General features: G+C 35.5%; 129 protein-coding genes, 3 tRNA genes, 1 rRNA gene and 2 pseudogenes (1 of these 135 cut by a window edge). 68 read left to right on the top strand and 67 right to left on the bottom strand.

What is annotated here, in order from left to right:
- Positions 1-952, bottom strand: the 5' portion of a protein-coding gene (locus tag SACI_RS07325) for a DNA-directed DNA polymerase I (protein ID WP_011278353.1). Its footprint begins 1,679 nt before the window's first position; only the first 952 of its 2,631 coding nucleotides appear in the window; its start codon is at positions 950-952; the stop codon falls past the left edge of the window.
- 214 nt (positions 953-1,166) lie between these two features.
- On the opposite strand from SACI_RS07325, the gene SACI_RS07320 reads away from it, so the two are divergent.
- Positions 1,167-1,886, top strand: coding sequence for an ABC transporter ATP-binding protein (locus SACI_RS07320; protein WP_011278352.1), 720 nt, complete (start codon positions 1,167-1,169; stop codon positions 1,884-1,886).
- Between the two features lie 65 nt (positions 1,887-1,951).
- Positions 1,952-3,265 (top strand): hypothetical protein, encoded by a 1,314-nt coding sequence (locus SACI_RS07315; protein ID WP_230937946.1) that lies wholly within the window; start codon positions 1,952-1,954, stop codon positions 3,263-3,265.
- Between the two features lie 280 nt (positions 3,266-3,545).
- Here SACI_RS07315 and SACI_RS07310 read toward each other — a convergent pair whose 3' ends face one another.
- The 3 genes from SACI_RS07310 to SACI_RS12255 all read right to left on the bottom strand — a co-directional run bounded on the left by SACI_RS07310 (position 3,546) and on the right by SACI_RS12255 (position 6,477).
- The gene (locus SACI_RS07310; RefSeq protein ID WP_011278350.1) at positions 3,546-5,468 is read right to left on the bottom strand and encodes a thermopsin; all 1,923 of its coding nucleotides are present in this window, start codon (positions 5,466-5,468) and stop codon (positions 3,546-3,548) included.
- Between the two features lie 361 nt (positions 5,469-5,829).
- The gene (locus SACI_RS12260) at positions 5,830-6,255 is read right to left on the bottom strand and encodes a hypothetical protein (protein ID WP_230937947.1); all 426 of its coding nucleotides are present in this window, start codon (positions 6,253-6,255) and stop codon (positions 5,830-5,832) included.
- Positions 6,256-6,267: 12 nt separating this feature from the next.
- Positions 6,268-6,477, bottom strand: coding sequence for a hypothetical protein (locus SACI_RS12255; protein WP_230937948.1), 210 nt, complete (start codon positions 6,475-6,477; stop codon positions 6,268-6,270).
- A gap of 329 nt (positions 6,478-6,806) precedes the next feature.
- On the opposite strand from SACI_RS12255, the gene SACI_RS07300 reads away from it, so the two are divergent.
- Positions 6,807-7,631: an integrase gene (locus SACI_RS07300; RefSeq protein WP_088912509.1), complete on the top strand. Its 825-nt coding sequence runs from the start codon at positions 6,807-6,809 to the stop codon at positions 7,629-7,631.
- Between the two features lie 14 nt (positions 7,632-7,645).
- Here SACI_RS07300 and SACI_RS07295 read toward each other — a convergent pair whose 3' ends face one another.
- The 3 genes from SACI_RS07295 to SACI_RS11860 form a co-directional block, all read right to left on the bottom strand.
- On the bottom strand, positions 7,646-7,837 hold the full coding sequence (locus SACI_RS07295; protein WP_011278349.1) for a hypothetical protein: 192 nt from the start codon (positions 7,835-7,837) through the stop codon (positions 7,646-7,648).
- A 244-nt stretch (positions 7,838-8,081) separates the two neighbouring features.
- Positions 8,082-8,465: a hypothetical protein gene (locus tag SACI_RS07290; protein ID WP_011278348.1), complete on the bottom strand. Its 384-nt coding sequence runs from the start codon at positions 8,463-8,465 to the stop codon at positions 8,082-8,084.
- 219 nt (positions 8,466-8,684) lie between these two features.
- Entirely contained in the window at positions 8,685-8,861 is a 177-nt protein-coding gene (locus SACI_RS11860) for a hypothetical protein (RefSeq protein WP_011278347.1), read from the bottom strand.
- A 79-nt stretch (positions 8,862-8,940) separates the two neighbouring features.
- Between SACI_RS11860 and SACI_RS07285 the strand changes: the two genes are divergently transcribed.
- The 5 genes and pseudogenes from SACI_RS07285 to SACI_RS11680 all read left to right on the top strand — a co-directional run.
- Positions 8,941-9,255, top strand: a complete 315-nt coding sequence (locus SACI_RS07285) for a hypothetical protein (protein WP_011278346.1) — start codon at positions 8,941-8,943, stop codon at positions 9,253-9,255.
- 112 nt (positions 9,256-9,367) lie between these two features.
- Positions 9,368-9,691 (top strand): sigma factor-like helix-turn-helix DNA-binding protein, encoded by a 324-nt coding sequence (locus tag SACI_RS07280; RefSeq protein WP_011278345.1) that lies wholly within the window; start codon positions 9,368-9,370, stop codon positions 9,689-9,691.
- Positions 9,669-10,022 carry a hypothetical protein gene (locus SACI_RS07275; RefSeq protein WP_011278344.1) on the top strand — a complete coding sequence of 118 codons (354 nt, stop codon included), beginning with the start codon at positions 9,669-9,671 and terminating at the stop codon, positions 10,020-10,022. Before SACI_RS07280 ends, SACI_RS07275 begins: the two co-directional genes overlap by 23 nt.
- The gene (locus SACI_RS07270; protein ID WP_011278343.1) at positions 10,019-12,073 is read left to right on the top strand and encodes a MarR family winged helix-turn-helix transcriptional regulator; all 2,055 of its coding nucleotides are present in this window, start codon (positions 10,019-10,021) and stop codon (positions 12,071-12,073) included. The genes SACI_RS07275 and SACI_RS07270 overlap by 4 nt, the downstream gene beginning before the upstream one ends.
- A 160-nt stretch (positions 12,074-12,233) precedes the next feature.
- Positions 12,234-12,383: pseudogene (locus SACI_RS11680) on the top strand (putative integrase); the annotation flags it as partial.
- A gap of 33 nt (positions 12,384-12,416) precedes the next feature.
- Here SACI_RS11680 and SACI_RS07265 read toward each other — a convergent pair.
- The 10 genes from SACI_RS07265 to map all read right to left on the bottom strand — a co-directional run bounded on the left by SACI_RS07265 (position 12,417) and on the right by map (position 21,239).
- Positions 12,417-12,491: transfer RNA gene (locus SACI_RS07265), tRNA-Arg, on the bottom strand.
- 192 nt (positions 12,492-12,683) lie between these two features.
- The gene (locus tag SACI_RS07260; RefSeq protein ID WP_011278342.1) at positions 12,684-14,126 is read right to left on the bottom strand and encodes an MFS transporter; all 1,443 of its coding nucleotides are present in this window, start codon (positions 14,124-14,126) and stop codon (positions 12,684-12,686) included.
- Between the two features lie 607 nt (positions 14,127-14,733).
- Positions 14,734-15,114, bottom strand: coding sequence for a 50S ribosomal protein L7Ae (rpl7ae, locus tag SACI_RS07255; protein ID WP_011278341.1), 381 nt, complete (start codon positions 15,112-15,114; stop codon positions 14,734-14,736).
- Between the two features lie 60 nt (positions 15,115-15,174).
- Positions 15,175-16,878, bottom strand: coding sequence for a glutamate--tRNA ligase (locus SACI_RS07250; RefSeq protein ID WP_011278340.1), 1,704 nt, complete (start codon positions 16,876-16,878; stop codon positions 15,175-15,177).
- Positions 16,871-17,554 carry a phosphoglycolate phosphatase gene (locus SACI_RS07245; protein ID WP_011278339.1) on the bottom strand — a complete coding sequence of 228 codons (684 nt, stop codon included), beginning with the start codon at positions 17,552-17,554 and terminating at the stop codon, positions 16,871-16,873. The genes SACI_RS07250 and SACI_RS07245 overlap by 8 nt, the downstream gene beginning before the upstream one ends.
- On the bottom strand, positions 17,551-18,753 hold the full coding sequence (locus SACI_RS07240) for an HD domain-containing protein (RefSeq protein WP_011278338.1): 1,203 nt from the start codon (positions 18,751-18,753) through the stop codon (positions 17,551-17,553). The genes SACI_RS07245 and SACI_RS07240 overlap by 4 nt, the downstream gene beginning before the upstream one ends.
- Before the next feature lie 46 nt (positions 18,754-18,799).
- Positions 18,800-18,918: ribosomal RNA gene (gene rrf, locus SACI_RS07235) — 5S ribosomal RNA — on the bottom strand.
- Positions 18,919-18,960: 42 nt separating this feature from the next.
- Positions 18,961-19,161 carry a hypothetical protein gene (locus SACI_RS07230; protein WP_011278337.1) on the bottom strand — a complete coding sequence of 67 codons (201 nt, stop codon included), beginning with the start codon at positions 19,159-19,161 and terminating at the stop codon, positions 18,961-18,963.
- Positions 19,158-20,294 (bottom strand): DUF1512 domain-containing protein, encoded by a 1,137-nt coding sequence (locus SACI_RS07225; protein WP_011278336.1) that lies wholly within the window; start codon positions 20,292-20,294, stop codon positions 19,158-19,160. Before SACI_RS07225 ends, SACI_RS07230 begins: the two co-directional genes overlap by 4 nt.
- Before the next feature lie 45 nt (positions 20,295-20,339).
- Positions 20,340-21,239: a type II methionyl aminopeptidase gene (gene map / locus SACI_RS07220; protein ID WP_011278335.1), complete on the bottom strand. Its 900-nt coding sequence runs from the start codon at positions 21,237-21,239 to the stop codon at positions 20,340-20,342.
- A 52-nt stretch (positions 21,240-21,291) separates the two neighbouring features.
- Here map and SACI_RS07215 point away from each other — a divergent pair, with 52 nt between their 5' ends.
- The 4 genes from SACI_RS07215 to SACI_RS07200 are packed head-to-tail and all read left to right on the top strand — an operon-like array spanning position 21,292 to position 25,788.
- The gene (locus SACI_RS07215) at positions 21,292-21,975 is read left to right on the top strand and encodes a metal-dependent hydrolase (RefSeq protein WP_015385626.1); all 684 of its coding nucleotides are present in this window, start codon (positions 21,292-21,294) and stop codon (positions 21,973-21,975) included.
- 1 nt (position 21,976) lies between these two features.
- Positions 21,977-23,374, top strand: coding sequence for a phenylalanine--tRNA ligase subunit alpha (locus SACI_RS07210; RefSeq protein WP_011278333.1), 1,398 nt, complete (start codon positions 21,977-21,979; stop codon positions 23,372-23,374).
- Positions 23,375-23,376: 2 nt separating this feature from the next.
- Positions 23,377-25,005 carry a phenylalanine--tRNA ligase subunit beta gene (pheT, locus tag SACI_RS07205; protein ID WP_011278332.1) on the top strand — a complete coding sequence of 543 codons (1,629 nt, stop codon included), beginning with the start codon at positions 23,377-23,379 and terminating at the stop codon, positions 25,003-25,005.
- 6 nt (positions 25,006-25,011) lie between these two features.
- A complete protein-coding gene (locus SACI_RS07200) occupies positions 25,012-25,788 on the top strand; it encodes an alpha/beta fold hydrolase (RefSeq protein WP_306308645.1) in 777 nt (258 codons plus the stop codon).
- Here the strand turns inward: SACI_RS07200 and SACI_RS07195 are convergent.
- The gene (locus SACI_RS07195) at positions 25,759-26,553 is read right to left on the bottom strand and encodes a nicotinamide mononucleotide deamidase-related protein (protein ID WP_011278331.1); all 795 of its coding nucleotides are present in this window, start codon (positions 26,551-26,553) and stop codon (positions 25,759-25,761) included. The genes SACI_RS07200 and SACI_RS07195 overlap by 30 nt on opposite strands.
- A 46-nt stretch (positions 26,554-26,599) precedes the next feature.
- Here SACI_RS07195 and SACI_RS07190 point away from each other — a divergent pair, with 46 nt between their 5' ends.
- Positions 26,600-27,799 (top strand): PLP-dependent aminotransferase family protein, encoded by a 1,200-nt coding sequence (locus tag SACI_RS07190; RefSeq protein WP_011278330.1) that lies wholly within the window; start codon positions 26,600-26,602, stop codon positions 27,797-27,799.
- On the opposite strand, the gene SACI_RS07185 is transcribed toward SACI_RS07190, so the two are convergent.
- Positions 27,783-28,664 (bottom strand): alcohol dehydrogenase, encoded by an 882-nt coding sequence (locus SACI_RS07185; protein WP_011278329.1) that lies wholly within the window; start codon positions 28,662-28,664, stop codon positions 27,783-27,785. The genes SACI_RS07190 and SACI_RS07185 overlap by 17 nt on opposite strands.
- A gap of 54 nt (positions 28,665-28,718) precedes the next feature.
- Between SACI_RS07185 and SACI_RS07180 the strand changes: the two genes are divergently transcribed.
- Complete coding sequence (locus SACI_RS07180; RefSeq protein WP_011278328.1) at positions 28,719-29,045, top strand: helix-turn-helix domain-containing protein; 327 nt, start codon at positions 28,719-28,721, stop codon at positions 29,043-29,045.
- Here SACI_RS07180 and SACI_RS07175 read toward each other — a convergent pair.
- Positions 29,032-29,424, bottom strand: a complete 393-nt coding sequence (locus tag SACI_RS07175) for a hypothetical protein (RefSeq protein ID WP_011278327.1) — start codon at positions 29,422-29,424, stop codon at positions 29,032-29,034. The genes SACI_RS07180 and SACI_RS07175 overlap by 14 nt on opposite strands.
- A gap of 54 nt (positions 29,425-29,478) precedes the next feature.
- Here SACI_RS07175 and SACI_RS07170 point away from each other — a divergent pair, with 54 nt between their 5' ends.
- Genes SACI_RS07170 through SACI_RS11675 form a run of 3 tightly spaced genes read left to right on the top strand, consistent with a single transcriptional unit; the run spans position 29,479 to position 31,436 of the window.
- Positions 29,479-30,165 carry a DUF2192 domain-containing protein gene (locus SACI_RS07170; protein ID WP_011278326.1) on the top strand — a complete coding sequence of 229 codons (687 nt, stop codon included), beginning with the start codon at positions 29,479-29,481 and terminating at the stop codon, positions 30,163-30,165.
- A 39-nt stretch (positions 30,166-30,204) separates the two neighbouring features.
- Positions 30,205-31,107, top strand: a complete 903-nt coding sequence (locus tag SACI_RS07165; RefSeq protein ID WP_011278325.1) for a CBS domain-containing protein — start codon at positions 30,205-30,207, stop codon at positions 31,105-31,107.
- Positions 31,104-31,436, top strand: coding sequence for a hypothetical protein (locus SACI_RS11675; RefSeq protein ID WP_015385624.1), 333 nt, complete (start codon positions 31,104-31,106; stop codon positions 31,434-31,436). The genes SACI_RS07165 and SACI_RS11675 overlap by 4 nt, the downstream gene beginning before the upstream one ends.
- Here the strand turns inward: SACI_RS11675 and SACI_RS07160 are convergent.
- The 10 genes from SACI_RS07160 to SACI_RS07120 form a co-directional block, all read right to left on the bottom strand.
- Positions 31,347-33,977: an ATP-dependent helicase gene (locus tag SACI_RS07160; protein WP_011278323.1), complete on the bottom strand. Its 2,631-nt coding sequence runs from the start codon at positions 33,975-33,977 to the stop codon at positions 31,347-31,349. The genes SACI_RS11675 and SACI_RS07160 overlap by 90 nt on opposite strands.
- A gap of 40 nt (positions 33,978-34,017) precedes the next feature.
- On the bottom strand, positions 34,018-35,412 hold the full coding sequence (locus tag SACI_RS07155) for a glycosyltransferase (protein ID WP_011278322.1): 1,395 nt from the start codon (positions 35,410-35,412) through the stop codon (positions 34,018-34,020).
- Complete coding sequence (locus tag SACI_RS07150; RefSeq protein WP_011278321.1) at positions 35,403-36,002, bottom strand: ParB N-terminal domain-containing protein; 600 nt, start codon at positions 36,000-36,002, stop codon at positions 35,403-35,405. The genes SACI_RS07155 and SACI_RS07150 overlap by 10 nt, the downstream gene beginning before the upstream one ends.
- 75 nt (positions 36,003-36,077) lie before the next feature.
- Entirely contained in the window at positions 36,078-36,755 is a 678-nt protein-coding gene (locus tag SACI_RS07145) for an endonuclease III domain-containing protein (RefSeq protein WP_015385623.1), read from the bottom strand.
- A gap of 52 nt (positions 36,756-36,807) precedes the next feature.
- Complete coding sequence (upsB, locus tag SACI_RS11670; RefSeq protein ID WP_015385622.1) at positions 36,808-37,197, bottom strand: pilin subunit UpsB; 390 nt, start codon at positions 37,195-37,197, stop codon at positions 36,808-36,810.
- A 5-nt stretch (positions 37,198-37,202) separates the two neighbouring features.
- On the bottom strand, positions 37,203-37,634 hold the full coding sequence (gene upsA, locus SACI_RS07140) for a pilin subunit UpsA (RefSeq protein ID WP_011278319.1): 432 nt from the start codon (positions 37,632-37,634) through the stop codon (positions 37,203-37,205).
- A gap of 24 nt (positions 37,635-37,658) precedes the next feature.
- Positions 37,659-39,134 (bottom strand): membrane pilin protein UpsF, encoded by a 1,476-nt coding sequence (upsF, locus tag SACI_RS07135; protein WP_230949645.1) that lies wholly within the window; start codon positions 39,132-39,134, stop codon positions 37,659-37,661.
- Entirely contained in the window at positions 39,106-40,515 is a 1,410-nt protein-coding gene (locus SACI_RS07130) for a type II/IV secretion system ATPase subunit (RefSeq protein ID WP_011278317.1), read from the bottom strand. The genes upsF and SACI_RS07130 overlap by 29 nt, the downstream gene beginning before the upstream one ends.
- A 43-nt stretch (positions 40,516-40,558) precedes the next feature.
- Positions 40,559-42,586, bottom strand: coding sequence for a protein UpsX (gene upsX / locus SACI_RS07125; protein WP_011278316.1), 2,028 nt, complete (start codon positions 42,584-42,586; stop codon positions 40,559-40,561).
- 261 nt (positions 42,587-42,847) lie between these two features.
- On the bottom strand, positions 42,848-43,507 hold the full coding sequence (locus SACI_RS07120) for a hypothetical protein (protein ID WP_011278315.1): 660 nt from the start codon (positions 43,505-43,507) through the stop codon (positions 42,848-42,850).
- A 57-nt stretch (positions 43,508-43,564) separates the two neighbouring features.
- Between SACI_RS07120 and SACI_RS07115 the strand changes: the two genes are divergently transcribed.
- Both SACI_RS07115 and xerA read left to right on the top strand, forming a co-directional pair.
- On the top strand, positions 43,565-44,440 hold the full coding sequence (locus SACI_RS07115) for a hypothetical protein (RefSeq protein ID WP_011278314.1): 876 nt from the start codon (positions 43,565-43,567) through the stop codon (positions 44,438-44,440).
- Positions 44,441-44,637: 197 nt separating this feature from the next.
- Positions 44,638-45,501 (top strand): site-specific tyrosine recombinase/integron integrase, encoded by an 864-nt coding sequence (gene xerA, locus SACI_RS07110; RefSeq protein ID WP_011278313.1) that lies wholly within the window; start codon positions 44,638-44,640, stop codon positions 45,499-45,501.
- On the opposite strand, the gene SACI_RS07105 is transcribed toward xerA, so the two are convergent.
- From SACI_RS07105 to SACI_RS07090, 4 genes are read right to left on the bottom strand one after another with little or no spacing between them, the layout of a single operon-like run.
- Positions 45,498-46,469 carry a radical SAM/SPASM domain-containing protein gene (locus SACI_RS07105; protein WP_011278312.1) on the bottom strand — a complete coding sequence of 324 codons (972 nt, stop codon included), beginning with the start codon at positions 46,467-46,469 and terminating at the stop codon, positions 45,498-45,500. The two genes, xerA and SACI_RS07105, sit on opposite strands and share 4 nt — an antisense overlap.
- Positions 46,466-46,975 carry a gamma carbonic anhydrase family protein gene (locus SACI_RS07100; RefSeq protein WP_011278311.1) on the bottom strand — a complete coding sequence of 170 codons (510 nt, stop codon included), beginning with the start codon at positions 46,973-46,975 and terminating at the stop codon, positions 46,466-46,468. Before SACI_RS07100 ends, SACI_RS07105 begins: the two co-directional genes overlap by 4 nt.
- Positions 46,975-47,982: an RsmB/NOP family class I SAM-dependent RNA methyltransferase gene (locus tag SACI_RS07095; RefSeq protein ID WP_176586688.1), complete on the bottom strand. Its 1,008-nt coding sequence runs from the start codon at positions 47,980-47,982 to the stop codon at positions 46,975-46,977. The genes SACI_RS07100 and SACI_RS07095 overlap by 1 nt, the downstream gene beginning before the upstream one ends.
- 26 nt (positions 47,983-48,008) lie before the next feature.
- On the bottom strand, positions 48,009-48,878 hold the full coding sequence (locus SACI_RS07090) for a beta-ribofuranosylaminobenzene 5'-phosphate synthase family protein (RefSeq protein WP_015385619.1): 870 nt from the start codon (positions 48,876-48,878) through the stop codon (positions 48,009-48,011).
- Between the two features lie 221 nt (positions 48,879-49,099).
- On the opposite strand from SACI_RS07090, the gene SACI_RS07085 reads away from it, so the two are divergent.
- The 3 genes from SACI_RS07085 (at position 49,100) to glnA (ending at position 51,655) form a co-directional block, all read left to right on the top strand.
- The gene (locus SACI_RS07085) at positions 49,100-49,525 is read left to right on the top strand and encodes a thioredoxin family protein (RefSeq protein WP_011278308.1); all 426 of its coding nucleotides are present in this window, start codon (positions 49,100-49,102) and stop codon (positions 49,523-49,525) included.
- Entirely contained in the window at positions 49,512-50,126 is a 615-nt protein-coding gene (locus SACI_RS07080) for an ATP-binding cassette domain-containing protein (RefSeq protein ID WP_011278307.1), read from the top strand. The genes SACI_RS07085 and SACI_RS07080 overlap by 14 nt, the downstream gene beginning before the upstream one ends.
- 107 nt (positions 50,127-50,233) lie before the next feature.
- Positions 50,234-51,655, top strand: a complete 1,422-nt coding sequence (gene glnA, locus SACI_RS07075) for a type I glutamate--ammonia ligase (RefSeq protein WP_011278306.1) — start codon at positions 50,234-50,236, stop codon at positions 51,653-51,655.
- A 3-nt stretch (positions 51,656-51,658) separates the two neighbouring features.
- Here glnA and SACI_RS07070 read toward each other — a convergent pair whose 3' ends face one another.
- From SACI_RS07070 to moaA, 4 genes are all read right to left on the bottom strand, one after another.
- Positions 51,659-52,561, bottom strand: coding sequence for a DUF7343 domain-containing protein (locus tag SACI_RS07070; RefSeq protein ID WP_011278305.1), 903 nt, complete (start codon positions 52,559-52,561; stop codon positions 51,659-51,661).
- Positions 52,562-52,584: 23 nt separating this feature from the next.
- On the bottom strand, positions 52,585-53,214 hold the full coding sequence (folE, locus tag SACI_RS07065; RefSeq protein WP_011278304.1) for a GTP cyclohydrolase I FolE: 630 nt from the start codon (positions 53,212-53,214) through the stop codon (positions 52,585-52,587).
- 66 nt (positions 53,215-53,280) lie between these two features.
- Positions 53,281-54,378 (bottom strand): M24 family metallopeptidase, encoded by a 1,098-nt coding sequence (locus tag SACI_RS07060; protein WP_011278303.1) that lies wholly within the window; start codon positions 54,376-54,378, stop codon positions 53,281-53,283.
- A complete protein-coding gene (gene moaA / locus SACI_RS07055; protein ID WP_011278302.1) occupies positions 54,356-55,297 on the bottom strand; it encodes a GTP 3',8-cyclase MoaA in 942 nt (313 codons plus the stop codon). Before moaA ends, SACI_RS07060 begins: the two co-directional genes overlap by 23 nt.
- A gap of 72 nt (positions 55,298-55,369) precedes the next feature.
- On the opposite strand from moaA, the gene SACI_RS12075 reads away from it, so the two are divergent.
- Positions 55,370-55,534: a hypothetical protein gene (locus SACI_RS12075; RefSeq protein ID WP_011278301.1), complete on the top strand. Its 165-nt coding sequence runs from the start codon at positions 55,370-55,372 to the stop codon at positions 55,532-55,534.
- On the opposite strand, the gene SACI_RS07050 is transcribed toward SACI_RS12075, so the two are convergent.
- From SACI_RS07050 to SACI_RS07035, 5 genes are all read right to left on the bottom strand, one after another.
- Positions 55,506-56,180 carry a hypothetical protein gene (locus SACI_RS07050; protein WP_011278300.1) on the bottom strand — a complete coding sequence of 225 codons (675 nt, stop codon included), beginning with the start codon at positions 56,178-56,180 and terminating at the stop codon, positions 55,506-55,508. The genes SACI_RS12075 and SACI_RS07050 overlap by 29 nt on opposite strands.
- A gap of 1 nt (position 56,181) precedes the next feature.
- Positions 56,182-56,337 (bottom strand): hypothetical protein, encoded by a 156-nt coding sequence (locus tag SACI_RS12070; RefSeq protein WP_011278299.1) that lies wholly within the window; start codon positions 56,335-56,337, stop codon positions 56,182-56,184.
- A 37-nt stretch (positions 56,338-56,374) separates the two neighbouring features.
- The gene (locus SACI_RS07045; protein WP_048054433.1) at positions 56,375-57,217 is read right to left on the bottom strand and encodes a cysteine synthase family protein; all 843 of its coding nucleotides are present in this window, start codon (positions 57,215-57,217) and stop codon (positions 56,375-56,377) included.
- 92 nt (positions 57,218-57,309) lie between these two features.
- Positions 57,310-57,531 carry a sulfurtransferase TusA family protein gene (locus SACI_RS07040; protein WP_011278297.1) on the bottom strand — a complete coding sequence of 74 codons (222 nt, stop codon included), beginning with the start codon at positions 57,529-57,531 and terminating at the stop codon, positions 57,310-57,312.
- Positions 57,531-57,926: a DsrE/DsrF/DrsH-like family protein gene (locus SACI_RS07035; RefSeq protein WP_011278296.1), complete on the bottom strand. Its 396-nt coding sequence runs from the start codon at positions 57,924-57,926 to the stop codon at positions 57,531-57,533. Before SACI_RS07035 ends, SACI_RS07040 begins: the two co-directional genes overlap by 1 nt.
- 53 nt (positions 57,927-57,979) lie before the next feature.
- Between SACI_RS07035 and SACI_RS07030 the strand changes: the two genes are divergently transcribed.
- Positions 57,980-58,969: a DUF711 family protein gene (locus SACI_RS07030; RefSeq protein ID WP_011278295.1), complete on the top strand. Its 990-nt coding sequence runs from the start codon at positions 57,980-57,982 to the stop codon at positions 58,967-58,969.
- 61 nt (positions 58,970-59,030) lie between these two features.
- Entirely contained in the window at positions 59,031-60,083 is a 1,053-nt protein-coding gene (locus SACI_RS07025) for a phosphate signaling complex PhoU family protein (protein WP_011278294.1), read from the top strand.
- On the opposite strand, the gene SACI_RS07020 is transcribed toward SACI_RS07025, so the two are convergent.
- Entirely contained in the window at positions 60,073-61,245 is a 1,173-nt protein-coding gene (locus tag SACI_RS07020) for a nicotinate phosphoribosyltransferase (protein WP_011278293.1), read from the bottom strand. The two genes, SACI_RS07025 and SACI_RS07020, sit on opposite strands and share 11 nt — an antisense overlap.
- A 66-nt stretch (positions 61,246-61,311) precedes the next feature.
- On the opposite strand from SACI_RS07020, the gene SACI_RS07015 reads away from it, so the two are divergent.
- The 19 genes from SACI_RS07015 to SACI_RS06925 all read left to right on the top strand — a co-directional run bounded on the left by SACI_RS07015 (position 61,312) and on the right by SACI_RS06925 (position 72,436).
- Positions 61,312-61,776: a 30S ribosomal protein S19e gene (locus tag SACI_RS07015; RefSeq protein WP_011278292.1), complete on the top strand. Its 465-nt coding sequence runs from the start codon at positions 61,312-61,314 to the stop codon at positions 61,774-61,776.
- 9 nt (positions 61,777-61,785) lie between these two features.
- Positions 61,786-62,136, top strand: a complete 351-nt coding sequence (locus SACI_RS07010) for a DNA-binding protein (RefSeq protein WP_039671597.1) — start codon at positions 61,786-61,788, stop codon at positions 62,134-62,136.
- Positions 62,133-62,288, top strand: a complete 156-nt coding sequence (locus SACI_RS07005; RefSeq protein ID WP_024083981.1) for a 50S ribosomal protein L39e — start codon at positions 62,133-62,135, stop codon at positions 62,286-62,288. Before SACI_RS07010 ends, SACI_RS07005 begins: the two co-directional genes overlap by 4 nt.
- Before the next feature lie 4 nt (positions 62,289-62,292).
- Complete coding sequence (locus tag SACI_RS07000; protein WP_011278289.1) at positions 62,293-62,682, top strand: 50S ribosomal protein L31e; 390 nt, start codon at positions 62,293-62,295, stop codon at positions 62,680-62,682.
- A complete protein-coding gene (locus tag SACI_RS06995) occupies positions 62,679-63,350 on the top strand; it encodes a translation initiation factor IF-6 (RefSeq protein ID WP_011278288.1) in 672 nt (223 codons plus the stop codon). The genes SACI_RS07000 and SACI_RS06995 overlap by 4 nt, the downstream gene beginning before the upstream one ends.
- A gap of 1 nt (position 63,351) precedes the next feature.
- On the top strand, positions 63,352-63,612 hold the full coding sequence (gene rpl18a / locus SACI_RS06990) for a 50S ribosomal protein L18Ae (protein ID WP_011278287.1): 261 nt from the start codon (positions 63,352-63,354) through the stop codon (positions 63,610-63,612).
- Between the two features lie 5 nt (positions 63,613-63,617).
- The gene (pfdA, locus tag SACI_RS06985) at positions 63,618-64,058 is read left to right on the top strand and encodes a prefoldin subunit alpha (protein ID WP_011278286.1); all 441 of its coding nucleotides are present in this window, start codon (positions 63,618-63,620) and stop codon (positions 64,056-64,058) included.
- Between the two features lie 188 nt (positions 64,059-64,246).
- Positions 64,247-65,164, top strand: a complete 918-nt coding sequence (ftsY, locus tag SACI_RS06980; RefSeq protein WP_370685264.1) for a signal recognition particle-docking protein FtsY — start codon at positions 64,247-64,249, stop codon at positions 65,162-65,164.
- 15 nt (positions 65,165-65,179) lie between these two features.
- Positions 65,180-65,377: a protein translocase SEC61 complex subunit gamma gene (locus tag SACI_RS06975; RefSeq protein WP_011278284.1), complete on the top strand. Its 198-nt coding sequence runs from the start codon at positions 65,180-65,182 to the stop codon at positions 65,375-65,377.
- A 13-nt stretch (positions 65,378-65,390) separates the two neighbouring features.
- The gene (locus SACI_RS06970) at positions 65,391-65,849 is read left to right on the top strand and encodes a transcription elongation factor Spt5 (protein ID WP_011278283.1); all 459 of its coding nucleotides are present in this window, start codon (positions 65,391-65,393) and stop codon (positions 65,847-65,849) included.
- Positions 65,850-65,856: 7 nt separating this feature from the next.
- Complete coding sequence (locus SACI_RS06965) at positions 65,857-66,369, top strand: 50S ribosomal protein L11 (RefSeq protein ID WP_011278282.1); 513 nt, start codon at positions 65,857-65,859, stop codon at positions 66,367-66,369.
- Positions 66,366-67,031, top strand: a complete 666-nt coding sequence (locus SACI_RS06960) for a 50S ribosomal protein L1 (protein WP_011278281.1) — start codon at positions 66,366-66,368, stop codon at positions 67,029-67,031. Before SACI_RS06965 ends, SACI_RS06960 begins: the two co-directional genes overlap by 4 nt.
- The gene (locus SACI_RS06955) at positions 67,028-68,035 is read left to right on the top strand and encodes a 50S ribosomal protein L10 (protein WP_011278280.1); all 1,008 of its coding nucleotides are present in this window, start codon (positions 67,028-67,030) and stop codon (positions 68,033-68,035) included. The genes SACI_RS06960 and SACI_RS06955 overlap by 4 nt, the downstream gene beginning before the upstream one ends.
- Positions 68,036-68,076: 41 nt before the next feature.
- Positions 68,077-68,394, top strand: a complete 318-nt coding sequence (rpl12p, locus tag SACI_RS06950) for a 50S ribosomal protein P1 (RefSeq protein WP_011278279.1) — start codon at positions 68,077-68,079, stop codon at positions 68,392-68,394.
- 40 nt (positions 68,395-68,434) lie between these two features.
- Positions 68,435-71,158 carry an alanine--tRNA ligase gene (gene alaS / locus SACI_RS06945; RefSeq protein WP_011278278.1) on the top strand — a complete coding sequence of 908 codons (2,724 nt, stop codon included), beginning with the start codon at positions 68,435-68,437 and terminating at the stop codon, positions 71,156-71,158.
- Positions 71,148-71,756 (top strand): DUF434 domain-containing protein, encoded by a 609-nt coding sequence (locus SACI_RS06940; protein WP_015385617.1) that lies wholly within the window; start codon positions 71,148-71,150, stop codon positions 71,754-71,756. Before alaS ends, SACI_RS06940 begins: the two co-directional genes overlap by 11 nt.
- Before the next feature lie 27 nt (positions 71,757-71,783).
- Positions 71,784-71,875: transfer RNA gene (locus SACI_RS06935), tRNA-Arg, on the top strand.
- Positions 71,876-71,910: 35 nt separating this feature from the next.
- On the top strand, positions 71,911-72,267 hold the full coding sequence (locus SACI_RS06930; RefSeq protein WP_011278276.1) for a hypothetical protein: 357 nt from the start codon (positions 71,911-71,913) through the stop codon (positions 72,265-72,267).
- A 96-nt stretch (positions 72,268-72,363) separates the two neighbouring features.
- Positions 72,364-72,436: transfer RNA gene (locus SACI_RS06925), tRNA-Gln, on the top strand.
- Here SACI_RS06925 and SACI_RS11660 read toward each other — a convergent pair.
- The gene (locus SACI_RS11660; RefSeq protein WP_230937977.1) at positions 72,434-72,556 is read right to left on the bottom strand and encodes a putative integrase; all 123 of its coding nucleotides are present in this window, start codon (positions 72,554-72,556) and stop codon (positions 72,434-72,436) included. The genes SACI_RS06925 and SACI_RS11660 overlap by 3 nt on opposite strands.
- Positions 72,557-72,882: 326 nt before the next feature.
- Positions 72,883-74,028: a hypothetical protein gene (locus SACI_RS06920; RefSeq protein WP_011278275.1), complete on the bottom strand. Its 1,146-nt coding sequence runs from the start codon at positions 74,026-74,028 to the stop codon at positions 72,883-72,885.
- A 212-nt stretch (positions 74,029-74,240) separates the two neighbouring features.
- On the opposite strand from SACI_RS06920, the gene SACI_RS06915 reads away from it, so the two are divergent.
- The 3 genes from SACI_RS06915 (at position 74,241) to SACI_RS12065 (ending at position 76,485) form a co-directional block, all read left to right on the top strand.
- On the top strand, positions 74,241-74,597 hold the full coding sequence (locus SACI_RS06915) for an AbrB/MazE/SpoVT family DNA-binding domain-containing protein (RefSeq protein WP_011278274.1): 357 nt from the start codon (positions 74,241-74,243) through the stop codon (positions 74,595-74,597).
- Positions 74,569-76,113, top strand: a complete 1,545-nt coding sequence (locus SACI_RS06910) for an ATP-binding protein (RefSeq protein ID WP_011278273.1) — start codon at positions 74,569-74,571, stop codon at positions 76,111-76,113. Before SACI_RS06915 ends, SACI_RS06910 begins: the two co-directional genes overlap by 29 nt.
- A 231-nt stretch (positions 76,114-76,344) precedes the next feature.
- Positions 76,345-76,485, top strand: coding sequence for a hypothetical protein (locus SACI_RS12065; RefSeq protein ID WP_011278272.1), 141 nt, complete (start codon positions 76,345-76,347; stop codon positions 76,483-76,485).
- 259 nt (positions 76,486-76,744) lie between these two features.
- Here SACI_RS12065 and SACI_RS06905 read toward each other — a convergent pair whose 3' ends face one another.
- Complete coding sequence (locus SACI_RS06905) at positions 76,745-77,419, bottom strand: hypothetical protein (protein WP_147127856.1); 675 nt, start codon at positions 77,417-77,419, stop codon at positions 76,745-76,747.
- 175 nt (positions 77,420-77,594) lie between these two features.
- On the opposite strand from SACI_RS06905, the gene SACI_RS11930 reads away from it, so the two are divergent.
- Positions 77,595-77,735 (top strand): hypothetical protein, encoded by a 141-nt coding sequence (locus SACI_RS11930; RefSeq protein ID WP_155589489.1) that lies wholly within the window; start codon positions 77,595-77,597, stop codon positions 77,733-77,735.
- Between the two features lie 359 nt (positions 77,736-78,094).
- On the top strand, positions 78,095-78,577 hold the full coding sequence (locus SACI_RS06900) for a hypothetical protein (RefSeq protein ID WP_015385615.1): 483 nt from the start codon (positions 78,095-78,097) through the stop codon (positions 78,575-78,577).
- 364 nt (positions 78,578-78,941) lie between these two features.
- Here SACI_RS06900 and SACI_RS06895 read toward each other — a convergent pair whose 3' ends face one another.
- From SACI_RS06895 to SACI_RS12415, 4 genes and pseudogenes are all read right to left on the bottom strand, one after another.
- Entirely contained in the window at positions 78,942-79,568 is a 627-nt protein-coding gene (locus SACI_RS06895; protein WP_011278270.1) for a hypothetical protein, read from the bottom strand.
- Positions 79,569-79,715: 147 nt separating this feature from the next.
- Positions 79,716-80,240 (bottom strand): hypothetical protein, encoded by a 525-nt coding sequence (locus SACI_RS06890; RefSeq protein ID WP_011278269.1) that lies wholly within the window; start codon positions 80,238-80,240, stop codon positions 79,716-79,718.
- A 75-nt stretch (positions 80,241-80,315) separates the two neighbouring features.
- Positions 80,316-81,146 carry an integrase gene (locus tag SACI_RS06885; protein WP_015385614.1) on the bottom strand — a complete coding sequence of 277 codons (831 nt, stop codon included), beginning with the start codon at positions 81,144-81,146 and terminating at the stop codon, positions 80,316-80,318.
- Positions 81,147-81,166: 20 nt separating this feature from the next.
- Positions 81,167-81,253: pseudogene (locus tag SACI_RS12415) on the bottom strand (putative integrase); the annotation flags it as partial.
- Between the two features lie 226 nt (positions 81,254-81,479).
- On the opposite strand from SACI_RS12415, the gene treZ reads away from it, so the two are divergent.
- The 7 genes from treZ (at position 81,480) to SACI_RS11925 (ending at position 88,111) form a co-directional block, all read left to right on the top strand.
- The gene (gene treZ, locus SACI_RS06880) at positions 81,480-83,150 is read left to right on the top strand and encodes a malto-oligosyltrehalose trehalohydrolase (protein ID WP_011278268.1); all 1,671 of its coding nucleotides are present in this window, start codon (positions 81,480-81,482) and stop codon (positions 83,148-83,150) included.
- Complete coding sequence (gene glgX / locus SACI_RS06875) at positions 83,147-85,288, top strand: glycogen debranching protein GlgX (RefSeq protein WP_011278267.1); 2,142 nt, start codon at positions 83,147-83,149, stop codon at positions 85,286-85,288. Before treZ ends, glgX begins: the two co-directional genes overlap by 4 nt.
- Positions 85,285-86,889, top strand: coding sequence for a malto-oligosyltrehalose synthase (locus SACI_RS06870; RefSeq protein WP_238375756.1), 1,605 nt, complete (start codon positions 85,285-85,287; stop codon positions 86,887-86,889). Before glgX ends, SACI_RS06870 begins: the two co-directional genes overlap by 4 nt.
- Entirely contained in the window at positions 86,853-87,140 is a 288-nt protein-coding gene (locus SACI_RS12250; RefSeq protein WP_238375755.1) for a hypothetical protein, read from the top strand. The genes SACI_RS06870 and SACI_RS12250 overlap by 37 nt, the downstream gene beginning before the upstream one ends.
- 19 nt (positions 87,141-87,159) lie before the next feature.
- Positions 87,160-87,447 (top strand): DUF1953 domain-containing protein, encoded by a 288-nt coding sequence (locus SACI_RS12245; RefSeq protein WP_238375754.1) that lies wholly within the window; start codon positions 87,160-87,162, stop codon positions 87,445-87,447.
- Between the two features lie 141 nt (positions 87,448-87,588).
- Positions 87,589-87,807, top strand: a complete 219-nt coding sequence (locus SACI_RS06865; protein WP_011278266.1) for a hypothetical protein — start codon at positions 87,589-87,591, stop codon at positions 87,805-87,807.
- A complete protein-coding gene (locus SACI_RS11925; protein ID WP_015385859.1) occupies positions 87,779-88,111 on the top strand; it encodes a hypothetical protein in 333 nt (110 codons plus the stop codon). Before SACI_RS06865 ends, SACI_RS11925 begins: the two co-directional genes overlap by 29 nt.
- Here the strand turns inward: SACI_RS11925 and SACI_RS06855 are convergent.
- From SACI_RS06855 to SACI_RS06845, 3 genes are read right to left on the bottom strand one after another with little or no spacing between them, the layout of a single operon-like run.
- Entirely contained in the window at positions 88,069-88,389 is a 321-nt protein-coding gene (locus SACI_RS06855; RefSeq protein WP_011278264.1) for a hypothetical protein, read from the bottom strand. The genes SACI_RS11925 and SACI_RS06855 overlap by 43 nt on opposite strands.
- Positions 88,389-88,781, bottom strand: coding sequence for a hypothetical protein (locus SACI_RS06850; protein WP_011278263.1), 393 nt, complete (start codon positions 88,779-88,781; stop codon positions 88,389-88,391). Before SACI_RS06850 ends, SACI_RS06855 begins: the two co-directional genes overlap by 1 nt.
- Positions 88,756-89,745, bottom strand: coding sequence for an NAD(P)/FAD-dependent oxidoreductase (locus tag SACI_RS06845; RefSeq protein ID WP_011278262.1), 990 nt, complete (start codon positions 89,743-89,745; stop codon positions 88,756-88,758). The genes SACI_RS06850 and SACI_RS06845 overlap by 26 nt, the downstream gene beginning before the upstream one ends.
- Here SACI_RS06845 and SACI_RS06840 point away from each other — a divergent pair, their 5' ends adjacent.
- A complete protein-coding gene (locus SACI_RS06840) occupies positions 89,746-92,241 on the top strand; it encodes a valine--tRNA ligase (protein ID WP_011278261.1) in 2,496 nt (831 codons plus the stop codon).
- A 17-nt stretch (positions 92,242-92,258) separates the two neighbouring features.
- Here the strand turns inward: SACI_RS06840 and SACI_RS06835 are convergent, their stop codons facing one another.
- From SACI_RS06835 to SACI_RS06795, 9 genes are read right to left on the bottom strand one after another with little or no spacing between them, the layout of a single operon-like run.
- Positions 92,259-93,461 (bottom strand): pyridoxal phosphate-dependent aminotransferase, encoded by a 1,203-nt coding sequence (locus SACI_RS06835; RefSeq protein ID WP_011278260.1) that lies wholly within the window; start codon positions 93,459-93,461, stop codon positions 92,259-92,261.
- Between the two features lie 11 nt (positions 93,462-93,472).
- Positions 93,473-94,219 carry an indole-3-glycerol phosphate synthase TrpC gene (gene trpC, locus SACI_RS06830; RefSeq protein WP_011278259.1) on the bottom strand — a complete coding sequence of 249 codons (747 nt, stop codon included), beginning with the start codon at positions 94,217-94,219 and terminating at the stop codon, positions 93,473-93,475.
- A 4-nt stretch (positions 94,220-94,223) separates the two neighbouring features.
- Complete coding sequence (locus tag SACI_RS06825; protein ID WP_011278258.1) at positions 94,224-94,793, bottom strand: anthranilate synthase component II; 570 nt, start codon at positions 94,791-94,793, stop codon at positions 94,224-94,226.
- A 16-nt stretch (positions 94,794-94,809) separates the two neighbouring features.
- A complete protein-coding gene (locus SACI_RS06820; protein WP_011278257.1) occupies positions 94,810-96,108 on the bottom strand; it encodes an anthranilate synthase component I in 1,299 nt (432 codons plus the stop codon).
- On the bottom strand, positions 96,090-96,689 hold the full coding sequence (locus SACI_RS06815; RefSeq protein WP_011278256.1) for a phosphoribosylanthranilate isomerase: 600 nt from the start codon (positions 96,687-96,689) through the stop codon (positions 96,090-96,092). The genes SACI_RS06820 and SACI_RS06815 overlap by 19 nt, the downstream gene beginning before the upstream one ends.
- Positions 96,676-97,722: an anthranilate phosphoribosyltransferase gene (gene trpD, locus SACI_RS06810; RefSeq protein ID WP_015385611.1), complete on the bottom strand. Its 1,047-nt coding sequence runs from the start codon at positions 97,720-97,722 to the stop codon at positions 96,676-96,678. Before trpD ends, SACI_RS06815 begins: the two co-directional genes overlap by 14 nt.
- Entirely contained in the window at positions 97,712-98,449 is a 738-nt protein-coding gene (trpA, locus tag SACI_RS06805) for a tryptophan synthase subunit alpha (protein WP_011278254.1), read from the bottom strand. The genes trpD and trpA overlap by 11 nt, the downstream gene beginning before the upstream one ends.
- Entirely contained in the window at positions 98,446-99,720 is a 1,275-nt protein-coding gene (locus SACI_RS06800; RefSeq protein ID WP_011278253.1) for a TrpB-like pyridoxal phosphate-dependent enzyme, read from the bottom strand. The genes trpA and SACI_RS06800 overlap by 4 nt, the downstream gene beginning before the upstream one ends.
- Positions 99,721-99,772: 52 nt before the next feature.
- Positions 99,773-100,051: an acylphosphatase gene (locus SACI_RS06795; RefSeq protein WP_011278252.1), complete on the bottom strand. Its 279-nt coding sequence runs from the start codon at positions 100,049-100,051 to the stop codon at positions 99,773-99,775.
- A gap of 93 nt (positions 100,052-100,144) precedes the next feature.
- On the opposite strand from SACI_RS06795, the gene SACI_RS06790 reads away from it, so the two are divergent.
- Both SACI_RS06790 and SACI_RS06785 read left to right on the top strand, forming a co-directional pair.
- Positions 100,145-101,221 carry an inositol-3-phosphate synthase gene (locus SACI_RS06790; RefSeq protein WP_011278251.1) on the top strand — a complete coding sequence of 359 codons (1,077 nt, stop codon included), beginning with the start codon at positions 100,145-100,147 and terminating at the stop codon, positions 101,219-101,221.
- Positions 101,175-101,459, top strand: coding sequence for a hypothetical protein (locus tag SACI_RS06785; RefSeq protein WP_230937949.1), 285 nt, complete (start codon positions 101,175-101,177; stop codon positions 101,457-101,459). The genes SACI_RS06790 and SACI_RS06785 overlap by 47 nt, the downstream gene beginning before the upstream one ends.
- A gap of 1 nt (position 101,460) precedes the next feature.
- Here the strand turns inward: SACI_RS06785 and ppsA are convergent, their stop codons facing one another.
- Positions 101,461-103,839, bottom strand: coding sequence for a pyruvate, water dikinase (ppsA, locus tag SACI_RS06780; protein ID WP_011278249.1), 2,379 nt, complete (start codon positions 103,837-103,839; stop codon positions 101,461-101,463).
- A gap of 63 nt (positions 103,840-103,902) precedes the next feature.
- On the bottom strand, positions 103,903-104,562 hold the full coding sequence (gene cdvB1/B2 / locus SACI_RS06775; RefSeq protein WP_011278248.1) for a cell division protein CdvB1/B2: 660 nt from the start codon (positions 104,560-104,562) through the stop codon (positions 103,903-103,905).
- Between the two features lie 84 nt (positions 104,563-104,646).
- Here cdvB1/B2 and SACI_RS06770 point away from each other — a divergent pair, with 84 nt between their 5' ends.
- Positions 104,647-104,934 (top strand): hypothetical protein, encoded by a 288-nt coding sequence (locus SACI_RS06770; RefSeq protein WP_011278247.1) that lies wholly within the window; start codon positions 104,647-104,649, stop codon positions 104,932-104,934.
- On the opposite strand, the gene SACI_RS06765 is transcribed toward SACI_RS06770, so the two are convergent.
- Positions 104,906-106,357: a UbiD family decarboxylase gene (locus SACI_RS06765; RefSeq protein WP_011278246.1), complete on the bottom strand. Its 1,452-nt coding sequence runs from the start codon at positions 106,355-106,357 to the stop codon at positions 104,906-104,908. The two genes, SACI_RS06770 and SACI_RS06765, sit on opposite strands and share 29 nt — an antisense overlap.
- A gap of 101 nt (positions 106,358-106,458) precedes the next feature.
- On the opposite strand from SACI_RS06765, the gene thrC reads away from it, so the two are divergent.
- From thrC to SACI_RS06740, 5 genes are read left to right on the top strand one after another with little or no spacing between them, the layout of a single operon-like run.
- Positions 106,459-107,637, top strand: coding sequence for a threonine synthase (thrC, locus tag SACI_RS06760; protein WP_011278245.1), 1,179 nt, complete (start codon positions 106,459-106,461; stop codon positions 107,635-107,637).
- Positions 107,634-108,977 (top strand): aspartate kinase, encoded by a 1,344-nt coding sequence (locus SACI_RS06755; RefSeq protein WP_011278244.1) that lies wholly within the window; start codon positions 107,634-107,636, stop codon positions 108,975-108,977. The genes thrC and SACI_RS06755 overlap by 4 nt, the downstream gene beginning before the upstream one ends.
- Positions 108,962-110,014 (top strand): aspartate-semialdehyde dehydrogenase, encoded by a 1,053-nt coding sequence (gene asd, locus SACI_RS06750; protein WP_011278243.1) that lies wholly within the window; start codon positions 108,962-108,964, stop codon positions 110,012-110,014. Before SACI_RS06755 ends, asd begins: the two co-directional genes overlap by 16 nt.
- A complete protein-coding gene (locus tag SACI_RS06745; RefSeq protein ID WP_011278242.1) occupies positions 110,011-110,682 on the top strand; it encodes a CehA/McbA family metallohydrolase in 672 nt (223 codons plus the stop codon). The genes asd and SACI_RS06745 overlap by 4 nt, the downstream gene beginning before the upstream one ends.
- Positions 110,636-111,868 carry an Nre family DNA repair protein gene (locus tag SACI_RS06740; RefSeq protein WP_011278241.1) on the top strand — a complete coding sequence of 411 codons (1,233 nt, stop codon included), beginning with the start codon at positions 110,636-110,638 and terminating at the stop codon, positions 111,866-111,868. Before SACI_RS06745 ends, SACI_RS06740 begins: the two co-directional genes overlap by 47 nt.
- Here SACI_RS06740 and argF read toward each other — a convergent pair.
- Positions 111,861-112,781, bottom strand: a complete 921-nt coding sequence (gene argF / locus SACI_RS06735; RefSeq protein WP_011278240.1) for an ornithine carbamoyltransferase — start codon at positions 112,779-112,781, stop codon at positions 111,861-111,863. The two genes, SACI_RS06740 and argF, sit on opposite strands and share 8 nt — an antisense overlap.
- Before the next feature lie 32 nt (positions 112,782-112,813).
- Here argF and SACI_RS06730 point away from each other — a divergent pair, with 32 nt between their 5' ends.
- The 3 genes from SACI_RS06730 (at position 112,814) to SACI_RS06720 (ending at position 115,306) form a co-directional block, all read left to right on the top strand.
- Complete coding sequence (locus tag SACI_RS06730) at positions 112,814-113,434, top strand: DUF4443 domain-containing protein (RefSeq protein ID WP_011278239.1); 621 nt, start codon at positions 112,814-112,816, stop codon at positions 113,432-113,434.
- Positions 113,431-114,513, top strand: coding sequence for an ATP-NAD kinase family protein (locus SACI_RS06725; protein WP_011278238.1), 1,083 nt, complete (start codon positions 113,431-113,433; stop codon positions 114,511-114,513). The genes SACI_RS06730 and SACI_RS06725 overlap by 4 nt, the downstream gene beginning before the upstream one ends.
- Positions 114,514-114,586: 73 nt before the next feature.
- Positions 114,587-115,306 (top strand): hypothetical protein, encoded by a 720-nt coding sequence (locus tag SACI_RS06720; protein WP_011278237.1) that lies wholly within the window; start codon positions 114,587-114,589, stop codon positions 115,304-115,306.
- Positions 115,307-115,343 lie beyond the last annotated feature (37 nt).

Raw genomic sequence — 115,343 nt, 5'->3', positions numbered from 1 at the left:
TGTCAAAATCATCGCCGTTAAAGGTTAGTAGCATTGGATATTCTCGGATTATCTCGAATAATCTAGCTAGAAGTTTCTTTTCAGAATCGAAAATCTCTACTTGGACGCCGTCTTTCTTACTAAAATCAGAATTTACGTCCTCTCTTTTTAACGCTAAAACGATCTTGCTACCATCATTACCAGCTAATGCAACACTAATTATAGGAAATTCAGCCCTTTCAGGATCGGGTATTCTTCCCCTATTTGGAGTGTAAACCTCTATATCTAATGATACTCTCTTTATATCAGGTACCTCAGTCTCTAGGATAGGTATCCAATCATTTACCGTCTCTTTTGTCATCTCATCAGCGTCAGCGAAAGCTTTCTTAATTTCATTAATTTCCTCTCCTTTAAGTTCAGGATTAAGCTGTGTAAGCTTTCCCTTATTAACCTTATATATTAGCCCTGGAATTAAGCCATTATCGTATACGTAATTGTTATAGTATTTTATGTGAGCTTCATATGCCTTGGGCAAAGAGCTCCTCATTCTTCGTACAGCTAATGGGTCTTTAACAACAATTTTAGTAAGTCTAATCTTCTTTCCCGTATAAGGATCAACTTTGTTTATGAGCTCGAGATGATCAAATGAAGGATCCCTTACAACCTTAGTTATTTTGTTAACCTTATCTGGGTCAATATCAGTGAGAAAGTAGGGTTTGTGACCTGATTCATCTTGCATAATGTAAATTTTCTTACCCTCTTTATCATAAAGCTTACAAACTGCACGTGACTTTTTACCATCATAATCAACTTGTAACAAGAAATACACTTTTCCGTCTTCAGCTTCCTTTATCCACTCTATTTTCGTCCTATTAGCGGTTTGTTTAGGTACCTCTACACTCTCTTGATTAGTCTGCTCTTTACTCTCATTCTTCTTTATGGAAAAATCAAAGAGTGTTGCTTGTTTGGACATATACAATATATAAATTAAGTAGAATTACGATATAAACTTGAAGGGCTCTGCTTGGAGACAAAGCAGGCGTATTTTTAGGAAATTTATTCAGAATAATGATAAAATTTTTATTTAATACCTTTGACTTGATATAAATGAGTAGATTACTTATAATTACTGATTTCTCTTATTTTCCTTCCACAAACTTAAATATTGGCTATATGAATATGTAGTTGTGTTAGACTGTATAGAAGTTGATGGACTGATTAAATTTTATGGTTCCTTTAAGGCTCTAGATGGTCTGGCATTTTATATTAAATGCGGAGAAAAAGTTGCCCTTCTAGGTCCAAATGGTGCAGGAAAAACTACAACTCTAAGAATATTAGCAGGTCTTCTCAGACCTAATGAGGGCATAGTTAAAATAAAAGGTTTTGATATATCAAAAAATCCAAGAGAAGCTAAGAGCAATATCGGTTTTCTTCCTGAAGACGCTGTCCCATTTTTAAATCTTACAGTGAGGGAAAACCTAGAGTACGTTGGAATACTTAGAAATATAAATAACCTGAAAGAGAGAATAAATCATTTACTTGATGTATTAGAGCTGTGGGAGTACGAGAGAAAAACGGTTTCTTCCTTATCTAGAGGAAATAGGCAAAAAGTTGCCCTAGCAATGGCTATAATACACGAACCAGCTATACTATTACTTGACGAACCTTTAAACTACCTTGATATACCTACACAAGAAAGAGTGATAAATCTTCTAAACTCGATGAATTCTACAATGCTGGTCTCAACTCATATCATGAGTATAGCGGAAAGACTAACGAACAAAATTATACTTATAACAAAGGGGAAAGTAATTTGGCAGGGAGGAATGACTGAACTCAAAAAGTTAGCTGGTGAGAACGAAAGAATTGAACAAGTAGTAGCTAGATTAATCGGCGACAGTTTATGAGAAGTCTAAAACTTCTATATTATTATTTAAAGCAGAGATACACCAAGGGATTTATATTTTTAGTCATGATACTAGTACTTTATGCTATATTTGTAAACACAGAACTTCATATAAATACATATTCATCAAATTCCTTCACTTTATCTAATTATTTTTATGTCTACTACCTATCTTTTCTCCTGCTATTTTATGTAATATTTGGATTAAGGATGACCATAAGTGAAATAAATTTTATATTAACAAGCCAGGAAAGGGCAGACTATATACTTTTTCTGAAGGGGTTCGCAGATTCCCTCTTTCTAATATTTCTTTTATTATATCCTTCAATTTTCTTTACAAGAAGCATAATAGACATTTTAAATACCGCCTTACTATGTTTATTTCTATCTTACTTATCCACCTTATTACTTACCTATGAGAACAGTCTACGCTACATCATAGGACTCCTAATTGTAGGTTATACGATAACAACCTCTTTCGTATATCCATTAATAAGCCCAGTTCAAGCTATAACTAATTCCTCAATATACTACACTATAGGTTTATGTATTCTTCTTGGTTCAGTCTTAGCGACTATACCTAAATCGTCTATGAGGATTTATAGTAACGCTTACGGCTTATCGGTAAATTATAGTATTACACGTTTAGGCAAAAAAGAGAGGATCGAGAGTATTAGAGAATTACCCAAAAATATACTGGGCCTTTTGTTCTATACCTCAGTGTACGGAGGATTTGTAATGAGATATAATTGGGGAGGAACTTCAACCTATGCTTATGTTAGGAGAAATGTCTTATTGATCCTATTACCTCTTTCATTCATAGTTGCAGCAGTTTTGGTCGTATTTCGGAATTCTTCTTCTGTCATAAACGTCATTCCCTTATATGTTATAATTATGTATTCGATATACTCAAGTACGACCATACAGTCAGAAAGGCTTTGGATAAACTTCGTAAATGTCGACTATGTCACTTACATAAGAAATAGGATGTATGTTAGACTATTATTATCATGGATAACATTGTTACCGCCGTCTATAGCTCTGTTGATATCTTCTCAGATTTCAATTAGCATTGTCATATTATCTATTCCGCTCTTAGTATGTCCACTAGGTTGGATATCAGCATCTTATTCTAGATTGCCACAGGCAAGAGAGACTAACGTGGAGTCGTCTCCTGCTAGGATAGGCGTAAGAGCAAGCATATCATTATGGTCAATGATAATATTAGCTGTAATTGAAATTGTAATAGGACTTATATCCATTTTAGGGAGCATAGTACTAGCAGTGATAAATTTAGCATGCTTTATGGTCTTAATGTACTTTAAACCAGAGATTTGGATCGGTGTTGTAGAAAGACTTGTAAATAATGGGTATGTGTAACCAGGTAAATTATATTTAAGTTGTTGATAGTAAGGAACTGCAGGAAATTATGTATTCTTGATTTTTTACGTATCTGAGATTTTTTACCACCAACTTTTAACTTTACGCATAATCTCTTATGGTAAAATTTAGTGATGGGTTAAACAAGAAGTTATAAACGTTTGAGACCAAGGGCACCTCTGAAATCTCCAGTTTATTGCCTTTGTATTCTCGTATTATGCAGACTCTAGAACGAGGAAAAAGGGTTTAGCGTACTAACTTCTATTCATTAACTCACTGTCTATCTCCTCCTCGTTATCGCTACAACAATCACGACAGCCGTTACAATGGGTATAACCAACTCCTCAAGGAACGTGTAGTTGAGCTGGACTACGAGTTTCTCGTATATCGGGCCGTTAATTGTTACCTGCTCTCCAGGAGAGGCGTTATAGGTTCCCACGAAATACCCCTTAAGGTAGACAGGCAAATTAGCGGTTAGGTGGATTACTGAGCCTTGTGGCAACCAAGCAGTGCCGTTTACGGGCTCTGTTTCCCCTTTAATAGTAGCCATTACAGGCTGTGACGATACGATCTCCACCTTATACTCCTTTACTAGTTCTACGCTGATATTCATCGGCCCGCTGACCTCAATGGGCGTTGAGGGACTAATAGAGCTGACTACATACCTCTCCCCACTGGACACGTAATAGGTGTTGTTCACCAGCTCAACAGCAGAGCCTTGCAACACCCACGTAGTCCCGTTAAAGAGCCTCGATTTTCCGTTTATACTCAATAAGAGAGGTATGGGTGAGTTTATTGTTAGCTTGAACTGCTTCTCGAGGGTGACCGTTATGGTCGTTGGGTTCTCCACCGTTAGCGGTAGGTTAGGATAAGTGTTGTTCACAACAAACCTCTCCCCACTGGACACGTAATAGGTGTTGTTCACTAAGCTCACTGATGTCCCCTGTGGCAACCAAAGCGTCCCGTTAGTCAACGTTTCTTTGCCACTTATGTTAAGAAGGAGAGGTCTGGACGAGTTGACGATTACCTTGTAGTAGTAGGTATACTGTGGCGTTATTATCACGTTCTTAAATGTGTTTGAGGGCGTTATCGTGAGACTCTGGCTGGGATAGTCCAGAACGGCATAAGAAGAGGAGTTAACTGTATAGTTCCTGTAGAAGGTTATAGTGACAGGGTGGACTACATAACCCACAAAACTATTAGTGTAGGTACCGTTCACTAAGAAAGGCACTTTGCTTGTGACATTGACAAAGGTGAAGCCTGGGATGTAAGGGTGGAAGCTATCGGTCAGTAGACCGTAGTCCGGCGTCCCCACAGTTACGTAGGCGTCTCCGTTGCTAGCAATAGACACGTAAAGGTCACCGGTAGACTCCGCCGTATCATTACCGTAAGTGTAAACTGTACTGAAGGGAACGAAGCTGTTACCGGAGAGGTAGAAGAGGCCTAAGTAAGAGGACATCTGGGTGAAAGTGGTGAACTCACCATTTTCGTAACCACCCCAGACTAGCTCTGTGTCCATTAAGTTACCTAGAGCCTCTTGATAGAAAAGAGTGAAATTTAAAACAACAGCGCTCGGAGTGAGTGAGTCGTTGACTATTATGTAAGCAGACTGCGGATCTGGGACAGGTATGAAGACGCTGTCATAAGTGACAGGGTGTGGAGGCACTAGGCTACCGTTCTGCAGGACAACATAGATAAAGTTGACGATAACGCCATTAGAGCTAAGGCTCTCATTGATTAGGAGGTATAAGGCTAGAGGAAATCTGTACGGCATCGGTTCAGTAGAATACCCATAAAAGGTGGGATGACCGAAGAGAATGTTATACGTAAAGCCTATCCCACCGTTACCCGTGACATTCGATATCTCCGCTGTCGCGGTAGTATAGTTCCACACGTTGTCAGTAAAGCACATTAGGCTCTCGTTTGTCACGAACTGTGCCACGTTCTGGAGCCAGAAGTAGTAGGTGTTTCCGTTAGTGCTCGTTGCCTCTAGTACAACGTTGAGCTGTAGGGAGGCCCCATATGGTACGTTAAAACTAGAGTTGTACGCTTGGAGGCTTGTTATGTTTGCGTATCCGAGCACTGCGTTAGTGTAGATAGGGCCGTCGTGAGCTGAGACCCCGGTTGGTAGGGAGTGGACAACCAAAAAGAGTGGATTTAGCAAAGCTAACGCCACCACAGCTAATACTAGAATTCTTGACATATAGAAATTTTACGTAACGTAGGTATTTAAGCCTATCGTGAAAAGCCCTGGATGCTAACTTATCGCTTCTGCGAGAATGCAGGGTAGATCGTAGAGGCGGAACTCCTTGCCTAGCACCTTCCTCATGGCTTCACTTATCTCAAACCTGAACGAGTTGTCCCTGAAGGGGAAGAACTTCGTTATTTAAGTTGTGACATCAATGCCTTAGTCGGGGTTAGCATCTGCGAGCTTCTTCATGCTCTCGAGGTACTTCGACACAAAGTTCTGACGTTACGGTAAGTACACCTCTTTGAGCTACTTCGCAGTGGGCTCATGTAGGAAGGTGATGTAAGCCCTCTTGGTCTTGCTCTCCCTCATGAGCTTAATGACGCGGTGCTCGAGGTCTACTTGGTCTACCGTGAGAGAGCGCCTCGCCCATCCTCAGACCTGTCTCTGCGAGCAACAAGAAGAACGCCTTCGCCCTAAGGTCCTCTATGACGCTGAATATCTTCTTAAGGACGTCGAAGGTCAGGCTCACCGGTCTGTACTTAGGCTTCTGCTTCGGTATCTTGAACGTGTCGTATAACTCCCTAGCTAAGCTCGAGTCCCTGAGCTTCACTACTTCCTTTATGAATAGCTTTAGCGCCTTAGCTGTGCGCCTCGCCCGGCTGAGGTTCTCCGCCGAGAGGTCGATTACGTACTCCTTGAGACCCTTGGGCGTGAGAGTTTTATTAAGATCAGCTAGGGCATGCCTAAGGCGTCTCATATAATCACTCCACGTCTTTTTCGTCCTCGTCTCCTTGAGCAACTTCTAGAACAGCTATAGATCTTCCTGCGTTACGACACACTTACTCGCGGTCTCCTTCACGAACTCCTCGAAGTACTTGTGGAGGAAGAACAGGAATATGCTCCTGAAGCCCGGGTCTTTCGACGCCTTCACCAATACCCTCAGTATGTCCGCTGCAGTGATATCTGAATAGTCTATTCCGTGGGCTATTTTGACGACCTCGTCTACAGGAAGTGTCTTCATGACCTCGTCTACGACCTCGTCCGGTAGCTCTATCTCTTTTCCCCCTCGTCGTAGCCCCTGACGTACAGATACATCCGTTTCTTGCTTCGCCCCGTTATTTGCGTCAGCTTTGGGTAGCCGAGTAGCTCTACAGCAGTTTTAAGTAGCTCTCTTCTGTTCTTTTGCGAGTTCCATACTATTAGATACCAATCCGTGGTATATATCCGTTACCAACTTTTTTCCTCGACCGTTACTCACATCAAAGTCTATAGATCAAGAGATACTTTTAATTTGATAAAGATTATCGGACCCGCCGGGATTTGAACCCGGGACCACTGGCTCCGCAGGCACTGGAAGATGTTCTAGAACGGCGTAAGACCGTATTAGTTACCAATTTACGCCAATACGCGACAGACGGTAACGTTAAGGCTTTCTACGATTGGTTAGTCAGCGTTAGGAAGGTAACAGAAGAGACCGCTAAGGATTACATTTCAGCACTAATGAAACCCTTCCGTGAGACTAGGAACTCACAGAAGGCGTATAGGCTTTTCGCAAAGTTTCTCGCAGAGCGTGGTATTATAAGTGAGGAATTCCGCGATAAGGTACTTAACGTCATAAAGGTTAAGCGCACAAACCACGACCTATATGTACCAACTCTAGAAGAGGTTAAGAAGACGTTAGACTTAGCTAAAGACTATAGCGATAACGTGTACTTCATCTATAGGATAGCGTTAGAGAGCGGTGCGAGACTTTCAGAGATCCTCAAAGCGCTTAAGGAACCTGAGCGTGATGTATGTGTTAACGACATATGTTACTACCCCATGGCATGGACACGCGGTTATAAGGGCGTGTTCTACATATTCCACATAACGCCCCTTAAACGCATAGATGTTACGCGTGGGGCGGTACATGACTTTGAAAAGCGCGTAAAGAACGCGCTTAAGATCAAGTACATCAGGAAGTTCGTATCTACGCAAATGGCGACTCTTCAAATTCCTTTTGATATTATCGATTTCATTCAGGGTAGAAAACCTACGCGTGTGTTGACTCAACACTACGTCTCGCTATTCGGCATAGCGAGAGAACACTATAAGAAGTACGCCGAGTGGGTTAAGACAGATTTTTCTCAGTTAACTGGGGAGTTAATTCAAAAAGACGTAAAAACTTCCAACTAGTTAGAAAATTTAGGCTATTTCTTTAGGAATGGGATCTTATCTAACACTCCTTTCTTGTTATAGTTCTCTAGATAGAACTGTATCGCCTCTCTAACAACATCTGATAGCTGATACTGTGATCCTTTAGCCTTAACAATCTCTAAGAGCTTATTGTACTCCTCTTCCGTCACACGTGTGGCGACAGTCTTATTTAAGAACCTCTTCATAATACCTTCACTATTTTAACATACGTTAATCAGTTCTAATAAACCTTAACGAAAATTTACAAACGTAACTAGGGGGATATTTAACTTTATTTCAGCAAAAAAGAGAGAAAGATATCGTAAATGAGTCACGTGTTAGTTACTGATCAGATACATTCGGTCACTTGAAGGTTACTTTTTCGCATCAATATATATAACAAAGCCCCCCGCCCCCTACTCAATTTTTTGCCTCAATTCGCAAAAAACTCTACTTCTTAGCCTGAACCTTCAGGCTTTCCTTAATTGCCCACTTCATCTTCCCTCTCTTATTTTCGCCATAGTCCACTCTTATTACGCCCTCTATACTGCTTATCCCCTCTCGCCATCTCTTAGGCGTGGTATAATATACGTACTTCCAATTACCTCTAACCATAAACCTCACCAAATGCCCATCTCTTAGTAACTGCCCCACTTTCTTCTTCAGCCACGCTAAGCTTTTCGCTCTCACCAAACCCGTGTCATCTAGTTCTACTACTCTTCTTAATAATTCGTTATATGTCAAATATCCCTTCTCACTTTCCCTAATCACTTTCCAACATAACTTTTTCACTATATCATAATTATTTAGATATACTTCAAACTCCCTTTCCATAATCCTGTTCTCTCTTTCGCCACTTATAACTCTTCAGTAACCTTTTCCACACTAGTTTGCCAGACCCCCATATTAACGCCATAACGCCCTACTACGCTTTTCTCTCAAACTCTCACTAGCCTGACCGCCTACTCGCCAACACACAACATACGCACTCTTTTTCGCCAACTGACCCCTCAGGCGCCGGTGAAAAGAAAAACATAGCTGCAGCTTTTCGATTTATTGACTCTTTTTCACGCGCCTATAACAGAGTACAATATCCCCGTCACGATTCTCTACGCTCAGTACAAACTCGTCTTCTGACGTTATTCCTAAAGCCCTAACTATCTCACGTGGGATGTTGAGATAATAAGATTCTTGTCCAGGTTTGGAACCTTTATGGATTAACGGTTTCATATACAAGTTTACGTACTATTAGTTATTTAAGCTTAAGTTTAAATACTTGTACATATGATGTACAATTAGGTGTACATAAATGGTAGAGTTTAACCTAACTCTAAACCAAATCAAAGTTAAAGACCGTGTTTTTTCTCTAAACCCCTACTCTTTTGAAGCAATAAAGAAGTGGTATGACGAGTTCCTAAAGTGGTGTGATGATTATGACGTTACGGAGTACTGTAAGAAAGACATAGAGGAACACGTGGAGTACTTTGCTGAGGCTTTCAGACTGTTAGCCCCTAAGAGCTTAGAAGAGGCTGAAGATCTCTTCAGTGTCTTGGAAAGGGCTTACGACTCTACTGATGGTAAGATAAAAGCCGTGTTAAGCCGTGTTATCGGTATTACTGTGTAATACCGTATTATTAAACGACGTGATAATCACGATTTGTTAACTGGGGAGTGTACTCAAGTAATACTAATTATTAAACGAAAAGGTTTAAAATAATTAAATAGGAAGGTTTAATGTGGAATGGATAGAACATTTAACGCCTAAAGAGAGGGAAGTAGTCACGGATTTTGTCTTTTCGAACGTGAAACTGTCCATGAAAGAGATGGCTCAGGCTTTAGGGGTGACCGCGATGGCGGTGAGCAAACTTAGACGTCATCAGATCAGACCTTCAGACGAGACTCTAAAGCGCATGTATAGCATACTAGACGACAAGAAGAAGGTAGAGTTGTTGTTAAACGTGAGGCGAATGTATGAGGACATCTTGAAGGAAATAGACCAAGAACTAGGGAAACTCGGTTACGCGAGAGGTGACCTAAGTGGTCAAGATAGGTCTATCTAAACGGGATAAAAAAGGTAACTCAGAGAAAAAGCGAGTAAAGTACGTTTACGCGACTAAAGGTGCGATATTTATCGTAACGGGCGAGTTAAAGGAAAGTAAGTACTCGTACGCGGTAGAGATCAGACCGCTTTACGGCAAATTCTATGACGCGAAAGAGAAGAAGACGTATAACGCTGAAGAACTACGCGAGTATAAGGTATACTTAAACGTAAGGAAAGAGATGGAAGAACTTGTAGACGCGTTAAAGAGAGGCAAACCCGTTTTGTGGGGCTATGATGACGACGAGTTCATTCAGATCCCTAAAGACGTGTTAGGGGGCGAAAAGGAGTGAAACTCGTTAAGCGTAATGGTAAGTGGGTTTTGATCAAGAATACTGAGAAAAATTCAGACACCGCTTTGAGTGAAACTCCTAACCCCGCGCGGAATGCGCGGATAATTTCATCTGGAGTGCAAAAAACCGCGCAAACCGCGCAACCCAACATATACCCCGGAAAGCGGTCACTGAAAAATTCTCAACAGTTTTGCAAAAAAGTCACGTCTAAGGATGGTAGACAAGTAGAGGTATGCGCTGAAGTCATAAACTACGAAAAACGCGTAGAAAACGATAGTATAATAGAATATCCTAATCTAAAATACCTATTAAAGTATAAAGACAAAACGCTTGAGTGCATAAAGGACTGTGAGGGCGCGTTAGACGAAATATCTAAACTCACTTACCGTCACCCCTCAAAGAGCGAGATAATAAACGCCATGGACGAGTTGACAAAGTCTCTGACACGCGTAACACCGCTTAAAGAGTTCGTCAACACCGACGATAAGGCTAGAGGAATATATGAGGTGTTAAAGCGCGACCCTATCCAAACCATATTGAGGCTAACTGAGGAAGTTAAGGGGATAAAGGGTAACGAAAAAGTAAAGTTGGCGACACTTCTGTCGATAGCATCTACACGTATAAAGAGGGGCGTAAGAGACATGATATATCGCTTTAACTTTATCGTAGTAGGAAAATATGGCGCGGGTAAATCTTCATCAGTCAAAAGCGTACTTGGATTATTCTTTGACCACAAAGAATATAACAAATCTAAGTTCTTACTATTTGGTAGAATTACAGAGAAGGCGTTAGGCTATTTTAAAGATATTAATGACTATGACGGCGCACTGATATATGTAGAACAGATAGACAACATCAGTGAGATATCTTACTTGAGAGAGGCGCTATCTGAGGCGTTTCTATCTACACTCGTCACTACGCGAGATGAAAATACGGGTGAGCTTAGAGCTGATATCGTATCGATTAAGGGTCAGCCCGCCTTTATCTCGACAAATGTAGACGAATCGATATCGTCACAGTTAGCGAGTAGGATGTTTCAGCTTTACTTAGAGCCGTCAGTGGACAGAAAGGAAATAATGGAGTCGAAGGCTGATGAAAATAAAGCGTCAGATGAAGAGCTATTCGCTATTAGAGTTGCAACTTGGTTATGGTATAGTGAGTTGCCGGCTGACGCTAGGGTACCTAAAGATTTGTGGAAACGCGTAGTTGATACGTTAGAGAGAATAGGCGGTAACAACGTATTGAGGACATCTGACCTAGTATTAGCGCTATTGAAGTCGTTAGCTATAATTCACGGTAGAGATGTCGTGACTGAGGAAGACGTAAATATCACGTTCAAGTACTTCAGCAAAGAGATTATCCTAGCGACTTATGGTATTAGCGAGAGGGAAATCAAAGCGTTAGAGGTGTTAACTAGTACCGCGCCCGGGTCACCTATGACGACGTTTGATATCGCTATAAAACTAGATTTAGACAAAAACACTACCGCGTCAATCCTAGAAAAGCTAAACGAAAACATGTTAGTTGGCAAAGAGTTTGACGGCAAGAAGCGCTATTGGTGGATAACTGATAAGGGGCGCGACGTGTTAGAGAGGCTCAAAACTGAGGTCAAGATAGTGGGTGACGTAGTAGAAGTTAAGACGCCTGATGGCGAAGTTATCGCGGATAAGGAGTTTTTTCGAGAGCCTGACTCCAGAGACGATACCAAAAATGCCGTGTCAGGCGGAAGAGAAGGAGTGCGAGAGGGTGAATCGTATATTGATAGACGCATTAAGGCTATACTCAGACGCGAGTTCTTAGGGATACCAATAAGACGACTGAGGTTTAGAGGCGAGAAACTTGACCGCTTTGCGGGTTTGAGTAGTTACGTACTGACGCGTAAAGATATTCAAACGATTAAAGAGTTAGATAGGGTAAAGTGTTTGAGGAAGAGCGAGTTTGTATCGCGTTTTGGTGAAGATTCGTTAGAGCGTTTAGAGTCGTTTTACTTAGTTAGGCGTGACTTTAATGACTTTATTAGCGAAGAAGAGGACATCTGTATCGCGGAGTGATACATTTTATTTCACTCGTTAACTGGGGAGTTAATTGTATTTTTTGCACTTTTGAGGAAATTTTACCACCTACTTTCAACTCTACGCGAAATCTCGTAACTTTTTACGCGTTACCAATACTTATAAACGCAAATTGGTAACCATAATACGGAGCGTGAAAATGCCCAAAGAGAAGACGCGTTATAAATATGGTGATTATATTATACGTCAGATTAAAGGGCGGTATTATGTGTATAAGCTAGAGAATGTAGGCGGTGACGTAAAGGAACGTTACGTGGGACCTTTAGACAAGATCGTAGAGTTTTACATTAGCAGTGGGGGTGTGGGGGATGTACCCCCACAACGGACCCGCCGGGATTTGAACCCGGGACCACTGGCTCCGCAGGCCAGCACTCTGTCCTGGCTAAGCTACGGGTCCATGAACTAACATATCCTTTACTACAAGATTTATATAGGTTTTGATTTAACGCATGTTCTTTGAGTTAAACTTGGCTTAGGGCGATTATATTTGAGATGAATCTTATCTTTTAATAGTATTCATGATAAAAACATATGAGATGAAATCTTGTAGTGTGTAATGAAAAACATTTAAAAAATTAATTAGGCCCATTTATTTACTATCCGCCTTCTCGTCACTTTCAATAATCTCGCTCAATGGTTTGGCTACTTCTTCTAAACTTTTTCTCTCTGCATCTACTCCAAGAAATATTGTTAAGATTCCTGGAAAGATCATCAATAGAGCACCTATAAGGTATCCTATAAATAAGTCTGATGGTTGCTTAGACCCTAACAAATATCCGAAGAATGAAGGGGCATAAGAACTTAAACCTGTTCCGATAGCATAGAAGACTGCAATGGCCATTGCCCTTATTTCTAACGGAAAAACTTCACTTACTGTTAAATATGCTGAGCTTGCTCCGGCTGATGCAAAAAAGAATATTATAACCCATGCAAAAGTCTGTGTGAAGGCATTAAGGATACCAAGATAAAACAAATAGCCAGTGAAAGCTAGAAGAGATCCTGATATTATATATGTTAAAGAAATCATTTTCCTCCTTCCCAAAGAGTCAAAAAGTCTTCCTAAGATTAGTGGACCGGTAAAGTTTCCTATCGCAAATGGAAAAATATATAATCCTATTTCGTCTGAGGGAACATTATAGAATTTTGAAAGTATCAATGAGTAAGTGAAAAATATTGCATTGTAAAGGAATGCCTGCCCTGCCATTAGCCATAAACCCAATATAGCCCTTTTCTTATACCTACCAAATACAGTTTTGAAAACTAAGCGGAAACCTACATTACCTATTGGTGTTATAGATATCGATTTTTTAGGCTCACTCAGTTCCTTACTATTCTGAACTTTCATTTCTATTTGCTTTACCACTTCCTCTGCTTCTTCAACTTTTCCATGAACTAGTAACCATCTAGGACTCTCTGGAACATACCTCCTAATTAGCATAATTGATACTCCTAAAATAGCACCTACTGCGAACGATAATCTCCATCCTAGATCTATGGGAAACTCATGCGGATTAAGTAGATATAGAGATAGGGCAGAGCCGACCATCGTACCTATCCACCAGCTTCCATTAATTGCAAGATCTACCCAACCTCTTACTCTCGCAGGAATTAATTCATCGATTGCTGAATTGATTGCTGAATATTCTCCGCCTATTCCTAGACCTGTGATAGTTCTAAAAAGAGCTATACTTAGAAAGTTCCAAGAAAGTGCAGAAAGTACTGTTCCTGCTACATATATCCCTAACATTACCATAAATAGTTTTTTTCTTCCATATTTATCGGTCAGATAGGAGAAAACAATGGCTCCGATAACTGCACCAAGTATATAAGCAGTTCCTAGAAAGCTTGCTTGAAATTCAGTCAAATTTAATGTCTGAGGTCTAGTTAAAACACTACTTATAACCCCAACTATTGTTACCTCTAAGCCATCTAAAACCCATGTTATACCTAATGCGATAACCACTAGAATGTGCCACCTTGACCATGGTAATCTGTCCAACCTATATGGTATTTTAGCACGTATTTTTCTCATGGTGAACACGATAAAATTATTTAGTTTTATCCTATATAAATCTTATAGTAAATTCGAAAAAAGAAAGATACGATAAGGCTGTTATAACATATATAATACGGATTACAATATTAAATAAAACTGATTTCAATTAAGATCAGTATTGTATACAAACAACAGAATTAACATGATCTACAAGTATATTGCAAACCCTAAGACCTTGTTACTACAGACCTTATAGCATCTATATATATAAGTCGCAGGACATGAGATTATATTCAACTATTTATTTAAGTGAGTTTTTATATTTAGCTTAGGACTATTTTTAATGACACATTGTAGACCAAAATTTCTAAAAAATTAATATATATTATTGAAAATTAATGTACGTAGAATGCTCCTTGAAGAGGAAATATATAGTCTTGATTAAACTAAGTGATGAACACTAATATACGATTTTTCCAAATTCCTAAGAATAGAGAAGGTCTACTTTATAGAGACTAAAAAATAATTGATTGGATAATATACTATTGTTTTATGACCTATCTTCAAACCCTTTCAAAATATTAGTTATGTGTTATATGAGACGACGACTAAGGATTAAAAATATTAGTTATAACAAAAATTTTCAACTACTTTTACCTTTTATTTCATTAACTCTTTTAACTATCTCATCCACCAGGTCTTTAGCTTCACCAGGATCCATTAACGCTACAGAAGCTGCTGCAACTTGTAATCCACAGGCTTCTCCTAGAGATTTCTTTGAAGGTACATAAACATATGGTATTTTCTTTTCTTCACACAATAATGGTAAATGAGCTACAATTTCTTCAGGTTGAACATCTTCAGCTATTACCACTAATTTGGCTTGGCTCCTTTCAACAGCTTTTGTAGTTTCATTTGTACCTTTCTTTATCTTTCCTGAATCTTTTGCTTTCTTTACTGCTTCTAATACTTTATCTGCTAATTCTTGTGGAACTTCAAATTTTACATACGAGGGTTTAGACACAGCGTTCATCCTCCTTCTTTTTCGTCACGCGAAAATAGATTGTCTCTATCCATTAAAAAGTTATTCATGTGAGAATATGACTGTTACTTGCCCATCAGCACTTTTCTCATCGACCTTTACAAAGCCATATCTAATGAACTGAACTATCTCCCCTTTATTCAAATTTCGAATTTCGCTTTCTCCTACTCCATTTATGGTTTCAATACCTTTCTCTGGATCTGGACTCAATACTACAACCGGAACACTTTCATCCTTCTTTACCCATTGTATTATCTTCATACCTAGTTTCTTGGCATCTTCTATGCCTTTACTATTATAAACCAGCTTGTCCCCATTTACCGTAACATTACACAATTCCATTAGTCTCAACACCTTATCCTTAGCGTCATTCTCGTTTATCAGGATAATGTCTCCGGGATTTACACTAATCTCCCTGTATTCATTAGGATTGGATGGATGATATGGAATTTTAGCCAATATAGGCTGTGGGATGTCTATGATAAACTCCTTTGGAGATCCTACAAACATCAGTCTCTTTGCTATTTTATCTAATTTCTTCCTATTTGTGGAAGCTAGATTATCAAAACTGATTGTCGCATCAGTCTCCTTTAAACCAACTGTAATTATGATCTCTTTTATGGTATCTGAAAGAATGCCTCTTCTTCTCAACCCAGCCAATGTTGGTAACCTAGGGTCGTCTATTCCAACACCTTTTTCGACGACAGTCCTTATCTTTGATTTACTCATCATAAATCCTTCAAGCTTTAGTCTACCAAATTCCCTAACGTAAGGATATTTCCAGCCCATATAGTTATAGATCCATTTCTGTTTTTCTGCATTAACAGCGTGCTCCTTTCCTCTGAAAATATGTGTCACACCTAAATCGTAATCATCAATAGCGCTGGCAAAGTTGTATGTGGGCCATACCCAATACTTATCTCCTTCAATAGGATGTGGACTTTTCTTAACATTTATAACCCTTAAAAGTACCCAATCTCTCTGAGAAGGATCTGGGAGTTTTAGATCTGTTTTGAGTCTAACAACAGCTTTGCCTTCTTCAAATTCACCATGAATCATTTTCTCAAACAGTTCTAAGTTACTCTCAGGTGAAGTCTCCCTATGAGGACATGCCTCCCTCTTACTCCTTCTCTCCTTAAACTCAGCTTCCTTACATAAATCAATATATGCGTACCCTTTACTTAACAGTATCCTAGCAAAGTTATAATAGGTCTCTAATCTTGCTGAAGCTCTTACTTCTAAGTCCCACTTTATACCTAGCCATTTCAGGTCCTCTTTTATCCAATCATAAGCTTCAGGAATAGGTTTCTTCGTTTTTGGATCAGTGTCATCAAATCGAAGTATAAATTTACCATTATATATTCTAGCGTATTCATGAGATATTATAGCTGCTCTAGCGTTTCCAAGGTGAAGAGGACCGTCAGGATTAGGAGCAAAACGAGTCACAAGCACTCCAGATACAGGTATATCAGGAAGTTCTTTCTTAGACTCTTTTTCTCTCTTCTTTTCTTCAAGCATTTCAGGGAACTTTGACTCTAACTCCTTTTTCTGACTCTCTACATCTAATGAATTAACATAGTTTACCAGCTCTTTAGCAATTTCCACTATATCCTTTGCCTTACTCCTTAACTCTGGTCTCTCTGCAAATATCTTACTTACAACAGCATTTACGTTAGCTTTTCCATTATGTGTATACGCATTATGGAGAGCGTATTTGTAAACGAGATTTCTTATGTCATCACTCATTAATTTCACCTGTAATAACTTTTTTAATAAATTCTACTACAGCTTTTCCACTCTTTTCACGCATTACAAAATCCCCTATACTTTTGAGGCTCTCATCTGCATTTCCCACAACAACCCTAATACCTACCTCTTCAAGAAATTCTATATCAGTGCTAGAATCCCCTATCCCTACCACTTCAGCCTTATCTAGACCATGCATTTTAATTAATTCCCTAACTCCCTCAGCCTTACCACGTTTTGATTTCGAAATGTGTACCGCATATCCACTGGTCTTTATGTATAAACCTTTATCTAGTGCCCATTTTACCATTTCGTCTTTAAGTATAGGCGGATAAAAGCTGAAATCGCATACTTTGAATTGATTTTGCCAGCTTCCCTTAACCCCGAACCTATTTTCAAATTCGGATATTAAACTCCTTTCAACTCTCTCACAAACTTCTTTCAATTGATTATCATAATAAACTATACAGCCATTTTCCGCAACAATTCCACCATTAAATCCAAAATACGTGTACAGTGCCCTTAAGACAGGATAAGAATTACCACTAACAAGACCAACTTTAATGCCTTTCTTTTCAACTTTCCTCAGTAGGTCTACGGCATCAAGATCTATATTGTATGTATCCCTATCAAAGGTCAGAGTTCCATCTACATCTGTTAAAATTAACCTTATCAAGGAATTAATTCCCTCGCTCTCTTAGCATAAGTATAGTCTACGTATATACGTCTTATGGTTATTGAATTTGGTATACTATTTAAAAGTGTGTTTTGTAATTCGGCTATATTCTTTACCTGTCCTTTCTTAGAATTTACCTTGAGCTTACTCTTATCTATTATTCTTATAATTTCTTCAAAGGGATACACGGAGTCCTCTGGTATACCATACTTTTGAAGTTTACTTACAATCTCGCTCATCTCCATACTCGAACGTTGAAAGTCATTAAAGGAAACATTTTCATAAACCATTTTAGGACCTTTTCTATCGAGAAAATTCTTTATCCTAAATTTCAATTGATCTGGTGCGTTTTCGTCCGACAATACTGAATGCAACTTGGAGTAGACCCATTCGTCGTCCCAATACGGAAATGAATCAGTTTGTATACTCTCTTTAAGAAAACTCCATGTTAAGACTTCTGGGCAACAGTACTCCATTACTTGTCTGTAGAGTTCACGCATATATAATTCATAACCTAAAATTGTTTTATGATAATATACTGCCTGGTACATGTGAAGTCTGGAAATATAAAAATTCTCCAATGTATTTAGACCTTTTTCTATGATATTAACAATTTTATTCTCGTTGTAAGATACTGTGTCAATTAATCTCTCTAAATCTAAATTACCCAGCTGAACTCCTGTATGCCTAGAATCCCTGAGTAAGTAATCCATTCTATCTATGTCTACATCACTATCTATTATACAGCCTAACATAGATGAAGTATTATATATATCTACTATCTGTTTTTTATCAATAGAATATTCCCCTAATGCTTCCTCAATCTCCTTGTCCGAATAAATTATAAAGTCTCTAATAACGGAACTACTCACCTTATCTCTAGATATGTATATAGGCTCAAGAGAATGGCTAAATGGAAATTGTCCTATATCATGAAGAAGGGAGGCAAGTCTAAGAAGTAGAGCTTCATCATGGTTTATATGACCTTCATTTATAAGCCTATTACCTACTCTAGTAGCAAGGTGGAATGTACCTAAAGAATGGCTAAATCTAGTATGCATTGCGCCAGGATAGACTAAAAAGGCTAAACTAGTTTGTCTTATTCTTCTGAGTCGCTGAAAGACAGGTGAGTCCATTATCTTCGTTTCCATATCGTTAAGTTCGATGTAACCGTGAATTTCATCGAATACTTTTTTCATTTGAAATACTTTATCTTAATAATGGATTATAAATTAAATAGAACGCCCATCCCAGCTCAGAGAGGCTGCGGGCCCTCTCGGATCCCACGGCCCCTCTGACGTGAGCGGCTTAACTTCCGGGTTCGAAACGAGTCCGGGTGTTACCCGCTCACTATGACCGGGTGGGCAACATAATATAGGATACAGTTGCTTAAAAAAGTATCTTATTTAATACTTCTGATTAGTGTTTTTTTGCTCTACGTTTTTGGCATATATCCCCCAAATGTATAAAGGAGCTCCATCTGTAGGACAAGCTCCCTCAACTTTGGTAACAAAATCTCCTTCTCTGAATTGTCTCTCTGTGGAATAATTACACTTGAGACATTTTAAGATAGTTATAATTTGAGGGGGTTGTACTTGCTGACTCATTGTGCTACACCTACTGTATTTCCTACTCCTACAAGTATTATCGTGTCTCCTGGTTTAGTTCTTTCCATTATCATTCTCTTGATCATTTCCACCACTTTATCTGCTGCTTCATAAACTTTCTGAGGCATTGCAGTTATTGCCTCTTCCATGCTCATTTTTACTATGACTGCGTCTATTGGTATATTATACTTAACAGCGACTCTTTCTATAGCTATCTTTTCAGGACCTGGGTCTCCCATAGCTACTCCAGTACCTTCTGCTATCTCACCTGTCTCTTCTCCTTCTAGCTTAGCTGCAGCATCAACAGTTATTATTCTTGATACACTACCATTTAATTTGCCTATAACATTCTCTACGGCTTCACCTGGTGTTCCTACAGTTGCCATTGGTCCTTCTGCTTTCAATATCACTAGTCTTCTCCCTTCATAAACGGTAGTACCGGCAATCATTTCTCTGCTCGGAGACCATTTCTCTGATACATTCATAAGAAATCTTGAAGCAACTAGTGGTCCAAGGGAGTCTCCCACAGGAACGCCTTGAAGGAAGACATCAAGAGCCTTCTCATAGGTCTCAGCCATCCTAACCAACATAGGAACAATCATTTGTAGCTGAAGTAATAGGTAATAGTTTTGTAGCTTCCTTCCTAACAGAAGATAATGCCTTATTACTTTGTAAATTATATTGACTGTGTTAACAATTTCTGCTGAAACCTGTATTTTACTTCTGTTCATAGGATCTATAGTAGGTATAGAAACGTTAATCACTTGTTTAATTTTATCCTCAGTACTTCTCAAAAGTAATCTCATCCTGCTTATGATGTCAGTAGGTTCTACATTAACAGGGTCTATTGTAAACATGTCTGAAAATTTTCTAGTAATCTCATCAGAGTTTGAGGCTCCATTCTTCTCAAGAATTTGTTTAGTCTTAGATACGGTACTATCTAAGACTCTCTTTACCCTAGTTAGACCTCTTTCAATGTCCATAGAAGCCCAATACATTTGAAGTCTAATCTGTACTCCTGGTAAGGCAGTCAGTATTATAACCGCAAAGAACAGTATATAGGTGATAAAATAGTATGCACTCCCAAATTCAGATGTGGATGAAGATTGTTGAGCCAAAACTATAGCATACATCTGATTTCCACTTGCTATTATATCTATTGGGTTCTTAATTAACTTTTATTCGGTAATTACTTCCACTCTATCTTTCAACACTAATACTGTGTGCTCAAATTGAGCTACAATACCCTTTTTAGCCTCTAGGAGGACAGGATATGACCTAAGGGCGCCTTTCCTGGTCAAAATTTTCAGCATTTCCCTAACTTTATCAGGATTGCCATCCATGTTAGATAACCATCTTTCACTGAAAGGAACCATATTCACCTTTTCATATATTGATGTTAAGAATTTCTTCTCGTCTTCAGTAAGACTTTTAGTGTTCAAATTCTTTATAGAATAAATAGTTACTTCTTTGCCTTCAATCACATACCCTTCTCCATCAGTTGCGAAAGGTTCGATAGCATATGTACTACCTTCCATAATTTTTCCTAAACCCCTACCATAAACGTTCGGAATGAAGATACCTGCGTGCAATTCATATCGTCTGATTAAATGTCCTCCTAAATTTCGTATAGGCTTGAAGCCATAACTTTTAATGGTTCTTTCAATATGTCTACCAATTTCTCCGATATCTACACCATTCCTTATGGTTCTTATTGCAGCTTGTAGAGCCTCTCTAGAGGCTTCAACTAATTTATCGTATTTAGGGTCCAATGATACTGTAACAGCAGTATCTGTGATGTAACCGTTTATATGAGCTCCTATATCAAGCTTAACCACAGCATTCTCTGGAATAATTTTAGTATCATTTATGATGGGACTATAATGGGCAGCCTCAACGTTAATTGAAAGGTTACAAGGGAATGCAGGTTTTGCTCCTTCCTCCTCAATTATCTTCTCTACAGTGTCACAAACATCAATAACCTTAACACCGGGCTTAATCATTTTTGCGCCAAAGTCTCTAGCCTTTGAGGCTATTTTACCTGCTCTTCTAAGAAGCTCTATTTCATCAATTTCCATGAGTAGACTTAAGAAAACGAAACTTTAATTTTTGTTCTTCTAATAATTTCTTATGCCACAACTAAGATGGTTAGGACATGCAGCAGTTGAACTTTTGATAAATAAAAAACGCGTTTTGATCGATCCCATGATAAAAGACAATCCATTAAGTCCAGTAAAACTTGATTCTTTTAATAACAACGTAGATTTAATTGTGGTGACACACGACCATTACGACCACTTAGGAGATGCAGTAGAACTACTTAAAATGAATCCTAAAGCCTCATTATTTGCCACATTCGATCTTGAAGTATATTTATCAAACGAATACAAAATCGATATGAGTAGATTCATACCAGCTAATGTTGGTGGGTTTATAGATTTTGATGGACTAAAACTAGCTTTAACTAAAGCTGTTCACTCTAGTGAACATAGTGATCCTTCAGGAGCTATTATAAGCGGAGAGAATATAACGGTTTATCATGCAGGAGATACTGGGTTATTTGAGGACATGAAGCTTATAGGAGAAGTTTTCAAGCCCGACTATGCATTACTTCCTATTGGTGGAAGATTCACTATGGATCCGTATCAGGCTTCACTTGCGGTAGATATGATTAAGCCTAAGAAATACGCTATACCAATACATTTCAATACATGGGACTTAATCAAAGTTAACCCTGATGACTTCGTTAAGGAAGTTAGTAAAAGAGGCTATAGGGCATTAGTGTTGAAGCCAGGTCAGAGTGTGGAGTTATAAGATGCTAAGTGAGAATGAAATAAAAATACTTTCTTACCTAAAGCTTAAGAAAAAAGCAAATGCAGAGGAAATCAGCAAAGAATTAGGTTTACCACTTTCCTCAATTTTTAGTTTAGCTAAGCTACTTGAGGAAAAGGGTTATGTTAAAATAGGAGAGAGGAAAATTATAAGGTTTGAGCTTACAGAAGAGGGTAAGAAGAGGCTTAAGGAAGGTTTTCCTGAAGAAATTCTATTAAAAGAATTAAACGGGCAACCGTCTCTGATTGAAGATCTGAAAAATAAGATGGGAAAAGATTTAGAGATCGCAATTTCTTGGGCGAGGAAGAAAAATCTTGTAAAAATAGACCAGAACAGAGTTATACCGAATACTTCAAACTACACATTTTCAACTGAGAAAGAGGCTCTACTGAAACCAGAGTCTGCAGATGAAAAAGTCTTGCAAGAATTGTTATCCAGAAAGTTAATAACGAGAAAAGAAGAGTCCAAACTCGAAATAACATTACTCAAGGAAGAGTTTGAGGAGCAGAATTATATTACCCAACTTACCTCAGAATTGCTGAGAAGTAAAGACTGGAAAAAGTATAAGATAAGAGAATACAACGTAGAAGCTCTTCCACCGTATTTTCCTCTGGCAAAGAAACACTTCTTCAGAGATTTCATAGAGAAGTTAAAAGATGTTATGAAAGAGTTAGGTTTTACTGAAGTAAACGCAGGCTATATAGAAATGGAACTCTATAACTTTGATCTATTATTTCAAGCCCAGGATCATCCGGCTAGAGAAATTCATGATAGTTTTAGAGTAGATGGGTTAGGAAAGATCGATGACGAGAGGTTACTGAAGGAAATAAAGGAAATGCATGAGAAGGGATGGAAATATTCTTGGGATCCACAGATAGCTAAAAGACTAGTGTTAAGGAGTCAGACTACTGCAGTTACAGCGAGAATATTAAGTAGTAGACCTAGCGTACCTTTTAAGGGATTTTCATTAGGCAAAGTGTTTAGACCCGATTCGATAGACGCCACACACCTTATTGAGTTCCATCAGTTAGATGGAGTTATAATCCAAAAGGAATTTAGTTTCACAGATTTATTAGGAATATTAAGGGAAATATTCTACAAAATAGGCATAAAAGAGATTAAATTCAAACCTGGTTATTTTCCCTTCACAGAACCAAGTGTTGAAGTCTATGGTAAAATTGAGGGCTTAGGATGGGTGGAAATGAGTGGAGCAGGATTGTTAAGACCAGAAATACTAAAAGCAATGGACATAGATGCGAATGCAGGAGCGTGGGGAATTGGAATTGATAGATTAGCTATGCTACTATTTGGTTTGAAAGATATACGATTATTATATGCAAATGATATAGATTTCTTAAGAAAAATGAAGGTGAGGTTGTAGATATGCCAACCATAGTCTCTTATAAATGGACCTTAATAAATAACTTAAAAATAAGCGATAACCAGCTAGAAGAACTACTGTTTAAACTTAAGTCTGAAGTTAAACCGATAGATGCTGACCACGTGGAAATAGAAGTAAACAATGATAGACCTGATTTATTTTTCCCTTACGGTATTATAAGAGCGGCAAAGGGCATCTTAGGTAAAGAATTAGGAGAGCCTAAATACGACATAAAACAAAGTGTATATTCTTTCGAGGTAAAGGAGGTAAAAAGTAGACCTTATGCGGTAGCTGGAATAGTGAAGGACATAAAGTTGGATGACGAGAGCTTACGAGAGCTTATTCAGTTTCAGGAAAAGTTACATATTACAGTAGGTAGGAAGAGAAAAAAGGTTGCAATAGGAATACATGATCTAGATAAAATTACGTCAACTAAGATATATTATAAACCACTACCACTTGACTATAAATTCATACCCCTAAATCAGTCTAAACTTATGACAATAAAAGAAGTGATAGAACAAACTCCCCAAGGCAGAGAGTATGGGAACATCTCGATTTATGACGGATTAAGTCCAGCAATAGTGGAAGAAAATGGTGATGTGCTAAGTATACCACCAATAATAAATAGTGATAAGACCCGTATAGATGAAAAAACTAGAAATATATTCATAGATGTTACTGGAACGTCATTTGAGGCGGTATCTTCAACTCTTGATATACTGGTAACAGATCTCGCTGAAATGGGTGGTAAAATAGAACTGCTGAATTTTATTTCACCATCCAAGTTTGAGTTTTCGCCCTTACTAAGAAGGTACACAGTAAGTGTATCAGCAAACTATATTTCCAAAAATCTAGGAATAAATTTGAGTCTAAATGAAATAGAAAAGTATCTCAGAATGGCTAGATTTGATACTAAAGTCTTAAATGACGTTGTAGAGGTCACAGTTCCACCTTATAGAGTAGATATTCTCTCCCAGATAGATTTAGTAGAAGAAATAGCAATGACCATAGGTTATGATAAATTATCACCAAAAGATTATACCATAAAAGCTACAGGTAAATTATCGGCAGAAACTGAGCTAATAAGAACACTTAGGGATTTAAGTATAGGAGCAGGATTCAGTGAAATATTTACATTTATTTTGTCCAATGATAAGAGGCTAAGAAACGAATATGTAAGTATAGTTAATCCAGTAACAGTAGAGTACAATGCTGTGAGAAATTCATTGATACCCACTTTACTTAACTTTCTAAAATATAACCAGCATGCAATAATGCCTGTTTACGTTTTTGAAATAGGGGATGTCGTGATAAAGGATAAGCGAACCGACACTGGTTATAAGAACTCTCTCAGAGCAGTATATGGAATAATGAATAGTAAAGTAAACTATGAGGACTTGCAGTCGCGAGTACATCAAATATTAATGAGCCTTGACATAGAACCAACCTACAAGACGTACTTAGACGATATGTTTATACCTGGAAGAGGGGCAAAGATCATTGATACAAGTAAAAGTGTTGAAATAGGAGTGATTGGCGAGATAAATCCGGTCCTGTTAGAGGAACTTGAAATAGAATTTCCAGTTGTAATAAGTGAGATTTACCTTGATAGCTTAGTAAAACGGTGATATAATATTTTAAGGACTTTAAGTAATGGGATACGATTATACTATGAAATAAAGAATCCTGAAAACGTAGGCTCAACAATAGTTTTAATACATCATTTAGCCGGTTCTGTAAACAGTTGGAAATACGTAAGTCCAGCCTTAAAGAGTAGAACTGTAGTCTATGACTTACGTGGACATGGAAGATCGTCGTCTCCTGTATCAACGTACTATATAGAAGATCATGCTAACGATCTAAGAGAGTTATTGGAGGAAGAAAACATAAAAGATCCTATTCTAGTTGGACATTCATTAGGAAGTCTAATCGCACTGGAGTACTCCACAAAAAATAATATAGATAAGTTAGTACTCATAGGAGCTCTTTATAAAGCACCAAAACCAGATCTATACGAAAAATACGTTAGAATTGCATTGAATTTTGGGATGAGAGGGCTAGCTGAATATAGAAGATCAATCAATCAATTTCCTAGAACTATTGAAAGGGATGAAAGGATATGGCGAGATATACTAGGTGTTTATATGGAAAACAATCCGATAGGTTATAAGTATTCAGTGGAAGGATTGTTAAAAGCGCGAGACTATTCCAGGGACCTAGATAGAATAGACGTACCTACCTTAATAATTTATGGAAGCGAAGACGAATATGTGCAAAATGCTACAATATTCAGTAAAGGACTAAAAAAATCAAAATTGAGTATTATTGAAGGATTTGGACATTTTATAAACTTTGAAGCCCCTGAACTTTTAAACAATGAACTACATAATTTCCTGTACTCTACCACCTAGCCTAGTTCCTATTTGTTTTAATTCATTAATACATTCATTCACTATTCTTGTGATTTCCTCTTTATCAGTACTACTACCTGCTACTTGGACTTCCAACTCGGGCTTATCCATCTCTTTACTCCTTGGATGAGTCTTTATGTATAAATTATATTTTTTAACAAGTTCTTTTACATAAGGCGCAATGGTAGATTCCATTACTCCTAGCAATAAAAATGAGTTTTCGTAATAAGAAATATTAGGTCTGTTTTTAAGATGATATTTAATGAAATTTTCTAGTACATTTTCCATCTCTCTCGGAACTCCCGGTGTGGCTAATATTTCTATATCTTTATGAAGAATATATATACCTGGGGCTATTCCTTCATCGTTCCTTACCGGAGCAGCACCAGCAGGCATTTTAGCCATCTTGACTCTTTCTTCGGTTAAAGGAAGTCCACGTTTCTTGTACTTTTCCACTATCATTTCGTATGCATCTTTATTTATTTCAAAACTAACTCCTAATGCCAATGCAAGTCCTTCACTAGTTTTATCATCATAAGTAGGTCCTAATCCACCTGTGGAAATTATGAGTTTAGGTTTCCTGTTTATAGCTTCTTTAAATACTAGTGATATTTCTTCTATGTCATCCATCACCGTGGTAATTCTTCTCACTACATACCCTAGCGAGAGAATTCTCCTTGCAATATGGGAAGCATTCGTGTTTATTGTCTTTCCACTCAAAATCTCATTTCCTATCGTAATAATCTCTGCATACCAGTTTTCCATAGAAACAATTAAAAACGATTGGATTTATATTTAGTCGTGACAAACAATGTTTGAACGTTTTCTATCGAAGGACGCAGCTTTGTTAAAAGGTTCTGAAATAAGAGATATTCTAAAAATTACAGAAGGGAAAAATGTAATTAGTTTAGCAGGAGGACTGCCTGCTCCAGATACTTTTCCTGTTGAGGAGATAAAGAAAATAACCCAGGATATACTTGATAACGATCCTGAAAAAGGTTTACAATACACTGCCACAGCAGGAATTAGTGAATTTAGAAGAGAGCTAGTTAATCTTTCAAATAAGCGTGGAATTACAGGAATCAATGACAGAAACGTATTCGCTACAGTTGGTAGTCAAGAAGCATTATTCATGATATTTAATCTTCTAGTAGACCCAGGAGATGTAGTAATTGTAGAAATGCCGAGCTACCTTGCGGCTTTAAATATACTTAGATCAAGGAAACCAATTTTCATCGGTGTAAATGTAAAAGAGAATGGACTAGACCTAGATGAATTAGAGACAAAGATAAAGAAAAGTATAAGTGAAGGAAAGAAACCCAAGCTTTTGTATGTTATACCTACAGCTCAAAACCCCGCAGGAACAACTATGAATCTAAGCGATAGGAAAAGACTACTTGAAATTGCTGAAAACTATGATATCCTAGTAGTGGAGGATGATGCGTATGGATTCCTTGTATTTGATGGAGATAATCCACCACCTCTTAAAGCGTTAGATAAGTCAGGAAGAGTAATATACACATCCACATTTAGTAAAATATTAGCACCTGGATTCCGATTGGGTTGGATAGTAGCAAATGAGGAATTCATAAAAAATGTAGAAATGTACAAGCAGAACGTCGACCTTCATACACCTAGTTTTACTCAAATGATAGCAATGGAGGCGATAAAAAGAGGTGTAATAGAGAGGCAGATACCTAAAATTAGGCAGATATATAGACATAAGAGAGATGTAATGCTTGATGCTATCAATAAATATTTCCCAAAGGATGCAAGATGGAGTAAACCTGTTGGTGGAATGTTTGTTTTTGCGTGGTTAGACAAAAAGATTGATACTACTAAAATGTTAGAGGAAGCTGTAAAAAGAGGAGTTGCCTACGTCCCCGGTGCGAGTTTCTACTACGATTACAGTGGAAGAAATACCATGAGATTGAACTTCAGTTACCCAACAGAATCAGATTTAGAAAAAGCTATACAAATCCTGTCCTCCGTTATCAAATCTTTTTCTTAAATTCTTTTTCCATATCCACAATAACCCCAGGTCTTGGTGTTGGCAAAGAGGAGATTATATCATCGGAAAGTATTACAAGTTGATTAAACACCTTTTCTGAAACCTCCTCATCAATATAATTAAGTACTCCATCCATCTTAGCTGGTTTAACGAATTTTATCTCTAGGTTAGCTGGTATTGCAGTTGGCCATGAATTTAGTAACCTGGGTATAGCCACTATCTTATTCTCGTCATTCAATAACCCTAGTTCAACCCTTATCCAGGCTCTCATGGTAGTTATAAATAATGCTTCCCAGTGGTAATTTTCTCCCTTTTTAATTTCTTCCACTCCGTATAACCTGATATTCGTATACCCATCTTCATTATATACGGCGACCCTGTTAGCATAACCAACTAATGCAAGAGCAGATATATATGAAGAAATTCCACCACCTGCAATTAACACATTATATCCCTTGAAGATTTTCCTAAGCTGTAGTCCTATGGAAACATAAGGATATATCACATATTTTACACTATAATCCTCGGGAATGGTAACTATGGAATCCAATGGTATCACTGCCTTTTCAGCTAATATACCATCTATTTCTGTCCCTATACCGCCATACCTATTAGAATATGGAAGAACAACCGCTGTTTTTCCCTCTAAACTCTTGTCCACATCAATCCCTACGTTATTTATTTTTACTATACCAGAGCTTCCCAAGATTCTATTTGGTTCTACCCATAAGAATCCTGAATATATTGCGTTTTCAAGACCAGAAATCAATGCTTTAATAGGTGTTACCATCAAATAATCCTTATTTATAGGCTTTTCAACCACGTCTTTCCGCGTAATACCCAAATCGAATACTATTGCTTTCATTAGGTTGTCATAGCCTACTTATCTTATTAAATTTTAGGCATAATTTACTACGGTTTGAGGATAATTCATAATCTAAGTAAAGATGCCAGAGCAAAGATAATTGAGATATTGCTGGAGAATAGGTCGAAGAAGGAGTTAGCTGAAGAACTAGAGATATCGCCAGCAGCTGTTACAAAGTTTGTTAATGGTATAACACATCCAAGTGATGATACGATCGAAAAGGCTATAGAAATTGCAGATGATGAAGAAAAGAGGGAAATTCTAAACATAATAATAGACGATATAATGATTAGTGTTGAGGAGTTGGTTAATGAGTACAAACTTGTTGATAAAAAGGTCGAGAAAATTAAAAAAATTCTTAATACAATTACCTACCCTTAGGATCATATAATGGACACGTTATACATATCTCAGAGAATTTTCCTACTAAGACTTTTTTAGAACCATTTTCCCCCTCAGAAACATATTCTTGAGGAATTCCTAATTTCTCAGGATCAGATATATTCCATGCATTACATTTCTCGTTTACCGAGTGTTTACATGTCTTGGCTTTCCATATACCCTGGGATCTGGCTATAGAGAGCCAGCTTATAAGACTTTTGATATTATTTATTTCTGTCTTTAATTCCTCGTTCTGTGCCCTACTATCTGTAACTAAATTATTAACTTTGTCACTTAATTTCTTTACCTCTTCCTCTAATTCTGATGCAGAGACAAGTACTATTGTAGGTTTTAAACCATCTTCTGTTACGGCGCTCATACTTATATGATTATATTTAATACCTTTTTAAGGTGAATTGCTAATTTCAGAATTGTGGTAAAAGAGATATATAGGGAAAGGGTACGAGTCCTAACTGAGTTATGGGGAAGTCTAGTAGAGAAATATACACATCTAACAAGAGAGGTATTAGTCGACTTATTGAAAGAAAGCTATGAGACAAATGACATAAAGCCGATAAGAGGATTTAAGGCAGAAGATCTATACGAGAAAGAGCTCATAAGTTTATATGTAGTTGGAAAAGAAGGCTTAGGACTATTTAATGATTACAAAGAAGTTTTTGAGAAACTACTTATGCCTGAAATAGTTATAGACAGAGCATCGGAAATTTTAATAGAAAATAAACCAATAGAGGCGTTTGAACTACTTCAAAAAGATAAAGGGAGTCTTGCGAAAGTATTGAGATTAATTTTTATACAGGGCATTTTTTCATTTAAGCCAGAAGAGAATTTATACATTGCAATGAGAAACTTAGATTTTACTAACATAGACGAAATGAAACATACTGCTGTAAGTTTCGCCAGATTTTATACTGCATTTAAGGTAGCTGAAGGTATTGCAGAGAAGACCATTAAAGACAAGATGAACGCTGAAGCCTTCAAGAGAGCTTTAGCGATAAGTATAGGGATTAAGTATCCACTACCTAAACCAGAGTATATAAGTTTAATTGGTAAGGAAGTATTCAATATAGATCAGAAATTGCTTAAAAAGGTATTAGGTTGATCAAATAATTTTTAAACGTATAAGATATTATAATTATTGATGCAGAATCTATCATCAACGCAAAGAGAAATTCTTCTAGCATTAATAGATATATATAACAAGAATAAAAGAATGGTTAAAAGTAAGGAAATAGCCGATATGATTGGTAAGGACGAAGGTACAGTTAGGAACGTTATACTTAGCCTTAAAGTTTTAGGACTTATAGAATCAAAACCTGGACCCAGCGGTGGATACGTGCCCACACTTAAAGCTTATGAGGCTATAAAAAATCCTGTAATCACACCTTTACTGAGTCAATTAACATTATATAAGGACGGAATGGAGACAGATATAAGAATTAATAATATTGAAATCCTTGATATTACTAATCCGAATGGAAATAAAGTACTTCTAAAGGTTAGTGGAGACTTAAGAAAAATTAAGGTTGGAGATACTGTTAAAATAGGACCCATACCATATACCAGGCTCGTAATAGAGGGCGTCATAATACATACTGACGACGAGAGAAAAGAACTAGTTATAGATGTTACCAGAATGGTAAGTATTCCTAAAGTACAAGTGAAAAACATTATGGGCAAGAGACTTGTTGCCCTTAAGCCAGAAAATACCCTCAGAGACGCTTCACAGATACTATACAAGGAAGGAATAAGAGGAGCCCCCGTACTTGATAATGAAGGTAAGAATCTTGGAATACTTACCACTGCAGATATAATAAAGGCGTTCTTCGAGCAGAGATATGATGCTAAAGTTTCTGATTATATGAAGACTAATGTTATCAGTATAAGTGAAGATGATGACGTTCTTACTGCAATAAAAAAGATGTTAATATATAATGTAGGTAGGTTATTGGTTTTAAACAAGGATCAACGGGTTATAGGTATTGTGACAAGAACAGATATCTTAAAAACTATAGCAGGCTTAGAGGAAATTATAACATTATGAAAATGGAACGAATAGCAATAATTACAACGAATAACGAATTGATTGAAATGCATAATCTAGCCAGAAGTAAATTCATGTTTGAAATTGACCCTTCTGAATTCTACAAGGTTGCAGAAAAAGTAAAATCTATACTACATACCCATGAAGGGGAGTGTAAACCCAGTAACCTTGATGTATTAGGAATGTATTTATGGAGAGTCCCATGGATTATAAAAGGAAAAGATTGTATTGAAGGGTATTTATTTGATCCCAGCTTCGGTGTACTCGAGATCGATATCGATTCCCTTATTCCTAAGGAACTCTATGACCTTATTATGAAGCTCTTTTAGTAGCTCTCTTTTATCTTCGGCTAAAACCACATCAGTGTACTGCTTCACTAATATGTTATGAGCAAATGGACTTGGGACTTGATTAGGACCTATAGTTGCTACTTTTATATCACCGTTTCTGATTTTTTCTACGATTTCAATAGCTCTTTTTATATCCATATAATCCTCTAAAATTTCCCTGACTGTCTCTTTCAACACAGGGAAATGTTCAATTTGCCTAACTACTCCCAATAGAACCTCTGAATTTATTTGCCTTCTGTCAATACTGGTTTCTCTACCCTTATATCTCTTTAGAAGCATAAACGATCTTTCGGCACAGTGTCTAAATCTCCTTTTGATCATTTCAGTTCTCAGAATCACGTCACTCAGAATCTCATACATCTTATCCGGTTCTAATTTGTCAAAAACTTTGCTAATTTCGTATTCTTGTTTACCGGGTACGGTTATGGCAAATCCGTTATCTGTTATCGCTATTCTCACGTCCATATTAAGATCTTTACTTATTATATAAGCTATAGCTCTAGATAGAGCATCTACAGTTCTACGACCATATAAACCATGAAATATGAAATTCCTATTCTGATCATCATCGTCGTATACTTCTATTAGGAGTAATTTATCAGTGGGAACTATACCACCAGTGAATAATAGTTCTTCCTTCACATAATTATAAATTGAAAGAGCAGCAAATCGTGAAAGATTATATTCAGACATGATGCTCGAGATAACCTCGTCCTTAGGCACCTCATTCATTATTGCCTCAGCGATTTTGCCCCTAAATTTACCTATTTCAATAGCCGAATCAAAAGCAAGTGGTAACATTTCAGAAAACCAGCTGGGAACAGTAGGTCTTTGACCCTCAGATTTTTTAACAATTACTGAGTTTCCTTCACTTCTTATGAACTCATACGTCTTACCAGCTAAGACGAATATATCTCCAGGAGCGAGAATCTCCACAAACTCTTCCTCTAAATTTCCTACATACCCTCCATTTTCCATTTTTACAGGTATCATTGCTTCGTCTGGTATGGTACCACTATTTAAGAAGAAAATCATCCTAGTACCTCTTTTTGGACTGATCATACCATCCTTAATCCTAATCTTTGCATATACTTTATTAGAATCAAGTCCGTAGTTCCCTGCTAGGTATTCAGCAACATTATTGTATTCATCATAACTTAGAGATCTGAAATTATAAACGTTCTTTATGATCTCATATAACTTGTCCTTTTCTATTGGCGTTATTAAACTTGCCGCAACTATTAACTGAGTTAAAACATCTAATGGATTCTCAGGAACATGTATATTATCGATCTTCCTATCTATAGCAAGCTTGGCTAAAACTGTACACTCCACTAAATCATCCCTATCCACAACAACAACTCTTCCCTTACTAACTTCCCTAATATGATGTCCTGCCCTCCCTACTCTCTGCAACAATCTACTTACACTCTTTGGACTACTTAAAAGAGTCACTAGGTCTATATATCCAATGTCTATTCCTAGCTCTAAACTAGTAGATGAAACAACAACTTTCAATTCCCCTCTTTTCAATTTCTCCTCAACTTCTAACCTCACATCTCTACTTAAACTACTGTGATGAGCAGCCACTAGATCACTGTCAAATATGTTTTGATCTTCAAACATTTTTCTGAGCTTATAAGCTACACGTTCAGCTGCGTGCCTAGTATTAGTGAAGATAAGAGTAGTTTTGTGTTTCTTTATCTCATCTACCAAATAACTATATATTCCGATATTAACCTCTTCCTCTGTAGCATGTACTAAATCTTTTACAGGGGATACTACTTGAATATCTGTAGGCTTTACAAATCTGGCATCAATAATCTCATAATCGCCATTTCCACCAACTAAAAATTTGGCCACTTCCTCTAAAGGGGATATTGTAGCACTTAAACCGATTCTGACGAAATTATTTTTTGCTATGAATGACTTATACAGCTCTAACAAACCCGCTAAATATGCTCCTCTCTTACTATTAGCTAATTCATGTATTTCGTCCACAATAACCCATTTAACATCTGACAATTTCTCCCTAAACTTAGGGGAGACTAACGATATTCCAAATGACTCTGGTGTTGTAATAAGGATGTGCGGTGGTTTTTTGAGCATCTTTTGTTTCTCATAGGATGAGGTATCGCTAGTTCTTACTCCTATACTAATCTCTGGTAAATCTGGATATAAGTTTCTCAACTCCGTAAGTGGCTCTATTAAGTTCCTTCTCATATCGTTGTTTAATGCTCTCAAAGGAGATATGTAGATTGCGTATATCTGTTTGTTTAACTCGTTCTTGTAGCCTAAGTCTATTAGCGTGTCTAAGATTCCAAGAAATGCTGCTAGCGTTTTACCGCTACCTGTTGGACTAGAAACTAAGACGTTTTTTCCTTTCTTAATTAAAGGTATAGCTCCTTTTTGAGGAGGGGTGAATACTTTATATTTTTCTTTAAACCATCTTGCTACCTGTGGAGTAAAAAGGGATAATACGTCTTCGTCAGGAGTGTTGAGTAAGGTATTAATATCCATCCAAATGAATTATAGCATTCATTTAGCTTATAAGAACTTGTTATAATTCTTTGTAGTAAAGTAACATAGTGTATAAATAAGCACTAGAGTAGTAGAGTAACCAGATTCCGGTTACATAGTATCCCTCATATATGTATAATATTGATGAGAGTAGGTATAAGAGACCAAAAACACCTATTATAGCAATTATTCGTAAAAGCTTATTGGTTTTTTTAACAGTACCCTTAGGAGTTATTACATATGTATTCCCTGATTTTAAGAGACCTTTAAAGAAGTTAAAAACTATAAAGGGAGATATAGAAACTGTAAACGCAGTTAGTCTACCAATTCCCATAAGACTATCCTTAAGGTTAAGACCCAATTTCAAAGCTAATGAAAGTAATAGCGAGGCGTACAAGCCCAAGGATACCAGCCAAAATAATAAGGCTGGAGAATTTAATGGATCATGACCTATGCGGAAGGGTAGCATTAAAGATAATAGAGTAGAAATAAAGAATGTTACTATAACAGGAGTATATTGAAGCAAGTATATGATTAAATCCATTCTCTGGGTAAAGCTAATTTTAGATTTAATAATGTACTTCAACCTATTTCTGAGAACTTCTGCACTACCCATAGCCCATCTTGTTTGCTGTACATAAAATGAGTAAAAGTTGTCAGGAACCTCAACATATATTGGAATTCCACTAGCACAAACATTTTTACCGTTATAAATTAATCTAGTTCCTATTTCTAAGTCGTCTTGAACTAATCTGTAGTCCCATCCATTAACAACACGTAATGCTTCTCTACTAAACATTGTGCCGCTCCCAACAGGATATATCTTTAGCTTTAGTTTCTCTTTGCCTTCAAACAAAGCTTTGCTAGCAAACAGAGTTGATACTACCATCCCTTTTGCTAATGTCGAATATTGATTACTAGAATATCCGTTCCATTGAAATACTATAGCGTCGCATGTATTAGACTGCATTTTTTCATAAGCGTTAATTAATGCATTTGGTGGCAATCTGGAGTCTACGTCTATTGTAAGTATTAAGTCTCCAGTAGCTTTCTCAAAACCGTATTGGAGAGCCCCACTCTTATATCCAAGCTTTTTTTCTCTTCTATAGAAATATACGGTCAGATCCTTTGGAACCTTGACTGTATTAATTATTTTAGTAAAGTAGTCCTCATTATCGTCTGATACAATAATTATTTCCAGTTTTTTCTTATCCCAGATTAGATTACTTAAATTGTCTAATAGACCTTGTATTACAGATATTTCCTCGTTCTTAATGGGAACTATTATGGAAAGAACAGGTAAATTGGAATATTTCAAAGCTTCTTGATTAATTTGTTTTCTTGCAGAAATTTCATAAAGAATAATTTGATAAATTATAAATACAGCTGGGTAAACGAATAGAAGTAGATTCAAAAATATATCAGTTAATCCCATTGCAAAATTATTCTTTGTTTAGGTATATAAAAGTGATATATATGTCTAGTAGATTTTGGCGGAAATCTCAAGCCTTTATAGGAAAAATCTATTACTACGTTTTTGGGTACTGGTGGTATGGAAATTGTTGCTTCCTGATCAGCAGTTTTTACCACATTATAACCCATTCTCGATAAGAGTTGTTCTATTGCTTCCTCCTTCCAATACAGTGAATAAATATTATCGTCACAAAAAACAACGTCAGATTTGTAACTTACACAATATTTTCCATCAACACTAGATCTAAAAACTCTAAGGAAGTCTCTTATACTACTATCTGGGGCTATAATTCTATTCCACTCCCTTACTTCTACTTGTTCAGAGTTATAATCTATCATTATTGCTGGAATCTTAGGTAAGCCTAACGATAAACTAGCATAATATCTATGATGACCATCCAATATGACCATAGAGTTCTTATCAACTATTATTGGAGCCATTGAATTGTCTTTTCGAAGTATTTCTATATTCTCGTTAACTATACTTAAAATAACATCTTCATGAGGTCTAAGCTGTTTAGGGCTAACCCATTCTAGCTGGTAATTAGACATTAGGTTATATTTCTGATGACAATAAATAACTGTTTATTTTTAGCTCATATATACTTTATTAAACTGACAAAATAGTTAATTTTTAATATTATCCAGATAATATTTACAATAATCTCTTATGACACACTTGTCACATATGGGTTTTCTTGATTTGCAAGTTTTTCTACCATGCGCAATTAGTAAATGATGAAGATTGAGCAGATCTTCGGAGCTGAAACGGGTTTTGAAATATTCTGAGATGTCCTTATATTTAGGTGAAGATCCAAGAAATCCTAACCTTGAAATAACTCTTCTTATATGAGTATCAATAGGGAATTCTCTACATCTAAAACATGTAAGTAAAACCACATCAGCTGTCTTATCACCTATTCCCTCTATCGCAGTGAGAAAATCACGTAACTTTTGACAATCTATTTCTATGTTAAGGTCTAGATCGTTAATTACCTCAGCCACGTTTTTTATGTATCTCGCCTTAGAATTTCCTAGTCCTGCTACCCTTATCGCATCTATTATTGTATTTATATCTGCATGTTTAATCCTGTCTGGAGTTATCTCCCCCACAGTTTCATTAAGTTTACTAAATGCAATCAAAGCCGACTTGTCTGTAGAGTTTTGCGACAGTATAGTTGCTAATATAGTTGCAAAAACATTTCGAGTTTTTCCACATATGTACGATGAGATAAATTCCTTCTGATCTATTTTATATTCCTCACGCAATTTCATATACAATTGATTAGCAATATCCATTTCCATTTAGACTAGCTCTCCAGAGTTCAAAAAAATTACTAAAAAAGAATAGAATAGTTCAATTGTAATCATAGTAATAGTACACATTGTTAATTTTAAGTACAATAGTCTCGTTTTTATTGAAAGAGCAATTGCGAACTATCTGATTGAGTTTTAACAAAGCTCCTGGATTTAAAGTGTATGAATTGATACTGCATGTCTGATTTCCTACCATAACTTGGTTTATTACTACTAACTCATTTCCTGCATTGTAGATATATATGTCATGATCAAAACCTATAATAGTAACTCTTGTAGCAGTTGAATTCTGCAGGTATTCATAAGAGTTGGATAGCGAATTGGTCGATATATTATATAGGGAATTAAAATACATAAAGAGCGGAATAGACATGGAAACTACTATCATAGTAACTATGAGAGAAGAAAAAATTGAAGAGATTCCTTTCATCCTAATTACACCGTAGAAGCTAGTACATTCATGGTCTCTACTACAGGCTTATTGTTGGAGTTTCCATATACCGTAACAGTATATGTCTCTCCTGCAATCATCTTTGAAGTTAAAGGAAAAGTATTTGAATATTGCTGACCAGGAGGTAAATACACATTTATTGGGATCGATATCCCATTAGAATCTATAGTTACTTTCGTTATATTTATACCTAAGTTCCCGTTATTGACTAAGGTAAGTTGAAGATAAGAATCATTGGTAGATGGGTTTACTATTATTTTTGCTTGTACGTTAATGTTAGTGTTTTGGGTTAGATTACTGAACATACCCTGGCTATACGCATATAGAAGACCACCTAAGGCTATTGTTATGGCTAATACAATTACAGTACCCAGAACTGACGATATTGCTTTATTTCTTACGGATTTTTTAACCAACTTTCCTCAAATAAAATGAATCTTTTAAAATACGTGAGGGATAAACGAAAGTATTAATGGTATTAAAGTTCCCATTAGAATTGTTGGGAAATAGAATAGTGTAAATCGAGATAATTTAGAAAATATAAATGATGTGGTTACTGAGTAAAGCAACACTACTATTCCACTTAGAGTTGCACTATCACTAGAAATGTTACCCAAGATAGAAAATGTGATCCACAACATGACCGGAGTCAGAATAACCATTGCATCAAAGAGTCTTAATTGCTTGGTCATACTATCTTGAACTAACATAATTTCATTTAGTGTTCCTGCTAGCTCCTCTAGAACGTTATAAGAGGTACCAGATTTATTAAATATCTTAAATAGTTCTATAATATTATTAAATAATTTTGATGGTGTTTTAACTTCCCCTACCTCTCCTTCTAAAACAGATTTCTTAACTATATTTTCGACCACACCAAATTTATCCCTGATACGGATCTTTGATAATGAACCGGTTATGCTATATCCGATTTTCATATAGTCTGCAACTTCTCTTAATAAATCTGGTAAAAGCTTAACTAACTGGTTAGCAATTCTCACTTGCCTATATATTAAATACACCGAGACCAGTATACCTGACACTATTATTAGAAATCTAATACTCAGATTAACATTTAGGAGAAGAGCGACTACGAATGATAATATAACTGGTATGAACTGTTTCCAGTTCATATTAATATCATAGTCTGAATTAGGCTGCATAATTGAAATTAGAAATACTATGAGTGGTGCAAATGACAATGGAAGTAGGAGCTCAAATAAACTAACTTTGAAGGTAAACTGGAAGCCTATAAGGACAATAGGTAATAAGAGAAATATTGAAAATATAACCTCTGATAATTCAGTGGCTTTATTCACGTAATTCCTATAATCTTCTTTATAAAGAGATAAAATCTCCTTCATTGCTTCTCTTAATCTATCCTTAAGCGAAACGCCCATATCCATCGATACCATATAAGCAGAATATATCTTACCCATTAAATCTCCGCGATGCAAACTTTCTCTTCTTTGAATTGACTTATACGAAGAATAGTTTAATATATTGATAGTTTTCTTTAACATTTGAGATTCGATAGATGGTGTCTTAAGGTGTTTTAATTTAGATAGATCTTCCATTGTAGTAATAAGACTCTTATCAATAAGCGAGTTGACATAACATACCAAACTTATAAGTGGAGATTCTAAGTTAGTAACCTTCCTATACTCCTCCTTTTTTGACCACGAGTAGATTACAGGAAAGAAATACACAATTATACCGTAACCTATTAGACTGAATAACAAAAATCTAGAGATTGTAAAAGACATAAGCAATATTAAAGCAACACCTATTGGTGAAAACATAAGAAGTTGAATGTACTTTTTACGTATATCATTAAAATCGTCTCCTGTATATTCTATATAAGACTTGATTTTATCTTGGAATATATCACATGCTAATATTTTCAACCTGATCACCAAAATAGAATTGATATAAACTACCCTGTATTGATTCACTGTCTCGAATTCCGTTCTCCTTTAACCTTTTGATAAAATCAAGCCTTCTAGTTAGTTCAGACTCCACATCTACATTATATATTTCTTTGATTCTCTTTAATCTATAAGATCTCTTTATAATTTCACTGACATTTTGAGGAATAAAGTTATTGTTCTGATAAGACCATTCAAATATTTTTTTGAATGTAATTTTCTTAGAACCTTTATTTATTATCTCATAGATATCTAGAACTGATCTCACTGTTTTATTACCCTCCTTCCTATTTCCAACTATAATGAAGTTCCATATAGTTTGCAGGAATAACTTAGCTAAATCTCCTGATAATAAATCAGTGATTCTTGTAACGGCATCTATAGGTCTAGAACCGTGAAATGTGGTGATGGAACCGTGACCTGACGCTGCTGCATGTACAAGAGCCTCTATTTCTTTTCCTCTTACCTCACCTATTATCATGTAATCAGGTCTATATCGTAATGCAAGCTTTGCAAGATCACTTATAGATATTTCAAACTCAGAAAGTAGTGTTGATCTTGCTATAAATCTAACCCAATTTTTGTTAAGAAGACTAATCTCTGAAGTATCTTCTATTGTCAAAATCTTATAATGTGGATTTACCAAATTAAGTAAAGCGTTTAATAATGTAGTTTTTCCAGATCCCGTTGGACCCAATATTATAATAAAAGGCCTATACTCTAATAGTAACCATAAGTATGCAGTTATCAGCTCGTTTAACATAGAGGAATTGATAACTTCCAGAATGTTCAGAGGTTTTAATGGAAATTTACGGATATCAAAAGTTGATCCCGGTAAAGAGATTTCTTTAGATATAGTCGCTGCTACCCTATGACCCTCGGGCAATGAAAACTCTACATATGGTCTAGCAATATTAACACTCTTGTTGGCTTTACTAGCTAACTTTTCTATTATTCTTACCACAGTTTCTTCATCATTAAGCTTGATATTTGTGTAAAATCTTATACACTCAGGGAACTTCCTGTGTACAACCGTAATAGGATTTCCATACCCTAAACATTCTATTTCCTCTATGTCTGGATCTAACAATAACGGAGTAATCTCGTTATATAGAATTTGTTTTTTTATACTATATAGAATTTTCTCCACATTCTCGTCATTAACTCCTAATTCCTTAAGTCTCAGGAGAACTTTATCCTCAAAATCAGTGGATTTTGAATAATATATTTCAGACAACACTTTTTCCTTTAACGACTCTTCAAAGTCTGAAAAAGACGGTTCCTCTATTTCATAATTACAGATTCCCTTACTTCTTGTTAATCTAACCTTCACTGGACCTACAAAATACTCTGCTAATACCTGATCCATGCCATAAGAAGGAAATATTAAAAGACAGACAGAAAAATGAAAGTTATTCAAGGAATAATTGCTGTGCTAAGTACTTTGCATTTACTACTGCCTTCAGCATACAATTTCTAAAGAAGTCAACCAACATATAACTTGTTTCAAACCTTATTCCTTCTTTATAAGATCTTATTATAATAGTGTTGTAAGCTGGGTCTATGCTAAATTTAATTTTGTTATTTTTAGTGGTTACATAATTAGTTCCATATATAACTGTGACGACTGAATCTTCATCCTTTACAAGATCAAAAATTACGTCACTTTCTTTCAAAGTTACTTTCAAATCTCTCAAAGGATTAGAAACACCATATATGAAATAAGTTCTACTATAATTAGGCCTTTCAACCTTAACCTGGTTTAGACCATCTTTGACTTCAATAATTTTGTCTTCAATTTGTAACTTATCACCAACCTTAGCGTAATAAATATTCTCGTAAATGTTTGGCTCTTCACTAAACTCTTCCCAGCTAAATAGGTCATCATTATACACTTTATAAGTCCTCTTAGACATATCTTGAATCACTGCATATGAAGTTTTCTTAGAGTTTTTACTCATCATTTTAAGGTTAGTTTTAACTATAAATTCTTTTTTAAGTTCTACTCTATTATCCCTTAATACACTTATTTTCACCACTTCTTCATCTAAACTTAATTTAAAAAAAGGTATAGATAAGTCTAACTCTCCTACTGATCTATCTAGATCGACTTTAGTTTTTTTATTACCAACGTCAATTAATATTGACTTCCTTAGTAAGGACGGAATTTTGAATCTCATCTTAAGTTTTAAAATAGCGTTAGAAGAAGGATCTGTTTTCAGATGACCGTTCTTTGCCATAATTATATGTCCACTTTCAACTTCTATATCTGGTAAATCACTAAAAACTTTTAGTGGAAACTGATATTCAAATATCTCCTCTTTAAATGTTATACTTCCTTCAGTTTCATTTGAAAGCTTGAAAGGTTCCAATTTAAGAACAAACCCGTCTCCATCAGCCACTTTTTCTACATCGATCAAGTTTTTACTCAGACTAAAATCACTCGCTATTTTTTTATCTATCCTTATAATATAAGGTAATTCCGCAGAATTTTTATCATTAATTATCTTTAGAAAATCAGTATCTTTAGAGAAACTCAGTTTAAATACTGTACCACTCTTAGATATTAATATAATCTTACCATCCTTGAACTTTAATGCTCTGACATTAAAGAGTTTAGAAGATTTATCACTATCTAACTCGTATACATTCACTACATTTCCGTCATTTATACTTATATGGTTATAATCAGCATCAATTACAGGTAAGTAAGAAAAGGATCCTATGTAAGACCAGCCACCTCTGTAAAAGCTCTTGAGTTTGTTACCACATGAAATTATGATTCCATTTCTAGTTTCTCCTATGAACTCCATGTCCTCTGTACATATTCCCATCAAATCGTAGGCAGAAGAATCAAGTAAGATCCTACCATTTGGGCTTAAAAATACTCTACCCACACTTGTGAGCGCTATTAGATATTTTTCTCCCTTATATCTCTCCCTTCTACCATCTCTATATATTATCAAAGTTTCATTATCATATATTAAATCTACATGATCCCTAAATATTTTATAAAATTTAGGGTGTTCTACGTCTACGAATTGTCCATATGGTAAAATTACTCTCGCTCTTTTACCATTAAGCAACATAATAAAACCGTACTTACTTTTGTATTCGTCAAATTTCTCGTTTCCAAAAGTGAAACCAAGGAATGACTTGTAAATAGGAATCAAACCATCTTCAGCATAAACATATCTTACTACCTTATCCTCTATACTATTTTTTAGTATTTTTTTATTTCCGTTTTCATCAATCTCAGTTACCTTATAGCCATCATATACTACCCATTTTCCATTTAGACGTATATCTGGATAAATTTCGATCTGGGGAGATAATATCGCATCACTATTTACTAATAACTTATCATTGATCTTAGTAATCCATACAATACAAGAATCAGGGAATATTAAATCCTCTTTGCTTTCTATGCTGACTATCATTTATTTCTTCGATGCTGTAAAATATACAGAGAGTGTGGTTTGAAAATACTATTAACGAGATAGGCAATAGTAATATGGGAGATTATATGTGGTTACCATAAAAAATCCCGTTGTTTATATATATTATGAAACCTATTCTGCTACTATTATCCATACTCCTCATATCATCGGCTTTAATGATATGTTTTGATATTCCTTACCCATTTCAATCTATTTTAGCACCACCTATTCTTTTAGAAATGTTAAGACTATCAAAAAGACTCAAAGGAGGTAGGAAGTAAATTTTCCACATAGGTTTTTTTGCCTGCAAATTTTGAAAAAGCAATCCAAGGCTTCTCTTCCTTTCAAGCCCAACTCCTTAGAAAAACTATTTACATATCCTCTTTCATATGCTAAATTAGCAGAGTCTCTAATAACTATTTTAATTCTAGATAATGATTCTTCATCTAAGATCTTGGAACCTAACAGTTTAATTACAAACGGTAAATTACCGCAATTAGAATTCCAGAAATCTTTAAAGCTATACTCGGAAGTACCATCATATGTTAATTCAGCTGTCCACTCCTCTTGAGAGGTAGTAGGGACGACATTATGACCGTAAATCATCCTAGCAAGATAATATTCGGTAGAGTTACTACCTGGGACTAGAATTTTAAGTTTGCTTTCTGTCTTTTTCTTATACCTTATACCAATATCATTTACCACATATGCTCCGTTAGTCAAAACTTTTAAATTTTCTATAAAAGTAACTAGGGGTAATGGAAGATAAAGTAACTCGTATTCATCTACATGAAATTTTAAATCGTCCTCTTTCAATTTTAAAATGTCGAACGAAAAACCTTTAGTATCTACTTCATTATTAAGTACAGGTTGGAGTATCTTAATCTCCTCATCCCTTGAATATGCGATTTTTATCCTCATCTAGTATACTACCATATCTCCTTATTTTATATTTCCCTTAATTTCTTAACTATTATTATGAAGACGATTATAGTAGGCTCAGGCTATGCAGGATTAAATGCTTATTATAATCTGAATGAAGAACCAATCATAATTTCACAGCATAATAAATTTGTATTTTACACTTCACTAACCAGAAGTTTGCTTTTCAAACCATTAATGGATACTGTAAACATACCTTTTGTTACCGTGGATAAGGTTATTGAATTTGACCTGAAGGGAAAATGGATAAAAACCCAAAATCATGAGTACAACGCTGATAACTTAATTATAGCAACAGGATGCAATAGAGAAGAACAAATTCAATTTATAAAAAAATTACGAGGACTAGATAGAATTTCTATAGAAGCTGAAAATGAATTTTATGACGGTTATCTTGTAGTACAGTTAGCATTTTATCTGAAAAAATTAGGAAAACAAGTATACTACCATGGAAGTTATTTATCTTTCCTGGGTGACAGAGTAGCTCAAGTGCTGGCAAATAAGATGAACGAAAAACACATACAATATACAGAAAAAGCTGATTTAGTGTTCCCTGCCTGTAAGCCTCTAAGTCCATTTCAATTCTTCAAGGTTAATGAATATTTACAGTATCAGAACTCATTCATAATCGGCGATCTAATAGAAAATATGCCAAAGTTAGGTGAATTAGCCATGAGAACTGGAATTTACGTTGGTAAGTTTATTAATGACCACAGAGCCGGAAAATTTTCACCCATTTTTGTAACTATTATAGATACTGGAAGTGAAGGAATTCACATAAGAAGTGATAGACCTTGGGGCGGAAATAAAGAGGTTGTTAAAATATCTAAGCTTAGACAATATATGAAGAGATTCATAGAAAGATATTATATCATTAGAAGAGGAAATATGGGCTTTTTATATCACGTATAGAAGTATCCAGGGACCTGGGGGGTCAGGGGGAACATCATTCCTTTTCAAGGGTCCCTGGATACCCTATATTTTCATTTTCCTCGGGGTATAAGTAGTTTTGTATTATAAATAACGTTATAACGCTAAAATAAAAATAGAGAAACAAGGAATAATATTCTAATTTCTTAATAAGCGTTACACCAACAAAGAATAAAAACATGAGGTTGCAGTTAGAAGGAGACGCTAACTCGGACGATCCTTATAATAAATTTATTCTTACACTTAATCTGGCAGGCGCAAGTGAAAATACAATACGACTCTATTCCATCGCAATAAAGGATTTCCTAGATTTTGTGAAGAAAGATCCCCGCCAAGTAACTAATTCAGACGTAAACGCATGGTTGCTAAAAATCCTTAAGAGCAGCACTAGGAGTAAGAGAGTTAGAGAAGAAAACGAAAAAAGAAGAATGAAACTAACTACCGCGAAGATTTACTTAACTGCAGTACTTAGATTTCTCAAATGGCTAGGTAAAGATGTAAAGCCAACGGTACCTAAAGCGAGGAAAAATGAAATAAGAGCACTTACGTACGAAGAGCTAGAGAAATTAAAAGCCAGTGCAAAGAAACTTCGTGATGCGGTAATATTAAACCTGCTAATTGACACTGGAATCCGAGCAAAGGAACTATTGTCTATTAAAGTTCAAGATATAGACCTTGAAAGAAGACGTATTATAATAAGAAATACAAAGAACGGCGAATCAAGAATAGTTTTCTTTACCTCTCACACTGGTGCATTATTAAAAAAATATATTCAGAAAAATAAAAAGGAGCCTGAAGACAAACTGATAAATATGACGTATCAGGCTCTATATAGAAAACTAAGAAGACTAGGAAAGAAAATAGGAATAGATCTAAGACCACATATATTAAGACATACATTTGCGACAGAAGCAATAAGGAAAGGTATACCATTACCAGTAGTACAAAAAATATTAGGACACAAAGACATAAGAGTAACTCAAGTTTATACTCATTTAGTCATAGAGGATGTGGAAAAGGCCTATAAAAATACATTTGGTTAGGCTCTACCTAAAAATCTCCATTTCAACATTTCATTTACATAGCTTGCCAAGTCTTTTATACTATTGAACGAGTACGTTTGCAGATGTAAATACTCAAATTTTGCTTGATTATTTAACATGTCTTTTTGTAGTTCTTTCACTATTTGCTTCTTTAGAATATCTTGGAGTTTTTCTTCAACTAGGTTGCCTACTATTTTTCCATTGATATCATCAGGGTAAGGAATCTCGCCATTCGGATACACAGTAATAGCATAACTTACCACTCTCGTAGGAGCACTCTTACCTACTAAAGCATTTATGAATCCCCATGTATTGTTTATAGTCGGTCCGTATTTTCTCTTCAATTCAGAAAGTACTTTATACAATTCATTCGGATCTGGTTCTAATTTCACTTTGGAACCAGGGTAATCTATTGCCGGAAGGATAACTATTTTATATTGACACTCGTGAACTTTTCTTACTTTTTCTTCAAGCTTATGTAAATTATATCGAGTTACCACTGTTTGAACATTAACCTTAAGACCGTAATCTCTGAACCTCTGCAAATTATCAATAGCTTTTGCGTTCCAATGATACTCGTCAATCGAATAATGTAAGAAGTCAATTCTATCAGCCAACTTTGATAAAAACGATTCGTCATTAAGTCTATATCCGTTAGTGGTGAGCATCACATAAAAAGAACCATCATGAGCATATTCAAGTAACTCTAGTATATCTTGTCTTATTGTTGGTTCTCCACCTTCAAAAGACAGCACAACTATAGAAGAATCACGCATATTATCAATCATTTTCTTAACTTTTTCTGTACTACTCTCCCCCAGCTCCCCATTATAATATGATGGGTTACAAAATGAACAGTGCAAGTTACATCTTGATGTAACTTTAAACGTAGCATAAGCCGGATTAAAAGGGTCTTTAAGTACTTGTGTTCTTATAAACCATCTAAACGCTTTAATATCTCTATTCATAATTTAAGAAACCTCCTTGTATGTTTTAAATATTCTTCTGCGTTTTCCTCAATCATTTTCTTTTCCGCCTCACCTACTTTTCTTATAACTTTAGCAGGAACACCCACAGCGATACTGTATGGAGGTATTTCAACATTTTGAGGAACTACAGAACCTGCACCTACAATAGAATACTCTCCTACCTTAGAGCCGTTCAATAGTATCGCACCCATTCCAATTATTACATTAGATGCAATTGTGGCTCCATGAATTACTGCATTATGCCCTATGCTAACTCTATCTCCTATAATAGTCTTAAACCCATAATCTGTATGCACCGTAGTGTTTTCTTGAATATTTGTCTCCTTTCCTATTACTATTGAATCGTTATCCGCCCTTATCACTACATAGTGCCATATACTAGCTAGTTCCTTTATTTCTACATCTCCTATTATGTAGGCTGTAGGATGAATATATGCCTTATTTGATACCTTAGGTTTTTTACCTAAATACTCTTCAATAGGCATTATTTTCTCTTTCTTAATTTGGCTATAAAAAACCCTGTTATATCGTGCACCATAGGGTAGAACCTTATTATCTCTTCCAGTTCGAATCTCTCATCTTCAACGATTCTCTCATTCTCTATTTCAGTCATCGTACACGTGGAATAGATTAAGATTCCATCCTTCTTAAGGAGTTTATACGCTGCGTTTATAAATTGTTTTTGATAACTTGATAAATTTATTAAATCTTCTTTGTTTTTCTTGTCATAAATCTTAGGTCTTAAACCTAAGGCTGAACATGGTGGGTCTATAAGAACCTTATCAACATCACTTATCCTAAAATCTTCATAAAGATAACGTGAATCTGCAAGATATGTCTCTATATGCATACCTAGTCTTTGCGTTAATTGCCTTAGATCCTGAACTTTTCTCTTAGTATGGTCAAATCCTAAGATTCTAGCCTTAGGCTCTAATTGATAAATATGAGTTAACTTACCTCCAGGATGTGCAGTCATATCTATAATTTTTTCGCCTGGTTTAGGATCTATCAGATAGGCAACATACATCGACGCTTTTCCTTGAAGTAATATTTCACCTGTTTTTAACTCATCCAAATCTGAAAGAGGATAAGAGGAATACATGCTTTTTGTAATTTTTACAGCTAGGTTACCTTGATTAACTAATTCGCCCTCAGCTATAATTATACCATTTTCACTAACCACGTTAACAAACCTACTATTACCAATTACCCTCTTTACGCCGGGTCTGTATACATTTGCACCCATCATTACACTTTCAGCAGTTCTTTTATCTACTATGACCTTGCTTTCTCTTTCTTCTAACTTACTGGGTCCTCTTATCTCGATGTAGAGAGCTTCGCTAAAATCTTCATCCTCATGTAAAAAAGGAAGACGCTCTCTAATCCTAGTAGGAGACGTCTTTAACGTATTGACCCTGATGTAGAGTCTACTATTTGGTACTAGTAAAGAGTCAAGTAAAGAGTTAAATTTAGTTCCTGAAACCTTCCTCAGCTCATCCAGGACAAATTCATCGTACTCTAGTCTTTTGACCAAATTACCTTCGCCCCTTCATTATTAGGTTCAGTTACAAGACCACCAAAATATGACACTAACTCTTCACCTTCTCTCTTAGTGTTTACGAAAGTATAAACCGTAGGTCCAAAAGACGATATACCTGCCGGAAATCCCTTATTATACATGGATTTCATAAGATCCCTAACCTGCTCAGTCTGCATGTTAACTTCGATTCTTTTAAATCCAAGATTTTGTATCTTGGCTATAGCATCGAGTGCGGATGAGATATCATGATCTATTACAGCAGGTACTAACTCCATAAAAGTTACTCTGATTACCTCACTAGTACCCTTAACTTCCTTCTTGAACGCATTTAGTTCTTCTACACCAAAAATTCGTCTACCATATGAAGGTGTATTTATATAGATATACCAAGGAAACGAATATCTGGTCATGAGTGGAGGGGGTGGGGCATCGGAGAAATCTGAAGGGGCTATATTTTGCTTAACCTTTACAGAATGCCCTGCATCGACTATAAATCCCCCGTATTTAAAAGCATAAACACCGACACCTGAGGTCCCGCCCCTTTTCACAATCCTTGCTAGATCTACTACATCCACATTCTTTAGATTATACTCAGCTGCTAGCTTAGCGGCTGAAAGTAAGAATTGTGTGGTATGTCCAAGTCCAACATGAGCTTCATAATCCTCTTCTATACATACGGAAGGCATTCTAAAGGGAAGCGATATGTTGACTGTCGTACAGTCTCCATTCCTCATAACAACTCTAGGATATTTTAAGGCTACTCCAACTCCACCATCTATACGCCCATATAAACCCTCTAAATCCAACAGAGTGATATGAATTCGTGATAAGCCTATTACCCTTATCATCCTAATCACTATTACTAACTATAATCAGTGTACTTTCATCTGCTTATAAGTAGTTGATAAAGGGGATAAATGCTTGTATATTAAAATTGTTTAGGACTTTAAATATCGATGATGTTTGCTTGTTTTGAAAAATAAAAATCAGGAATAATTGTAGATCTTAGATCTGTTAACATTTAGATTTACGAACCAATAGAATTAATTTTTATACGAAGAAAAAGTTAATGTATATTGTGAATAAAATGGACGAGAATGAATTAAATCAATTAATTAATGATATATCAAGAAAGCTAGAAGAAAAAGCCAAAAATATGATTCAAACTGAGGATCCTACAGTTCAGATAAATGATGGGAATATAGATGAAATAATTAGTAAAAACAATGTAGTATTTGTGGATTGTTGGGCTCCTTGGTGTGGTCCGTGTCATTTATACGAACCTGTGTTCAAAAGAGTCGCATTAAAATATAAGGGAAAAGCTGTTTTCGGTAGACTCAATGTAGATGACAATGCTAATTCTGCAGATAAATTTGGAGTACTAAATATACCTACTACACTGATATTCGTTGGCGGAAAACTAGTTGACCAGGTCGTAGGTGCGGTAGAGGAAGAAATATTAGAGGAATATGTGAAAAAATATGTCTCTAATTGAGGCTAGAATAAAGAAAAAACTAGGGAATTTCTTATTAAATGCTGAAATAAATGAGGACAGTAAAATTATTTTTATTCATGGAAAAAATGGAAGTGGTAAAACTACATTACTTAAAATTCTAGCAGGTCTAGTTGACTTCGATGAAGGATATATAAAAATTGATGGTACTGAAGTTTCCAAACTTCCCCCCTGGAAAAGAGACCTAGTCCTAGTCACACCAGACTCATATATACCGAACCTCTCAGTAATGAAGCATTTATATTATGGACTGAGAAAATCAAGAAATAAAAATGAAAAAATACTAGATGAGAGTATGGAACTGATAAAAGACGTAGATGAAAACAAAAAATTAAGGGACTTAAGTCTCGGAATGAGAGAGAAAGTCTCCTTGGTTACTGCGTTATTGTCTAGCCCAAAATACATACTAATAGACGAAGCCTTTTCTAACATTAACAATAAGGATCTTTTCATTCAAAATTACATCTCGCTATCAAAAAAACATGATATTAGAATTATTTTCGTATCTCAAGATCTGGATGACTCTAAATATAGTGAGTGTATGTATATAATGGAGAACGGTATCTTAAAAAGAGTATCATGAAATTTTACATTTATACAATCTGTCATGAGAAAATAGGTATATATTTTTGAAAAGTTTTTACACTAAGCCCAGTTATATTTTTATAGCCTTTCAATAATTAGTACCACATGCCAGGACTTCCAAAAAATGAACATGAAGCACTAGAGTTTTTGAAAAGTAATAATATAAAATGGGTTGATTTACAATTTACAGATCTCCTAGGTAAATTGCAACATATAACAATACCATCAAATGAATTTGATGAAAGCTCGTTTAAGGTTGGATTCGGTAAGTTAGACGGAAGCAGCATAAAGGGATTCACCAGTATTTATGAAAGCGATATGGTATTATTACCAATACCTCAAACAATGACACTAATACCTTGGATGCAAGGTGTCGCAAGAGTACTGACTAAGGTATTCTGGGGAGGTGGAAAAGGTAGATTTGAGAGAGATCCAAGAGGGATAGCCGAAGAGGCAGAAAAATACCAGAGCGAACAAGGGTATGTAAGTTATTTCGGACCGGAACTAGAATTTTTCGTGTTCGATAAAGTAGAGGTAGACGCATCATTACCTCAAAGCGGAACAGGATATAAAATACATTCCAGAGAAGCACCATGGTCTAAGAATGGCGGATATGTAATAAGGTATAAAGAAGGATACTATCCTGCATCACCAGTTGATCAATTAATGGATATACGCTTGGAAATTATAAGTACTTTAGTAGACTACTTTGGGTTTACAATAGAAGCAGCTCATCATGAAGTAGCAACAGCAGGTCAAGGTGAGATAGATTTCAGATTCTCCACATTAGCTGATACTGCAGATAAAGTACAGGTTCTTAAATATGTAACAAAGAACATTGCAAGTAAACGTGGTATGATAGCGACATTTATGCCAAAACCATTCTTCGGAGACAACGGTAGTGGTATGCATACTCACTTTAGTTTGTGGACAAAAGATGGGAAAAATCTAATGTATGATCCTAATGATGAATATGCAGAATTAAGCCAAATAGGTAGATACATTATAGGCGGTCTCTTAGAACATGGCAGAGCATTAAGCGCAATAGTCGCACCAACCACTAATAGTTATAGACGTTTAGTGCCAGGGTATGAAGCCCCTGTATACTTGGTTTGGAGTAAATCTAACAGAAGTGCTGCAATAAGAATTCCAGCCTATTACAAGGGAATGGAAAAAGCTAAAAGGTTAGAATACAGACCACCTGACCCTTCATCTAATCCCTACCTTGTATTCTCTGCAATACTTATGGCAGGTTTAGATGGAATCAGAAGAAAACTAGACCCAGGTGATCCAGTGGACGAAAACATATATCATATGAGTGAAGAGAAGAAAAGGAGCCTGAAAATAAGAGAATTACCAGGATCATTAGATGAAGCTTTGAATGAGTTAGAGAGTGATAATGAATTCCTGAAGCCAGTATTCAACTCTTCAATATTACAAGCATATCTAGACCTAAAGAAAGAAGAAGCAAAAATGATGCAACTATATCCACATCCTATGGAAATATATCAGTATCTAGATTCTTAAAAACTACACCAAAACATTATTTCTTCTAAGATTCTTTTTAATATACTCTAAATCTATAATCGGATCAAAAATATAATTATTTGTAGCTTCTTTTAAAATATTATACTCTATTCCAACAAGGTTTGAATAATCCTGTATCCATCTATCCTTTTGTGATAGAAACTTCTGAAAACTATCGTAGTATATTTCCAGTAAAAATTCTGAATCTAACCTACTATTAACAGCTAATGTACAACAATTATGCTCATCAAATCTATGAAGAATCTTATATCCATTTCTCGTAAGTATGGTGGGATAGGGCTCCCATATACTTATGGCATTAGTTCTTTTGGTATTTAACGACATAATTAAATGTTCAGGACTCTCATACTCTACAATATCTAGATGAGGGTCAAAGAGCATTGTCCATAATTCCATGCTAGATAATGCTGTAGAGCCTATGTAACTGTCCAGGCTATTTCCTACTATTGCACCTCCACCCCTTGCTCCTCCTGCAATTATCTTAAAATCATTGAAAATTTTTTGAAATATTAATTGAGTAACCAAGGGCGAGAAACCCATATCTATTTTTCCTGTAGCTAAGTCTCTGGTTAGATCTAAACCATTATTGTAAATTTTCACATCAACAATGAATCCCTTATCTTTCAAAGACCTTACGAAAGGAACCACAAAAGGATATTCAGCAGCCTTTATTATACCAATACTCAAAAATTTGCTAGAAGATAATCTAATTGCTAAGTTCTTTCCTATTAGTCTTCTTCTTTCAATTATACCGTCTTTCTCCAATTCTGATAATATCTCTGATACTCTACTCTTAGACATTTGACTAAGTTTCACTAAATCTGATTGTGATAACTCACCGTAATTTTTTAGGATATTAATTATTTTATTTTTCGAATCACTCAATTCAAATTATATATCGCACTAGCTCATAAAAAAGTTGATGACTTCTTAGACGTGTTAATCAGCCTAAATACCTGACTCTTCAAGGAAGGCTTCGTACTGAATATTCCTCTAGTGGATAATGATATTAAGCTAGCTTCCCTATCCTTTACCCCTCTAACATAAGTGCACATATGCAATGCGTCTCCAATTACCATAACTCCTTTCGGTTGAATATCACTCTTCATAATGGCTTCTGCAATTTGTTCCACTAGTCTTTCCTGGATCTGTGGTCTTGAGGCATAATAATTTACAAGCCTTATTATTTTACTTAAGCCAGCTACCTTTCCGCTCTTACCAACAACATATGCAACATGGACCTTTCCTATTATTGGCAGTAAATGATGTTCACATAATGACGAGAACGAAATGTCCTTTACTAGAACTATTTGATCTTCTACACTGGAGTTTTCATTTTCTGCTAAGGAAAATACCTTTATATAGGGTTGAGGAGATCTCAAAGCTGACGTCATTTCAAGTAAAGCCTTTGCTACTCTCTCTGGTGTTTCCTTAAGTCCCTCTCTTTCAGTATCTTCTCCAATAAGCTGTAGAATCTCCTTAACTCTCTTTGCAATTTCCTCAACGAGTCTTTCTTGATTTAAACTTTCCTGTTCCATACCAAGTAATATAGTTGTGCGATGACATTATTAAAATGTTAATGCTAAAAATTTTGATTGGTCTTTTTATAGATACTTATAAATAGTCTCAAGTACGATGGGTTTCTTCTTTGTGACAATTATTGTATCTTCAATTCTAATTCCGAACTTTCCTTTAAGGTAAATACCTGGCTCTACTGTAATTACCATATCCTCTTCAAGTATAGCATCAGAACTCAATGAAATGGAAGGATACTCATGAATCTCTATTCCTACACCATGACCAGTTGAATGAACGAAGTATTTACCATATCCCGCCTTCTCTATTACATTTCTAGCTATCCTATCAATTTCTGATGCTCTTGTTCCATCTCGCACTGCATCTATTGCTTCTTCTTGGGCTTGAAGGACTATTTCATAGACTTTCTTTACCTCATCATTGTTACTCTTAACGAAAGTTCTAGTACTATCAAAGCAATAATTATTGTATCTTGCACCAATATCTATTACCGCATTTTCCCCATTCTTGATAACTCTATCTGTTGGAATATGATGTGGAAAAGCGGAATTCTCGGCAAAAGCAACAATAGAGGAGAATGCATATTCTTCAGCTCCTTCATTCCTCATTGTCATATCTATTAATCCTGCTAACTGTTTCTCTGAAACATATTCTTCATGAATTTTCTCAGAGGAGATTTTCATAGCCGAACTCGTAATGTCTCCTGCTTTCTTTATAAGTTCAAGTTCTTCAGGCTCTTTCTTAGCTCTTATGATGTAAAAATCTTTAGATACATCTACAAGATTTTCACTACTAATTTTCTTAGATAAGGAAAGATAAAACATTGAACCTGAATATAGCATGTCTATCGCAATCCTTCTGTTAGCCTCTATATACTTTGAAATGATATCTACTAAACTACCCCTAATTACGTCATCAGAAACTTGATAAGAACTGTATGCAACTACTTCTATCTTATCTCCTACCTTAGATTGTGCTCTATTTTTCTCTAGAACTGGAACTACAAGAATAGGAACACTATCATTATAAATTAAGGCTACGGCATTTGCAAAATCTGTTGATATGTAATCGTAACCAGTTAAATAAAATATATTTGCGCCACCAATAATAATAGCATTTTTTACATCTCGTTCCTCCAAAATTCTATCCAGTTTTTGAAGTCTCATACCTAAATCTAAAGTTTGGCTCCCTTATTAGAATTGCTAATCTATATGCCTCCCTTAATAACTCTTCCTTTTCTTCTGTGCTGTAACTACTTTTAATGATGTCACTAATATCTATAATCTTATCATCTCTGTATAAGCATGTTTTTAATTTTCCGTCTACTGTAAGCCTTATTCTGTTACAACCACTACAAAATATAGGATTGGCGTAAGGTTTAACAACTTCAACTACAAGATTTCCACATTTATATCTTGGTCTCTTGTGTTTATTTCTGATCTCTACCAAAGTACAATCCTCGTTCAAGCGACCTTCAATATCTGACATATCAACGTGAGTATAGAAAGCCTCTTTACCTAAACCTACTGGATGTAGCTCTATTAGGTGAATTTCGTCTATATTACTGCTACTTGCAAAATTAATAAACTCAAATATACCTTTAGCATTCTTTCTTGTCACAACGTAATTTAGTTTTAATGGTCTTAACCCTACTTTCTTAGCCTCTTCTATTCCTTCGACAACTTTACTTAGAACATTAACTCCTGTTACCTCTTTAAAAATAACTGGATCTATAGAATGCAGACTAATATTAACTCTATCTAACCCTGCGTCCTTTAATTTACCTGCCAATTCCTTTAACAAATATCCATTAGTGGTCATGGAGACCTCTTTTATACCGACCTCTTTCAATTTAGATATTATTTCGGGTAAATCTCTTCTTAATGTAGGTTCTCCGCCTGTCAGTTTCACAGTCCTTATTCCGAATTCCATTCCTATCTGGGCAACTAGGCTAATTTGGTCCGCACTTAACAGACTATCACCATCATTTTCTCCTTCCATATGGCAAAAGAAGCAAGTGAAATTGCAAGCATGAGTAAGTGTAATTCTTAAATCTTCTAATTCCCTACCATAAACGTCTTTCATTACATTTTTAACTTCGTTTTAGACCCTAATAAATTGATGAGAGAATTACTCTGCCCAAGATGCAACATTAAAATGGATTTCATAGTGGAAGCTGAGAATACAAGTGATGGAAAAAGGCTGATCAGATACTTTTACAGGTGTCCTGCATGTGGAACCAGAATTAATGATGAACTAATAACAGTATCAAAGTCAGAAAATAACGAGTTACTTATAAGAATCTCTCGATGGCTTTTCTAAGGTAAGAATAATTAAATAGTGGAATAAGGCTAATTAGTGAAATATATTTTATATCGAATATCTCCTTCGCCTCCTCTTTTATAGGGTCATAGCCATCTAAAAAGGAATTTATAACTTCATAAAAGAGCTGAGGGTTTTTAATGAACTTGTAAGATATCGAAAAAATTGTGACTAATAAATCCCAAGCAAAGTGAGATACAGAATCGGTCTCTATTGACTGTTCAGCATCTATTACAGTTATTATTTTATTGTCTGGAGGTATAAGAAAATTTTCAACTTTTGTGTCTCCTAGTGCAAATCCCTTTGAGTGAATATACTTTAAAGAATGTCCTAATTCAAAATAATCTTCACTTTTACTAACTTCTCTACCTTCTAAATATTCTCTATATAAACACATAGAATCCAAATCAAAATCTATAATTTTAGGTACTATTATATTCGTCCACTTATACGTGAAAAAGTTTATTTCTCTGCTCATTCTCTCTAGAGGACTAGAAGTATACGGATAACTCCTAAAGGCGGGAGATATAAAATACCACTTGAAACTAGTAGAGGAATTGTAACATTTTAGTACTATTTTCCTATCTCCACTATCCACTACTTTTGTTTGTACGTATATATTTCTGAAAAAATCCTCTATCTTCATTTTATTTATTAACTATACCTCTAACCCTAATTAATTCACCGTCATCATATATTTCTTCTTGTTTAATATCATTTAATATATTTCTTACATCTACATTTCTTGGAGAAAAATCCAATATATCTCCTTTTTTATTCAAAATTAATATAACTTCAGTCACGAAATAATAGTTGTATCGTAATACCTTAAAAAATTATTTACAAACCATCTTTTAGTTCCTCTACGTATTTGAAAGCGTCGTCAGGGAATATAAGTATAGTAGCTCCTTTAGTATCGCCCAATTTTTTATAAGCAGCAACTGTAGCCCCTGAGCTTAACCCTACTAAAATTCCTGACTTCCTAGCAACTTCTTTTACCCCTTCTAAAGCATCTTTAAAACCAACATCAATTACGGAGTCTATTTTAGCAATTTTAACGAAGTTATTATCTTCCGTAACCCTTTTAATCCCTGGTATTCTCTCTCCTTCACTTGGCTCCACACCTACAATTTCAACTTCATCACCGTATTTTTCCTTAAAGTATTTAGATATACCGACTATATGACCAGCTGTACCCATGCTTGCGATAATTCGCCTTATTTTAATACCTGCAGCATTAGCTTGCAGATCAAGTTCTTTGGCAGTGGTTTCATAATGAGCAATAACGTTTACTTCATTATGAAATTGATCTAAATGTTTATAACTTCCTAGTTGACTCATCTTTTTTACTAAAGGCAAGATCTCAGTCGTTGAAGTACCTGCGGTAATTACTTCAGAACCCAATAACTTAATCATAACCTTAAAAACTTCAGGTGAAGTGGTTGGGACAAATACTGTAAACTTAATGTTAAATATAGAGGATAGAGCAGCCATAGCAATCCCCATATTCCCTGATGTAGCCTCTACGATATTCTCTGTTTTTTCCCTTAATGCCTGCTTAAACAAGAATAGCGCTGTTCTATCTTTTATACTCCTACTGAATGGATTATAAAATTCCAATTTCCCCCATACATTTTCTCCTATATTTAACCTTAGCAGAGGAGTAGGCCACATCCCTTCCATTAAATCTATAGTATTTTCAAAAATGTGGAACTCCTTTTGGGACACAAATATTGATCGCCTTTATACACTATGCTTACTATTGGTTTTAAAAATTACTCTCCTTTATTGACCCTGATTCTTACCACATATTTTTCTCCATCCTTATTCCATCCCAGATACTCATTTCCAGTCTCCCTACACCATTTATCTAGTTCCTGAACCACAGCCTGCCATTTACTTTTAACTATAATTTCGTCCTTATCCTTAGCCTCTTTAAATGCTCTTAAGACTTTGAGTAAAATAACAGGGCATATATCATCTGAATCTATTGTCATCAAAGCGAAATCACCACCTCTGATTCCTTAGCATCTTTTAGGAAGGAAATACTTCCAGATAATTTTACTCCATCATATAAATCTTCTGGACTAGCATTTAACATTTTAATACCTATCTCGTCCACGTAAAATTCTACTCCCTCTTTAATCGCTTCATTAATCATTTTCTCTATCTCAGGTAAATTAAGCCTTTTCATCTGCCTTCTTACAAAAAATCTTGCGAAAAAAGGTAACGAAAAAGCCTTCTTACTTGATTTTAAAAATAATGTGACTGCTTGCGACACTACAAAAACCTTTACTTCCCAGCTCAGAGCTCTTGCTGATAATGCCAATGCTAATGCGTGATAAAGTGAGTCAAGGCTATTGTTCGAAACTAATATCGTTAATTTTGCCACGTTATCTAAATCCTCATTAAAACTAAAATACTTTAGTCAGTCTAAGATTAACAATGAAAATAAGAGCATTAACTATATTTGCTTCAAATATAGATAAAGATAAAATAGAAAACTATGCTAACCAGCTATCTAGTATAAATGATAGCTTGATTTGGTCTAAGCGAATTGCGTTTCCGCCTAAATCATTAAATGAAAAAATTATAGGAAAAATACCAGAAAACAAAGACATAATATATTCTATTATTCACTTATCTCAAAAAGATAATCTGTCATTAATAAAAGATATCTTATCCGTAAATGAGAACTTCTACGGATCAATTCTACTTAATAACCCTTCTTACGTAGATAATGTATCAAAATTTATTTATGACCTAGAACCTCAGCTTGCTACGCGAGTAGCCGTTTTAATTTACGATGACTTTCTTACTACCCCATATTTTCCTGTAGGCAGTGCAAACACATTGATAGACTCAATGGCTATCTCATTAATCTATCCAAGGGAATTCTTAGATGGTAATGCACAAAAAGCGCTTTCTGTTGCCGATGAATATGCTAAAAAAATTGCTACACAGCTTAAGCTAAAATATCTAGGTATCGATGTCTCTCTATCACCTTGGAAGGAAGAAAGTGTTGCTGAAATAATAGAGAAGAGGAGCGGAAAATTATTTTCCTTCGGAAATATGTCTACTGTGGCTGAAATAAATAAGGAAATTTTTGAAATAGCATGGAAGTTGAAAATTACTCCCATAGGATTTTCGGAAGTAATGTTACCAGTTGCTGAAGACAACGTTCTAATAGAAAGAGTTAATGAGGGAACTTTAACGTTGCAAGGACTTTTTCTTCTTACATCTGTGTGTGTTGCAGGTATAGATATGGTGGTCGTAAAGAAAGATTATGATTTAATAAGAAAAATTCTAAAGGATTCAATGGCTTTACAGATTGTTAAAAGAAGACCCTATGGAGTTAGGCTTATACCATCAACAGATAGTGGTTATGTTTACCTGAAAGATTATGGTAGAATACCAGAGATTAAAACACTCTGAAACATATTTAAACTACTTTTATAAGATATTGAAGTGTATATAACATGTAAAAGTGGTTAACATGGAAGTTAGAAGAGTTCAAAAATTTGGAAAATCTACACTAATGATATCTCTTCCAGCAGAATGGGTTAAAGAAGTAGGTTTATCCTCAGGTGAAAGTGTATATCTTGAAGTGGATGAAGATGGAAGCTTGAAAGTATATCCACCAAATATGAAAGTACAAAACGTAAGTAGAGAAATGAAAGTTTCCATATCTAACACAGTAATGCCTGAAATTATTACTAGAATTATATATGGCTTATATATATTAGGTTTTGACAAGATTGACATAGAAAGTAAAGAGAAGGCGTTTAGTGAAGATTTGCTAAGGAAAATAAAGGAAGCTGTTAGAAGTTTAATAGGATATGAAATAACCACCCAAACCATAGATTACGTTCAAATACAGTCTTTCCTTGATCCAACCAAATATACCATGACAAGTCTTCTCAATAGGTTAGCAACTAACTTAAAGCAAATGCTACATTACCTTAATTTAGGAATAAAAGAGGCAAGTAGAACTTTTCTGCAGGAAACAGTAGAATTAGAGAAAGAAATAGACAGATTATATTACCTTGCATTAAGACAATTGTTACTATCTCAAACTAACAGAAGCTTGGCTTATATGATAGGTGTCAAGAGAATACAGCTTATCGGAAATAGAATTTTAATAAAAGCTATAGAAGAGGCTGCAGATGAGGTAAGTGAAGCCGTAAACGATCTACTTTCTCTGACTCCACAAGAACTTGAAGAAGTGAAGGATAATTGGAATAAAACATATGATTTAATAGAACAAGCCATAGTTCTGATTGACCATGCGACAAGAGCGTTAAGCAAAGAAGATATGAAGATAATAAATGAGACAATGGAGGAACTAAGAACATTAAGGAGAGTCCTAATAACAGAGTCAACTAATTTTGAAACAACAAATAGTAAAAATACGAAGAATTACAGAGTTTCAATAGTTGTTAGATCACTTCATCTAAGATTATATAATGCTATAAGGAGAATGGAACCAATAGTGGAAATTGCATTCAATAGAAGTCTAGAAAATATAAAGGAAATTCTTATAGATTAGGTAACTTTTTAAGTTGCGATATAACATACTCCCTTATCTCCTTAGCCGTAGGTATATCCCTTATTATTTTCCCGTTCTCGATATACTTTACCAGCAAGGGTTTACAGTTCAAATTAGCGGGTGGATAGTCATCTAATAGGGTAATAATATCGCCATCTGGTGAATCACCACATCTGTATACCTGTTTAGCTCCAGGCCATTTACCTCTCTTAGTAAACGGAATCCATTGTCCATTCACGTACTTTTCAACAATATCAGCACTAAAATCGACACTCTGTGGAAAAGATATACTAGTCCCCACACCAAAACCGTCTACCACATCCCTTAATTTAACCACATCGTCTTCATCTATCCCACCACTTACGAAGATCTTAATATGGCCATATCCATGTATATTTAGCGTCCATCTGATCTCTTGAACAATCTTCCTGAAGTTTCCCCTTCTACTTGATGGAGTATCGAGTCTTACCCCATATAATTTGTCTTTCAAAAGCTCAGCAGCTTTGAGAACTTCCGTTCTCTCATCCTCAAATGTGTCTGCTAATATTATTCTTGGTACATTAGAAGGCATAGCCTCGTCAAAAGCTTTCCAAGCCTTTACATTATCCCCGACTGATAACATCAGTGCATGAGGCATAGTACCTGTAGGCTCTGCACCTATTGTTTCTTGATTGAATGCCCCAGAGACACCATCGCAACCACCTATATAAGCCGCTCTATCAACCATAGGAGCTATTGCGGGATGTAGTGCCCTTAGCCCAAAAAATAGAACTGTTTTATCTAATGCCAATTTCTTAATTCTAGCTGCTTTAGTTGAAATACTAGAATAGTGCCTTAATATACCTAAAAAAGCCGTTTCAAAAACACCAAAATCTAAATAGTTACCTTCAATTATCATGACTGGCTCTACTTCCTTAAACACAGTACCTTCTGGCATCGCATAAACCGTAACCTCTTTTCCTTCAAGTAGTTTCAAAACTTCCTCCAGACCAGAAAAAATTGCCCAACTATATCCTTCTGGTAAGCCATATGAATGGACCTCCATCCTAACTTTGAGATCTTTTATTCCTAAATGTTCAAGAGTCCTTATAGTTCTATCGAAATATATATCAGTCATCTTCCCATCAAGTATATCCCTCTCGTTGGCTATGTAGAATCTCATCAAACCTCAACTTTAGTAAAACCAGATAACTTTTAAACCTTTAATCACGGAATAGATTGGAAGATCATGATAACAGTACAGATGGTTCCAGCTGATATTTTAATCCCTAAGCTTGCAGAATATCTAAAGAATAATGTTAAAGAATTGAATCCACCAAATTGGGTTTACTTTGCGAAGACAGCGTCTTTCAAGGAAAGAGTGCCTGACGATATAGAAAATTGGTGGTACATAAGAGCAGCCTCCCTATTAAGACACCTCTACATCTACAAAGAACCTATTGGTTTACAAAAAACAAGAAAATTATATAGTGGTTCAAAGAGAAGGGGTACTAAACCGCCTAGATCCGTTAAAGCTCCGACTCATTCTATAAGAACAATACTTCAACAATTAGAAAAAGCGGGTCTTGTAACTAAAACTAGGAGAGGAAGGATTTTGTCACCAAAGGGCAGATCCCTTTTAGATAAATTAGCATACGAAATGTTTAAAGAGTTGGCTGAGAAAAAACAAGATTTGAAGAAATACTTACAGTAGGGGTGATCTATTATAAGTGGAGAATATGATGAAGAGTTAGATGAACTTCTGAAAAAAAGAGCAACAGAGATGCAAAGAAGACAATTAGAAGAAAGACAGAGAAAAGCTGAAATTGAAGCCCAAAAGGATGCTATCTTAAGAACCATCTTAACGCCTGAGGCTAGGCAAAGACTTACTAATGTAAAACTAGTCAGACCTGAATTAGCAGAAGCAATAGAAAATCAGCTTATTGCGTTAGCACAATCCGGCAGAATTCAAGCACAAATAACTGATGATGAACTAAAACAAATATTAGCTCAACTTAACTCTCAAACCAGAAAAGATTATAAGATTACGATTAAAGAGAGAGGATGGAAATGAGCAAGCATAAGTCCTTAGGCAAAAAATTGAGACTAGGTAAAGCGTTAAAAAGAAACTCTCCTATTCCTGCTTGGGTCATAATAAAAACTCAAGCTGAGATAAGGTTTAATCCACTAAGAAGAAATTGGAGAAGAAATAATTTAAAGGTGTGAATAAATGAGCCAGGAAACTACTGCTACTAAACAAGAAGAGCAAAAAACATCAGAGCTACAACAACAGAAGAAAGAGGAACAAAAACCGCAACAGGCAACAACTACAACGAAAGAGGAAAAGAAAACTAAGCCAGAGAAAGAGAACTTTGAAATGGTTATAAACTTTAGAAGAGTAATAATGGGAAGAAAAACTACCAGAACTAAAAGAGCCATAAAGTATGTGAGATATATGGTAAAGAGACATTTTGGAGCGGAAAAAGTAATTATTGATCCACTATTAGCAAAGGCAATAACCATGAATGGTAGGGATAAAATAGTAAGAAGAGTAAGGATAGCTGTCAAAAGAATCGGAGAAAAAACATATTTAGCTAGACTTGCAATTAAGAGTGAATGATCTTAGATAAGTTATCAATTTTTGGTACAGACAATATAGGTATTTATATATTTACTAATGATAAATATACAATTATACCTAAAATAGACGACAAAGAAGTAATAGAGAAAATTCAAGGAATACTGAAAACAGAAATAATACAGACTACCATATCTAAGAGCGTGCTAGTAGGTATTCTGGTTACAGGAAATAATGATGTAATTCTCCTACCTAGAACAGCTCTGGCAGATGAAATAAAGGTCATAAAGGAACAGGCTAAAGACGTTAGAGTCGAGGTTGTGGATATTAGACCTACTGCTTTAGGAAATATCATATTATCCAACACGCATGGTGCACTTATTTACCAAGATCTTTCTGAGGCGGAAATAAATAAGGTAAAGAAAGCATTGCAGATTGATACTGCAATTAAGGGTACAATAGCAAATATAATTACAGTAGGATCAGTGGCAGTAATTACAGACAAGGCTGGTTTAGTACATATTGACGCAACTGAAGAAGAGTTGAAAAAATTGAGTGAATTATTTAAAGTAAAGTTAGATTCTGGAACTGTAAATTTTGGGAGCGTCTTTATAAGGAGCGGATTAGTGGCTAACAGAAATGGAGTTCTAGTAGGTTCCTCAACAACGGGAGCAGAGATTTTAAGAATCCAAAGAGCATTTAGTGATTAGTATGGCTGAAGTAAAAATTTTCATGGTCAGAGGAACTGCCATATTTAGTGCGTCAAGATTTCCTACAAGTCAAAAATTCACAAAATATGTTAGAGCTTTAAATGAAAAACAAGCAATCGAATACATTTATAGTCAACTTGGTGGAAAAAATAAAATTAAACGATACAACATACACATACAAGAGATCAAAGAAGTTAAGGAAGATGAAATCACTGACAAGACAATAAGAGATTTAGCAAAGCTAGATAAAATTATAATGTGATAGAAATGAGTGAAGAGGCAGAGCAACAACAAGCGGCAGAATATATAGCATACCTATATGATCAAGCATCAGCACTAAGACAATATATAGATACCCTTCAGAAGAACCTGGCAGAGGTACTAGAATCCTTAGAAGCAGTAAGAGCATCAAAAAGTGCCGTAGACGAGATAGGTAAGGAAAACCAGGAATACTTGTTATTTGGCGACAGAAAGGGCAATATAGTATTCAAGGTAAACAGTGTAGATAAAAATAAGGTTCTAATACACTTAGGATTAAATTATTACGCAGAAGTTGATCCACAAGCAGCTAAGAAAATTCTGGATGATAGAGAGCAACAGTTGGCTGAAGTATCTAAAAATATACAAGGTGAATTATCTAAGTCAATAGACGCTTATAATCAAATTGCAGAAATTCTTTCCCAAGTGCAAGGTAAAAAAGGTGAATAATTTGTTTTGATAGATTAAAAAAAGCATTCTCAAATTTTTTAGATAAAATTAGTGGAGAAGAGAACAAAAAGGAACCTGAAACTAGACAAACAGATCAACTAGAAAGTAAAAAAGAAGAGACTATACAACAACAGCAAAATGTACAACAACCACAAGCGGAAAATAAAATTGAGCAAAAACAGGAAAAAATTTCAGTTCAAACAGGTCAAGAAAATAAGCAGGAGAATAAACGATCCTTCTTTGATTTCCTGAAGTATAAAACGATAAAAGAGGACGATCTTAATGACGTTATAGAAGAACTCAGATTTCAACTTCTTGATTCTGATGTATCTTATGAAGTTACGGAAAAAATACTAGAAGATCTCAAAAATAATCTGATAGGGAAAAAGGTTAGTAGAAGAGAGGAAGTTGAGGAAATAGTAATAAATACTCTAAAAAAATCTATAACAGAGATTTTAACAAAAAATCAAAAAACAGATTTGATAGAAAAAATAAGAAGTAGTGGAAAGAAGCCATTTGTAATAATATTCTTTGGAGTTAATGGAGTAGGTAAAACTACTACTATAGCAAAAGTAGTAAATATGCTGAAGAAAAATAACTTATCTACAATTATTGCAGCCTCAGATACATTTAGAGCTGCTGCACAAGAGCAACTAGCTTATCATGCATCAAAATTAGAGGTTCAACTAATAAGAGGAAAATATGGTGCTGATCCAGCGTCGGTAGCATTCGATGCCATAAGTTTTGCTAAGAGTAGAAATATAGATGTAGTACTTATTGATACAGCTGGGAGAATGCATATAGACTCTGATTTAGTTGAAGAACTTAAGAGGGTTTTAAGGATAGCAAAACCTGATTTTAGGATCTTAATATTAGACTCGCTAGCAGGAAGTGATGCATTAGAACAGGCTAGACATTTTGAAAATAATGTTGGATATGATGCAGTAATTCTTACCAAAGTAGATGCAGATGCTAAAGGTGGAATAGCTCTTTCATTAGCGTATGAATTGAAAAAACCTGTAGTATATATGGGAGTAGGACAGAATTATGATGATTTAATTCCCTTCTCACCAGACTGGTTTGTAGAAAGGATATTCAGTAGTTAAAGTTAAAATTCGTAAATGAAAGTTTTTAGTATAATGAAAATTTCTGACATTATCAAAAGGCTACGAGAAGACTGGAAGAGAATAATTAGTGTAGCCAAGAAACCAGACAAAGATTCATTTAATTACAGTATTAGGCTTACACTTTTAGTTATGGCTGTAGTTGGTCTCATCGCTTACATTGTACAGTTAACTACATCACTGATAATAAGGTAAAAAGGTGCTATCAATGGAGGACTTCAAGTACAGAAATTATTACGTGTTAAGAGTTACAGGAGGACAAGAAATTAACGTGGCTCTTATTTTAGAAGAAAGAATAAAAACAAATAATATAAATGAAATCTTTTCTGTAGTAGTCCCACCTAATATAAAGGGTTATGTGATACTTGAAGCTACCGGACCTCATGTAGTAAAATTAATTTCATCAGGAATAAGACACGTTAAAGGAGTAGCTCATGGACTAATTCAGAAAGAAGATGTTACAAAATTTGTTTCTAAGTCAGTTGCATTACCCGCTGTGAAAGAAGGAGACTTAGTAGAGGTAATTAGTGGTCCATTTAGAGGTATGCAGGCTCAAGTTGTGAGAGTAGAATCAACAAAAAATGAAGTAGTTTTAAATATTTTAGAATCCTCATATCCTGTTCAGGTTACAGTTCCTTTGGAACAAGTTAAACCTGTTAAGAGGTGACAGATAATTGCCTACTAAGACAATAAAAATAATGGTAGAAGGAGGTAGTGCTAAACCAGGTCCACCATTGGGACCTACCCTATCACAATTAGGACTTAATGTTCAGGAAGTTGTTAAAAAAATAAATGATGTTACAGCACAATTTAAAGGAATGTCAGTACCAGTCACAATTGAGATCGATAGTTCAACTAAAAAATATGATATAAAAGTTGGAGTACCTACAACAACATCACTATTACTTAAAGCAATAAACGCTCAAGAGCCCTCAGGAGATCCAGCCCACAAGAAGATAGGCAATTTAGACTTAGAACAAATTGCTGACATAGCGATTAAGAAAAAGCCTCAACTTAGCGCAAAAACTCTAACAGCTGCAATAAAGAGTTTACTAGGAACTGCAAGGTCAATAGGTATAACTGTTGAAGGAAAAGATCCTAAAGATGTAATAAAAGAGATTGATCAAGGAAAATACAATGACTTATTAACTAATTATGAGCAAAAATGGAATGAAGCAGAAGGGTGAAGAAAGTGTTAGCGGATAAAGAATCGTTGATAGAAGCCTTAAAACTGGCACTTAGTACGGAGTATAATGTAAAAAGGAACTTTACACAAAGTGTGGAAATTATACTTACGTTTAAAGGAATTGATATGAAGAAAGGTGACCTTAAACTTAGAGAAATAGTTCCCTTACCAAAACAGCCATCTAAAGCAAAGAGGGTTCTTGTTGTTCCATCCTTCGAACAACTCGAATATGCTAAAAAAGCATCTCCCAATGTTGTGATAACTAGAGAAGAATTACAAAAATTACAAGGACAAAAAAGACCAGTGAAAAAATTAGCTAGACAAAATGAGTGGTTTTTAATTAACCAGGAATCTATGGCACTGGCAGGAAGGATATTAGGACCCGCCTTAGGACCTAGAGGTAAGTTTCCTACACCTCTACCCAATACAGCTGATATCAGTGAATATATTAATAGATTCAAGAGATCAGTTCTAGTAAAGACCAAGGATCAGCCACAAGTTCAAGTATTCATAGGAACTGAGGACATGAAGCCTGAAGACTTAGCTGAGAATGCGATAGCCGTATTAAATGCAATAGAGAATAAAGCAAAGGTAGAAACTAATCTAAGAAATATTTATGTTAAAACAACAATGGGTAAAGCTGTAAAAGTTAAAAGAGCGTGATCGGTTTGGCAGTTACTACAACTAAAAAAATAGCAAAATGGAAAGTAGATGAAGTAGCTGAACTTACTGAAAAATTAAAAACCCATAAAACTATAATAATAGCTAATATAGAGGGTTTTCCTGCAGATAAACTTCATGAAATAAGGAAAAAATTAAGAGGAAAAGCTGACATAAAGGTAACTAAAAACAACTTATTTAACATAGCACTCAAAAATGCAGGGTATGACACTAAATTATTTGAAAGCTATCTAACTGGACCTAATGCCTTTATATTTACTGATACTAATCCCTTCGAATTACAGTTATTCCTATCAAAATTTAAATTAAAGAGATATGCCCTGCCAGGAGATAAGGCAGATGAGGAGGTTGTTGTACCAGCAGGAGATACAGGTATTGCAGCAGGTCCCATGCTCAGTGTTTTCGGAAAGTTGAAAATAAAAACAAAAGTCCAGGATGGAAAAATTCACATATTACAAGACACAACAGTTGCAAAGCCTGGAGATGAGATACCAGCAGATATTGTACCAATATTACAAAAACTAGGAATAATGCCAGTATATGTAAAATTAAACATTAAGATAGCCTATGATAATGGAGTAATAATCCCAGGAGATAAATTATCAATTAACCTTGATGATTATACTAATGAAATCAGAAAAGCTCATATTAACGCATTTGCAGTAGCCACAGAAATAGCGTACCCAGAACCAAAGGTCCTTGAATTTACAGCAACCAAAGCTATGAGAAATGCATTAGCTCTAGCCAGTGAGATAGGTTATATAACTCAAGAGACAGCACAGGCAGTATTTACTAAAGCAGTAATGAAAGCATACGCTGTTGCCTCTTCAATAAGCGGAAAAGTAGATTTAGGAGTTCAAATACAAGCACAACCACAGGTCTCTGAACAGGCAGCTGAGAAGAAAGAAGAAAAGAAAGAAGAAGAAAAGAAAGGACCAAGCGAAGAAGAGATAGGCGGAGGCTTATCATCACTATTCGGTGGATGAGTTTAAATATCACCTCTTTATGTATTTTAAGGTGATTATATATGGAGTACATATACGCAAGTTTACTATTGCACGCAGCTAAGAAAGAAATAAGTGAGGAAAACATAAAGAATGTATTAAGTGCAGCAGGAATAACAGTGGACGAAGTTAGACTAAAAGCTGTAGCAGCTGCTTTAAAAGAAGTAAATATAGACGAAATATTGAAGACAGCTACTGCAATGCCTGTAGCAGCAGTAGCAGCCCCTGCAGGTCAACAGACACAGCAGGCAGCTGAGAAGAAAGAAGAAAAGAAAGAAGAAGAAAAGAAAGGACCAAGCGAAGAAGAGATAGGCGGAGGCTTATCATCACTATTCGGTTAATAAGAAAGTCTTTTTTACCATTTCAAATATCATTTTTACCATGGTCAAAGCAAACGAGAACGAGTACAGGTTAAACTTTTTTCTGTCAAGAGGATATGAAAGAAAAATTTGTAGATCCTGTTCTACCCCATTTTGGACTTTAGATAAGTCAAAGGAAAATTGTTCAGATGTTCCTTGTACTGACTATTACTTCTTTGATATCAAGATTAAATCTCCCCCATTAACAGTGAGAGAATCAAGAGAAAAATTTCTAAGATTCTTTGAAAAGAGAGGACACACCATAGTTCCACCTAAACCTGTAGTTGCCAAGTGGAGAGATGATCTTTATCTTACTATAGCTAGTATAGTTGACTTTCAACCATTTGTAACGAGCGGATTAGCTAAACCGCCTGCAAATCCACTGGTAGTTTCTCAGCCATGTATAAGACTAGAAGATGTGGATAACGTAGGAATAACATTTGGAAGGCATTTGACCACATTTGAAATGGCTGCTCATCATGCATTCAATTATCCTGATAAACAAATTTATTGGAAAGACGAAACAGTAGCATTTGCTAAGGAGTTCTTTACAGAAGAACTAGGGATCCCTGAAGATCAGTTAAACTTTAAAGAATCATGGTGGGAGGGTGGAGGTAATGCAGGACCGTGTTTCGAAGTAACAGTAGGAGGCTTAGAATTAGCTACATTGGTATTTATGCAATACGAAATTAGGGGACAAGATTACGTACCCTTAAAACTTAAGATTGTAGATACAGGATATGGTGTTGAAAGAATTGCATGGTTTACACAGAGAACCCCAACAGCCTTCCATGCGATTTATGGTAATTTAGTGAGCTCGTTCTACAAAAAGATTGGCGTTGGTGAAGTAAATAATGAGTTACTTAAAGCTGCTGCTATATACGCAGGTAGAATAGATCCTGACATAAAAGAGACTATAACTGCCCATAGGGAGCATTTAGCAAAACAATTAGGTCTTGATTTGAAGTATGTAAATGAGGAACTTACAAGAGCTGCCAGAGTATTTCAGGTACTTGATCACACAAAAACAATTGCTCTCATGTTAGCAGATGGACTTGTACCCTCTAACTCAGGCGAGGGATATCTAGGGAGGTTATTAATTAGAAGAGCTCTCAGAGTCCTTAGATTATTAGGTAGTGATGTCAAGCTACATGAACTAATAAAGGATCAGATTGATTATTGGAAAGAAGATTTTCCACAGATGTTAAAGAATAAAGACTATATAGTTGATGCAGTAATAAATGAGGAGGAGAAGTATAATGATACAATAAGCAAAATTCCTTCCATACTCTCAACGTTATCTAAAAAGAGCAAAGTTGACTTAGATGAACTAATTAACATATACGATTCTAATGGTATTTCCCCAGATCTAATATTAGATGAAGCGAGAAAAAGGAATATAAATATTAACGTTGAAATCCCTCATAACTTCTACTCCATTGTAGCAAAGAAACATCAAAATGCTCTAGTGAGAGAAAATAGGAAGGATAAAATTCCCAAAGAAGTTATTGATGAAATAAACAATAAAAAAATAGAGCCAACTGTTCCTCTCTACTATAAAGATCAGTATCTGAGGACATTCAATGCAAAAGTGTTATTAAATTATAAAAATTTCCTAGTCCTAGATCAAACGACATTCTATCCTGAGGGTGGAGGTCAAATAGGTGATACGGGAATTATAAGATCAATTGAGGGTAATAAGCAGGCCAAAGTAATTGATACCCAAAAGTATAAGGGAGTAATTGTGCATATACTTGACAAAGATTCTCCCTTCATTCAAGGAGAGCAAGTATATGGTGAAATAGACTGGCAAAGAAGATATAGAATTATGAAACACCACACGGTTACGCACGTGATTTTATCAGCCACAAGAAGAGTATTAGGAGAACATGCATGGCAAGCAGGGGCTGAGAAAACAGAATATAAAGGAAGACTTGACGTAACTCACTATAAGTTGCCTACAGAAGAAGAGATAAGGAAAATAGAAGATTTTGCTAACTATATAATTAATGATCGCAGAAAAGTTAGACCACTATATATTGAGAGAACTGAAGCTGAAATGAAATATGGAGTTTCTATATATGCTGGAGGAATACCTGAAGGGTCTGAGATAAGACTAATAGAAATAGAAAATTGGGATATAGAGGGATGCGGAGGAACCCATCTCATAAACACCGGAGAAATTGGAGGAGTTAAAATAGTGAACGTCGAAAAACTTCAAGACGGTGTAATAAGACTAGAATATGTAGCTGGTGATATGGTATCCAATTATGCAAGACAACAGGACGAGAAATTAAATGAAATCTCAAAGTTGCTAAATTCGCCTGTATCCCAGATTAATGTAAGACTCAAAAAACATTTAGAAGAATATGAGAACTTACAGAATTTGTTGGACAAATATCGTAAAATTGTATTGGATAGAATACAGGAGATTGCAGAGAGAATAAGCGTCAATGGAATTACTATATATATATTGAGAGACTTTATAGATGAACAGCTTATAAAAGAAGTAATGAGGAAGATCACATCTAACAATCAAAATATTGTAATTAGTATCAGAGGCAAAGATACAAAGAACGTTGAAATTGCGACATCAAAGGACATAAAGGTCGATAAAATCGTGGATGAATTAAGGAAAATTGGTGGAAGAGGGGGAGGAAAAGGAACATATGGAAGTGTTTCAATAACTGTTGAAGAGGAAAAGATAATTGATACAATTAGGTCAGCAATTACTAATGGCGTATGAAGATTATAAGTACCTTTTAAACAGAGGATATAACAGAAAACCGGCTTTAGATCTAATTAGTTCAAGATACAATTTAGATAAAAAATCAAGATTGTTATTATATAGATGTATCCATAGTGACGAAGAGATTCAACATATAAGAAGTAAAAGCGTGAAAAGTGTAACCTATGTAATACTAGACGGTTACAATTTAGCACTAACATTACTCTCTTTAATTTATGGTGATGAAATCTTTCTTTGTGACGATGGTTTTTATAGAGACTTAGGACTAGGCAAGAGAAAAAATAATTCAGAAGAAATCTTTGATATGTTAGTCCTTCTCTCAGAATATTTAGATCAGAATAAGATAAAATTCGAAATCATTTTAGATTCACAGATAAGTAGGAGCGGAGAGCTCGCAGGTAAACTTAGATATAGGGGTATATATGCTAAAACTGTTAGAAAGACGGACTTAGAATTAATTTTGAGTAATAATGTAATATGCACAAATGACTTTTTGGTTTTGAACAGGGCAAGGCAGATATACAATCTTTTAGCAAAATTCATAAAAGATAGCGGGCTTGATACAACATTTTCCTTTTATAAGGAAAATCTTTAATTCTTAACCTGGCGAATATATTATCATGGACCCGTAGCTCAGCCAGGACAGAGCGCCGGCCTCCTAGTCGGCGCTGAGAAGACAGCCGGTGGTCCCGGGTTCAAATCCCGGCGGGTCCGCTATACTTTTAATTTAGTTTAATGAAATGTAAACTGTGTTTGCACCTTTACTTGACATTATACATGATATGAATGAAGAGAAAATTGTTGAAGCTGCAGACAAATTATTGAAACTATTGAAAGATACACAAAAGGAAGATCTATTAAAATTAGCTTATGAATTAGAGAAAGAAATTAGAAATTTAAAAGAGGAAGACGAGTTACTTAGATTTTCCATTCCTGAATTAGTAGACCAACTAAAACAAACAATTAAGGAGCTAAACGAATATAGAAAGAGGAAGATTAAGCTCTTAATTTCCATTCTGGTTATTAAACTAAGTGAAAATAACTTCCTGATAAGAGAATCAGTACTGAAAGGAAAAGTTGAAATAAAGCCACAGACCTATATGTAAAAGAGGGTGATTATACTCTTAAAATTAATACTGTATTGACTACATGATACTAAATGGAAAGAAAGCTTTTTAGTTAAAATATGACAAAGTATACTTAGCCGGGTCGTCTAGCGGTCAAGGATCCAGGGCTTTGGCCCCTGGGACCAGGGTTCGAGTCCCTGCCCGGCTACCTTATTGGGGTACTCCTGATACCCACATTACTATCTTTCAATTTAACATATGTTTCAATCACGTCAGCTAAAGGATCAATATAATGTTCCTTTACCTTACCGTCTTGACCCTTCTCTATGGAGTAAACATAATACTTATTCCCTCTCTGACGAATCTTATACTGCCCGGCAACGAAAGTCCTATAACCCGTATATTAACTCTGCCCTCTTCAAATAATTAAAGCTTAAATATCGATGGTAATTGCCTTAATCAAATCTAAAGTTGAAAGAACAGGGCAAAAATTCCTCATCAGTAATACTAATAAAATAATATTACTATAATTACAATTTTTATTAAGTTAACTGAGGAGTTAATTCAAACATTTCATTCCCAAAAACTCTTTGACCTCCTCCCCGCCATAAAGGGCGAGACTTTCCTCGTTTTAATCACCTTCACTGAGAGACATTACTGAATATTCTCATTTAAACGCCTTTCATTTTCTTTTTCATCTTGGCTCTTTGCACGCCTTCTCTGTATACGCATTTTAAAGTTTTCGAAATCTATCCCAAACTTTTTGAACAGCTTTAAGGCCATCTCAAATCCTTTATTTGTTAATTTAAACTGCTCTTTCCGTATCCCTTCTATGTAAATATATTGTTTTTTACTGAGGTCTTCAAGACTATCACGCACCCTCTTACGCAATAATTGATCATCAAGGAGCACGAACTTTAGGTCCTCTACTTGGAATCCCCTTTCCTTTAACTCATTATATACTTTGCGGACCAGCTCAATGAGAGAGTCTATGCCTATGATAAGCCTATTTGGTTCACTACTAAGCGCCATGATTATTATGTCACTAAGAGAGATGTGATTGTCTAAATCCTGATGTATTTCCTCATAGTTATATTTTGTTGATCTTCTCTCTTCTTCCACAGGTGATGATGTCACAAGATTGTTTTTTTCTGCAGATTTTCCCGTATTAGGCTTGTCTATTGGTTTCATTAAAGTTATTTCCTCCCTTTTGCTCTCTGATGTAGTATGTTCTGAATACGCCTGAGTAATTTCATTTTGATTTATACATTTACACCTAATCTTAAGGAAACAGAGGTAATCGTCTTCATTAAGCTCTTCTGCTGGCTTACCTATAATATACTTAGCTAATTCGATATCCCAGATTAAGAAGAAGTTTGGGAAAAGTATGTGCAATATTTCCGATGCAATAACGGAGTCAACTCCCTCTATATTTCTCAGACTTTTATAAGCATCCTTAATTTTGTTTCCGTATTGTTCAACATTATTATCATCACATAGATTTTTATTCGAAAGATCTACTAATAGATTAGTTTTAAGAAAGGTTAATTCGTCTTTGAGATCATCTTTTTTAATATTCTTGCTTACATACTCATCGTGCCGGTGATCAAGAAATTCAATTATTCTCTCTGCTGCCTTTTTAGAGGCTTCTTCATTTTCATAATTGATTTCTTCAAGTGACTTCAAAGTGTTAGAGTAGATAACGTCCTCTTTAAGAAGTTCTTTCAATTTTTTGAGACGCACATTCAGCTCTTCACAAATAAGTACATCGACTTTTTCAGAGCATTCCTCATTAGACATATATATATAATTACAAAACTGAATTAATAAAATATACTGAGATGACTGACCTAAAGGTAAGGCTCTCGTCCTTTAGAATGACCATAGTTGAATTTTTTCTCAGTAAACTGGGGAGTTAACTCAAAATAAGTAAGTCTCGTCCTTTAAAGTTGGAGGAGGTCAACTCATTAGTGAGGTAAAAATTGAGTGAACTATCTAACTAGTTTACAATAGTGGGAAGAAGTGGGAAAATAATATTAGCCTTTACGCAAAATAACATTATTGTGGAAATTAAAGAGACTAAGAAAATGACTATAGACGTCAGAGGGAGGATAAAAATTCCTAGCTCGTTCATTAGAGAACTTGACCTCAAGCCTGGTGAGGAAATTTATCTAATCTTGACGAGTGACAAAAAGATTGTAATCACTAAGGACGGCCTACCTCAAAACAGCGAATTAGAAGAGAGGGTTAAAGAGTTGGAGGAAAAATACGAGCGACTTGCAAAGGAGCTGGGTAGGCTTGAATTTGACTTTGCAAGATATTTGAGGAGGTTAAGTAAAGATGAAACTAAGTACCAACAATCTACGTGAGCTCTTAAAGAACTTTAATAGATGGTGGGAAAATAAGGACTGGGATAAGGTAGATAATGAACTAGGGGAGTTCGATAACTCAGAACTAAAAGAACGACCAAGGCTATTTTTTCATCTAACTAATAATTTTGTCTCAGGCTCTTATGGCATTGTAACTGTAAGAGGACCCCGCAGAGTTGGTAAGACGACTCTCATTAAACTTATAATACGTCACCTCATTAAAGAGAGACAAATAAATCCATCAAATATCTTTTACATTCCACTAGATTACGAGCAGTTTAAAGTTGACAACATTAGCCTAATCAACTTATTGGAGGCAATAGCAGAGAGTAATAATGAAGAGAAATACGTTTTTCTAGATGAAGTTTCAATGTATAGAGGTTGGGCTCAAGCGTTGAAGAACGCCTATGACGAGGGTTTAATAAAAAACTATAAGGTGAGAATTATTGCAACTGGGAGTCATTCGATGGACTTAGCTGAAGCAGCAAGTAAGCTCAGCGATAGACAAGGTGAGATGGCTAAGATGATAAACTTAGGCGGTAACCTAGTAATGAGACCTTTACGTTTCTCAGAAGTAGTTAAGGCAATACGTAAAGATATTAATGAATTTATTGCTAACAAAAAGTTTAGAAGACCTGGCTATAGATTCGGAATCCTTAATTCTCTACGCAGTGGATCCATTGACGATATTTTAAGAAAATTCTATGACTCTTACTTTGTGTTTCTTCGAGAATCTTTTGAAAACTATTTATTGCACGGAGGTTATCCTAAGGCTATTGACGAATACCTTAAGGAGGGAAGAATATCGAAGAACTTTTACAACAATATTGCAGATTTATTAATAAAGGACTCTAAAGTCGCTGGGCTAGACCCTACTAACTTAGAGAGGTTACTAGAATATTTAACTGGTCCAATGACAGTTTCTAACCTAATGAATCCCATTAATTTAGAGGTCATAGGTGAGGACGAGAGCGGGAAACCCAAGAGGAAGATTAACTGGAAGGACTATTTTAACTACCTAATAACTACATACTCCTTCTTTTTTGGATATAGAGAAAGTGAGGAGTGTAAGCCAAACTATGAGGACATGGTTAAAAACTATGTGCTTGACCCCTTCCTATACCACTCGATTAGAAGTTATTTCCATAACTCTGATGACCCCTTTGAAGAGTCACGAAAAATGCTTAAAGACAACACATTTAAAGGGTTGTTGGTAGAAAGCGTAGTAGCCTCCCACTTGCTCCAATCTCAATATCTGTTTGAACATGTCACCCATGTGGAATATGACAAAGTACTCATGTATAGAAAGGATGATCAGGGCGAGATTGATTTTATTCTGTGTATAACTAAGAACAATTCGAAGTATAAGTTCTACATAGAGTCAAAGTATAGTAGTAATCCTAAGACTGGGAAATACAGTATCAACGACACAGTTATAGTGCTGACAAAGGACAAGCTGGATAAAGAGAATAATGTAGTATATATTCCCGTAAGTATCTTTCTACTTCTTTTCTAGATCTTTTATGTTCCCACCATTTCCCCAATAAGTGGGGAATTTTTGGGAATTTTTCCCACAAATGTTCCCAAAAAGTCCTATTTTTTCCCAGAATCGTTCCTACTTAAACCTACTTATTTCCACTAATACAAAAAATTGAAAATTGCGCATTAGGAATTTTGAAACTTATTCAAAATAATCATCTCGTTACTCAAAAAACCCTTTTTATTCTATTTCACCAACATTATACATATGAGAATAGTTGAGAAGGATAAGAAAGGTTATGGGTACCTAGAGTTAGAGACTGACGAAGACCTAGAGGAGTTTAGGAAAATGCTTATTGAGGCTTATTATGAGCTCAATCCCGACCATAGACCTCCTTGTGGGAAATAATTCGTAAAAGTTTTAACTGTAGAAGATAACTATAATATCGGGCGGGCTCAACACTCCGACTCTCGCTCATCGGTCGCCTGTGGACCTCTCATCACCCGCCTTCATTCCCGTTTCTTTGTCGTTATAGGGAGCTTGAAAACCTTGCGTTTTTTACTTTATTATCTTTAATATCATGATTGTAATAATATTTGTAAAGTTTTCTCATCGGTATATATGTTTTAAAAAGCTGGGATCTGGGGAATTAATAAGAAAAAATATACTAACTTATCCAAGCTGTCCCGTTCCAAACCGCTTCAATTTTTACTACTGTCCCTTCAGGGTAAATAAATATCGCATAGTATATGCTCGGCATAAAGTCAGCGTTATAGAAAGTAAGCATCTCGCCAGGGTACGGTATCCCAGTCTCGTTAAACAAGTATAAGTTATACTTCTGTCCCGTCGCCAAGTTAATCCACTGGTACTCGTTCCCGAAGGGCGGGCCGTTCCACGAATTGTACAGGTCCACCCAATAGATCTCGTAGTTTCCAGAGATGTTCACGAGGTTAGTCGCGTTATATACCGCTGGGATCCTAGACACATTGAAGAACATAAGCTGGCCTGGGAAGTACTGTATCGCGTTTGGTAGTTTACTTATGTCGAGTATTTGCACGTTCATTAAGACCCACGGGTCGTAGAAGCTCTCGAGCTCGATTGTATTTGCAAACTTGCTATACGTCGTATTGAAAGTATAGCTGGCGAACTCGCTCGCTAGTGTGAAGTACTCGAAGTACTTGTACTGTACGTCAGTGCTGTTCATCGTTTGATTGACATACCGCATCAAAGCATTTGCCAAGGTCGCGTTCTGCTCAAGATAGTACCAGCCCTGCGTAGCGTAAGGGTTGTACGGCATTTTTTGATATATCCATGTCGGTGGCTCCGTTACATCCTTTATCAAGTTGAAACTTAAGTAGTAGTTGTACGTATTCCCTGATTGTTGCAGATATTGCTGAGCTGTAAGAACTATATTCCCAGCGTGCCATATTCTACTTACTGAGTAGTTTCCTACATTCAATGTATCATACGTGATAATACTAGTCGCGTTTTGATACGACTTTGAGCTCCAGATGTCCATGAACGATATCGTAGTTGTGATTTGCCTTGACGTGTACAGTTTATTCGCAAATAACGTCACTGGATTAGTGCCATTGTTCACGATTACGATAACTGCTGGATATACATCATATTCATACCAGTTGTACACGTTGCCTTGAGTAGTTATGTATGGTGACGAGGGGTAATGGTCTGTCACGACGATTGTATAGTTTCCCTGTCTCGAATGTGAAGAGCTCGTTTCAGCATACGTAGATATGGTATATTGACCTGAGACGAGGTATGTTACGCTCTATGGTACTACTACAGACCCTGAGAGCAGGTTAGTATAGCTACCTCCCCTTGGATAGAAAGTATAAGCGAAAGATTGAGAATTGAGAAGTTGCGAGTTTGCATATAGATAAGCAGTCCCGGACACGGTCTGTGTGTGGACAACAATTTGGTTGTTTTGATATAAATTGATTTTCTATATCTGGAAAAGTGCTTTTAGGGTCAGGACGAGTTTATTTCATGAGGTGAGATGACGAACAGGTTCGATTCCCTCGTCCTCACCCAAGTAATCTCTGCCCTTTTAAGGTATATAAGTGTTAAGCCTAGGTTCCACACCTTGGATGAGATTGCACTAGCCTTGACCTCCTACTTGCTAGGGTTATCAAGTTGGAGGACTTTATTACCTCACATAACCTTGCTCTTCTACCTTCATAAGCTAGCTAGCGTTGATTACGAGCTTAAGCTAGACGTTGAGGATGGGGGCCCTTTCCTCGTTGACGAGACCAAGGTGTTGAGGGTTAGGGGCGAGTATTGCTACCTGTGGGTATTTAGGCACTACGAGACTGGGCCGGTCGTGTTCTTCATGTTAACTAGCCTAAGGAGTGGTCTCCACGTTTACGTAATACTAAACGGTATTAAACTGGAGGACTGGAGGGATAGGGTTCACCTTTTTACACGACAAGGCGTCAGTCTACAAGGATTTCAACTGGTTCAACGCGAAACACGGGATTGAAACTTTAGGAAAGAGGACGATAGTAGAACCGGTGTCCAGAAGCTTTACATAGGCTAGCAGGCGTGGATTTCCACTTCCCCTGGAACTCGACCAGGAGCACGGTGATGAGGAGGTTGAAAATCTTCTTCCTGGTCTGAAACGCAATTTACTCGAAATCTGTAAGTATAAGCAAGAATAAAATTGAATTTCATGGAGATAGATGAAATTGTCGTCAACACATGTTCTGCACGATAAAAAGACTGTGCAGACTTTTATCTCTATTCAGAAAAGAGTAAGACTTCTCCCTTAACGTAATAAATAAGTGAAGGGATTATTCAACAGGTTTGGTGGCTAAGAACTCTTTTAATGTAAAACCTAGAGAGATTTAGGACTGGTCTCTAATCCTTACATACTCTACAACGAAGTATATGCCTCCTGCGATAAAAGCGAAAGAGATTATATCGCCAAAGGATGCTAAAGGCCTAGACCCTGTAATATTAGATATGACCCCTTGAATACTAAAGATTAAGAGAATAGCCCCAAAGGTTATGAGAAAGATCTTCCTGTTTCTTAATCTCGTTGAAGGTATACTAGTTTCTTCTACAGTTGAAGTCTCACCTCTCCTAAACCTTCTATAAGCGCTTAAACCACCTTGGACAAGCAAGCGGAAGATAGCGCCAGCAATAAAAATGACACCAAGAACTAGCGAACCCGCCCAGACTATGGATCCTGCATTGAATGAGTATGATATAAAGCCGAAAACAAAAAGTGTTATCCCTGCTACTAGACTCATTACCCCTGTTCTAAAGAAATACGGATAACTACTACCTAAAAATAAATGAACGGATACGCCTATAGCAATTATAGAAAAAACCATTGGTATTATTATTGGTAACTCTAACACGAGATTTCCATGATAGGGTATTTGGGTAGACAGGAAGAGTGACAGGTAAAGTAACAGTAGCCCAACTAAATAAGATATCATGGATAGGAAAAATCTTCTACTTTCCATTTTATCTCATTCTTTAATATTACTGGCAGCAATTAATAACATTTTCTGCATTTGTTACACACTTACCAGTCTTGATTACGCAATAGGTGCAGGCAAGTCCATCTAAAGTTAAATATAGGCTAGCTTTCTAGAGCGAGTATGTATGTACTACTTGGCGTACTCGAAAAGTAGCTTGAGCCTCTGTTTATCCTTAGTATAAAACATGATATGTAGTAAGTAGATGTTCTTCTTCGCAAGGCTCCCGAGCAGTGACGCTTGTACTTCTTTCTTCCTCTTGCCAAACATGGCCCGTTGGGCCTCCTTCTTTAGTACCTCAGCCTTCCTGAGAAAGAGGTCATTAAGCCTGGGCTCTAACACAACCCAGAACCTGATCTGTTCATCCTTCTGCCAGTACGTGATGATGTTCAATAGATTGCTGTACTCAATGTTCTCGTAGAAGTCGCTCTCTTTCTTCAGGCTCAGAACCCCTACGAAACCTTGGTTGAAACTTAGATTGTCCTCCTTTATCATGAGGTACTTCCTCAAAATTTCCTCCTGGGCAGATGTCCTTACAAAGAAGTCAACCTCTTTTTCTCTCTCCAGAAAGACGAACTCGAAGACGTTGCCGAAGACTTGCGTTTGCTCAAGCTTGCTATAATTGAGGTCCTTTAACGCAACCTTGAATAACTTCATCTCAAAATTCAACACTTTAAAAACAACTTAGCTTTGAATTAACTTCCCAGTTTACTGAGAAAAATTCGTTTTGAGTCACTCGGCGTAGCGTCTGTAGTCTTTCTTGGCGAGGGCTAATAAGTTGAGATAATGCTTGCCAAGAATCGAAGAAGGCGTCCTGCCCTGCATGAAATCGATTACCTCGGCACTAACTCCGAGCTCCGCGAGTTTAGTAGTCACGAATTTGCGTACATATTTCGGCGCTATCCCTTTCTCATGCAATAAATTCTTCGCGTAGTTGTACGTTATATCAGTCTTAGCTATAGACGAAATGTGAAAGACATAGAACACTTTCTTTGGCCCTCTAGTCCAGTTGAGCGTGTATACGTAGAAGCCGTCCTCTTTCACGTTGTTCTTCTCGTCATACTCATTGAGAACCTTTACAGCCTCCCTAAGCCTTATACCGCTCTCAAGGAGGAGCTTGAAGACTAGCTCTACCTCAATACCTCTAACAGCCTCCAACCACCTCCCTATCTCGTCAGCTCCTGGAACCTTAAGATCAACACCAGACTTTTTCGTTTTCAGCTTTTTCCATGCCTCAAGATCCCCTTTCCACTTGTAGAACTTCTTCCAGGCTAGGATAGAGTTCTTAGCATTACTAGGGGGCTTCTTCAGATAATTGATATACTGCCTGCAAGTTTCCTCACTGGCCATTTTCAAACAATATTCATAAAATTCAATTAATTCCTTTTCCGTGAGACCATTTTTGCCCTCCCTAGAAGTAAGGGAGTTTAGGGCAAATCCCTTACTCTCTTCATCATTTGAAAGAGGGGTTTTAGGGGATTCCTCCCCTAACCAGGGCTTTGGCCCCTGGGACCAGGGTTCGAGTCCCTGCCCGGCTACCTTTGAAAGGTTAGGGGGATACACCCTAATACCCCACTTCTATCTTACAATTTCAGGTAAGTCTTTACTAGGTCAACTAAAGCACCAACGTAAGTCTCCTTCGTCTTACCACCTTGACTCTTCTTGATAAAGTAAACATAATATCATCCATAGACTTACCTTATTCTTATATTACCATATGATTTTATTATTTTGTATTTCTATTAGATAAGTCCCACTCATAGAACAAATGATGGTTTTAACTTATATACTAAATACTCTAATAACTCAACAATAATAAGAATTTAATCAGTTCTGATAAGTATTTTCACTCGAAAACATTTAAATATATTAAGACATAATTTCTATTTAAACAGCATGTTTTCGTTCGGTGGAAATATTGAAAAAAATAAAGGTATCTTTAAGTTATGGGCACCTTATGTTAATAGTGTTAAGCTGAAGTTAAGCAAAAAACTTATTCCAATGGAAAAAAACGATGAGGGATTTTTCGAAGTAGAAATAGACGATATCGAGGAAAATTTAACCTATTCTTATATTATAGAAGATAAGAGAGAGATACCTGATCCCGCATCACGATATCAACCTTTAGGAGTTCATGACAAATCACAACTTATAAGAACAGATTATCAGATTCTTGACCTTGGAAAAGTAAAAATAGAAGATCTAATAATATATGAACTCCACGTTGGTACTTTTTCCCAAGAAGGAAATTTCAAAGGAGTAATAGAAAAGTTAGATTACCTCAAGGATCTAGGAATCACAGGAATTGAACTGATGCCTGTGGCACAATTTCCAGGGAATAGAGATTGGGGATACGATGGTGTTTTTCTATACGCAGTTCAAAATACTTATGGCGGACCATGGGAATTGGCTAAGCTAGTAAACGAGGCACATAAAAGGGGAATAGCCGTAATTTTGGATGTTGTATATAATCATATAGGTCCTGAGGGAAATTACCTTTTAGGATTAGGTCCTTATTTTTCAGACAGATATAAAACTCCATGGGGATTAACATTTAATTTTGATGATAGGGGATGTGATCAAGTTAGAAAATTCATTTTAGAAAATGTCGAGTATTGGTTTAAGACCTTTAAAATCGATGGTCTGAGACTGGATGCAGTTCATGCAATTTTTGATAATTCGCCTAAGCATATCCTCCAAGAGATAGCTGAAAAAGCCCATCAATTAGGAAAATTTGTTATTGCTGAAAGTGATTTAAATGATCCAAAAATAGTAAAAGATGATTGTGGATATAAAATAGATGCTCAATGGGTTGACGATTTCCACCACGCAGTTCATGCATTCATAACAAAAGAAAAAGATTATTATTACCAGGATTTTGGAAGGATAGAAGATATAGAGAAAACTTTTAAAGATGTTTTTGTTTATGATGGAAAGTATTCTAGATACAGAGGAAGAACTCATGGTGCTCCTGTAGGTGATCTTCCACCACGTAAATTTGTAGTCTTCATACAAAATCACGATCAAGTAGGAAATAGAGGAAATGGGGAAAGACTTTCCATATTAACCGATAAAACGACATACCTTATGGCAGCCACACTATATATACTCTCACCGTATATACCGCTAATATTTATGGGCGAGGAATATTATGAGACGAATCCTTTTTTCTTCTTCTCTGATTTCTCAGATCCCGTATTAATTAAGGGTGTTAGAGAAGGTAGACTAAAGGAAAATAATCAAATGATAGATCCACAATCTGAGGAAGCGTTCTTAAAGAGTAAACTTTCATGGAAAATTGATGAGGAAGTTTTAGATTATTATAAACAACTGATAAATATCAGAAAGAGATATAATAATTGTAAAAGGGTAAAGGAAGTTAGGAGAGAAGGGAACTGTATTACTTTGATCATGGAAAAAATAGGAATAATTGCATCGTTTGATGATATTGTAATTAATTCTAAAATTACAGGTAATTTACTTATAGGCATAGGATTTCCGAAAAAATTGAAAAAAGATGAATTAATTAAGGTTAACAGAGGTGTTGGGGTATATCAATTAGAATGAAAGATCGACCATTAAAGCCTGGTGAACCTTATCCTTTAGGGGCAACTTGGATAGAGGAAGAAGATGGAGTTAATTTTGTACTATTCTCTGAGAACGCCACAAAAGTAGAACTGTTAACGTACTCTCAGACTAGACAAGATGAGCCAAAGGAAATAATAGAACTTAGACAGAGAACCGGAGATCTCTGGCATGTTTTTGTACCTGGTTTAAGACCAGGTCAGTTGTATGGGTACAGGGTGTATGGTCCATATAAACCAGAGGAAGGGTTAAGGTTTAATCCTAATAAAGTACTGATAGATCCTTATGCAAAAGCTATAAACGGATTATTACTATGGGATGATTCGGTCTTTGGATATAAAATTGGAGATCAGAACCAGGATCTCAGTTTCGATGAGAGAAAAGACGATAAATTTATACCTAAAGGGGTCATAATAAATCCTTATTTTGATTGGGAGGACGAGCATTTCTTCTTTAGAAGAAAGATACCTTTTAAGGATAGTATAATTTATGAGACACATATAAAAGGAATAACTAAATTAAGGCAAGATTTACCGGAGAACGTTAGAGGCACTTTTTTGGGTTTAGCATCAGATACTATGATTGATTACCTAAAAGATTTAGGAATTACAACCGTTGAGATAATGCCTATTCAGCAATTTGTAGATGAGAGATTCATTGTCGATAAAGGGTTAAAGAACTACTGGGGTTACAATCCGATAAATTATTTCTCTCCTGAATGTAGATACTCAAGCTCAGGCTGTTTAGGAAATCAGGTCATTGAATTTAAGAAGTTGGTAAATTCTTTGCATAACGCTGGGTTAGAGGTAATAATAGACGTTGTATATAACCATACAGCAGAAGGAAACCATCTTGGACCTACTTTGAGTTTCAAAGGAATAGATAATAGTTCGTATTACATGCTGGACCCTAAAAATAAACGTTATTATATTGACTTCACAGGAACAGGGAATACGCTTAATTTGTCTCATCCAAGAGTTTTGCAATTGGTTTTGGATAGCTTACGCTACTGGGTTCTCGAGATGCATGTAGATGGTTTCAGATTTGATCTCGCATCTGCCCTAGCAAGACAACTATATAGCGTGAATATGTTATCGACTTTCTTTGTTGCTATACAACAGGATCCTATCTTATCACAAGTTAAGCTGATAGCAGAGCCGTGGGATGTAGGACCTGGCGGTTATCAAGTAGGTAATTTTCCATATCTATGGGCTGAATGGAATGGTAAATATAGGGATACAATAAGAAGATTCTGGAGAGGGGATCCAGTACCTTATGAGGAGTTAGCAAACAGGTTATTAGGGTCTCCTGACCTTTATGCAGGTAGTAATAAAACTCCTTTTGCCAGTATAAATTACATTACTTCTCACGACGGCTTTACATTACAAGATTTAGTAAGTTATAATCAGAAGCATAATGAGGCTAATAAACTGAACAATGAGGACGGAATGAATGAAAATTATAGCTGGAATTGTGGAGTAGAAGGAGAAACTAACGATTCTAATATTCTTTATTGTAGAGAAAAACAAAGAAGAAATTTTGTAATAACATTATTTGTTAGCCAAGGTATACCAATGATCTTAGGGGGAGACGAAATAGGAAGAACACAAAAAGGCAACAATAATGCTTTTTGTCAGGATAATGAGACAAGTTGGTATGATTGGAACCTTGATGAAAATCGTGTAAGGTTTCATGATTTTGTGAGGAGACTTACCAATTTTTATAAAGCTCATCCGATATTTAGGAGGGCTAGATATTTTCAGGGTAAGAAGTTACACGGTTCCCCATTAAAGGATGTGACGTGGCTAAAACCTGACGGCAATGAAGTTGATGATTCAGTGTGGAAATCTCCAACAAATCATATTATTTATATATTAGAGGGAAGTGCTATCGATGAAATAAATTATAATGGAGAAAGGATAGCTGACGACACTTTTCTAATTATTTTGAATGGAGCAAGTACTAATCTTAAGATAAAAGTACCTCATGGAAAATGGGAGTTAGTGTTACATCCTTATCCACATGAGCCATCTAACGATAAAAAGATAATAGAAAACAACAAAGAAGTAGAAATAGATGGAAAGACTGCACTAATTTACAGGAGGATAGAGTTCCAGTGATATCAGCAACCTACAGATTACAGTTAAATAAGAATTTTAATTTTGGTGACGTAATCGATAACCTATGGTATTTTAAGGATTTAGGAGTTTCCCATCTCTACCTCTCTCCTGTCTTAATGGCTTCGCCAGGAAGTAACCATGGGTACGATGTAATAGATCATTCAAGGATAAACGATGAACTTGGAGGAGAGAAAGAATACAGGAGATTAATAGAGACAGCTCATACTATTGGATTAGGTATTATACAGGACATAGTACCAAATCACATGGCTGTAAATTCTCTAAATTGGCGACTAATGGATGTATTAAAAATGGGTAAAAAGAGTAAATATTATACGTACTTTGACTTTTTCCCAGAAGATGATAAGATACGATTACCCATATTAGGAGAAGATTTAGATACAGTGATAAGTAAAGGTTTATTAAAGATAGTAAAAGATGGAGATGAATATTTCCTAGAATATTTCAAATGGAAACTTCCTCTAACAGAGGTTGGAAATGATATATACGACACTTTACAAAAACAGAATTATACCCTAATGTCTTGGAAAAATCCTCCTAGCTATAGACGATTCTTCGATGTTAATACTTTAATAGGAGTAAATGTCGAAAAAGATCACGTATTTCAAGAGTCCCATTCAAAGATCTTAGATTTAGATGTTGATGGCTATAGAATTGATCATATTGATGGATTATATGATCCTGAGAAATATATTAATGACCTGAGGTCAATAATTAAAAATAAAATAATTATTGTAGAAAAAATTCTGGGATTTCAGGAGGAATTAAAATTAAATTCAGATGGAACTACAGGATATGACTTCTTAAATTACTCCAACTTACTGTTTAATTTTAATCAAGAGATAATGGACAGTATATATGAGAATTTCACAGCGGAGAAAATATCTATAAGTGAAAGTATAAAGAAAATAAAAGCGCAAATAATTGATGAGCTATTTAGTTATGAAGTTAAAAGATTAGCATCACAACTAGGAATTAGCTACGATATATTGAGAGATTACCTTTCTTGTATAGATGTGTACAGAACTTATGCTAATCAGATTGTAAAAGAGTGTGATAAGACCAATGAGATAGAGGAAGCAACCAAAAGAAATCCAGAGGCTTATACTAAATTACAACAATATATGCCAGCAGTATACGCTAAAGCTTATGAAGATACTTTCCTCTTTAGATACAATAGATTAATATCCATAAATGAGGTTGGAAGCGATTTACGATATTATAAGATATCGCCTGATCAGTTTCATGTATTTAATCAAAAACGAAGAGGAAAAATCACACTAAATGCCACTAGCACACATGATACTAAGTTTAGTGAAGATGTAAGGATGAAAATAAGTGTATTAAGTGAATTTCCTGAAGAATGGAAAAATAAGGTCGAGGAATGGCATAGTATCATAAATCCAAAGGTATCAAGAAATGATGAATATAGATATTATCAGGTTTTAGTGGGAAGTTTTTATGAGGGATTCTCTAATGATTTTAAGGAGAGAATAAAGCAACATATGATAAAAAGTGTCAGAGAAGCTAAGATAAATACCTCATGGAGAAATCAAATAAAGAATATGAAAATAGAGTAATGGAATTAGTGGAAGAAACTTTTACCAATAAGGATTTCATTAAAAGTTTCATGAAATTTGAAAGTAAGATAAGAAGGATAGGGATGATTAAGAGCTTATCCTTGGTCGCATTAAAAATTATGTCAGCCGGTATACCTGATTTTTATCAGGGAACAGAAATATGGCGATATTTACTTACAGATCCAGATAACAGAGTCCCAGTGGATTTTAAGAAATTACACGAAATATTAGAAAAATCCAAAAAAATTTGAAAAAAATATGTTAGAGTCTATGGACGATGGAAGAATTAAGATGTATTTAACATATAAGCTTTTATCCCTAAGAAAACAGTTGGCTGAGGATTTTTTAAAGGGCGAGTATAAGGGATTAGATCTAGAAGAAGGACTATGTGGGTTTATTAGGTTTAACAAAATTTTGGTAATAATAAAAACCAAGGGAAGTGTTAATTACAAACTGAAACTTGAAGAGGGAGCAATTTACACAGATGTATTGACAGGAGAAGAAATTAAAAAAGAGGTACAGATTAATGAGCTACCTAGGATACTAGTTAGAATGTAAGTTATAATAATCCGATTTTTATGTGACAAGATTTACGCTTACGAAAAGGACTGTTAAATCAACTTTTATGTGAATTATGAAACGTAAATTATAAGTTTCCTGAGGATAAACATATATATCTCTATCTCTCATTGATATCACATGAGTATTAGATTAAGGGGAAGTAATTCTTACGGACATTCAGGCTGGTTTACAGTATACTGTAGAATATGTAATAGGAAAATAAGAATAGGAACGGACTTAGTCTACAAATGCCCTAAATGTGAAAAGAAGTATAACGCATTCTTCTGTGAAGCAGATGCTAGGGGATTAAAGAAAAAGTGCCCATACTGTGGTACTGAACTTGTCAGTGCAATTTAAGACTCAAATAGAAGGTAAAAATATTTTTATACTGAATAATGAGTTGTTTTACGCTGATACGGATATAGTTATTCGAAATCAAGATTTTATTAAGAAACTCACCTTTACACAATATAATAAGATTGCCTATATTGACATGGACATAGAAACGACAGAATTTAAGATATTAAGATTAGTAGTGTGTAAAACTAGAATAAATATTTATGTTTGCAACGTAATTGGTAAATTGAAAGAAACTAATTTTGAAAATCTAGAGGAGATTTATGGTAAAATATTAGAGGAGATTGATAAAGTTATAAGATAACCTTTACTTTTCAGCTTAGATGATACCTCATTTATTAACTCCGCAAGTTTTTTTGCATTAGTAGAGGAAAATCTGACATGTATTTCCAGTTTCCTCAACTGATTAAAAATTGTAAAAACGACTATCAAAGAATCATCAGAAGGAGAACATACTAAAGAACCACCTGTTCTCACCACACTACAAAGATCCACTAACTCTTTTTCTATCATATCAATGACCGTAGCCGACATGACATACTCTGGGTTAGGAGGTAGAATTTTATATTCTAATTCAAACATTAGCTCACCAACTTTACATTAACTCTCTTGATAGGTATCTTTAATTTCTCAAAAATCTTTCTTACATAATCTGCGTAAGCAGGATTTCCTGATACAATTTTAAGTTTAAGTTTACGATAATTCATCTCTAGAACAGTCCTACCATCATTATAAACGTATGCCTTCCCTTTTACCCTGCCATAAACATTCTTTATAAATATTAACTGTATAAAAGTTCCTTTATCTGGTATTATCACTAATTGACGAGTTCCGTTCTTGTAAACTGGATTGAGTTTAGATTTTACTTTTATCTCCTTAACCTCTACTATATTCTCTCCTTCTACTTTAAATAATAGAGTTCTTATCGCGTGTTTACCAGATTTACTACTAGAGTTTTCTAAGTAAACTTCCACCTTTTATCGACCTCACAGATTCTGCTATCCCCTCAAAAGTTATTTTATCCTCTAGATACGCATCTATTAGAATCTCGTTCTTAAAAAACAATCTTAAAAATTGCTTCCTTAGAGAAAGCGATGAGTTAAGATATAACTTTAGAAACATGTGTTGAACAGAAATTGCCTCATGTATTTTTTTAAGTTCTTCTGATAGATATTTGTTAAAATCTTTCCCATTCTTAATAGCCTCAAACGCTTTTACTGCTGAAATTGCAGAAGGTCTTATTCCTTCACCACTCAATGGGAATAACAAACCCCTAGCTTCTCCTATCTTATAATTCGTTTCATGAATGGGAGAAATCGATATTGGGGCACCTCTTATGTCCACTATTTTGTATTCCCTGTCACCGAATTTCTCTTTTATGTATTTTAACGTTAAATCTCTAGAATTTTTATCTTCAATGAAACCAGCACCTATGTTATAAACTCCGTCTTCGGATGGAAATATCCAATAAAATCCGGTATATTTCGTATTAAATTCAATTACTGCCTCGTCATCGAATTTATCGGTTTTAAGAAGAACTCTGGTTGTATAAACAACTTTTCTATCTAAATCATATGGACCTTTTGAGTCTATTGTCATGTCAAACTCTTTTCCATTAAAATTACCAACATACGAGAAATCCACTTCTTTCCTCATGTCGTTGATCCATTTCCACTTATCAATTACTATCCATTTAGTACTCCTATACTGAATGTCGTAAACTCTCTCGCCATCTAGATAAAACGCGAATCTCTTTATATCGTACTTCCTAGGCCACGAATTAGGAGGTTCAAAAACATTAGGTACAATATCTCCACAAGGCTTTATGTACCTATCTTTGATATCAAAAATCTTAACATAATTATTGGTATATTTTTTAATGAGATAAGCTAATAATGATCCTGACACTCCTCCACCTAATATTGCAATTTTAAGCACATGACTATTTCTGCGTTAGAACTTATAAGCTACTATACTAAGTTTTTATCAATGTTATCTCAAGACGAGATAAACAAGAAACTTGAGGAATGGCCTAAACATTATGATCCTAAGGGGATTGAACTAAAATGGCAAAATATATGGATGACCAAGGAGTTTTGGGAAAAAGTTTTCCGATTTAGAGACGAAGATGAAAAATCTCCTGTATTTGTAATAGATACTCCCCCTCCATTTACGAGCGGAGAACTTCACATGGGTCATGCGTATTGGGTCACTATCTCAGATACTATTGGTAGGTTTAAGAGACTTGAGGGTTATAACGTTCTGTTACCTCAAGGTTGGGATACACAGGGCTTACCTACAGAATTAAAAGTACAATACAAACTAAAAGTACCGAAAGAAAACAGAGAATTATTTTTGAAAAAATGTATAGAATGGACTGAAGATATGATAAAAAGTATGAGAACAGCAATGATCAGATTAGGATACAGAGCAGAATGGGAGAGGTTTGAATATAGAACCTACGAGAGTAAATATAGAAGAATTATACAAAAAAGTTTGATAGATATGCACAAAATGGGTTTAGTGGAAATGAGAGAAGGACCGGTCTACTGGTGTCCTAAATGTGAAACAGCGTTAGCACAAAGCGAAGTAGGATACAAAGAAGAAGATGGAGTATTAGCTTACATACTTTTCCCATTTGTAGATGGTGAGGGAGGAGTTACCATAGCTACAACTAGACCAGAACTGTTAGGAGCAACTCAAGCAGTAGCTGTAAACCCTGATGATGAAAGATACAAGTCTTTAGTAGGCAGAAAAGTCAAAATACCACTCTTTGACAAGGAAATCAGTATAATTGCAGATAAGGCTGTTGAGATGACATTTGGAACTGGAGCTGTGATGATAAGTACATACGGAGATCCTCAGGATATCCGTTGGCAATTAACATATAGGTTACCTGTTTATGAAGTCGTAGATGATAAGGGAAAGATCAAAAATACTAACGGGCTGCTTGATGGATTAACCGTTAAAGAGGCTAGGAAAAAAATTATTGAAATACTAAAAGAAAAAGGTTATCTCATAAAAGTAGAGAAAATAACTCATAATGTTTTGGCTCATACGGAAAGAAGTGATTGTTTATCTCCCATAGAGTTCTTGATAAAGAAACAGATCTACATAAAAGTATTAGAGTGGAGAAATAAACTGCTAGAAGATTATAAGAAAATGAAATTTACTCCGCAGAGAATGAGCTATTACCTTGAGGAATGGATAAAAAATCTTGAATGGGACTGGAACATTAGTAGACAAAGAGTCTACGGTACACCACTACCATTCTGGTATTGTGATAATGGGCATTTAATACCTGCCCCAGAAGAAGTACTACCAATAGATCCTAGTAAAGTAAATCCACCTGTAGAGAAATGTCCACATTGTGGATTAGATTTAAAACCTGTTAAAGATGTTGCTGATGTCTGGGTTGACTCCAGTGTTACAGTATTGTATTTGACAGGATTTTATGATGATAAAAGTAGATTTACAAAGACATTTCCATCGTCCTTGAGACTGCAAGGCACTGATATAATAAGAACATGGTTATTTTATACCTATTATAGGACTCTAGCCCTTGCAGGAAACATACCTTTCAAAGAAGTGTTAATTAACGGTCAAGTTTTAGGACCAGACGGAACAAGAATGAGTAAGAGTAAGGGTAATGTAGTTAGTCCTTTAGATAAGGTTGACGAGTATGGAGCTGACGCAATAAGGTTAACATTACTTGATGCGAAAATAGGAGACGACTTTCCATTTAAATGGGATACTGTAAAATCTAAAAAGCTACTACTTCAGAAGCTATGGAATGCAGGTAGATTATCTTATCCATTCATAGGTAAAAAGAAGATAAACAAACCAAGTAAACTACATGAAATAGATAAATGGATCCTGCAGGAGCATAAGAAATTTGTACAGCAATCCATAGAGGCATATAGAAACTATGACTTCTACATTGTAGTTGAGTCCATATATTCCTATTTCTGGGAAACTATTGCAGATGAGTACTTAGAACTAATAAAACACAGGCTATTTATGGAGGATGAGTCAGCAATATATACATTAAGCAGAATAATCAAAGACCTACTTATCTTACTATATCCTATTGCTCCCCACATAACCGAAGAAATGTACGAAAGACTTTACGGTGATAAGATGAGTATAGCCCTAGAGAACTTACCTGATACAAGTGATTTAGAGGATGATGGAGAAGCACAGAAATTAGGAGAATATATCAAAAAAGCAACTTCAGCAATAAGGACACTTAAAATACAAAATAGGTTAGCTATACCTACTCCAATTTCGGTTAAAATTTATGGACCTGATGATTTCATTGCAAAAATAAAAATAATAGAAGAAGATCTAAAGAAAACCTTAAAATTAATTGATATTATTTACCAAGAAAATAACGAAATAAAAGTAGAACTATTATCAGACCATGGGAGTTAAGCTCATCCATCGCTTTTTTAACTTCTCATCAACTGATTTATGAACTCGCTCATTCTTTGAACGCCTTCCTTAATAACATTTTCGTCAACAGCAAAACTTAACCTTACAAACTCTTTACCTGCATCTAATGGAAACACTTCTCCTGGAATAGTTACTACTCCTTTTTCTTTAATTAGATTAACAGAGAAATCTTTTGTGGACATACCGCTTTTTCTCAGAATTTCGCCCAGATATGGAAACATATAGAAAGCTCCCTGACTCTTATTAACCTGTATTCCCTTAATTTTCTTTAACTCAGAATACATCACATCCCTTCTTTTCTTAAATGTATCTATCATTTTCTTTACGTCATCAAACGTATCAAAGGCAGACACAGCTGCTTTTTGAGCGAAACTTGTTGGACATGTGTAGACATTAGCAGCAATCTCAGACATTTTCTTTATTACGTTTTCTTTAGCTACTACATATCCTAATCTCCAACCAGTCATGGAAAAGGTTTTACTAAACCCATTAACGTATATGCTGAAGTTTTTCCAGTCTGGATCCTCGAGTACACTTCTCATCTTCCCCTCATAAACAAAATAGTCGTATATCTCATCCGATAGGACTATCAGATTTTTAGATTTAGCTATTTCTATTAACTGATCTATCTCTTTAGGATCAAATACCATTCCGGTAGGATTATGAGGATTATTTAGTACTACCATCTTTGTTTTATCAGTAATTTTATTCTCAAGATCATTCAGATTAAGGGAAAATCCTGTATCTTCTCTCCATTTCATCTTAACATAAACAGGTTTTCCACCTAACATCTTGACTACTTCAGGATAGGAGTAATAGGAAGGATCAAATATTATAACTTCGTCACCTGGATTTACGTATAGTAGAAATGCTAGATACAAAGAGACTTTAGCTCCAGGAGTTATAATAACTTCCTTACTAGATATATTAGTATTGTATTTACTACTGAGAAAACTTGCTATTTTAGCTCTTAACTCGTCAATACCATATGCTGAAGTATAAGCAGTAAAACCACCATCAAGAGCTTTTTTAGCTTCATCTCTTATCTTTTGAAATGTAGGAAAATCAGGCTGACCTATGCCAAAGTTGACGATTTTTATTCCTTTCTCCTTTTGAACACTCCTAGCTATATCTTGATATAGTAGTGTAGTTTCGCCTGATATGGCTAAAGCTCCTTTAGAGAAATTATCTAAGCTCATCAGTATAAGTATTAAATCAACTCCTTTATTTTATTCTGATCCTTTAATAAGGATGTACCTATGAGGAAAGCGTCTGCACCGGAAGCTCTGAGTTCCTCAATGTCTTGTCTAGTACTAATACCACTTTCAGCTATTTTCAACCTATCCTTAGGTATCATTTGAAGTAATTTTTTAGTTCTATCTAAACTTACCTCTAGTGACTCAAGATTTCTAGCATTTACCCCTATGAAATCATAATTACCTCTTAAAGCTACATCTAAGTCCTCCTCATCTGATATTTCTACTATTGCCTCTAGTCCGTAAGATTTAGCATACTTGTATAAACTGACCAGCTCTCTCTCCGTCAATATTTTTGCTATTAATAATATAACATCTGCTCCTATATTGTATGCAGAATCTATTTGTTTTTCACTAACTACAAAATCTTTCATTAGTATGGGTAATTTTACATTCTTTGCAACTAGTTCCAGGTCATTATAACTACCGTTAAAGAACTTTTCTTCTGTTAAAACACTTATTCCTGTCGCACCATTATTCTCCATAAATTTTACATATTCTATAATGTTAATATCTACATTTATCCCAGAGGGAGACCTTCTTTTATATTCTGCTATTATAGGATTTAATCCTGAATTCTTAGCAGAAATTATACTTTTTTTTAAGGAGAAGATAGGTCTATCTCTTACCTTTTCTATTTTAGGTCGGGAGAGGGAGGCTTGTACAACATCAGTTAACCAACCATTTAGAAATCTCGGCATCAAGTTACACTTTATTCAGAAAGTTATAAAATATTCTCCTACCATATCCTGTTCCCACGCTCTCAGGATGAAACTGAACTCCATAGATCCTGTATTCAACATGATGTACTCCCATAATCTCCTTATCTTCTTCCGAATACGCATCAATAACTAAAGGTTCCTTTACATTATCAATAACTAAACTATGATATCTAGTTGCTTCAAAACGATTTGGAATCCCATCATATAGTGTAGAGGAAGAAGAATGTACTATTTTGCTTATCTTCCCATGATAGATCGTTTTTGCTCTCCTTATAACTGCGCCGAAGGTAAATCCTATAGCTTGATGACCTAAACATACCCCAAAGATAGGAATTCTTCTGCCTAAGTATTTAATCACATCATTAACAATTCCTATATCCTCTTTTTTATCTGGAGAACCAGGACCTGGAGATATAACAATTCTATCAGGATTTAATCTTTCAACTCCCTTTAGTGTTATTTCGTCATTTCTTATAATTATAGGATAACTACCAAGTTCACCTATAAGCTGAGCTATATTGTATACAAAACTATCGTAATTATCAATTATCAACGTTATGTCCGTAATTTTACACCCCCATTGCAACTTTCAAGGCTCTCATCTTATGTTCCGTTTCAAAGTATTCCATTTCAGGAACAGAATCATAAACTATGCCAGCACCTGCTTGAATTCTTATAGTATCCTTATTTACAAATGCGCTTCTTATAGTTATTGCAAATTCTGCATCACCATTAGACGAGAAAAACCCTACGCCTCCAGCATATGGACCTCTCTTATAATGCTCAAATAATTCAATAAGATTCATTGCCATAGGTTTTGGTGCACCACTAACTGTACCCGCAGGAAAAGTTGATTTCAAAACATCAAAAGAAGTAAGATTCTTCCTCAAGGTACCAACCACTTTACTAACTATATGTTGAACATATGCATACTTTTCAACATACATAAACTCAGGAACTTTGACAGAACCCATATAACAAACTTTGCCTATATCATTTCGTGCTAAATCAACTAACATAAGATGTTCAGCTCTTTCTTTTTCTGATGACAACAAATCTCTTTCTAGTTCTAAATCTTCCTCTAGTGTTCTACCTCTAGGTCTGGATCCGGCAATAGGATATGTTTCTACTACTCCTCCTTGAACACTAAATAGAGTCTCAGGGCTTGAACCAATTATCTCCCTATCCATGAATTTCATGTAAAACATATAAGGAGAAGGATTAACTTTTCTTAAATTATTGTAAAACCTCATCAAATCTCCCTTATAAATGTACTTATAAAACCTAGAAAGAACCACCTGAAAGATATATCCGCGCCTTATATAGTCTAATGCTTCTTTCACTATCCCCTCAAATTCTTCCTTCTTTAGGGACTCCTCGTAATATGAAAATTTTGTTTCGTCTGATGATATACAATTATACTTAGTAGGTAAGTCACCATCTAGATATACTTTCCCCTCTGCATGATCATAAACTATTATATTCTGAGGGATGAAAAATTCTGCATAGGGCCATTTCTCAGGCTCAGGCTTCAAATCCTTAATAGTTTCCCAATATCTAACTCCATCATAACCCATATATCCAAATATTCCTCCTTTGAACTTACCTGGAACATTAAGGCTTGGTGCCTTATTTAAAAATTCTGATAAAACCTCTATTGGATCATAGAATTCCTTGACTATATCTCCTGAACTTTTGTTTTTATACAGAGATATATAGCCCTTTCTGCCCCAACCGATCATGCTATACCTTGATTTATATTGGGGACCTGAGCCACTCTCTAATAGAACCGCAACGTCTTCATCTTTCTTTATACAACTAAAGACTTCATTAGGTTGAGTAAAAGCAGTTATTGGGTATACTTCCACTTTCTAACACCTTCTATTATCTTTAACATTTTACTAGGATCCTTTTTTCCCTTGTATTTCTCGATTCCTGAAGAAACATCAATCCATTTTGGATTTATCGATAGAAAATCATGGAGGTTATCTGGTGATATTCCTCCGCCTATTCCAATTTCATATTCTTTAGCCCAGCCTCTCGCTAAATCTAGGTTGACCTTACTACCTTTTATCTCTGAGTCCACCAATACATTAAAGCCCATACTTATAACACTCCTGAAATATTCTTGATACATATCCGAAGAAGGAACATAAAGTATTACTTTCTTTCTATACATATGAATCTCGTCTAATTCTCGTCTAGTTAGTACCCTATGTATTTGGATTAGGTCTGCCTTTGTTTTATCAATTGATTCAGATACATTTCCCTTTACTATTACTTCAACCGTCGGAATTTCTACATACCTTCTCACAAAACCAATAAAATCTTTCTTAACAAATCTAGGGCTCGCCGTATCAGTAACAAACCCTATAAAGTCAGCGCCAAGTTTTTCAGCCAATATTGCATCCTCCAGGCTAGCTATTCCACAGAATTTAACCTTTACCAACTTGCCTCACTAACTGATCAAATTTTTTAATGTCACCATTAGATTCTATAATCCTTCTTAGATGCTGAATTGTTGATTCCATTAGTTGCATAGCATACTCGAATCCATCCCTAGCGTCTTCCGCTTTACCTATAAGTTTGAGACCTACAGCAACATTAATTCCTATAAAGTCTCTAATATCACTGTCAATCCCCATAACCCCTCTAAGTATTTTTATAGCAGACTCGTTTGCACTAGTGGCAGTAATTTTTTCAATCGGTATCTGTCTCTTTAGACCAAAATCAGAGTAATGAAGTCTATATTGTTGTATTTTCCCATTAGTAATTTCATAAACGGTCGTATATCCATAAGGACTAATTTCATCAATACCTGGCTCTCCATGATATATGAAAACTTTTTTGTAATCTAATAGTGAGGCTGCTTTTGCTACTATATCCATGACTTTAGACGAAAACAGTCCAATTAGTTGATATCTTGTACCCGCTGGATTAGTCAAGGGACCTAGGAGGTTAAATATAGTTCTTATGCCTAAGGTCTTTCTTACATTCGCAACGTTTTTCATAGCTGGATGGTATATTTGAGCAAAGAGAAAGACGAAATTATTCTCTTTTATAAGCTTATTAGCTAACTCAGGGGCAATATTTATATTATAACCCAGAGCTTCAAGAACATCTGCACTACCTGACTTACCACTAACAGATCTATTGCCATGCTTAGCCACAGGAAATAATTGACTTAGAATTATTGCCGTAATAGTACTTACATTTATGGTACCTAGTCCATCTCCACCAGTTCCTGCAGTATCAAGAGCTTCTGGATAACTTATCTTGATTGCATTGTTTCTCATAGCTCTTGCAAAACCCACTATCTCTTCAAAACTTTCCCCCTTCATAGCTAAAGAAGTCAATAAAGCAGAAACCTGAATCTCAGGAATTTCTCCTTTCATTAAAGCATTAGCTATAGCTTCACTATCTTCAGTTGAAAGATCTCTCTTCTCAAATACAATCTTTTTCAAATAATCACTAATATTCATCCAGCACTCCTCTCAATTTTTTTATAAGTTCAAGTGCTCCATTCACTCCGTTTTTGTCAACTTCTTCTATTAAAGATGTCCCAACGGCTATTCCGTCTGCTCCTACTGACATCGCTTTCTTAATATCTTCAATACTGTTCAAACCAAAGCCTACAACTAACTTACTTTGAACCATAGTTCTTATTCTGTTTATCAGAGAATCAATACTTATTGGAATAACTACACCTGTAGTTGGTCTTACTCCGTAATAAAGAAATAGATCGGTTAGTTTAGATGCTTTAATGATCAGGTCATCCGGCATTAAGGGAGCTGTAAATAAAACAGTTTTTATACCTTCATTCTTTATTAAATTGACATATTTTTCATATTCGTCAACATAATCTATAAGCAAATCTGGGAATAAAACACCATCTACCCTACTTTCTTTTAATTTTAGTAAAAAATCTCCTAACTTATCTACGTACTCTTCCAGATATGTTAAAATAACAACTGGAATTTTGATTCTCTGTTTGACCTCATAAAGTATCTCGTAGTAGTTCTTTATATTATTACTAACGATTTTATATGTCTTCCTTATTACAGGTCCGTCATATTTAGCATACTTTGGTGGAATCCCAATTTCTAAAATATCTACCCCAAAATCCTCTATGTTATCGATGAATTTGTAGAAATCATTTACATTAGGATAGCCTAACGTCATATAGGCTACCAGATACTTTTTACTCATTTCTTCATCACTCTATTTTTCATAGATTCATAGTTGCTCAAATCTAACAAACCATGACCACTAACGTTAACCAATATCACCTTCTTATCATTGGTTTTTTTAGCCTCCAGTGCCTCATCAATTGCAGCCTTAATAGCATGAGCAGATTCAGGTGCTGGAATTATACCTTGAGTCTTCATAAAGATTTTAGCTGAATTATATATCTCCTCTTCTGTATACTCGCGCCATTCAACCACTTTTTCCTTAACCAGTAAACTAAGGGTTGGGGCAACTCCGTGATATCTAAGTCCGCCTGAATATATAGGAGGAGGAATGAAATCCTTTCCTAAAGTTATCATCTTTACCAGTGGCAATAATCCAGCGGAGTCTGGGAAATCATATTCATATTTACCTTTACTGAATTTAGGTACTTCTGAGGAACCTACAGCTATATACTTCTTTCCCCTCTTGGTACCAATAAACGGATATGTAAATCCACCAAAATTACTTCCTCCTCCGACACACCCTATTATGGTATCTGGTTCTTCTCCTAGTGCCTCAAGTTGATTAATAGACTCCATACCTATAATGGATTGGTGCAGGATTACTACATCTAATACACTTCCAACTAAATACCTATAATTATTTTCCAGGGCGTACTCTATTGCCTCACTCATAGCTATGCCTAAAGACCCAGGATGACGTGAATCCTCTTTTAGAATTTTTCTACCAAACTCTGTTAGATCAGTAGGGCTTGCATGAACCTTAGCACCATATAATTCCATTATAGTTCTTCTCATAGGTTTGTGCTCATAACTTACCCTGACCATGAATATGGTAGACTCTAAATCATACATTGAAGCAGCCAAGGCTACTGCTGTTCCCCACTGTCCAGCGCCGGTTTCAGTGGTAACATGAGAAACTCCCTCATTTGCAGCAAAATATGCTTGAGGTATTGCTGTATTTATCTTGTGAGAACCAGTTGGTGTTGCGCCCTCGTATTTGAAATAAATCCTTGCTGGAGTTTTCAAATACTCTTCTAATCTCCTTGCTCTAATCAGTGGTGTAGGTCTACCTATGTTTATATATCTATCCCTAACCTCATCAGGGATCTTTACAAACCTTTCTATGGTAAACTCTTGTCTTAATACCTCCTTTGGGAGGATTTTTCTTAGAAGATCAATTCTTGAGAACTCTGCGTCTTGTGGATCTCTTGGTGGAGGTAATGGTTTTGGGAGATCGGGTATTATATTATACCAATACTTTGGAATTATATCGAAACTATTTACCATTGGCTCAACAAAAGCACCTGTAAAGAAGAGATGTTAAACTTATTTAAAAATTTTAGTATGTGTCAAAGCTAGCGAATTCCCCTGTGTAGTCATCAAATTTCACATCAACTTTTTCAACTTTAGATAGTGGAGGTCCTCTTTTTATCTGATCTAAGAGTTTATATAGAGCCTCCTCATATCCCTCTGCCAAAATTTCCACTGACCCGTCAGGCAGATTCTTAGCGTAACCTTTTATACCTAATCTAGCTGCATGAATTTGTATAAATCTTCTATATCCTACACCTTGAACTATACCATAAACTATAACATACATTCTCTTCAATCCACCCATTAATTTCACCTCAGAGTCGCTCCACTTCTTCACCGTTCAGATATATTCTCTCATCACAATATATTTTAACATCTTGCATTGTATAAATAGTGTATGATTAAAGTAGCTATCGCTGGACTAGGCAATGTTGCTTCTATGTTAATTCAAGGAATAGAATATTATAAACAAAGAGGAGAAAATTACTACGAGGGACTTATAACTCCTGTTATAGGGAAATATAAGATAACAGACATAGAAGTAGTTGCTGCATTTGATATTTCGAAAAATAAAGTTGGAAAAGATATAACTGAAGCAATATTCGAAAAACCTAATATAACACCTAAAATTGTGAATATGGAAAAGAAAGGGGTAAAAGTAAGCCCAGGACCGGTTTTAGATGGAGTAGCCCCTCATATGATCGATGTATTTAATCCAGTAGATGATGCAAAAATAGAAAATGTAATACAGGAACTTAAAGACTCAAAAACTGAAATATTAATAAACCTTTTACCTGTAGGAAGCGAGAGAGCAAGTAGAACATATGCTAGAGCAGCCCTTGAAGCTAACGTCGCATTCATAAATGCTATTCCTGTATTCATAGCTAGCGATCCTAAAAAGGAATTTCCGACATTATTTCAGAAAAAGAATTTACCGTTAGCTGGAGATGACATAAAGGGACAAGTAGGTGCAACAATACTTCACAGGACATTAACATCATTATTCAGACTTAGAGGGGTTAAGGTGGAAGAGACTTATCAATTAAATGTTGGAGGAAATACAGATTTCTTAAATATGAAAACTGAAGAAAGGCTCTATACAAAGAGAATAAGCAAAACTAAAGCTGTTACCAGTACCCTAGAGAATGACTACCTTGAGAGAGAAGGAAGAATAAGAATAGGTCCCTCAGACTATATTCCGTTCCTTGGAAACACTAAGGTAGCATACATATATACGAAAGGATCTGGGTTTGCGGGAATGCCTGTAAAAGTAGAGGCAATGCTAGAGGTTGACGATAAATCAAATGCAGCAGCAGTATTAGTTGACGCGATAAGAGGTGTAAAAGTAGCACTTGATAGAGGAATAGGAGGTCCTTTAGTAGAGCTATCAGCATTTTACTTTAAACATCCTCCTATTCAGGCGAAAGATGATGAAGAAGCTTATAGGTGGTTTAGAAAGTTCATTGAAATGTGAAATATGTGAAGAGGAAATAGGAACTTTCGAATGTAAAATATGCGGAAGAAATGTTTGTAAACTAGATTTTAATGAAGAGAAGAATATTTGTAAAGTATGTGAAATGAGTTTATGTGAAGTATGTGGTGAAAAGTTGTCAATAGGTAAATGTGAGAAGTGTGGAAAAATTATTTGTGAAAAATGTGTTGGATATAATGATGGCGTAAGAAGATATTGTAAAAATTGTTATATTCATTAGCTCAAGATTTTCTCTTGTTTTTCGATAATCCCTCTAATAATATTTTTTGTTCTACTGAGGCTACTTGTCTCCTCACACTTATTACTGCATCCGGATTAACACTTATACTATCTATACCAGCACGAACGAGAAATTCAACAACCTCAGGATATACACTAGGAGCTTGACCACATATAGATACGGTCTTGCCATACTTATGCGCCACAGAAATTAGAGTCTTTATACCTTTAAGAACAGCAGGATCTCTCTCGTCATAGTATCCCATTCTTGCTAATAAATCAGAGTCCCTATCTACACCTAAGGTTAATTGAGCCAGATCATTACTTCCAATACTATATCCATCGACTATTTTTGAAAACTCATCTGCCAATATTACTACAGAGGGTACTTCAGCCATTATCCATACCTTAAACTCTTGATTCCTCCTTAGACCCTCATCCTCCATTATTTCAATTGCTTTCTTCAACTCCCATGACGTTCTCACAAACGGGAACATAACCCAAACATTCTTTAAACCCATTTCTTCTCTAACTTTCCTAATTGCTTTAACCTCCAATCTGAATGCAGGTTCGTATTGCTTACTTATGTATCTTGAAACACCCCTCCATCCTAACATGGGGTTTCTTTCATCAGGCTCAAACTCATCTCCACCATATAGCCTCTTGTACTCATTGGTCTTAAAATCAGAAAATCTAACTACCACTGGTCTTGGATATATTGCTGAAGCTACTATACTAATACCCTCTGCTAATTTATCCACAAATACTTCAGGCTTACCATTTTTTATCAGGTATAAGGGATGATATTTAATCCATTCACTGACTATAAACTCGATTCTCATAAGACCAATTCCATCGAATGGCAAGTCCAAGTATTTATTTATCACATCTGGTTGCCCAAGATTCATGTAAATCTTGGTTGCTGTTACCGGGTATAAACTCAATATTGTTTCCTTTGAGATACCAGAAATCCCACTTACAGTTTGCTTTTCTTTAACCTCTTCTTCAAACTCTATTTTTCCTTCATATACTATACCCCTAAAAGCATCTATGGTAATCTGTTGCCCATCTTTAATACTATTTGTAGCATTTCCCGTACCTACTACAGCTGGAATACCTAATTCTCTTGATACTATTGCCGCATGGCTCGTCATTCCACCCTCATCTGTGACTATTCCAGAAGCTATTTTCATTAGAGGAACCCAATCTGGATCAGTCATTCTGGTCACTAAGATCTCTCCCTGATTGAAAGATCCAGCATCTTTAATATCCAGTATCACTCTAGCCTTACCATATGCTATTCCAGGACTAGCAGGTAATCCTTTGGTCAATATTTTTCCAACAGATGCTTTAACTAACACTTCTTCTTTGGGTTTAACTTGCTTAGAAGACCAGTATGTTTCCGGTCTGGCTTGAAGCAAAAATATGTTCTCCGGAAATTTAATATCACTATCTATAGCCCATTCAATATCCATAGGCCTTTCATAATGCTGTTCAACTTTAAGAGCTAGTTTAGCTAGTTCTTTCGCCTCCTCCTCAGTTATAGAAATCGAATTGGCTTCGTTCTCATCTAACTTTAACTCAACGTTTTTCTTCATCTGCTTATCATAGGTGACTTTAATTGTCTTATGAGATATACGCTTCTGAACTATTTTAAGCGTAGATTTATCTATTACTATTTCGTCGGGAGTAACTTTACCTCCTACCACGCTTTCCCCAAGACCCCAATTAGACTCTATAATCACATAATTTGTGTCCCCAGTTGAAGGATGTAACGTGAACATTACCCCTGCAGCTTTAGCATTAACCATTTTTTGTACTACCACAGCCATATGGGCTGATAAGTGATCTATGCCTTTTGCATTTCTATAAGAGATAGCCCTCTCATTGTGTAAACTAGCCCAGACTTTCTTAATGTAACTGAATAAATCATTTTTACTTACGTTAAGAAAGGTATCCTGTTGGCCCGCAAAGCTTGCCTCCTCAATATCCTCTACAGTAGCAGAAGATCTTACGGCGACAAGAACTTCCTTATTAGATATTTTTTCTAACTGTTCGTACGCGTCAGATATAGCTTTCTTTAGATCTGGAGGTATTTCTGCGTTTAAAATAAGACTCTTTACTTTCTCACTAACCTTTTTCTCGTCTTTATCATTTTCAAATATGTTTTTTATAACATCATATAATCCATTATATTTTAGGAAATATCTGAATGCATTTGAAGTTATTACAAAACCTGGAGGTACTCTTATACCCAGTGATAATAACTCCCCTAAATTAGCAGCCTTCCCCCCTACTACCTCAATCATATCTTTTGATACATTTTTGAGATCTAGGACAAGCTCCCCCTCTATAAGTGAAGAATCCAAAACAGTTCCCATAAATATTTCCTACTTATATATTAAAAAAAGTTTCTGACATATCAAAAAATCTCATTATTGAATTTATTTTTGATTTGCGTTTGTTTTTTGATCCACCGAAGTTGCAAATGATGGTAAAGATGGGAATTTCTCCTTCATCCTCTGCTCTGCTACAGCTGAGGCTTCGTCTAAGATCTTTCTTGCCTCTGGAGAAGAGGTTGCAAAGTCAACTCTAGCTCCAGTGAATTCACCAGCCTCTAACACTACCTCCTGCAGACCTTCTTCTAAATCAGCCAACTCTATTGATAATTCAGGCATTACACCCTTCATCACATTTCTCAATTCCCTTATAACGCCAATAACCGGGACCAAGGAGGTGAATATATCTCCTATTTCAGTTATGGTCTCTAATCTGAGTTGAACCTGTTCTAGAGCTATTTCAGTAGTCAATAACTGTTTGGTTATTTTCCTTATCTCTGCTATTTCATTAGCGTACATTGCAGCCCTTGCACTATCTTTGGAAATCTGAGACTCTACCACTTTCTCAAATAAGCTCCTATCTCTCTCCTGTAATTTTGAAATATAAACATCTAATCTACTTATTGTTGTTCTTAATCTATAATTAGCCATTACTAATCTATATCTTAAAGGCTGTTGTGACTTAAAGAGATTCTTTATTTTTTCTGATATTGTAGGCTCTTGCCTTCCTCCCCAATTTCTCAGAAAATCATTCACATCTGCCATCTTCTATCTCGTAGTATATTCTTCCGCCGATTTACCTTTAAAAAAGGAAACATTTATAATACTCCTAACCAAATGGGTAATTGAATGAGACTTTTCAAACTAGAGAAGAAACAAAACCAGTTGGAGATAATTAATAACACTCCTAAAAAGGTGTTACTTAGAAGAGTGGCATTATCGTATGAAGTAACTACATTTGGCTATGAGATGGAGAGAGTTCCTAAATTGATAACGGAGGAAGTCTCTTTGGAAAAAGAGGTCGAACCAGAAAAATCAATTAGAATTCCCCTTAAACTTGATACTTTAAAAAGGGTAAGTATAGTATACAGAGCTGAGGATAGTGACATTACTTTGAGAGAGGATATTGATCTTTAATTTTTTTCAAAATCTTTTCCATCCTTTTTACAACTTCAGGATCGTCCGAAACCTCTTCTGGCCATTCCCTACCAACTTCCTCTCTGAATTTCCTTGTAGCGTCAATACCTATTTTACTACCAAGAGGAGGATGTGGAGTCGTATGATCCAAAGAGTCTGTCAATACATTATCTACAATTAGCACATCTCTTTTGGGATCAACTGTGCTAGATATCGCGTAGAGTATCTGGTTGATATCATGTACATTTACATCTTCATCAACAACTATAATCATTTTCAGTAAACTCAATTGCCCCACCCCCCATAATGCCATCATAGCCCTTTTTCCTTGCCCAGGATAAGTTTTTCTAATCGAGAATATTCCAATACCTGTAAATAGACCGTATTCAGGTAAATTCATATCAACTAATTCCGGTACGATCATTTTGAGGAAAGGTAGAAATAATCTTTCGACTGCTCTTCCAATCCATGCATCTTCTAAAGGTGGTTTACCAACAGATGTGGCGTGAAATATTGGCTGATCCCTAACATAAATTCTTTCGACTTTCAATGTGGGGTAAAAGTCTGCTGGAGTATAATATCCCAAATGGTCACCGAATGGACCCTCTAATCTCACATCGTTCAAATCAACATATCCTTCTATTACTGATTCAGCATTAGCTGGAACCAAAATTCCGTTATCTAAACGGGTTACTTCTACTCCTTCTTGTCTAAGTATACCAGCAAATAAATATTTATCAAGACCAGGAGGAACAGGAGATGCTGCGACAAACGTAGTTATAGGATCAACACCGTTGATTATTGCTACAGGAACCTTTGTTATCCCCTTTTTCAGATATTTATTGGCTGTGATACTTCCTCTTTTAAATGCTTGCCAATGCACTATAGCTTCTTTCTGGTTAACTAGCTGAATTCTGTAAACACTTAAGTTATGCACCTCTGTATCAGGATCCTTCGTAATAGTAATAGAGAAAGTAAAGTACCTTCCAGCGTCTTTGGGCCATGTCCTTAGAGCTGGAAACTTATCAAGCGAATACTCCTCATGCAGTTCAAAAACCGGCTTTTTAGATTTAGGAAAGACCTTTCCTAACTTACTCATCTCAGCAAAGCTTCGTATCTTCTCAAAGAACGTTGTAGGTAACTGACCTAAAAACTCATCAAGAAATTTACCAGAAATCTCCTCAAGTTTATTAGATCCGAAAATGTTATAGAAGACATTAAGTGAATTAAAAATATTAGTAATTACTTTCCATTCTGGGAAATTTTTAACATTAGTAAATAGTAATGCAGGCATTTTAGAATACGTGGCTTCTCTCGTTAGATAGGCTATCTCTAATTCCGTGGAGACTTCATCACTAATCTCTAAAATATTCTTATTTCTCCTAAGAAATTCAATATATTCTCTTAAATCCTTGAACCCCATTACTATATATGTTAAAGACCGAGGGTAAAAGCTTATATTTTCGAATTTAAAATGAGCTACCGTTAGTGTGGTGATTTGTTGTTGGAAACAAGAAAGGACATATGAAATGTTTAGACTGTGGATATGAGTTAAGTGAATTAAGACAAGACATAATAACCTGCCCCTCATGTGGAGGATTATTAGAGATAAAAATTGAATTCCCTAGTGAGTTTGACCTTAGAAGATTAAAGGGAAGAGGAGTATGGAGGTATAAAGATGTTATAGCAGGGGAATATAATAAAATTGTAACCTTAGATGAGGGCAATACACCCTTAATAAAATCTAGAAAATACGATAAGACATATTTCAAGTTTGAAGGAGCAAATCCCACAGGAAGTTTTAAAGATAGAGGAATGACAGTAGCGATTAGCTCTGCATTATCTCTAAATTATAAAATAGTTGTTGCGGCTTCTACAGGAAATACTGCAGCATCAGCAGCTGCCTATTCAAGTAGAGCGGGTTTAAAGAGTTTCATAGTTTTACCTAAAGGAAAAGTAGCATTAGGAAAGTTAGCACAGTCTATATTGTATGGTACTGTAATAATAGAAGTTGATGGAAGCTTCGATATAGCAATGAATAGTGTTATGAAACTTTATAGAGATCATAAAATAGTTTACCCACTAAACTCGTTTAATCCCTGGAGATTAGAAGGTCAAAAAACTATAGCTTATGAGATAGTGGAAGACATAGGAGTCCCTGATAATGTAATAGTACCAGTAGGGAATGCTGGAAATATCTATGCGATATGGAAAGGATTTAATGAACTCCTAGAAGGAGGCTTAATAGATAAAGTTCCTAGAATGATAGGAATACAAGCAGAAGGTGCAGCTCCAATAGCTAAGGCACTAGAAAAAGGACTTGAGCAACCAGAATTCGTAGACTCCCCTGATACGATAGCTTCAGCAATAAGAATAGGTAAACCGGTTAATTGGAAAAAAGCCATAAAAGCAATGAAGTCAAGTAAAGGATTCGCAGTGTATGTATCTGATAACGAGATTATAACTGCTCAACAAGAATTGGCTAGAAGAGAGGGAGTAGGGGCTGAACCTGCATCTGCTGCAGCATATGCTGGATATCTGAAGCTCTTGTCATCAAAGAAGATAGAAGAAAGTGAGAAAAGCGTTGTAATTCTAACAGGACATGCCCTAAAAGATCCGGATATAATGATAAAAGCAGAGGCTAAACGTATTCTGGTGAATCCTGAACATATAGATCAAGTTATTTTAGGTGATCAAATATGATAAAAGTAATAAAAATCGGTGGTTCAATCCAGAAAGATGAAAAAGATTATGAATTAATAGCTGACAAAATCTCCAAATACAGTGACGAGAACAGAACTCTAATTGTAACTTCAGCAATTAAGGGAGTTACAGATCAACTTACTTCAGTAATAAATGAGACTGATAAGGCAGTTGATAAGGTCACAGAAATATACGATAAACACATAAAACTCTTGTCAAAGCTAGTTGATGGAATTGAATTTGAAAAAGCATTTAGAGATATATCAAGGCTGGTAGACGAATTATATAGAATAGCATGGTCAATAAGGGTGTTAGACGAAGCGACACCTAGGGTAAAAGATTATATTCTATCTTTCGGAGAAAGATTAGCAGTAATTCTTCTATCTTCATTCCTGAGAACCAGAAAGTTTAGCGTAAATAACTTAATAGAACCGCCAATAGTTACCGACGAGAATTACAGTGAGGCGAATGTGTTATTAGAGGACTCTAAGGAGTTATTATCTAAAAAATTAGAAGAAAGCCAACAAAAAATAGTTGTGTTACCTGGCTTTATAGGTAAAAGTAAGAATAACAGATATACTACGATTGGTAGAGGAGGAAGCGACTATACGGCAACATTGATTGGAAAGCTGGTAGATGCAAAGGAAGTAAGATTGGTTACAGAAGTTCCAGGGATAATGACTGCAGATCCTAGAAAAATTAGCAATTCAGTAACTATACAAAGATTATCATTGGAAGAGGCAATAGAATTATCACAGCTGGGTGCTAAGAAACTACATCCTAGAACATTTGATCCCCTTTTTGATGCTAACATGAAAGTGATAATTGAAGGACTTTATGAAGAAGGATGCACCATTATAGAAGGGTTATGCACAAGTAAAGATGGATTAAAGGGAATTACAACTAAAGAAGGCTTAAGTCTTATAACTATTGAAAGTACCAGGATAGTAGGAAAAATAGGTTCTGCCTCCACGATAACATCAGAAGCCAAAAACGCAAACGTAAACATTATAGCTCTTTCCCAGCCTGCTTCTGAAACCACTATACAATTTGTAGTTGATCAGAAGGATCAGAAAAAATTCGTAGAAAGACTTAGCCAATTATCAGGTTTAATTAAGAATATAGAACTATCTGAGGTAGGTGCAGTAAGCATAGTGGGGTGTGGGTTAAGAAATAAAGAAATTTCGAGCAAAGTGTTGTCAAAAGCATCATCGTATAATCCAATATTTGTGTCAAGAGGTTTGAAAGGAGTAAGTATAACATTTATAGTAGACAAAAAAGAGTTAGATAGCATTTCAAAAGAACTTCATGAGGTGGTAGTAAATTGGTCGATAAATTAAAAGTATCACTACTTGGCTCTACTGGAATGGTAGGACAAAAGATGGTAAAAATACTTGCAAACCATCCTTACTTAGAGTTAGTTAAAGTAAGTGCCTCGCCTAACAAAGTTGGTAAAAGATATCAAGATTCTGTAAAGTGGATAGAAACCGGGGATATACCAGAAAACATAAGGAATCTTCCAGTTGTCTCAACTAGTTATGAAGACCACAAAGACGTAGATGTAGTATTATCTGCGTTACCAAATGATATAGCTGAAGGAGCAGAGCTCGAATTGGTTAAAAACGGAAAGATAGTTATATCTAACGCAAGCCCCTATAGAATGGATCCAGACGTGCCTCTCATTAATCCAGAAGTAAATTGGGAACATCTAGAACTTCTTAAAGCGCAACAACAGAGAAAAGGATGGAAAGGACTTTTAATTAAAAACCCAAACTGCACAGCAGCAATTCTATCAATGCCCATAAAGCCACTACTAGAAATAGCAACAAAATCTAAGATTTTAATCACAACTTTGCAGTCTGTAAGTGGTGCTGGATATAACGGCTTATCCTTTATGGCAATGGATGGAAACGTGATTCCCTATATTAAAGGGGAGGAGGATAAAATAGCCAAAGAGTTAACTAAACTGAACGGCAAAGTAATTAACCAAAAGTTAGAACCAGCAAATCTAGACGTTACAGCGACCACCATAAGAGTTCCAATAAAGGTCGGTCACATGGGTGTCATAAACCTAATTACAGATCAAAAAGTTAGTATTGAGGAAATTAAGTACGCTCTCAAAAATTTCAAATCTTTACCACAACAAAAAAGACTTCCTACTGCTCCAAAAACGCCATTAATAGTAAGAGAAGAAGAGGATAGACCCCAACCTATGATAGATGTAATAGCAGAAAATGGTATGGCAGTTTCAGTAGGTAGAGTGAGATATGAAAATAACGTGTTAAGACTAGTTATTCTAGGTGACAATTTAATAAGAGGAGCAGCAGGGATTACAGTATTAACAGTTGAGCTTATGAAAGAGCTGGGCTATATATGAAAATTGATTTTCATGTGCACTCTTTTTTCAGTGATGGAAGAGAATCACCCCTAAATATAATAAAATATGCTTTAAGAATTGGCTTAGATGCTATAGCACTAACTGACCACGACACCTCAAAAGGTTATTATACAGTTAAAGATTATCCAGTTATACCAGGACAAGAAGTTACTACAGAATTTGGACATGTTGTAATTTTATGTAATTTTCCTCCTTCTCCACCTAGAGAAATAGCAAAATTAGTAGATTACGCAAAGGATAATAACTGCATAGTCTTTCCATCCCATCCTTTCGATATATTTAGAGCCGGCATAGGAAAACAGGTTTACGAATATAAGTTTGATGCAATTGAAGTGTATAACTCCAAGGCACCTAAAAATGCCAATGATAAGGCATTAGCGGTATCTAAAAATTTGAACCTGCCTGGTCTTGCAAACAGTGATGCCCATGTCATACAGGCATTAGGCTCGGCATATAATTATTTCAAAGATATATCAGAGTTCAATATTGATAACATACTAGAGCATATAAGAAAGGGCAAAATAGAAATTAGTCCTATAGGTTTGAACATAAAAGCTAAGATTAAGATTATTGAATGGAGTATTTTGAGGAAACTAAAAATTGCCAAAAATACCAGCAGAGTTATGTATCAAGTGCAAGGGACATAAATATTTATGTGGCTTATCAATATGTCCAATACTTGAAAGGTTCAAAAATGTAACAAGTACTGTAAGTAAAATAGTAATCAATAATAAAATAGAGGGATCTACGCCCCCTAGCATTTTAATTGGAGAAAAAAATTATCCGAAAGTATCTCTAGTTTATAATATACCACCTGGAGTTATAGGAGAAGAAGCAAAAGATTACGAGAATCCAGAGGGCTGGTGGGGAAGAAAGAGCCTTAATGACATAATATCCATAAGAAGTTCCCTAATTTCAACAATATTAGGCGGGCTAAATGTTAGAGACCCGTACAAATTATATGAAAAAGAAATCTCTTTGGCTGGAATATCTGAAAAACCTGTAGTTTCAGAAACAGACAGTTCTGGGAAAATAGTTCCTAAACTTAAATTTGATGGTATTCTAATACCCAGAGGACCATCTCTCACTGTTCAGTCAATAAAAGTCAGTGAAAATCCTAAAGTGCCCAGAACAATTCAAAAACTCATATTTGATGACCTTAAAGCAGAGGAAAGTGTAATTAAGCTCTACTTAGACAATGAAAACTACTACAGGATTATAAGTGCTTTCTCTCTTGGTTTTCTAGGACTTAAAAGAAACAGGAAATTAGTGCCGACTAGGTGGAGCATAACAGCAGTAGATCAGATTGTAGGCAATTATCTTTTAGATAATATCAGAACTCTAGACACAATAGATAATGTAGAGTACTATTATGGATCTTATTTAGGCAATCATTTTCATATAATTCTATATCCTTCTTCACATAGCTCCACTTGGATAGAAATATGGCACCCATTATCTTTATGGACTACGGAATTAATAATAAGCGAACTATCTGAGAATTATTGGGGTGAATATGACTCTCTAGATGGTGGATATATTGCAGCTAGATTTTCAATAATAGAAAAACTATATAAGAGAAGAAGACAAGCTGGTATCATAATAATAAGGGAGATAACTAAAGACTACTTTGCACCAGTAGGTAATTGGCACATAAGAGAGACTGTAAAAAGAGCATTAGAAAATAAACCCAAAACCTTCAATACGATCGAAGAGTCATTAAAGTACGTAAATACAAACCTGGAAGCTAATGATAAAATCAACTTATTGGGTCTTAAGAGTATAAAGAAAATAATTGGTCAAAGAAGAATAGATGAGTTTCTTTTTAAATAAATAGAGAAAGCACAGCCATAGCAGTATAAAGTCTGTTCTCAGCCTGATCCCACACAGCACTTTGATGACCGTCTATTACATCATCCTCGACTTCCTCACCTCTAACTGCAGGTAAGCAATGCATAAAAATTGCGTCTTTACTGGCATATCTCATTAAATCTCTGGTTACTTTATAGTCTTTCAACTTCTTTTTCTTCTCTTCTGCTATACTCTCCTGCCCCATACTTACCCATACATCCGTATAAACAACCTTCACTCCCCTTACAGCCTCATAAGGATCTTCATAAAACTCTATGATCGCACCACTTTTTTCACTCTCCTCTTCTATTCTACGCCATACCTCTTGCTTTGGTCTGAACTCCTTTGGACTGGCTACCCTTAATTCTAATCCCATCTTAGACACAAACTCCATAAGGCTTGTTAGCACGTTGTCCGTTCCATCTCCTATAAATGCCATATTCGTGTACGTACCAAATCTCTCTTTGACAGTCATAAAATCAGTTAGCGCTTGTAAGGGATGGGATACATCACTCAACAGATTTATGACAGGCTTCCGAGAATACTTTGATAGTATTTCAAGGCTATTATGATTTAGAACTCGTGCACCTATGCCATCCACATATCTTCCTAGAACTCTAGCAGTATCTTCTACAGTTTCTCCTCTTCCTAGTTGAATATCTGATTTAGACAAGACTATACTAGTACCCCCAAGAAGCTTTACAGCTAACTCGGTACTTATTCTGGTCCTAGTACTAGGCTTCTCGAAAATTAGAGCTATCTTTTTATTTTCTAAAGTTTTAGGAACACTGTTTAAATTAACAAAGCTCTTCATAGAGAATGATAGATTTATAATACTTTCTATCTCATAATTCGAGAAATCCAACAACGTTAGTAGGCTTTTACCCTTTAACATATTTTTATTTTTAAATACGCTACTATAAAAACGTGGAAGAAATAATATCGCTTTTGAAGGTCATTGAACCAAAGAAGGGAAACAGACCTAACTTCGATGAAGCCCACGTGCTAATAGCTTTGGATACCATAAATAAACATCAGCCAATTGGAAGACAATTATTAACGCGTATGTTGTCCCTGTCAGAAGCATCCATAAGAACCATGATAAGAAGACTGAGAGAACTTGAGTTTGTGGAGGTTGACAGAGTTGCTGGGATATTTATCACAGATAAGGGCAAAAAACTATTAGAATATTTACATGAAAGAACTATTATACTAGAAAATGTTATGATATATAGTATACAGTGGAAAGTAAATGGTGTTGTAATCCTAAATGGCATCAACATACTAAACAAAATAGGAATTTTAGACCTCAGAGACAATTTAGTTAAATTAGGTGCATCTAAAATATTAATTGCAGTCAAAAACGATAATCAAATTGAATTACCACCTAAAACATTCGACGAAAGTGAAGAAATCAAGAGATTAAAAACTGAACTAATAGAGAAATTTTCAAATATTCCCAGTGACTCATTAATTATTCTTTTTGAACCCCAAGATATACATTTAGCATATAAGATAATTTTTGCACTACTCAATATACACCTATGAACGAGACAATTTGTTTACTAGTGAACCCTGTAGCAGGAAGCGGAGGTAGAATAGGACATAAGGGTAGTGACGATTTAAGGTTTTATAACCCAGAGATACACTCAAAAATGGAAAGATTCCTTTCTACAGTACCCAAACAGGTTAAATTTATAGTACCTCCTGGAATTATGGGTGAAGCCTTTCTTAAAAAACACGACTTCAAATTTAGTGTGATAGATATCCACATAGACGATCCCACGACAAGACAAAATACTATCGAAGCTTCCAGGACGTTTTTAGAACTAGAATGCACAATAATTGTGTTTGCCGGTGGAGACGGTACAGCTAGAGACATATACAGTGTTGTAAAGGACAAAAAGTTACTACTTGGCATACCTACAGGTGTAAAGATGCATAGTGGAATTTTCGCTAATACACCAGAAGATGCAGGACACTTAATTAGAGAGCTAATCAATAAAAGAGTGGAAATAGTTGATGCTGAGATATTAGATATAGACGAAGAACAATATCGAAAAGGAAAGTACGATGTAAAGTTATACGGTTATGCTAAAACCATATCTTTTTCTACGTATTTAACACCTAGTAAGACAGAAATATACTCAGAACAGGAGGAATTAAATGAGATAACAGACTACCTGTTGGATAATGTATTTCAAAACCATCCAGATGCTGTTTTCATAATAGGTCCAGGTTCTACAACTAAGTACATTATAAAGAGATTAGGTTACGAGACAAATTTTCTTTGTACAGACGTAGTAATTCGGAATAAACTGATAGGAAGTTGCGTTAGTTATAATGATCTGTTAAATTTAACCGGGGAGTTAAAACTTATAGTTACACCTATTGGTGGCCAAGGATTTTTGCTGGGTAGAGGAAATCAAGAGATAGGACCAGGAGTATTAAAGAGAGTAAATAAGGATGATATAATAGTGATCTCTTCAAGAAGAAAATTACAAACATTTGAGTGTTTGAGGATAGATACAGGGGATCCTGAAGTAGATAAGAAGTTCTTAGGGATATACAAAGTAATAGTTGGTTATAACGAATTTGAGCCTATTAAAATATGTAATATTACCTAATTAGAAGATTTTGGAAATACTCATGGAGTATAATTTGGAGTATATTATATTTTAGTTTGCATAATAGTAACTGATGCCCAAAGAAGATAGCGAGATTGACATCACAGCAATTGAAGAGAAGATCCTTAAGAGCGGTCCAAGGTCTAAACTTATGGAGGCTGTTATGATACTCCTTCTCGCCAGACCCCTCAGAACCTCAGAGATAGCCACAAATCTCAACCTGGATACCAAATACGTAAGTAGCTATCTGAGTTATTGGAGGAAAAAAGGTCTTGTATATCAGGAAGCGGGAAGATGGCACTTATCAAGAGTAGGGGAAGATTTAGCTAAAGAGATCCTAGAGAGTAAAAACAATACTAAATTTACTGAATATCTTGCAATAGCGAAAGAATTATACAATGAAAAGGTTAAACAGACAATAAACGACAAAACAAAGAAAAAAGATAACAAGGATAGAAAAGAATTTTTGTTGTTTATTGACCAACAAACCAGTCAAGATGTAAATAAACGACAAAATAAGGAACCTGAGGTTTGTATCGAAGAAGTACTAGAAAAGTTAGACGCAGATGAGAAAGATTTGGTCTCTTTCCTATTGAAGAAATATAAAGAGTGGGGAGCTACTTATGTATATTTAGATCAACTTCAGGAGGAATATGGAGCTGATAGTGGTTGGTTATTTAGAGTTTTAAGAAAATTACAAACTAAAAGAATTCTCTATTTGTATCATGATCCTAAATTGGGTCTCAGGATAGGTTTTACACAGTCCTTAAAAGATAAGTTAAATGAGTGTTAAAACACTCATTTTCCTATCATAATATCTTCTACTACAA

It is taken from the genome of Sulfolobus acidocaldarius DSM 639, from assembly GCF_000012285.1.
In the GTDB taxonomy this organism is placed as follows: Archaea; Thermoproteota; Thermoprotei_A; order Sulfolobales; family Sulfolobaceae; genus Sulfolobus; species Sulfolobus acidocaldarius.
Note: the sequence above shows the minus strand (reverse complement) of the source record. Positions and strands in the feature narration are given on the sequence as shown.

Coding starts and splice junctions, on each gene's coding strand:
- SACI_RS07315 (WP_230937946.1), top strand. CDS start 1,952: ATGATACTAGTACTTTATGCTATATTTGTAAACACAGAACTTCATATA.
- SACI_RS07310 (WP_011278350.1), bottom strand. CDS start 5,468: ATGTCAAGAATTCTAGTATTAGCTGTGGTGGCGTTAGCTTTGCTAAAT.
- SACI_RS12255 (WP_230937948.1), bottom strand. CDS start 6,477: ATGAAGACACTTCCTGTAGACGAGGTCGTCAAAATAGCCCACGGAATA.
- SACI_RS07295 (WP_011278349.1), bottom strand. CDS start 7,837: ATGAAGAGGTTCTTAAATAAGACTGTCGCCACACGTGTGACGGAAGAG.
- SACI_RS07290 (WP_011278348.1), bottom strand. CDS start 8,465: ATGGAAAGGGAGTTTGAAGTATATCTAAATAATTATGATATAGTGAAA.
- SACI_RS11860 (WP_011278347.1), bottom strand. CDS start 8,861: ATGAAACCGTTAATCCATAAAGGTTCCAAACCTGGACAAGAATCTTAT.
- SACI_RS07285 (WP_011278346.1), top strand. CDS start 8,941: ATGGTAGAGTTTAACCTAACTCTAAACCAAATCAAAGTTAAAGACCGT.
- SACI_RS07260 (WP_011278342.1), bottom strand. CDS start 14,126: ATGAGAAAAATACGTGCTAAAATACCATATAGGTTGGACAGATTACCA.
- SACI_RS07250 (WP_011278340.1), bottom strand. CDS start 16,878: ATGAGTGATGACATAAGAAATCTCGTTTACAAATACGCTCTCCATAAT.
- SACI_RS07240 (WP_011278338.1), bottom strand. CDS start 18,753: ATGAAAAAAGTATTCGATGAAATTCACGGTTACATCGAACTTAACGAT.
- SACI_RS07230 (WP_011278337.1), bottom strand. CDS start 19,161: ATGAGTCAGCAAGTACAACCCCCTCAAATTATAACTATCTTAAAATGT.
- SACI_RS07225 (WP_011278336.1), bottom strand. CDS start 20,294: ATGTATGCTATAGTTTTGGCTCAACAATCTTCATCCACATCTGAATTT.
- map (WP_011278335.1), bottom strand. CDS start 21,239: ATGGAAATTGATGAAATAGAGCTTCTTAGAAGAGCAGGTAAAATAGCC.
- SACI_RS07215 (WP_015385626.1), top strand. CDS start 21,292: ATGCCACAACTAAGATGGTTAGGACATGCAGCAGTTGAACTTTTGATA.
- SACI_RS07210 (WP_011278333.1), top strand. CDS start 21,977: ATGCTAAGTGAGAATGAAATAAAAATACTTTCTTACCTAAAGCTTAAG.
- pheT (WP_011278332.1), top strand. CDS start 23,377: ATGCCAACCATAGTCTCTTATAAATGGACCTTAATAAATAACTTAAAA.
- SACI_RS07195 (WP_011278331.1), bottom strand. CDS start 26,553: ATGGAAAACTGGTATGCAGAGATTATTACGATAGGAAATGAGATTTTG.
- SACI_RS07190 (WP_011278330.1), top strand. CDS start 26,600: ATGTTTGAACGTTTTCTATCGAAGGACGCAGCTTTGTTAAAAGGTTCT.
- SACI_RS07185 (WP_011278329.1), bottom strand. CDS start 28,664: ATGAAAGCAATAGTATTCGATTTGGGTATTACGCGGAAAGACGTGGTT.
- SACI_RS07175 (WP_011278327.1), bottom strand. CDS start 29,424: ATGAGCGCCGTAACAGAAGATGGTTTAAAACCTACAATAGTACTTGTC.
- SACI_RS07165 (WP_011278325.1), top strand. CDS start 30,205: ATGCAGAATCTATCATCAACGCAAAGAGAAATTCTTCTAGCATTAATA.
- SACI_RS11675 (WP_015385624.1), top strand. CDS start 31,104: ATGAAAATGGAACGAATAGCAATAATTACAACGAATAACGAATTGATT.
- SACI_RS07160 (WP_011278323.1), bottom strand. CDS start 33,977: ATGGATATTAATACCTTACTCAACACTCCTGACGAAGACGTATTATCC.
- SACI_RS07155 (WP_011278322.1), bottom strand. CDS start 35,412: ATGGGATTAACTGATATATTTTTGAATCTACTTCTATTCGTTTACCCA.
- SACI_RS07150 (WP_011278321.1), bottom strand. CDS start 36,002: ATGTCTAATTACCAGCTAGAATGGGTTAGCCCTAAACAGCTTAGACCT.
- SACI_RS07145 (WP_015385623.1), bottom strand. CDS start 36,755: ATGGAAATGGATATTGCTAATCAATTGTATATGAAATTGCGTGAGGAA.
- upsB (WP_015385622.1), bottom strand. CDS start 37,197: ATGAAAGGAATCTCTTCAATTTTTTCTTCTCTCATAGTTACTATGATA.
- SACI_RS07130 (WP_011278317.1), bottom strand. CDS start 40,515: ATGGATCAGGTATTAGCAGAGTATTTTGTAGGTCCAGTGAAGGTTAGA.
- upsX (WP_011278316.1), bottom strand. CDS start 42,586: ATGATAGTCAGCATAGAAAGCAAAGAGGATTTAATATTCCCTGATTCT.
- SACI_RS07120 (WP_011278315.1), bottom strand. CDS start 43,507: ATGAGGATAAAAATCGCATATTCAAGGGATGAGGAGATTAAGATACTC.
- SACI_RS07115 (WP_011278314.1), top strand. CDS start 43,565: ATGAAGACGATTATAGTAGGCTCAGGCTATGCAGGATTAAATGCTTAT.
- xerA (WP_011278313.1), top strand. CDS start 44,638: ATGAGGTTGCAGTTAGAAGGAGACGCTAACTCGGACGATCCTTATAAT.
- SACI_RS07105 (WP_011278312.1), bottom strand. CDS start 46,469: ATGAATAGAGATATTAAAGCGTTTAGATGGTTTATAAGAACACAAGTA.
- SACI_RS07100 (WP_011278311.1), bottom strand. CDS start 46,975: ATGCCTATTGAAGAGTATTTAGGTAAAAAACCTAAGGTATCAAATAAG.
- SACI_RS07090 (WP_015385619.1), bottom strand. CDS start 48,878: ATGATAAGGGTAATAGGCTTATCACGAATTCATATCACTCTGTTGGAT.
- SACI_RS07085 (WP_011278308.1), top strand. CDS start 49,100: ATGTATATTGTGAATAAAATGGACGAGAATGAATTAAATCAATTAATT.
- SACI_RS07080 (WP_011278307.1), top strand. CDS start 49,512: ATGTCTCTAATTGAGGCTAGAATAAAGAAAAAACTAGGGAATTTCTTA.
- glnA (WP_011278306.1), top strand. CDS start 50,234: ATGCCAGGACTTCCAAAAAATGAACATGAAGCACTAGAGTTTTTGAAA.
- folE (WP_011278304.1), bottom strand. CDS start 53,214: ATGGAACAGGAAAGTTTAAATCAAGAAAGACTCGTTGAGGAAATTGCA.
- SACI_RS07060 (WP_011278303.1), bottom strand. CDS start 54,378: ATGAGACTTCAAAAACTGGATAGAATTTTGGAGGAACGAGATGTAAAA.
- moaA (WP_011278302.1), bottom strand. CDS start 55,297: ATGAAAGACGTTTATGGTAGGGAATTAGAAGATTTAAGAATTACACTT.
- SACI_RS12075 (WP_011278301.1), top strand. CDS start 55,370: ATGGATTTCATAGTGGAAGCTGAGAATACAAGTGATGGAAAAAGGCTG.
- SACI_RS07050 (WP_011278300.1), bottom strand. CDS start 56,180: ATGAAGATAGAGGATTTTTTCAGAAATATATACGTACAAACAAAAGTA.
- SACI_RS07045 (WP_048054433.1), bottom strand. CDS start 57,217: ATGGAAGGGATGTGGCCTACTCCTCTGCTAAGGTTAAATATAGGAGAA.
- SACI_RS07040 (WP_011278297.1), bottom strand. CDS start 57,531: ATGACAATAGATTCAGATGATATATGCCCTGTTATTTTACTCAAAGTC.
- SACI_RS07030 (WP_011278295.1), top strand. CDS start 57,980: ATGAAAATAAGAGCATTAACTATATTTGCTTCAAATATAGATAAAGAT.
- SACI_RS07025 (WP_011278294.1), top strand. CDS start 59,031: ATGGAAGTTAGAAGAGTTCAAAAATTTGGAAAATCTACACTAATGATA.
- SACI_RS07020 (WP_011278293.1), bottom strand. CDS start 61,245: ATGAGATTCTACATAGCCAACGAGAGGGATATACTTGATGGGAAGATG.
- SACI_RS07015 (WP_011278292.1), top strand. CDS start 61,312: ATGATAACAGTACAGATGGTTCCAGCTGATATTTTAATCCCTAAGCTT.
- SACI_RS07005 (WP_024083981.1), top strand. CDS start 62,133: ATGAGCAAGCATAAGTCCTTAGGCAAAAAATTGAGACTAGGTAAAGCG.
- SACI_RS07000 (WP_011278289.1), top strand. CDS start 62,293: ATGAGCCAGGAAACTACTGCTACTAAACAAGAAGAGCAAAAAACATCA.
- SACI_RS06995 (WP_011278288.1), top strand. CDS start 62,679: ATGATCTTAGATAAGTTATCAATTTTTGGTACAGACAATATAGGTATT.
- rpl18a (WP_011278287.1), top strand. CDS start 63,352: ATGGCTGAAGTAAAAATTTTCATGGTCAGAGGAACTGCCATATTTAGT.
- pfdA (WP_011278286.1), top strand. CDS start 63,618: ATGAGTGAAGAGGCAGAGCAACAACAAGCGGCAGAATATATAGCATAC.
- SACI_RS06975 (WP_011278284.1), top strand. CDS start 65,180: ATGAAAGTTTTTAGTATAATGAAAATTTCTGACATTATCAAAAGGCTA.
- SACI_RS06970 (WP_011278283.1), top strand. CDS start 65,391: ATGGAGGACTTCAAGTACAGAAATTATTACGTGTTAAGAGTTACAGGA.
- rpl12p (WP_011278279.1), top strand. CDS start 68,077: ATGGAGTACATATACGCAAGTTTACTATTGCACGCAGCTAAGAAAGAA.
- alaS (WP_011278278.1), top strand. CDS start 68,435: ATGGTCAAAGCAAACGAGAACGAGTACAGGTTAAACTTTTTTCTGTCA.
- SACI_RS06940 (WP_015385617.1), top strand. CDS start 71,148: ATGGCGTATGAAGATTATAAGTACCTTTTAAACAGAGGATATAACAGA.
- SACI_RS06920 (WP_011278275.1), bottom strand. CDS start 74,028: ATGTCTAATGAGGAATGCTCTGAAAAAGTCGATGTACTTATTTGTGAA.
- SACI_RS06910 (WP_011278273.1), top strand. CDS start 74,569: ATGAAACTAAGTACCAACAATCTACGTGAGCTCTTAAAGAACTTTAAT.
- SACI_RS12065 (WP_011278272.1), top strand. CDS start 76,345: ATGAGAATAGTTGAGAAGGATAAGAAAGGTTATGGGTACCTAGAGTTA.
- SACI_RS11930 (WP_155589489.1), top strand. CDS start 77,595: ATGAACGATATCGTAGTTGTGATTTGCCTTGACGTGTACAGTTTATTC.
- SACI_RS06900 (WP_015385615.1), top strand. CDS start 78,095: ATGACGAACAGGTTCGATTCCCTCGTCCTCACCCAAGTAATCTCTGCC.
- SACI_RS06895 (WP_011278270.1), bottom strand. CDS start 79,568: ATGGAAAGTAGAAGATTTTTCCTATCCATGATATCTTATTTAGTTGGG.
- SACI_RS06890 (WP_011278269.1), bottom strand. CDS start 80,240: ATGAAGTTATTCAAGGTTGCGTTAAAGGACCTCAATTATAGCAAGCTT.
- treZ (WP_011278268.1), top strand. CDS start 81,480: ATGTTTTCGTTCGGTGGAAATATTGAAAAAAATAAAGGTATCTTTAAG.
- glgX (WP_011278267.1), top strand. CDS start 83,147: ATGAAAGATCGACCATTAAAGCCTGGTGAACCTTATCCTTTAGGGGCA.
- SACI_RS12250 (WP_238375755.1), top strand. CDS start 86,853: ATGGAGAAATCAAATAAAGAATATGAAAATAGAGTAATGGAATTAGTG.
- SACI_RS12245 (WP_238375754.1), top strand. CDS start 87,160: ATGGACGATGGAAGAATTAAGATGTATTTAACATATAAGCTTTTATCC.
- SACI_RS06865 (WP_011278266.1), top strand. CDS start 87,589: ATGAGTATTAGATTAAGGGGAAGTAATTCTTACGGACATTCAGGCTGG.
- SACI_RS06855 (WP_011278264.1), bottom strand. CDS start 88,389: ATGTTTGAATTAGAATATAAAATTCTACCTCCTAACCCAGAGTATGTC.
- SACI_RS06840 (WP_011278261.1), top strand. CDS start 89,746: ATGACTATTTCTGCGTTAGAACTTATAAGCTACTATACTAAGTTTTTA.
- SACI_RS06835 (WP_011278260.1), bottom strand. CDS start 93,461: ATGAGCTTAGATAATTTCTCTAAAGGAGCTTTAGCCATATCAGGCGAA.
- trpC (WP_011278259.1), bottom strand. CDS start 94,219: ATGCCGAGATTTCTAAATGGTTGGTTAACTGATGTTGTACAAGCCTCC.
- trpD (WP_015385611.1), bottom strand. CDS start 97,722: ATGAATATTAGTGATTATTTGAAAAAGATTGTATTTGAGAAGAGAGAT.
- trpA (WP_011278254.1), bottom strand. CDS start 98,449: ATGAGTAAAAAGTATCTGGTAGCCTATATGACGTTAGGCTATCCTAAT.
- SACI_RS06800 (WP_011278253.1), bottom strand. CDS start 99,720: ATGGTAAATAGTTTCGATATAATTCCAAAGTATTGGTATAATATAATA.
- SACI_RS06795 (WP_011278252.1), bottom strand. CDS start 100,051: ATGGGTGGATTGAAGAGAATGTATGTTATAGTTTATGGTATAGTTCAA.
- SACI_RS06790 (WP_011278251.1), top strand. CDS start 100,145: ATGATTAAAGTAGCTATCGCTGGACTAGGCAATGTTGCTTCTATGTTA.
- SACI_RS06785 (WP_230937949.1), top strand. CDS start 101,175: ATGATGAAGAAGCTTATAGGTGGTTTAGAAAGTTCATTGAAATGTGAA.
- ppsA (WP_011278249.1), bottom strand. CDS start 103,839: ATGGGAACTGTTTTGGATTCTTCACTTATAGAGGGGGAGCTTGTCCTA.
- cdvB1/B2 (WP_011278248.1), bottom strand. CDS start 104,562: ATGGCAGATGTGAATGATTTTCTGAGAAATTGGGGAGGAAGGCAAGAG.
- SACI_RS06770 (WP_011278247.1), top strand. CDS start 104,647: ATGAGACTTTTCAAACTAGAGAAGAAACAAAACCAGTTGGAGATAATT.
- SACI_RS06765 (WP_011278246.1), bottom strand. CDS start 106,357: ATGGGGTTCAAGGATTTAAGAGAATATATTGAATTTCTTAGGAGAAAT.
- thrC (WP_011278245.1), top strand. CDS start 106,459: ATGAAATGTTTAGACTGTGGATATGAGTTAAGTGAATTAAGACAAGAC.
- SACI_RS06755 (WP_011278244.1), top strand. CDS start 107,634: ATGATAAAAGTAATAAAAATCGGTGGTTCAATCCAGAAAGATGAAAAA.
- SACI_RS06745 (WP_011278242.1), top strand. CDS start 110,011: ATGAAAATTGATTTTCATGTGCACTCTTTTTTCAGTGATGGAAGAGAA.
- argF (WP_011278240.1), bottom strand. CDS start 112,781: ATGTTAAAGGGTAAAAGCCTACTAACGTTGTTGGATTTCTCGAATTAT.
- SACI_RS06725 (WP_011278238.1), top strand. CDS start 113,431: ATGAACGAGACAATTTGTTTACTAGTGAACCCTGTAGCAGGAAGCGGA.
- SACI_RS06720 (WP_011278237.1), top strand. CDS start 114,587: ATGCCCAAAGAAGATAGCGAGATTGACATCACAGCAATTGAAGAGAAG.